Source organism: Salinicoccus cyprini (genome assembly GCF_007713705.1).
In the GTDB taxonomy this organism is placed as follows: Bacteria; Bacillota; Bacilli; order Staphylococcales; family Salinicoccaceae; genus Salinicoccus; species Salinicoccus cyprini.
In genome coordinates this window covers 1-114688 of the sequence record NZ_VMSJ01000005.1, presented here as the reverse complement: position 1 = coordinate 114688, position 114688 = coordinate 1, and the positions used below count along the sequence as shown (strand labels likewise).

Below are 114688 nucleotides of genomic sequence, written 5' to 3'. Positions count from 1 at the left end.
ACCGAAAATGGTCAAAGAGGACGGTAACGCTGTATGCAGCAGAAGCATTTCGCCAAGGAGGGCAAACAACACTTCACCTGATTGAGTCGCTTCAACGCCAGCCAACTTCGAAGGGCTGTCCTTTACAAGTTCTGTTGCATAGAAAAATAGTACAGTGGCGATGACGCCTGAACTTACAGCAACGATGAATGACTGGGATACCTGTCCAGAACTCGGCAGGCCGTGAACAACCGTTCCATAAACCGCCAGGATGATCCAGAGCGGCATGCTGGCTATGGTCATGCCAAGTACACGCTGAATGGTTGATAGACTGCCTCCAACCAGGTGCATCATTTTCCTGTTACCAAGTGGATAGGCAAAAGCAGCCACTATCAACGGCAGAACGCATAGCAGAACATTTTGCAGTGGCACGGTGGATGCATGTTCCAACTGCATGATGAAAACACCAAAAAGGATGATAAGAGAAATCAATATGCTCGCCAAAGGTATCCGTCTGCTCATGCTGCTGTTCTGATTCAGCAGAGGCACAAGTAGGGAACCAGCTATGATCGTCATCTGGAAAGTTGCTGCCACGAGCCAGCCTGGACCATACACTGTAGCAAATGCAATGGGGGTATAGAAAAATCCAAAACCGACAGTACTCCAGACAATCCAACCGAAAAGATTTTCCCGAAGATGTCTGAGTACCGGAAGAAGCTTCCCTTGCAGGAATACGATCAGCACGAGTATCGGCAGCATGAAGAAATAACGCAGAGAAGCACTCCACGCCCAATGACCCCCCGACAATTCCATCGACCGGTTCAGAATGAAAGTTACGGAAAAAAATAAAGCACTTAGAAGACCTAATAGAATTGCTTTCATATTAACCTCCTGCTGTTTAATTCCTAAAATAAACGAAGTACAGTAATTGTATTCTAAATTTTCAATAAAGTATACAGGCTAAATTAAATTGTGGGCTACTGCGTTGCGCTCCAGCAAAACCTTTCATTTTCATACAAAAAATGCTCCCATAAAGGGAGGCATTTATCTTTCAAATATGATGTCACGGATCATGTAGAACTCAGTAGTGAAAATGGAATCCTTGATGTCCTCGATGGTCGCTTCGATTGTATTGAAAGCTTTACGTGCTTTCTCTTTTTCATTCATGTAATAGAGGCTCAGCGGATAGACACATGAGCGGATCGCCATCAGAATGCGGTCGATAGGGTGCTGGGCAGTCGTCCGGATGTACATATCGTCGTGGTACATTTGAACGACTTTCTCGTAATTGCCCTCGAAATAGGCGTGCTCCAATGCGAAAATCGGTCCGTAGAAAGGCATTCCCACCATCTTGCCCTGATCCTTTTCATACACCTTCTGAATCCTGTTTATATACTCCTCATACAGCTCGGCCTGTTTTTCCCTATCCTCCACCAGCACATAAAATTTCGGTACAGGATTATCCTCATCTATAATTTCAATCTCGTATTTTTCCTGCCTGTTGAACTTAAGGTATCGCTTTATATTCTCGCAGCACATCTCATACTTGCCCTGTTCACCAATCAGTGCATAGTAGTAGCCGAGTATGACATTTTCAGAGAAAAAGTATTTGAAGTTCTCATGTTCATAGGACAGTTCAATCGACTGGTTCAGAATATCTTCGAACGTCTCCATATCGACAGACAAAGCGAATATCCCTTTTACATAATAGTAATCCAGTTCTATCCGGGAATCATACTCCTTGAAGGACACGATCTCTTCTTCGGATTCGACAAGCCGATTGAATGCCTCAGCGTAGTCCTGGCTGTACATGAGTGATATGGCATCATTCAATTTATCCCTGACCACCAGATGCTCCATGCCCATGGTTCTGTAGAAGCTGCTGATCTTCTCGGAATAGCTGTCGGCCTGGCTGTGTTCTCCTTTATATCGGTAATAGATGCGTATTACATGATAGAGCTCCATCCCTTTTACATTCTGAGATACTTTATCCAGATTCGGCAGGACCTCCTGCTCCACGTGTTCAAAAGGGAAAGAATATGAACTATTGAAATCTTCACTATCAAGAACCCACCTCGTCCATGCCTCATCCCCCTCCTGGGTCAGGTAGCCGATCGAAACATCGAGTTTCTTTGCGATATGGTTCAATGTTTCCATGGAAGGCTTCGATTTATCATTTTCAATCAGACTCAGCATGCCTTTGGTAATCTGCTCGCCGGCAAGGTCGACCAGGGTCATTTTCCGTTCTTTACGCAGTTGTCTGATGCGTGCTCCAAGACTCATATTTTCATCTCCATAATATTATATGTTTAATTATATTAAACTTTTATTTGACAAGCAAGGTTTTCCGCCATATAATAAGTTTAATTAAATTAAACAAATGGGGTGGAGTAATGATTTTCAATCAGCAGTTGCCTTTACAGGAACGAATCAACTTTGTCGTGTATGCACTGAGCCGCTTCATTCTGAGTGTCGGAAAATATGTATATCTTTTCGCTGTCAGCTACTTCATCATGTACGAGACCGGATCTGCATTCTATTTTTCCATCAATATGGCCATCAGCATTATCGTCACATTGATTCTGCTGCCCTTCTCAGGTGTATTGAGTGATCTTGGCAATAAAAGAAAAATTGTCATCTCGGGTGAGATCTTGAACTCACTGGTGATTATGGGTCTGTTCCTCTATACTGTCATCTACGATATCAACCTGATTGCCATCTATATCGTGACGTTCCTGACATCCATGATTGAACCCTTCGTCTCGAATGCCTTCCAGACTGCCATAACGGAACTGTTTCATAAGGATCGGATTCAGCAGGTGATGGGCTACACTTCAGCCATCCTGTCATCAACCGTCATCCTCGGTCCGATACTCGGAGGCGTGCTGTTCGGCCTCCTGTCCTTCTCGCAAATCATCCTGATCTTCCTTATTGCATTCGCACTCTCTGCGCTGCTCGACTTCTTCCTGAAGTTCGATCTCTACTATCAGGAGAAGGATTATGAAGAAAACCATACTGAAGGTGCCAGCTTTGAAACGTTCAAGCACGACGTCAGCCAAGGTTTCATTTTCATCGCCAGAAATAAAGTGTTCCAGTCTCTTCTGATCATTGCCGCACTGGTCAACTTCATGTCCGGTGTTATAACGATCTTTCCTGAAAAGATGATGATCTATGAATTGGCCTTCCAGCCGGAAACGGTGGGCATCGTCAATGCCATCGCCGGTATCGGTGTTCTGATCGGCGGGGTGACGGTCGCCAGAATAAAAAACCTCAAGAGTCCATTCCGACTGATGAAAAGAGGGCTTTTCGTCTTTGCCGGTCTGGTTGCCCTCTATCTACTCCCGCTCCATCTCGAAGTGGATATTGCCACACTTGTCGTACTGCTCGGATTGATCGGTACCAGCGTGGCCATGACACTCCAGTTCGTTAATATACCAATCAACCTTTTTGTACAGCTCGTCACACCGCAGCATATCAAAGGCAGGGTGTTTTCCACCATGAACCTGTGCTCGATGAGCATCATGCCGGTCGGGGCAATATTCTACGGCTATCTATATGACTTTGAACTCTACTGGGTCATCAATGTTGTCAGTGCCATCCTGATCATCGCAATCGTGTTCACCATCTTCAATGAGAAACTCATAGCAAGATCCAAAGACATGTATGATGCAGCCAAGACTGAAAATGAAGCGCCGGATGAAACAGTACCTGAGACGTCTGATGTATTATTGGATGGCAAAGCCGATCCGCAAAGCATATAGGCATGCAAAAAGCCCATTTCCTATTTCAGGAAATGGGCTTGCATGTTTATCTAGGCTTCTGTATCGCGTGCTCCTGCTTTTTCCTTATCCATTTCTTCAAGCGCCTCTTCAATCGCAATGGCGACGCCATCTTCGATGTTCGTTGCTGTAACCTTGTCGGCTATGCCTTTGACTTCTGAAGCAGCGTTGCCCATGGCAACGGATATGCCGGCGCGTTTGAGCATGGAGATGTCGTTCAGGTTGTCGCCGACTGCCATGACGTCTTTCATATCGATACCCATGATCTCTGCAACGTTGGCAAGTGCAATCCCCTTTTGTGCATTGACGTGTGTCAGCTCTATATTGTGTGGTGCAGATGCGGATACGGCGAGGTTGCCAATCTCATACAGACTGTTCTTTGCCCGTACAAGTTTCGGTTTGCTGGATGAAGCGGCCAGCAGTTTCAGAACATTTTCATCTTCCCGTTCAAAGATCGACTTATAATCATCCGTTTCGATCAACGTACCGCGTTCGAGCCTTTCTTCCATGAACCGGCGGATCTTGTCTTCTTCCGGCTTCTGGCCCATCTGGGTGGAAAGGTCCTTGAATATTTCTATATCCTGTTCGATGCTCGCTGTGTAGATGGCACGGTCTGTATAGACCTGATAGAAGATATCTTCAGCTCTGAACACATCTGCAGCCTGTTCGATCAGCTCGGCATTCAATGCGTTGGTTGTCATGACTTCGCTTGATTCATTGCGGACCTCTGCACCATTCAGACAGATATACGGCAATTTCATATCCAATTTATTGATGATGCCATGTGCTTCGTAGAAAGCACGTCCTGTAGCGACAACAACCTGTACCCCACGTTCCATCGCTTTGCTGATTGCAGCCTTGTTCCGGGGACTGATTTCATGGCCCGGGGTGAGCAGGGTCCCATCCATATCTAATGCGATTAATTTGACCATAAGCGCTCCAAAACTCCCTTATTGTTTTTAACTTCATTTTATCAGAAAATTTAATCAATCGGTTGATTTTTCCGTTTTTCCCTCAAAGCTTTGAAAAAAGACTTCAGCATCCCGCTGCATTCCGCTTCCAGCACACCACTGGTGACGATGGCCCGATGATTGAAGCGGGGTTCATCAAGCAAGCGCATCAGACTGTCCACAGTACCGCCTTTCGGGTCTTTTGCACCGTAGACGACGTGAGGAATCCGGCTCATCACGATGGCACCGGAACACATGACACATGGTTCGAGCGTGACATAGAGTGTACAGTTTTCAAGCCGCCACGATCCAAGGACTTCACTCGCCTTATTGATGGCGATGACTTCCGCATGGGTCAGCGGGTTCTGTGATGTTTCCCTCAGATTGTGGCTGCTTGCGATGACCTTGCCTTCATGGACCACTACTGCCCCGATCGGCACTTCACCGATGGCCTCTGCCTTCCGGGCTTCAGCCAGCGCCAGCTTCATATACGCTTCATGCATGATCCGCACCATCTTCCTCCAGAATGAAACGTCCGTCATCAATGACATCCGTTACACTCTGGAGGATCATATCCGCGCCTTCGAGATCCTCCCTGCGGCACGTGCCGCTCAGTACACCAATCGTCCGCAGTCCTTCTTCATAACCGAGCATCGTATCCGCCCGGTTGTCCCCGATCATCACCATCTCGTCCAATGAATGGCCGGTCTTTCTGCACAATGGCTCCAGAATCCGGATATCCGGTTTGTGGAAAGGGGAATCGTCGCCTGCAACCACTTCATGCACCACACTCTCCAAAGAGAACTTGCGGATGAAATATTCCGTACTCAGCCGGCTGTCACTCGTAACGATGATATTCTTATAGCCGTCTGCTGCAAGCTGGCGCAGCACATCTGCTGCACCGTCTATCAGTTCCATGCTGTCGCGCAGCGCATCAAGGTTCTCCTCATAGAAGTCCTTCATCCACTTGCCACCGCCTGTCTGATAGCGCTCGAATTGATCCTGGATGATATCTCCTGTACCGCTCGCAAGAACGGAATTCGGCGCAATCTGCCCATTGATCAGTCCGAGCCTGTGAGCGAGTTCATCTTTTATATCATGACAGTCGAACGCTTCTGCAAAGGCTTCGATGGACCGCTTGGCATAAGGTGTCCACACTTTATGGTAGTCCATCAGTGTACCATCTTTGTCAAATAGTATTACACGCGTCATTTTGCCGCCTCCGATTAGAAAAAATAAGAAGGCAATCCTGCCTTCCTACTTCTTATTTCGTATCGCTTCCAGCATGGTTTCCGTCATTTTTTCCAAAGTATACTTCGGCTGGAATCCCCACTGGCGCTTTGCTTCGCTTGCATCAATCGCATTCGGCCAGCTCGCTGCGATGCCCTGGCGCACAGGATCGACATCATAGTCGAGCGTAAAGCCTGGTATGTGTTTTCTGATCTCATTGGCAACCATTTCCGGATTGATGCTCATGGCTGTGACATTGAACGCATTGCGGTCGACAAGCTGATCTGGATCTGCTTCCATCAGCTTGATGATGGCGTCGATGGCGTCGTCCATGTACATCATATCCATATTGGTGCTCTTGTCGATGAACGATGTATAAGCGCCATTTCTGACAGCTTCAAAATATATTTCGACAGCGTAGTCTGTCGTTCCACCACCGGGCTCCTTGACGTGAGAGATCAGCCCCGGGAAGCGGACACTTCTGGTATCGACACCAAATTTTTCAAAATAGTAGTCACACAACAGTTCTCCGGCAACTTTGTTCACCCCGTACATCGTGGTTGGACGCTGGATTGTGACCTGTGGCGTATTCTCTTTCGGGGTGGAAGGGCCGAAAGCACCGATCGAGCTCGGTGTGAAGAACTTGAGATCATATTCGCGCGCTGTCTCCAGTGCATTCATCAGACCAACCATATTGATGTCCCATGCGAACTGCGGATTCTTTTCCGCCGTTGCACTGAGCAGTGCCGCCATGTGAAGCATTGTATCCGGTCTGAACTCGGACACAATCCCCTTCATCCGCTCCATATCCCGGACATCCAGAATTTCGAATGGCAGACCTTTCAGATTGTCATCTTCAGGTGCCTTTATATCTGTAGGAAGCACATTGCCTTCCCCATACTTTTCCCTCAGTTTCAAAGTGAGCTCTGTGCCGATCTGGCCGAGCGCACCTGTAATTAGAATTCGTTCCATTGCTGTACTCCTTAGATTATGAGATTACATCCAGTTCCTTGCCGACTTTTTCATATACTTCAAGTGCCCGATCGAGCATTTCCTTCGTATGCGCAGCTGTCGGCATATTTCTCACTCGGCCGGTACCTTTAGGAACTGTCGGGAAGACGATGGACTTGGCATATACGCCTTCCTGCATCAGACGTTTTGAAAATTCCTGTGTCGTCTTTTCATCGCCGATGATGCAAGGTGTAATCGGCGTTTCGGAATTGCCGATCTCAAATCCGAGCTTCTTCAATCCGTCTTTCAGGTAGTTGCCATTCTCCCATAGCTTATCATGCAGCTCTGTGGATGCCATGAGCATGCGTACCGCTTCGGTGATTGCCCGTGTATCCCCTGGTGTCAGGGAAGTGGAGAACAGGAATGGGCGTGCTGCCACTTTCAGATAATCGATGAGATCCTTTGATCCTGCAATATAGCCGCCGACAACACCGATGGCTTTCGAGAGTGTACCCATCTGGATATCAATATCCTTCTCGAGGCCGAAGTGCTTCACTGTACCTGCGCCTTTGCCCATGACGCCGGAACCGTGTGCGTCATCCACATAGGTGATGAGGTCGAACTCCTTGGCGATATCGACGATTTCAGGCAGCATGGCCACATCGCCATCCATTGAAAATACACCGTCGGTGATGTACATGACCTTCCTGTACTGGCCGGATTCGACCGCTTCTTTCGCCTTCTGTCTTAAATCAGCCATATCGGAGTGGTTGACGCGGATGATCTTTGCGCGTGACAGCTTGCACCCGTCGATGATCGAAGCGTGGTTCAGTTCGTCGGACAGAATTGCATCCTCCTTGCCCATGACAGCCTGAATGGCCGCCATGTTGCAGTTGAACCCGGACTGGAATGCGACTGCCGCTTCTGTCCCCTTAAATCGAGCGAGCGTCTCCTCCAGTTCCACGTGCAGATCGAGTGTGCCGTTGATTGTACGTACAGCTCCTGCACCGACACCGTGGGAATCGATTGCCTCTTTAGCCACCTGCTTCAATGTCTCATTCGTCGCGAGGCCGAGATAGTTGTTGGAAGACAGGTTGACCAGTCTTTCCCCTTCAATCGTGATTTCCGGACCGTTCGCACCTTCCACCACATTTATCTCATTATAGAGTCCATTTTCTTTCAATTCCTGCAGATTCGATGCAAGATACTCATCCAAAATTCTAGACATTACCAATCTCCTCCTCTTTCTTTTATCATATCATAAGTGCAACCGGTCATAGAATTGAAAACATGCGTTTTAATATGTTTCGAAAAGTACGAAAATTTGATAAAATTGTGTAATATAATTTATGGAGGCGAAATACATGACAATAGATGATATCGTGAAAACCGTCATGCCCGACATGGTCGAGCACAGGCGGTATATGCATATGCACCCTGAAGTTTCATTTCATGAAAAGGAAACCTATACATACATATTGGAGTGTCTCGCGCGCTATCCGGATGTGACTGTAAGAGAAGGTGTCGGCGGCGGAGGGCTGCTGGCGACAATCGGCAGCATGGCCCATCCACATGTTGCCATACGCGCTGATTTCGATGCACTGCCCATACAGGATGAAAAGGATGTACCCTACAGATCGACAGTCGATGGTGTCATGCACGCGTGTGGACATGATGCCCATACGAGCACACTGCTCGGACTGCTCGACCTGGTTCATAAAAATAAAGACCATCTTAAAGGCAGCATCTCATTCATTTTCCAGTTTGCAGAAGAAGTCCAGCCGGGAGGCGCCATCTCCATGGTTGAAGACGGCGTGCTTGAAGGCATCGATAAAGTGTACGGACAGCACTACTGGAGCCAGTACCCGACGCACCAGATCAAAACGAAGACGGGCCCCGTCATTTCAAGCCCGGATATGTTCAAAATAAAAATCCAGGGCACAGGCGGACATGCTGCACACCCGCAGAATGCCGTCGACCCGATTGTCATTGCAGCGGAGCTCATCACCAATCTGCAGACTGTCGTATCGAGACAGGTCTCTCCCCTTGATAATGCTGTTGTCACCGTCGGCAAAGTCAGCTCCGGAGATGCCTTCAACGTCATCCCCGATACAGCTGAAATCATCGGTACGGTACGGACATTCGATTTCAAGGTCAAGGAGAAGATCCGGGATATCTTCCACAAGGAAGCCACGCTCACTGCAGAAAAACGTGGTGCGACAGCTGAAGTGCAGTATGATTTCGGCTACCCGGCGGTCATCAACCATGAATCGGAAGCAGACATCATCCGTCAGGCTGCCGGAGAGATCGGTCTTGATTTTGAAGAAGCGAAGCCGCTGATGATCGGCGAAGACTTCTCCTACTACATCAATGAACGTCCAGGCGCCTTCTTCTTTACCGGCTCCGGAAATGCCGGGAAGCTGAGCGATTATGTCCACCATCATCCAAGATTCGATATGGATGAAGACGCCATGGCAAGCGGTCTGGCCATGTTTATGAAAATACTCGAGATCGAGCAGGTGATTGAATGGAAACATCAGTCGTAGAACAGCTGTCACGCACCCACTACAACGAAATGGTTCGACTGCGCCGGCATTTCCATATGTACCCTGAACTGTCCTTTCAGGAAGTCCAGACGCCTGCATACATTGCCGAATATTTGAGAGAACTCGGGCTGGAAGTCCAGGAAGGGGTTGGTGGCCGCGGTGTTGTCGGCCGCCTGACGATCGATTCTGCGCTGCCTACAGTGGCCCTTCGTGCCGATTTTGATGCACTGCCGATCCAGGATCAGAAGGACGTTCCATACAAGTCCACCGTCCCCGGTGTCATGCATGCCTGTGGACACGATGCCCATACTGCCGTCCTGCTGACAGTGGCGCGCATCCTGACAGAGAATAAAGACCAGCTCCAGGGCAACGTCGTCTTCATTCACCAGCACGCCGAAGAAGTCGATCCGGGCGGTGCCATACAGATGATTGCTGATGGCTGCCTTGAGGATGTCGACGCCATTTTCGGCCAGCATATTTCAAGCAATCTTGATGTCGGTACCATCGGCTATAAATACGGCACCGCAACAGGCATGCCGGATGACTTCACCATCAAGATACGCGGACGGGGCGGTCACGCATCAAAACCCCATGCGACCATCGACCCGGTAGCTGCTGCCATCTCATTCTGCAATCAGCTTCAGTATATCGTCACGCGCAAATCGAAACCGATGGAGCCTGTGGTTCTGTCCATTACGATGTTCAACGGTGGACACCAGCATAACATCATCCCGGATGAAGTCGAAGTCGGTGGCACCATCCGTACATTCAATGCCGAAACCCAGAATGTCATGATCAGCGAACTGCAGAAATGCCTCGAAGGCCTGGTGACAACAACGGGCATCTCCTATGACCTTGATTATATGAAAGGCTATCCACCGGTAGTGAACGATACAGACAAGACCGATCTTGTTCTGGCAGCAGCACAGGAAATCAGCACTGTAGATGAAGTACGCGAAATGGCACCGGATCTTGGTGGAGAAGATTTCTCCTACTATCTGCAGCGTGTGCCCGGCACTTTCTACTACACCGGTACAAGAAACTCAAGTTTCAAAGCGGATTATCCGCATCACCACGCCAAGTTCGATATTGACGAAAAAGGACTCACCAATGCAGTATCCGTCATGGTAAAGTCCGTATTCAATTATTTCGAGAAGGAGAATGGACAATGATGGATCTGACCCATGAAATAGAACAGCATTACGAGGATATGGTGAATATGCGCAGACATATGCACATGCACCCCGAAGTGTCATTCAAAGAGGAAAATACGAAGCAGTATATATACGATCAGATTAAAGACCTCGGTTTTGAAGTCAGGCGAGACGTCGGCGGCAATGGTATCACTGCCCGTCTTCAGGTTGATGACAGTTTCAAGACGATCGGCCTGCGCGCGGATTTTGATGCACTGCCGATCCAGGACGAAAAGGATGTTCCCTATAAATCCACAGTGGCGGGTGTAATGCACGCATGCGGACACGATGCCCATACTGCCATGCTGATTACAGCAGCGCGCATACTGGCGGCGCATAAGGATGAACTGCCGGTCAATGTCGTCTTCATCCACCAGCATGCTGAAGAACTGCTTCCGGGCGGTGCAAAATCCATGGTTGAGGACGGCGCACTGGATGGTGTCGACTACGTCTTCGGCACCCATCTATCGAGCCAGTTCCCTGTAGGGACACTGGCATATACGTATGACCACGCGTGGGCAAGCCCTGACGCCTTTTCAATCGAAGTGGAAGGACGCGGCGGCCATGGCGCCGAACCGCATGAAGCCGTCGATCCGATTGTTGCTGCCGCCTCACTCATCCAGCAGCTGCAGAGCATCGTATCCAGAACAATCGATCCGCTGAAATCCGCAGTTGTGACTGTCGCTACATTCAATGGGGGCTCTTCATTCAACGTCATCCCAAGTACGACTGTCGTCAGTGGTACCGTCAGGACGTTTGAAAAGGAGGTCAGAGAGAGTGTCCAAAAACGTATGGAAGGCATCGCAAATGGCATTGAATCGAGCTTCGGCGTCAACTGTACCCTGGACTACACAGAGGGCTATCCTGCACTGGTCAATGATAATGAACAGCTGAACCATGTACTTGATGTTCTTGAAGATGCTGATTATGTCGAGAAGTGTGAGGAGAACGTACCCTCCATGGGCGGCGAGGACTTTTCCTACTTTCTGCAGGATACACCAGGTGCCTACTTCTACACTGGTGCCAGGAACAGTAGTATAGGTGCTGACTATCCACACCACCATCCAATGTTCGATATCGATGAACAAGGAATGAAGGCCGGCGTGGAATCACTCGTTAAAATCGTCCTCGGATTCCGGAATTAAAAATAAGGCTGTTCTCATAAAGAGAGCAGCCTTATTTATGTACAAAAAAGGAGCCCGAAGGCTCCTTTTTCAATAATCAGCAGATTACTTAGTGATTTCAGTTACAACGCCTGATCCAACAGTACGTCCACCTTCACGGATGGAGAAACGTGTACCGTCTTCGATAGCGATTGGAGAAATCAGTTCAACTGACATTTCAACGTTGTCGCCAGGCATAACCATTTCAGTACCTTCTGGAAGGTTTACTACGCCAGTTACGTCCGTAGTACGGAAGTAGAACTGTGGGCGGTAGTTACCGAAGAAAGGAGTGTGACGTCCACCTTCGTCTTTTGAAAGTACATAAACTTCTGCTTTAAACTGTGTGTGTGGAGTGATGGATCCAGGCGCAGCAAGTACTTGTCCACGCTGGATGTCTTCACGTGCTACACCACGGAGAAGTGCACCGATGTTGTCGCCAGCTTCTGCATAGTCAAGAAGCTTACGGAACATTTCAACACCTGTAACAGTTGTTTTGCTGTTTTCTTCAGCAAGACCGATGATTTCAACTTCGTCACCGACTTTGATCTGTCCACGGTCAACACGACCAGTAGCAACTGTACCACGACCAGTGATTGAGAATACATCCTCAACCGGCATCATGAATGGCTTGTCGGAATCACGCTCTGGAGTTGGGATATAAGTGTCCACAGCTTCCATGAGTTCCATGATTTTATCTTCGTATGCTTCGTCGCCTTCAAGTGCTTTGAGTGCAGAACCAGCGATTACAGGGATGTCGTCGCCAGGGAAGTCATACTCGGAAAGAAGTTCGCGAACTTCCATTTCAACGAGTTCAAGAAGCTCTTCGTCGTCAACCATGTCAACTTTGTTGAGGAATACAACAAGTGCAGGTACGCCAACGTTTTTAGAGAGCAGGATGTGCTCACGTGTTTGTGGCATTGGGCCGTCTGCTGCAGAAACAACGAGGATACCGCCGTCCATTTGAGCAGCACCAGTGATCATGTTTTTAACATAGTCAGCGTGTCCTGGGCAGTCAACGTGCGCATAGTGACGCTTTTCAGTTTCATACTCGATGTGGGAAGTATTGATTGTGATTCCACGTTCTTTTTCCTCTGGAGCGTTGTCGATCATGTCGTAGCTTTGAGCTTCGCCAGATCCTCTTTTAGAAAGAACAGTTGCGATAGCAGCTGTCAGAGTAGTTTTACCGTGGTCGACGTGACCGATTGTACCAATATTGGCATGCGTTTTGGAACGGTCGAATTTTTCTTTTGCCATTTCGTATACCTCTCCTTAAATAAAGTAGTAGTTTATATTGAAACTCGAAGCGGGCTTACCCCGCTCGAGGTGTTTCTAAATCACTTATAAATGATTCAGGCTGAAAAATCAAGTGGTGCCGATTATGCACCTTTGTTTTTCTTGATGATTTCTTCAGAAATTGATTTAGGAACTTCTTCATAGTGACTGAAAGTCATTGTGTAAGTTCCACGACCTTGCGTGTTGGAACGCAGGTTGGTCGCATAACCGAACATTTCTGAAAGTGGTACGAATGCATTGACGATCTGTGCGTTACCACGTGCAGCCATACCTTCAACGCGTCCACGGCGGCTTGTGACGTCACCCATGATATCACCCATGTACTCTTCAGGCATAACGATTTCAACCTTCATGAGTGGTTCAAGAATCACTGGGTCACAAACTTTGGCAGCTTCTTTAAGTGCGAGTGAAGCAGCAACTTTGAAGGCCATTTCCGAGGAGTCGACATCGTGGTATGAACCATCAAAGAGTTTCGCTTTGACGTCTACCATTGGATAGCCGGCAAGTACACCATTTTCCATAGCGTCCTTGATACCTGCTTCAACGGATGGGATATATTCACGTGGTACAACACCACCGACGATAGCATTTTCGAACTCGAAACCGCCACCGACTTCATTAGGTGTGAATTCGATGTGAACGTCACCGTATTGACCACGACCACCGGATTGACGCGTGAATTTACCTTGAACAGCAGCCTGTTTTTTGAATGTTTCACGGTAGGATACCATTGGTGCACCTACGTTACATTCAACTTTGAATTCACGTTTCATACGGTCGACAAGGATATCAAGGTGAAGCTCACCCATACCACCGATGATGACCTGTCCAGTCTCGTTGTCAGTGTGTGCTGTGAATGTAGGGTCCTCTTCCTGAAGCTTGACAAGTGCACTCGTCATCTTGTCCTGGTCCGCTTTGGATTTAGGTTCTACAGACAGGTGGATAACCGGTTCAGGGAATTCCATGGACTCGAGAATAACCTGACTCTTTTCGTCACATAGTGTATCTCCAGTTCCAGTATCCTTAAGTCCTACTGCTGCAGCGATATCGCCTGCGTATACAGTCGAGATCTCCTCACGGGAGTTCGCGTGCATCTGCAGTATACGTCCGACACGCTCACGCTTGTCTTTCGTAGTGTTTCTGATATATGAACCTGCATCCAGTGTACCGGAATACACACGGAAGAAAGTAAGTTTACCTACGAATGGGTCACTCATTACTTTGAATGCAAGTGCTGCAAACGGCTCGGAATCATCCGGTTTAGCAATGATCTCCTCATCTTCATCGTCCTTCTTGTGTCCAACGATAGGTTTAACATCAAGTGGGGACGGAAGATAGTCGATTGCTGCATTCAGAAGCAGCTGGACACCTTTGTTTTTGAAGGCTGTACCACAGAGTACAGGGTAAAATTCAACATCACATGTTGCCTGACGGATAGCTGCTTTCAACTCATCAGTTGAAATCTCTTCTCCACCCAGGTATTTTTCCATGATATCTTCATTTACATCTGCGAGGCCTTCGATCAGACCTTCTCTGAGAGAATCAACTTTATCCTGGTATTCTGCAGGAATTTCAATCTCATTGATTTCAGTACCAAGGTCATTGTTATAATGGAATGCTTTGTTTTCCACGAGATCGATGATGCCTGTGAAGTCATCTTCAGCACCGATCGGATACTGGATCGGGTGTGCATTCGCTTGCAGACGTTCTTTGATTGTGTTGACTGAGTACTCGAAATCAGCACCGATCTTATCCATCTTGTTGACGAATACAACACGTGGAACACCGTAGGTTGTCGCCTGTCTCCAGACAGTTTCTGTCTGAGGCTCAACGCCGGACTGTGCATCAAGTACAGCTACTGCACCATCAAGTACACGGAGGGAACGTTCAACTTCAACAGTGAAGTCTACGTGTCCTGGTGTATCGATGATGTTTACGCGGTGACCTTCCCACTGCGCAGTTGTAGCAGCAGATGTAATCGTAATCCCACGTTCTTGTTCCTGCTCCATCCAGTCCATCTGGGATGCACCTTCGTGAGTTTCACCAATCTTGTGAATACGGCCTGTGTAATAAAGAATACGTTCAGTCGTCGTCGTCTTACCAGCATCGATGTGAGCCATGATACCGATATTACGCGTTTTTTCTAAAGAGAATTCTCTTGCCATTGGTATCCTTTTCTCCTTCCAGGAATGGGATGAAATTAAGCTTAGCGGCTTGAGCCCCGCCTACTACCAGCGGTAGTGGGCGAATGCTCTGTTTGCTTCAGCCATCTTGTGTGTATCTTCACGCTTCTTAACAGCTCCGCCTGTATTGTTGGCAGCGTCAAGAATTTCATTCGCTAGGCGCTCTTCCATTGTCTTTTCCCCACGCAGACGTGCGTAGTTCACGAGCCAACGAAGTCCAAGAGTTGTACGGCGGTCCGCACGCACCTCTACTGGTACCTGGTAGTTTGAACCACCAACACGACGCGCTTTAACTTCAAGTACTGGCATGATGTTCTCGATCGCTTCATCAAAAACTTCGATTGCATCTCTGCCGGAACGTTCCTGTACAAGATCGAATGCTTTATAGAGAATTCTTTGGGATGTACCGCGTTTTCCATCCACCATCATTTTATTGATGAGTTTCGTCACAAGTTTGGAATTGTGAATCGGATCTGGCAATACGTCTCTTTTAGCAACTGGTCCTTTACGTGGCATAGTCATCCTCCTTTCAAATATTATTTCATCCAGTCATCATGAATGGACTATTTCTGCTTAGGGCGTTTAGTACCGTATAGTGAACGGCCTTGCTTGCGGTCGTTGACACCAGAAGTATCAAGCGCACCACGTACGATGTGGTAACGTACACCAGGAAGGTCTTTTACACGTCCTCCACGGATCAGTACAACACTGTGCTCCTGAAGGTTGTGTCCAATTCCAGGGATATATGCGTTTACTTCGATAGTATTGGAAAGTCTCACACGCGCATATTTACGCAGGGCGGAGTTCGGTTTCTTAGGTGTCATTGTTCCGACACGTGTGCAGACACCGCGTTTTTGAGGCGCACTCTCATCCGTCATACGTTTTTTAAGGCTGTTGAAGCCTCTGTTCAATGCTGGTGATCCTGATTTTTTGCCTTTAGTTTGACGAGGTTTTCTAACTAGCTGATTAATCGTTGGCATGGTATTCCTCCTCTCTTCATTAATCCCACACATCCAGGTGGTTCATTTTTAGGGTATAAAAAATGTGTAAGAACCAAATCTTACATTTCAACATTTTGTCTCTCCATACTGACCTCACGGATCCCATATAGAGTAACCTTAATAATAATAGCATCTGCCCATGGTCATGTCAACAAAATACACTAAAAAAACAGGTCCTCCCATATATATGAGAGGACCTTGCTTCTAATCTTCTATCAGGACTTCTTCTCTCTCTACTGCTTCTTCATTTTTCTCTACATCAATTTCGACGTCGCGGTATTTCGGCATGCCTGTGCCGGCTGGAATCAGCTTACCGATGATGACATTCTCCTTGAGTCCGAGAAGTTCATCACGCTTGCCTTTGATTGCAGCATCTGTGAGTACTCTTGTTGTTTCCTGGAAGCTGGCTGCAGAAAGGAAGCTTTCTGTTTCAAGTGATGCTTTCGTGATACCGAGCAGAACAGGCTTGGCTGTCGCCGGTCTCTTGCGCTTTTTGAAGATTTCTCTATTTGCATCAGTAAATGCATGGATATCAACAAGTGCACCCGGGAGCAGTGATGTGTCTCCGGCATCGATGATTCTTACTTTCCTGAGCATCTGTCTGACCATGACCTCGACGTGCTTGTCGTCGATTTCAACACCCTGCATACGGTATACCTTCTGTACTTCTTTCAGGAGGTATTCCTGAGTGTGGTTCAGACCAGCAACACCGAGAAGTTCCTTCGGTTCGATGGAACCTTCCGTAAGGATTTCACCAGGACCAACCTGATCGCCGATTTCGACGAGTACACGCGCTGTTGCCGGCGCTGTGTATGTCTTCGTCTCCTGTTCACCTTTGACCTTGATCTCCTGCTGGCGGTCTTTGACGATTTCAATATCCGTAACTGCACCACGGATTTCGGAAATCATCGCCTGACCCTTCGGATTACGTGCTTCAAAGAGCTCCTGGATACGCGGCAGACCTTGCGTGATGTCACTTCCGGCAACCCCACCTGTGTGGAAGGTACGCATTGTAAGCTGTGTACCTGGTTCACCGATGGACTGGGCAGCGATTGTACCGACTGCTTCGCCCACTTCGACTTTTTCACCAGTTGCAAGGTTTTTACCGTAGCAGCGTTCACATACACCATGACGTGTATTACATGTGAATGCAGAACGGATGTACATTTCCTCAAGACCACTGCTTACAATTTCCTTCGCCAGTTCAGGCGTGATGAGTTCGTTTGACTTCACAATGATCTCTTTAGTTTCAGGGTGTCTTACCGTCTCTTTCGAGTAGCGTCCTTCCAGACGGTCGATGAACGGCTCGATCAGCTCTGAACCTTCTGTCAGTGCACGGACAAGGAGACCTTTGTCTGTTCCACAGTCCTCTTCACGGACGATGACATCCTGTGCCACATCAACCAGTCTTCTTGTAAGATAACCGGAGTCGGCCGTCTTGAGTGCCGTATCGGCAAGACCTTTACGGGCACCGTGTGTGGAGATGAAGTACTCGAGTACTGTCAGCCCTTCACGGAAACTGGATTTGATCGGCAGTTCGATGATCTGTCCGGACGGGTTGGCCATGAGTCCACGCATACCTGCAAGCTGCGTGAAGTTGGAGGCATTACCACGGGCTCCGGAGTCACTCATCATGAAAATCGGATTCAGACGGTGGAGGGAAGCCATCAGACGATCCTGGATGACATCCTTCGCTCTTGTCCACAGTTCAATGACTGCACCATAGCGTTCCGCTTCAGTGATCAGACCACGTGCAAACTGTTTCTGGACCTTCTCGACTTTTTCTTCCGTCTCGTCGATGATCTGCTGCTTGTCCGGCAGGACGACGATATCGGAGACACCGACTGTGATGCCGGCTTTGGAAGAGTATTTGAAGCCGAGATCCTTCATGCGGTCAAGCATGACGGAAGTTTCAGTGATGTGGAACTTGTTGAAGACTTCAGCGATGATCTGGCCAAGGAATTTCTTGTTGAAAGGCTGCACAATCGGCTCATCTTTGAATCTTTCGGCAAGCCCGCCTTCACCGAGCTCTTCGACGGATACGAAATAGCGGTCCGGTATCTGGAACTCGAGGTTTTCCCTTGTCGGTTCGTTCAAGTAAGGGAAGGATGGCGGCATGATTTCATTGAAGATGACCTTGCCTGTTGTTGTCATCAGAATCTTGCCTTTATGCGCCTCTGGGAACTTCGCGGATTCAAGTGAATCTGTGTGCAGACCAATACGTGTATGCAGCTGTACATAACCGTTCTGGTAGGCCATGACGACTTCATTTGCATCTTTGAAGATATGTCCTTCGCGTTTTGTGAACTCTCTTTCGAGCGTCAGGTAGTAGTTGCCAAGTACCATATCCTGTGAAGGTGTAACGACCGGCTTGCCATCCTTAGGGTTCAGGATGTTCTGGGCAGCGAGCATCAGCATGCGTGCTTCCGCCTGCGCTTCTTTGGAAAGTGGTACGTGTACTGCCATCTGGTCACCATCAAAGTCGGCATTATAAGCTGTTGTTACCAGCGGGTGCAGACGGATGGCACGGCCTTCAACGAGTGTCGCTTCGAATGCCTGGATACCCAGACGGTGGAGTGTCGGTGCACGGTTCAGAAGTACCGGGTGCTCTTTGATTACATCTTCAAGCACATCCCATACGTCATCTTCCATACGTTCAATTTTGCCTTTGGCATTCTTGATGTTTGTCGCCATTTCACGCGCAACGAGTTCCTTCATGACGAAAGGCTTGAAGAGTTCGAGTGCCATTTCCTTAGGGAGACCACACTGGTACATCTTCAGGCTTGGTCCGACAACGATTACGGAACGGCCGGAATAGTCGACACGTTTACCGAGAAGGTTCTGACGGAAACGGCCCTGCTTACCTTTAAGCATGTGGGACAAGGATTTGAGCGGACGGTTTCCTGGTCCCGTTACCGGGCGGCCACGGCGTCCGTTATCAATCAGTGCATCCACTGCTTCCTGCAGCATGCGCTTCTCATTCTGTACGATGATGCCGGGAGCACCAAGGTCGAGCAGACGCTTCAGACGATTGTTACGGTTGATGACACGACGGTACAGATCGTTCAGGTCACTTGTGGCGAAACGTCCACCATCAAGCTGGACCATCGGACGGATTTCCGGCGGGATGATCGGCAGAACATCAAGAATCATCCATGACGGATCATTTCCGGAGCTGCGGAATGACTCGACAACTTCCAGACGTTTGATTGCTCTTGTCAGACGCTGGCCTGTCGCTGTTTCAAGTTCTTTTCTGAGCATTTCAAGCTCGGATTCGAGATTGACATCCATCAGAAGTTCCTTGATCGCTTCGGCACCCATCTTCGCAGTGAAAGTATTACCATGCTTGTCGTAGTACTCCCTGTACTCGCGTTCAGTCATGAGCTGCTTCTGCTCAAGTCCCGTGGAACCTGGTTTGATTACGACGTAGGACGCAAAGTAGATGACTTCTTCAAGTGAGCGCGGTGACATGTCAAGAAGCAGTCCCATTCTGGATGGGATGCCCTTGAAGTACCAGATGTGGGAGACAGGGGCAGCAAGTTCGATATGCCCCATTCTCTCACGTCTTACTTTTGCACGTGTCACTTCAACACCACAACGATCACAGACCATGCCTTTGTATCTGACACGCTTGTATTTTCCACAACTACATTCCCAGTCCTTCGTAGGACCGAAAATCTTCTCACAGAACAGACCGTCCCTTTCAGGTTTCAGTGTTCTGTAGTTGATTGTTTCCGGCTTTTTGACTTCCCCGAAAGACCATGAACGGATCTTTTCTGATGAAGCCAGACCTATTTTCATATATTGAAATCTATTTACATCTATCAATGAGCTTTCCTCCCTAAAGTTTTATCAAGCTCAATCATCATTCAGTAACATCTTCAGTTGCAGCGCTTGTTTTCTCGCTTAGATTCATCTGATTGGATGCATCATCCTCTTCAGTATCACGCATCTCTATTTCTTCATCGTTCTCATCGAGGATGTTGACATCGAGGCCAAGACTCTGGAGTTCCTTCATCAGTACGCGGAAGGACTCAGGTACTCCAGGTTTAGGGACATTTTCACCTTTTACGATTGCTTCGTAGGTTTTCACACGGCCTACAGTATCATCCGACTTGACGGTCAGGATTTCCTGCAGTGTATAGGCAGCACCATATGCTTCCAGTGCCCATACTTCCATTTCCCCGAAACGCTGACCACCGAATTGTGCTTTACCACCAAGCGGCTGCTGTGTAACAAGGGAGTATGGTCCGGTACTTCTTGCGTGAAGTTTGTCATCAACCATGTGTGCGAGTTTCAGCATATACATGACACCGACGGAAATACGGCTCTCGAACGGTTCGCCTGTACGGCCATCGTAGAGTACTGTCTTACCATCGCGGGCAAGACCGGCTTCTGCCATCGTATCCCACACATCTTCCTCGTTGGCACCATCGAATACCGGTGAAGCCATTTTCAGACCCATTGCACGGGCAGCCATGCCGAGGTGAAGCTCAAGCACCTGACCGATGTTCATACGGGAAGGTACACCAAGTGGGTTGAGCATGATATCAATCGGTGTGCCATCCGGCATGTAAGGCATATCTTCTTCCGGAAGAATTCTGGAGATTACACCTTTGTTGCCGTGTCGGCCACACATCTTATCCCCTACGCTGATCTTACGCTTCTGGACGATGTAGACACGTACAAGCTGGTTGACCCCTGGAGAAAGTTCGTCGCCGTCTTCACGGTTGAAGACTTTGACATCAAGGACGATACCACCGGCACCGTGTGGCACACGGAGTGATGTATCGCGCACTTCACGTGCTTTTTCTCCGAAGATGGCATGCAGAAGACGTTCTTCAGCCGTCAGCTCCGTTACACCTTTAGGCGTTACTTTACCGACGAGGATGTCGCCATCCTTGACCTCGGCACCAATGTGAACGATACCGCGCTCGTCGAGTTTCTTAAGCGCATTATCGGACACATTCGGGATATCTCTTGTGATCTCTTCAGGTCCGAGTTTTGTATCTCGGGATTCGGACTCGTATTCTTCGATATGGATGGAAGTGTAGACATCATCTTTCACAAGACGTTCACTCATGATGACGGCATCCTCATAGTTGTAGCCGTCCCATGTCATGAATCCGACGACAACGTTCTGTCCGAGTGCCATTTCACCATTGTCCATGGAAGGACCATCACCGAGGATCTCACCTTTCGACACGATGTCGCCTTTGGCAATGATCGGCTTCTGGTTGTAGCATGTACCGGAGTTTGAACGGATGAATTTGGACAGTCTATAGACGTCCTTTTCCGTTTCGATTTCTTTTCCATTCTCCTCGACGATGCGGCGGATATGGATCTCTTTCGCTTCCACGTGCTCAACACGGCCTCTATGGCGTGCAACAACTGCTGCACCGGAGTCGCGTGCAGCGACGTGCTCCATGCCTGTACCGATATGTGGAGATTGCGGTATCAGAAGCGGCACTGCCTGACGTTGCATGTTCGCACCCATCAGGGCACGGTTGGAGTCATCATTTTCAAGGAACGGGATACATGCTGTCGCGGCAGATACAACCTGCTTCGGCGATACGTCCATATAGTCCATGCGTTCTCTCGCCATTCTCGTGTTGTTCCCACGGAAGCGGCAGACGATTTCTTCTCTGATGAATGAACCATCCTCATCGAGGAGTGCATTGGCCTGTGCTACTACATAGCTGTCTTCTTCATCAGCTGTCAGGTAGTCGATCTGGCTGGTTACACGGTTTGTTTCCGGATCCACTCTTCTATATGGTGTTTCGATAAAGCCGAATTCGTTCACTCTTGCATAGCTGGACAGCGAGTTGATCAGCCCGATGTTCGGTCCCTCAGGCGTTTCAATCGGACACATGCGCCCGTAGTGGGAATAGTGTACATCTCGTACTTCCATACCTGCGCGTTCACGTGTCAGACCGCCGGGCCCAAGTGCAGACAGACGTCTTTTGTGTGTCAGTTCGGCAAGCGGATTCGTCTGGTCCATGAACTGTGACAGCTGGGAGCTGCCGAAGAATTCTTTGATTGATGCAATGACCGGTCGGATATTGATCAGCTGCTGTGGCGTAATGGATTCCGTGTCCTGGATGGACATGCGCTCCCTGACGACACGCTCCATACGGGACAGTCCGATTCTGAACTGGTTCTGCAGCAGTTCGCCGACAGAACGCAGACGACGGTTGCCCAGGTGGTCGATATCGTCAGTGTCGCCTACACCATGAAGCAGGTTGAAGAAATAGCTCATGGAAGCAATGATGTCGGACGGTGTGATTGATTTCACTTCAACATCCGGGAATGCATTGCCGATGATGGTAGTCGTACCATCTTCCTGGTTCGGTGCCTCTACTTTGATGGACTGGACTTCGATCGGTTCATCGAGCAGGCCATTTTCAAGGTGGAATGTTTCAAGATTCGCATCTGCCTCAAGTACGTCAATGATGCCATCCAGTGTGCGACGGTCGATCGTCGTACCTGCTTCGGCTATGATTTCACCGGTTTCCCTATCAACAATAGGTTCAGCAAGCACCTGGTTGAACAGGCGATTCTTAAGATGTAATTTTTTATTCATTTTGTAGCGTCCAACACTCGCAAGGTCGTAACGCTTCGGATCGAAGAACCTTGAATAGAGAAGATTTCTGGCATTCTCCACAGTTGGTGGTTCACCTGGGCGAAGTCGTTCGTAGATTTCTAGGAGTGCCTGATCCACTGTTTCTGTCGTGTCTTTTTCAAGTGTGTTTCTGATATATTCATTGTCACCAAGAAGATTGATGATCTCCTGGTCTGTAGAAAATCCAAGCGCTCTAAGCAGTATTGTCATTGGAAGCTTACGCGTACGGTCGATTCTTACATATACAATATCTTTAGCATCGATTTCGTATTCAAGCCATGCACCACGGTTTGGTATCACTGTTGCACCAAAGCTCGCCTTACCATTCTTGTCCGTTTTTTCCGAGTAGTACACAGATGGACTTCTGACAAGCTGCGATACGATTACGCGCTCTGCGCCGTTGATGATGAAAGTACCTGTATCCGTCATCAGTGGGAAATCGCCCATGAACACTTCCTGTTCCTTGACTTCACCCGTCTCTTTGATGACAAGACGTACTTTTACACGCAATGGTGCAGAATATGTGGCATCATGGTTCTTTGCTTCATCCTCATCATACTTGGGCTCGCCAAGCTTGTAGTCCACAAACTCCAAAGACATGTTCCCAGTGAAGTCCTCTACAGGCGAAATGTCCTTGAACATTTCAATAAGACCCGTTTCAAGGAACCAGTCATAGGATTTTGTCTGGATTTCGATCAGGTTCGGCAGATCCAATTTCTCTTCGATACGTGCATAGCTTCTGCGTTTAGCGTGTCTTCCATATTGAATCAGTTGACTCATCGACAGATTCACCCCTAATAAAAATTACGTAAAACATTCACCGAAGCAAGTTAAACAGTTAATAAGACAAAAAGAAAACGGAATCGAAACCAACCCCATTTTCTATTTATTAACAATATTTAATACGCTCCTGCCAATCGCAGCTCAAAAAGCGCATACGGATTGACATTATATTTTTACATTCTATAACTATACCATAGTACATTTGTCAAGTCAAACTTTATTACTACGCTTTGATGCCCTTCAGGACATGGTAGCCTTTATCCTTTGCGATCACTTCCACATTGCCGAACTGCGATTCGATTTCTTTTCTGTATGATGCCATGCCCTGCTTCTTCTGGACCACCATATAGAAGGCGCCGCCTGCACCAAGCCGATCATGTGCATCTTCAATCATCCCGATGACTGTGGGCTTGCCTGCACGGAACGGCGGATTCGTCACGTAGAAGGACACCGCCCCGGCGGGACATGCATCAAATTCCTCGCGATCCATGACTTTGGCCGCGACCCCATTGCGCCGGGCATTCTCTTCGCACAGCGCGAGCGCATCGGAATTGACCTCGACCATCAGCGGGCTTGCCCGCAAAACGTCTGCAAGGACAGTACCGACGGGCCCATAGCCTGCACCCATATCTATGAATGCATCATCTTCCGCCGTACTCCGGTCTTTGGCCACAGCATCGATCAGAACATGGGAACCGTAATCGACGCGATCTTTTGAGAAGACGCCGCGATCCGTCCTGAAACGATAGACTTTGTCATTGTAGCGAAATTCGATTTCCTTGTATTCGTGTTCAGTGTTGTTTCCAGTAAAATAATGGCTCATGGACATCACTCCTATGTAAAGACAGTTGCATAAGATAAGAAAGAGGCTCATTTAAACAATGGATGTTTAACATGAGCCTCAAAATACCTACACAAAAATTATTTAAGTTCTACGCTAGCGCCAACTTCTTCAAGTTGGGATTTAAGCTCTTCAGCTTCTTCTTTGGAAAGTCCTTCTTTAACGACTTTAGGTGCGCCGTCGACAACTTCTTTAGCGTCTTTAAGACCAAGACCAGTTGCTTCGCGAACAACTTTGATGACTTTGATTTTGGAAGATCCAGCGCTTGTAAGTTCAACGTCGAATTCAGTCTGCTCTTCAGCAGCTGCTTCACCAGCGCCAGCGCCTGCTGCTGCTACCGGTGCTGCAGCTGTTACGCCGAATTCTTCTTCAATTGCTTTAACAAGGTCGTTAAGTTCGAGTACGGACATTTCTTTAATTGCTTCAATGATTTGTTCGTTAGACATTATAATTCCTCCGTTTTTTAGTTTGGTTTAGGCTTCTTCGTTTTCTTTCTCTTCACCGATTGCTTTAACTGCATAGGCGAAGTTGCGTACTGGAGCCTGAAGTACAGAAAGTAGCATGGAAACAAGTCCATCCTTGTTCGGAAGCTTTGCGATCGCTTTTACATCTTCAGCTGGTGTGAACGCTCCTTCGATGATACCCGCTTTGATTTCCAAAGCTTCATGTGTCTTAGCGAATTCGTTGATGATCTTCGCAGGTGCAATCACATCTTCGTTGGAAAATGCAAGCGCGTTCGGACCTGTAAGGAACTCATTGATTTCAGTAAGTTCAGCTTTTTCAGCTGCACGGCGTGTCATCGTGTTCTTGTATACTTTGAACTCGATGCCCGCATCACGAAGCTGCTTACGCAGTTCAGTCATTTCTGATACTGAAAGTCCACGGTAGTCTACAAGTACTGTAGATACGGAGTTCTTAAGCTGGTCAGAGATCACATCTACGTGCTGCTTTTTAGCTTCAATCACATTTGACATAGTTACACCTCCATAATTTTTGTGTATTCGGTGCATTAAAAAAACACCTTTTACCCACGGCAAAAAGTGCTTGAATGTTTTAATATGAATTCAAGTCGTCATCATTTGCCTCGGCAGGATTGTGTTTTAAGCACAGGGTGCTCCTACTGTCTTCGGGAATATTAAAATACAACTGCAACTATACAGACTATAGATGCAGTTGTCAACATTTATTTTGCTGCTGTTAGACTCTTACTTCACCAGGGTCGACTTTGACACCAGGGCCCATAGTTGAAGTCACTGCTACGGATTTGAAGTAGACACCTTTGGCGGAAGCTGGTTTCGCTTTTGACAGCGCATCAGAGAGTGCTCTGAAGTTATCAGCGAGTTTCGCTTCATCGAAGGAGACTTTACCGATCGCTGCGTGTACAATACCAGATTTCTCTGCACGGTATTCAACTTTACCTGCTTTGATTTCTTCAACTGCTTTAGTAACATCCATAGTTACCGTACCTGTTTTAGGGTTTGGCATCAGACCTTTTGGTCCAAGCACACGGCCGAGTTTACCAACCTCACCCATCATGTCCGGTGTCGCTACGATGACATCAAAATCAAACCATCCACCATTGATCTTCTGGATGTAGTCCTGGTCGCCTACGTAGTCTGCACCTGCTGCTTCTGCTTCTTTTGCCTTGTCGCCTTTGGCGAATACCAATACACGTTGTGACTTGCCAGTACCGTGCGGCAGAACGATTGCTCCACGGATCTGCTGATCGTTTTTACGCGTATCAATACCCAGACGGAAAGCTACTTCTACAGAAGCGTCGAAGTTTACAGTGCTTGTTTCTTTAGCAAGTTTGACTGCTTCTTCTATACTATAAGACGCATTTTGATCAAACTTCTCAAGAGCAGCCTGATACTTTTTACTTCTCTTAGCCATTACTATTCCTCCTTGTGGTTATAGCGGGTTATCCTCCCACGTTTGTATTAATACTTTAATCTTATGATCAATTCAAATTAGTTTTCTACAGTGAAGCCCATGCTTCTTGCTGTACCTGCGACCATACGCATAGCCGCTTCCACGTCTGCTGCATTAAGGTCTTCCATTTTAGTTTCAGCAATTTCACGTACTTGCGCTTCAGTTACTGTTGCCACTTTGTTTTTATTAGGTTCGCCTGAACCTTTTTCAACATTGGCAGCTTTCTTAAGAAGAACTGCTGCTGGTGGAGTCTTTGTAACGAATGTGAAAGAACGGTCCTCGAATACGGAAATTTCAACCGGAATGATGAGACCAGCGTCCTCCTGTGTACGTGCATTGAATTCTTTACAGAATCCCATGATGTTTACACCTGCTTGACCTAGTGCCGGACCTACCGGTGGCGCCGGATTCGCTTTACCTGCAGGAATCTGCAATTTTACTACGTTGATTACTTTTTTAGCCACGATGTGCACCTCCTCGTTATCGTGATGTGGTCATAGGATGTCAGTTTTCATCCTCCCACTCGCATCATAAAAAAGATGGTCGAACAAAAATTCGACCATGATAATATACCATTATTCCACTGATAATACAAGACACTTATTACAATTTTTCGATCTGATCGAACTCCACTTCAACCGGCGTCTCGCGACCGAACATTTCCACGAGCACTGTAAGCTTGTAATGCTCTTCGTCGATCGAACGGATTTCTCCGGTCTGGTTTTTGAAAGGTCCATCGACGATGTTGACCGATTCTCCAACTTCGACTTCGAAATCCACTGTACGTTCCGTCATGCCCATGGACTTCAGAATGAACTTGACTTCTTCCGGCAATAGCGGATTCGGCTTGCTGCCTGCACCCTGTGAACCAACAAAGCCGGTTACACCGGGCGTGTTGCGCACGATATACCATGATTCATCCGTCATGACCAGTTCCACAAGCACATAGCCCGGAAATGTCTTTTTCATCGCCGTCTTGCGCTTGCCGTCCTTCACTGTCGTCTCCTCATCTTCAGGAATGATGACACGGAAGATCTGATCCTGCATGTTCATGGATTCAAGGCGGGCCTCGAGATTCGCTTTTACTTTATTTTCATATCCGGAATAGGTGTGCACGGCATACCAGTTCTTTTCTCCAGACATAGTATCTCTCCTTTGGTTACATTAAGTCTATGATAGCGGAGATACCCAGGTCCAGCGCATAGAAGAACGCCAGAAAGAATATCACTGTGAGCATGACGACGGTTGTATAGCGTACTGTTTCCTGACCAGTCGGCCAGCTTACTTTTTTCATTTCGCTGACGACATTCTGCAGGAAATTTTTATTGTTTGCCATCGGTTGCTTCCTCCTGTATCAGATGGAACTCTTATGAGTCGTATGCCGGTTGCACGTCTTGCAGTGCTTTCTGAGAACGAGCCTTTTCTTATGCTCGGTTTCAGTCGTGTAGTTGCGCGACCCGCATTCGGTGCATATCAATGCCACTTTCATCATAAAATCCTCATTTCAATTCTAATTTACTATAACGATTTCAGTCGACGTTGTCAAATGCATCCTCGGCCCATTCAGCCGAGACCAGGCGCTCTTTTTTACGTCTGATGCGGTGGAGCGTATTGATGACACTTTTGCGTTCAAGCGCAAATTCCCTGCATACATCATCGATATCATGGCCCTTGCCAAGGTATTCAAGCACCATCCGCTCAAGCGGCGAGCATACGCCCTTCTTATGCATCAGATACTGGAGCTGCTCCTCCCTGACCATCATGTTGATCGGGTCGGCTTCCTCCTCATCCTTATCCACCGGCTTCGGCAGCCGCCTGTCCTCGACCGTCATGCTTTCGTTATAGTACTTCAGACCGTGCGTCCGCATGCGGGATTTCATTTCAAAGCGCAGTGTGCGGAACAGATAGTGGCGGTAGCGCCCCCGCCCGCTCTGATAGCGGTGGCACAGCCTGAGTGCCGCCTCCATCATATCCTGCTCCATATCCTCCCGTTCATGGAAGTGGTCCATGTACCGGTAGCTCATCCGGCTGATCTGCGGCCTCAGCTTCTCATCCATGAGATCGAAGGCTTCCATATCGCCTTCACGTACTCTGGCTGCCAGTGCATCCAGTGTATCATCGATATTTTTCTCCCTGACTGTAAAATGAAATGCAGTAATCTGGTACATGTCCCCACTCCCCTTGTCCATCTAAAGAAATAATAAGAGGGAATGGCGCCAAGTTCAATACGCTAGAATCGGCCCCGGCGCCATTTTTCAAGTTTTGCCTGGACATCCTCGCCGATATTCAATTTCTGCCTGGGCATTTTCTCGTTAATCGAGTCTATCTTCCTGCTGATATTTTTTTCAGCTTCCGCCAGGTTCACCCACATCTCCCTGGAAGATATCCGGTAGGCACCGAGAGCAAAAATGGCATTCTGCTCCGTGAGATCGCTGGTCACTACACTGATTTCGCATAGATGCGGATGATAGTGGTCATGGACGAAACGCTCGATGTACTCATCGGCCGTCTCTTTTTCCTTCGTGTAGACTACTGTTACGCCATGAAAGTCCAGCAGACTTTCGTTCGAACGGACTTCGTAGGCATCGAATACACATATGATTTCATAGTTTGCGACCGACAGGTACTCGGCCAGTGCACCAAGCACCTTTTCTCTCGGAATTTCTAGCGACTGGAAGGATTCCCTGTGCAGTTCCTGGTTCGCGCCGATCAGATTATAGCCATCCACTATCAGTATGCGTCTCTTTTTTCGCTGCATATCATCCACGCCCGATATCATTCTGCTTACGGAACACTTCATACATCAGAAGCGCCGCTGAAACCGAAGCATTGAGGCTCGTAATATGGCCGACCATCGGAATGCGTACGACAAAGTCGCACTTTTCGAGTGTTTTTCTGCTGATGCCATTCCCTTCGCTGCCGACAACGAGCACTGTATTGACATCTGCTGCCATCTCCCTGTAGTCCATCTGTCCTGCGCCGTCACTGCCGGCAACCCAGAACCCCTTCTCCTTCAGCTTGTCGATCGTCTGGTTGATGTTGGTCACCCGCACGACCGGCACATGCTCTATGGCACCGGTTGATGTTCTGGCGACCGTATCGGTAAGCTGCACCGACCGCCGGTTCGGTATGATGACACCATCAAATCCGGTGGCATCACACGTTCTCAGTATGGAGCCCAGGTTATGCGGATCTTCCAGACCATCGAGGATGACCAGGTTTGCCTGTTTCCCTTCAACACGGGCCATCAGTGTTTCAAAAGGCATGTACTCATGGGGACTGCCAAGGGCGATGACACCCTGGTGCCGCTCGTCGGTCAATCCATCGAGCTTCGATTTCGGCACTGTCTGGACAATCACCTTCTTGTTTCTCGCAGCATCCATAATTTCCTTGACCTGCCCTTTATTCACCGAATCCTGGATGAGCACCTTGTTGATGTCGGCACCACTCTGCAGTGCCTCACGTACCGCATGGCGGCCTGCAATTACTGAATCACTCATCATTATCCCTCCCTGTTTCCAAAATGATTTCCATCAGCTCATCAATCCGGTTACGATTGCCGGAAATATGAAGATGGCCGATAAGCGCCTCCAGTCCGGAAGCATTTCTATAGTCTTTGATTGAAGCATTCTTCGCTCTTGTGGCACTTGACTTGTTTCTCGCTTTCCTCGCAATATCCCACTCATCCTCAGTCAGCACATTCTTGCGCAGATGATCAAGTGCTTCGGCCTGCGCCCCTGCATTGACCAGCCTGTTGGCCTCCCGATGGATGGCATCCGGCTTCAGATAGGGCTTTTCAATCAGCAGGTGGGTGCGTACATATACCGAATATACGGCGTCCCCGACAAAGGCCAAGGACAGCGGCTGCATCGTCTCCGGTCGGTGATCAGCCACGTCTGAAGCGCACGCCTTCCTTCGTATCCTCGAGAATGATGCCCTGGTCCTTCAGTTCATCACGAATCTGATCTGCACGCGCAAAGTCCCTGTTCTTCCTTGCTTCATTGCGTTCTTCGATCAGCGCTTCGATCTCCTCATCGAGCAGCACTTCCGCTTCATCAAGCTCAACGCCGAGAACTCCGCTGTATACATCGAAGGCCTGGATGAAGCGGTTCAGAACATCTTCGGATGTTGTCGTGCGGCGCAGGTATTTATTGAGTTCGGTTGCCAGATCATGCCATGCCGTTATGGCATTGGCCGTATTGAAGTCATCATCCATATGGGACTCGAACGTTGCAAGGTTGTCGGTAATGATCTGGTTGAGCACTTCATCGCCACCATTGCCGACGGCCGTACCTAGCCGCTCCTTGGCCTGTAGGTAGCTCGACTGGATGCGCTTCAGTCCGTTCTCAGCCGCTTCCACGAGTTCGCGGTTATAGTTGATCGGATTGCGGTAATGGACACTGATCATGAAGAAGCGCAGCACATTCGGATTGATCTCCTTGATGATATCGTGGACGAGGATGAAGTTGCCGAGGGACTTCGACATCTTTTCGTTGTCGATATTGATGTAGCCGTTATGCATCCAGTAGTTTGCAAATGTGCTGTCCGTCATGCATTCACTCTGCGCAATTTCATTTTCATGGTGTGGGAAGGTCAGATCCTGTCCGCCGGCATGGATGTCGATTGTATCACCGAGATGACGGTGTGCCATGACACTGCATTCGATGTGCCAGCCGGGACGGCCATCACCCCAAGGTGAAGACCATTTGATTTCATCCGGTTTCGCCTGCTTCCACAGCACGAAATCGAGTGGATCCTGCTTCTTTTCACCCGTTTCGATTCTTGCACCCACTTTCAGATCATCGACCGACTGGTGGGAGAGCTTGCCATACTGGTCGAAGGAACGTGTTCTGAAATAGACATCCCCTTCCGACGCGTAGGCGTGTCCCTTGTCGACCAGTACCTGGATGAATTCGATGATGTCATCCATATGATCCATGACGCGTGGATGATGTGTCGCCCGTTTGACATTGAGAGCGCCTGTATCCTCAAAAAATGCATCGATGAAGCGGTTCGCAATGACCGGCACTTCCTCTTTCAGCTCGATCGATGCCTTGATGAGCTTGTCATCGACGTCGGTGAAGTTGGAGACATAGTCCACTTCGTAGCCTTTGTATTCAAGATAGCGTCGCACTGTATCGAATGCGATGGCCGGACGTGCATTGCCGATATGGATATAGTTGTATACTGTCGGACCGCATACGTACATTCTGACTCTACCCGCTTCAATCGGTTCGAATGTTTCCTTCTGCCGTGTTAAAGAGTTAAATATGAGAACCATTTTCTACCTCGTTCCTGACTTCGTTCCTGAAGTCTTTGATTTCGTCTTCCAAGCCCAGAATCATGTCCAGAATGGGATCTGGCAGATCGGCATGGTTCAAGTCTCTTGCATTTTTCACTTTTTCCCCCGCCTGTTTGACGACATATCCCGGAATGCCGACGACGGTCGAATCCCTGGGAATGTCCTTCAGGACGACGGAATTTGCCCCGATTTTCGAGTTTTCATGAATCCTTATATTCCCCAGCACTTTAGCTCCGGCGGCAATAAGTACGTTGTCATCAATATCAGGATGCCGCTTCTGTTCTTCCTTACCTGTCCCACCAAGTGTTACACCTTGATAGATGGTTACATTGTTGCCGATGCGGCACGTTTCACCTATGACGGTTCCCATGCCATGATCGATGAACAATCTGCGTCCGACCTCGGCGCCAGGATGAATTTCAATGCCGGTCAAAAAACGGGTCAATTGGGAGATGATGCGTGCACTTGTCGTAAAGTTCCTCTTATACAGCTTATGGGCGATCAGATGGGACCATATGGCATGAAGTCCCGAGGAGGTGGCAAGCACTTCCATACGGTTCTTGGCCGCCGGATCCATTTCCAGCACCATATTGACATCTTCTTTGATCCTGCTCAGCATTCTACAGTTCCTCCCTCCTATCTAAAAAAGGCCCCTGTCCGATTAGGACAGAGGCGCATCATTGCACGGTTCCACTCTGCTTGCAGCACATGCTGCACTCATGAAATATCAAATTGGACACAGAGGGCAATTCTGATCAATGGACGGTTATCCTCACACCTGCCGGATAATCTCTGGTTTCCGCCCGAAAATCATACTGGATTCTCTGTGCTAATAATCATAAAGGATTATGCAGCATGCTGCAACTTGTTTGTCCGGCTATTTCAGCTTGCCGATACGCTCCAGCGCCTTCTCTTTGCCGATCAGCGAAATGGTGTCGGGCAGTTCCGGACCGCGGGTCTGTCCTGTAACTGCCACACGAATCGGCATGAAAAGCTTCTTGCCTTTAAAGCCGGTCGACTTCTGCACATCCTTGATTGCTGCCTTGATGGCTTCGGGAGTGAAGTCCTCAAGTGCATCAAAACGATCGTACAGTGCCGCCATCAACTCGGGGATATGGTCATCGGCGATGACCGCATTGGCAGCCTCATCGAATTCGATCTCCTCTTTGAAGAACTGTTCGGAGAGTGTTGTAATCTCTCCGGCAAAACTCATCTGCTCCTGGTAGAGTGCGACGAGCTTGCGCGCCCAGTCCAGCTCCTCATCTGAAGCATTCTCCTCGACAAGCCCTTCCTTTACAAGGTGGGGCAGTGCCATCTGGAAGACTGTTTCCGCATCCTTTTCCTTCATGTACTGGTTATTGATCCACGTAAGCTTCTGCTTATCGAAGAAAGCAGGTGACTTCGACAGCCTCTTTTCATCGAACAGTTCGATGAACTGCTGCTTGGAGTAGATTTCATCCTCACCTTCAGGTGTCCAGCCAAGCAGGGCAATGAAATTGAAAAGTGCCTCAGGCAGGTAGCCGAGATCTTTGTACTGCTCGATGAACTGGATGATGGAACCATCACGTTTTGAAAGCTTCTTCTTGTCTTCATTGACGATGAGGGTCATATGGCCGAACTTCGGCTCTTCCCAGCCCATTGCTTCATATATCATCTGCTGTTTCGGTGTGTTGGATATATGGTCATCTCCGCGCAGAACATGAGAGATCTCCATTTCGTGGTCATCGACGACCACGGCGAAATTGTACGTCGGTACACCATCTCTTTTGACGATGACCCAGTCGCCGATACCATTGGACTCGAACGATACTTCACCTTTTACGATGTCATTGAACGTATAGGTCCTATCCTTCGGCACACGGAAGCGGATGCTCGGCTCTCTGCCCTCATCGATGAATGCCTGCTCCTCTTCAGCTGTAAGATTCGCATGCTGGCCGCCATATCTCGGCATCTCACTGCGGGCGATCTGTGCTTCGCGCTCCGCTTCGAGCTCTTCTGATGTCATGTAGCAGCGGTACGCCTTGCCTTCTTCCAGCAGTCTGTCTATTACAGGCTGGTAGATATGCTGGCGTTCGGACTGCCGGTATGGACCGTAGCCGCCATCCTGATCCACACTTTCATCCCATTCAAGGCCGAGCCACTTCAAATAGTGAAGCTGTGATTCTTCACCTGTCTCCACGTTTCTTGCACTGTCCGTATCTTCGATGCGGATGATGAAATCCCCATCATAGCGACGGGCGAAAAGATAGTTGAACAATGCTGACCTTGCATTGCCGATATGCAGATAGCCGGTGGGGCTTGGTGCATATCTTACTCTTACTTTATCCATTATGATTCCTCCACTTTTTCAATTAGAACCACCGCTTCAGAAGCGATGCCTTCGCCTCTGCCGGTGAATCCAAGCTTTTCAGTCGTTGTTGCCTTAATATTAACATTCGAGACATCCGTCTTCAAAAGGGATGCTGAGACATCGCGCATCTCGTCGATATACGGTCTGAATTTGGGGCGTTCCGCCATGATGACGGCATCGATATTTCCGAGCCTGTATCCTTTTTCGTGCATCATTGCCACCACTTCACCAAGGAGCACCTTGGAATCCATATCCTTGAAGGCTGCATCGGTGTCCGGAAAGAATTTGCCGATATCTCCAAGCGCCAGTGCGCCAAGTATGGCATCCGCCATCGTATGGAGGAGGACGTCGGCATCGGAATGACCTTTGAGCCCCCGGTCATAGGGGATTTCGATGCCGCCGATGATCAGCTTGCGGCCTTCTTCGAATGCATGTACATCGTAGCCATGTCCAATTCTAAACATGCTGGTCCGCCACCCTTTTGATGATGGATTCAGCCATGATGAGATCCTCCATCGTGGTGATTTTTATATTGTCGTAATTGGAAGTCACCACATGCACTTCCTTGCCGAGTGCCTCCACCATGCTGGAATCATCCGTCACTTTCAGGTCATTCTTCTCTGCCGCTTCATAGGCCTGCATGATCAGGTCATAGGAGAAGGCCTGCGGGGTGTGCACAACAAACAGCTCTTCCCGGGGGATTGTTTCCGATACTTTCCCGTCCTCCACCTTCTTGATTGTATCTATGACATTGACGCCACAGATGACAGCACCTTTATGCTTTACGTTCTGATACAGCTCAAAAAGGATATCCTGGGAGACGAAGGGGCGCGCACCATCATGAATCAGTACATGGTCACAGGGCGGTATCTGTTTCAGGACATTATAGATGCTGTCCTGACGCTCCTTCCCACCTTCATATATGCCTTTGACTTTAGGTGAATCCGAGAATAGACGCCTCATGCTATCAAGTTCATCCTTGCGGGCAGCAAGATATATCGCATCGCAGCTGCCATCGTTTTCAAACTGCCTGACCGTCATCTGTATGATTGCGATATCGTTGATCTGTATGAAGATCTTGTTATAGTCGTAGCCCATTCTTTTGCCAAGGCCTGCTGCTGGTATAATTGCTACATATCCCATATCTAACTCACTTTCTTCGAGAAAATTATTCTTCCAGAGTTTGTCTGGAGCACGCTTGTCACTTCCACTTTAATTGTCTGATTGATATATTTCCTGCCGTGATCCACGACAACCATCGTACCATCTTCCAGATAGCCGACACCCTGTCCTTCTTCTTTACCCACTTTCGAGACAAGAATGGTAATTCTGTCGCCTTGGAGGACGACCAGCTTGATGGCATCGGAAAGTGCATTCACATTGAGCACTTTTATCTGATGAAGCTGGCAGACACGGTTGAGGTTGAAATCCGTTGTGATGATATCGCCGTTTTCCTTTTTTGCCAGGTCGATCAGCTGATGATCCACATCCAGTTTATCATATTCAATTTCGCGGATTTCAGTCTGATCACTGATCTCCTGCAGCTGGCTCAGCATGTCGAGACCTCTTTGGCCCTTATCCCTTTTTATCGGGTCGGTCGAGTCTGCAATCAGCTGGAGCTCATCCAGTACAAATTGGGGAATGACAAGCTGTCCTTCAATAAACCCCGTCTTCATTATGTCAACAATTCTACCATCAATGATTGCACTTGTGTCGAGAAACTTCACTGAAGTCTCGTTCGTACGGGACACTTCCCTGCCCTTGTTGCGTGCAGGGAGAAGATCGACAATCTCACCAAGTTTGCTGATGCCGATCTGAAAGCCGAGATAGCCGAGCACTACGGCAAGTATGAATGGTATGATGTCACCGATTATCGGTAACGCGATTGTATTTATTATTAAAGAAATTAAGACAGCAATCAATAGACCGATGATCATACCAAGCGTCGCCAGGGATATCTCAAGCAGGCTTCTGTTCAGCAGCAGCCGCTCGCTGCTTTTTATCCAGCGTTCCACATGCCTTATCGTCCAGAAAAATAAAATATATATGAGTACGATGCCGAATACCGCATTGACGATATTGTTGTCGAGCCACCCCGGTGGATCAAAAGGCATGACCTGATAGATTTCAGGCATCAGCCATATGCCTCCGGATAGGCCCAGGAGCAGATAGCATACATATAGTAAGTATCGCAGCATCCTGTCACCTCCTAATCTTTGCTGAATGCTACTTTAAGCGCCTGACTGAGCGTCTTCACCCCGACCACTTCCATTCCATCGACCGGTTCCATCTTTGCATTGTTCGAGGCGGGTATGAATGCTCTGGTGAATCCGAGTTTCGCCGCTTCCTGCACACGCTGCTCGATTCTTGTCACCCGACGGACTTCCCCTGTCAGGCCGACTTCTCCGATGAAACAGTCGGTGCCTCTGACCGATGCCGATTTGAAGCTTGAAGCAATGCTGACAACGATGCTCAGATCGACAGCCGGTTCATCGAGCCTTACGCCGCCTGCAACCTTCACGTAGGCGTCATGCTGCTGCATGAGCAGCCCCTCACTCTTCTCGAGTACCGCCATGAGCAGCGACAGCCGGTTATGATCGATGCCTGTAGCCATCCGCCTCGGATTATGGAAGTGCGTCGGTGTCACCAGGGACTGCACTTCGACGAGCATCGCCCGTGTACCTTCCATTGTAGCGACGATTGCAGATCCCGGGCTGTTCTTCGATCTTTCCTCCAGAAATATTTCAGAAGGGTTGAGCACTTCCTTCAATCCTGTATTCTTCATCTCGAATATGCCCATTTCATTCGTCGAGCCGAAACGGTTCTTCACCGCCCTGAGCAATCTGTGTGTATGATGCTGTTCCCCTTCAAAATAAAGCACCGTATCCACCATGTGTTCGAGCAGCCGGGGTCCGGCAATCTGACCTTCCTTGGTGACGTGTCCGACGATGAAGGTCGCAATCTGCTGGCCCTTCGCGATGTTCATGATACTCTGGGTGCTTTCCCTGACCTGCGCAACGCTACCGGGCGCACTTGTGACGTCCGGATGGAAGATGGTCTGGATGGAGTCGATGATGAGGAAATCCGGCTCCAGCCGCTTCACTTCATCATGGATATAGAACAGATTGGTTTCAGCCAGTACATTCAATTCCTCGCTGGACTCTTCAAGACGGTCCGCTCTGAGCTTGATCTGCTCCACCGATTCCTCCCCTGAAACATACAGCACTTTGGCACTCTCTGACAGAATCAGTGCCGTCTGCAGCAGTATCGTCGATTTACCGATACCCGGATCGCCACCGATAAGTATGAGCGAACCAGAAACGATGCCGCCCCCAAGCACCCTGTCGAATTCCTGGATGCGTGTCTTCGTCCTCGGTGTATGCTCCTTCCTGACCCGGCTCAGCTTCTCACTCTTCGTTTTCTTGCCGTTATCAACCTTGCCAAGTGTGCCTTTGACCTTGGTCTCTTTATGAACAATCTTCTCTTCCATGCTGTTCCAAGCCCCGCAATTCGGACACTTGCCCATCCACTTGGGCGACTCGTAACCGCATGATAGACATTCGAAAATATTCTTCGCTTTTGCCATCAAACAGGCCTCCATAAATATAATTATTACTATTATATATTTTCTGGAAGAAAATATATAGTTATAGCATCCATACAGCGGACAGCACAAAAACAAGGCTGCCCGAGGCAGCCTTGTCCAGTGTAGACGGTCGTATCTATTTTTTCAATAATTCATCCTGCTTCCTTCTCAGTTCCCATATGAGGGAGGATTCGCCGCCCTCGACATCTGCGTATGTGATGACTTCACCTTTCGCAATATCCCGCTGAAGCACCAGATTGCTGTTCACCAGTCCGATCGGCAGAGCATCCTGTGCCTTTGCCTCTTCATATTTGTAGACCTGGCCGTAGACGGTATATCCACCGATGCTGTCCAGATGGTCTCCTTTTTTAAGATCGATCTTGGCGACTGTGACAGTCTCGGCAACCATGCCTTTATAAGGGGCAATGGTCGGCGTGCCGCTCAAGTATGCTTTCGCAATCGAAAGCGGCGTCTCGAGGCTCGTCAGGTGATACGGTCGATAGAGGACGTAGTTTGGTCCGGGTCCCATGCTCAAGTACTTGAGTTCCGCATTCACTTCCTCCTTATCGGAGGCGATGATGATGAAGACACCCGGCGCCACGCCGTTGATGTATTCGACAATATACTTGTTCTGCACCTTGCCGCCATCCGCTTCCAGTCTGAAGATTTCAGGCAGATCCTTCACTCCACCGGAGAAGCCGTGCATTCCTGGAATATCCGGCACATACCCGGTCGCATTGGCCACCGCATTCATTTCGACCATCGTCTTTGTACCATCCTGGAAGGAGGCGATCATCTTGGGACTGGATCCCTTCTCTTTCGCCACCTCCTTGACACTGTCCGGATTGGCTTCAAGGTTCAATGGATTATTCTTTCCTTTGCCGAGTGCCACAACATCGAACCCGAGCGCATCTGCAAAATCGTAGAGCTCCATGATGGCACCCGGTTCGTCACCGGCAGAACCGGTATAGATGACTCCGTTCTCCTCGGCCAGCCGATAGAGGTAGTAGCCGATGGTGATATCCGCTTCGACATTCAGCATAACGATGTGCTTTTTATTTTCAATCGCCTTGATTGCAACGGATGCACCCACTTCAGGGACACCTGTCGCATCAACGACCACATCCACCCCATCCAGTTCACTCATCAGACCGGCATCCGTCAATGCGACACTCTTGCCTTCAGCTATTGCCTTGTCAGCATCTTCTTTATTTTCAGCCGTGGCAATGTCCGCTTCTTCAAGACCGGCGTTTCTATAGGCCGATGTGATGCTGTCCAGATTGATGTCTGCTGTGGCGACGACCTTCATGCCATTCATTGAGGCAATCTGGGAGATCATGCCCCTCCCCATCTGTCCCGCGCCGACCAGACCGACTCCGATATGCTTCCCCGACTCCTGCAGCTGCTTCAGTTCTCTATTTACTCCTAACATGACATCCTCCTTGATTAACTGTTTTTTATGATGATTTCCTGGCCTTCCCGAAGTTCAGGAATCTCCTTCTTTTCGAGGCATACGGTGCCCGGCAGGTCGGAGTGGCTTTCGCCGTTGAAATTGAAGGTCGCATGTCCGAGATCCCTCAAAGTCTCGTTGGCGACATCTCCCACAAAGAGGATTTCAAATGATGTATCGCCGAGATGCATATAGTCGCCGGCAGCCACTGGTTCGGTGACGCCCGAACCGTTGTGGATGACCGCAATATCTTTCAGTTCCTGCGGTGCAGTTTCATTAAAAAGGATGAGCATATCGCCTTCCTTCATCATTTCCCACTCTTTTCCGAGTTCGACGATTGTGGATTTTAGTTTTTCCATGAAATTCTACAGCTCCTTGTTTCCTAGTAGATTGTAAAGCTCAGTGCAAAGGCGATCAGTACGGCAACAGGTCCTGTAATGACCCGCGAGAACAGTACCGCCGGTACACCGACTTCGATCGTTTCCGGCTCCGCTTCACCCAGAGTGAGTCCAACCGGTACAAAGTCCGCGCCGACCTGTGGGTTGATGGCGAAGAGCGCTGGCAGTGCCATTTCCGGCGGAATGTTTCCGTTGCCGATTTCGACACCGATCAGTACACCGACGACCTGGGCGATGACTGCACCCGGACCAAGGACCGGGGAGAGGATCGGGAGTGAGATGATGATTGATAGGATCAGCAGCCCCATGATGTTGCCTGCAAGCGGCGTCACAAGGTTGGCGATGATATCACCGATGCCGGTGAATGTGATGATACCGATGAGCATCGATACGAAAGCCATGAATGGCAGAATGTTCTTGATGACCTGGTCGATCGTTTCACGCCCGGCCTGGTAGAATACGCTGACGACGCCACCCATTGCGCGTCCGATCTTTTCGATGAAGTTCGCCTTTTTCGGTTCCCTATAGTTCTCCGCAACTTTCTGTCTGGCCTCCGCCTTCAATTCCTGCGCGGTCTTCTTGCCTGAGACCGGTGCGTCCGGTAGCGGTCTGTCCTCGCCCGGAGCAGCGTTCGTCACCTCGACGTTATGGTTTCTCACCCCGGAGACAAAGTTGTCTTCTTTTATGAACTGCATGAGCGGACCCGATGGACCGGTACCATGCACGTTGATTGTCATGACATCATTTTTCGGATAGATGCCGCATCGTGCCGTGCCCCCGCAGTCGATGACGACACATGCCATTTCATCGTAGTCGACTTTCGTACTGAAGGCGTCGACAGCAGTCGCTCCTGTTTCGTCCGCAATGTGCTGTGCCAAAGGATGGATGCCACCGCCGGTCACTGACGCAATGTAAGGTTTTTCATCACTCGGCGAGATGGTGAGGGGACCTCCCCAGCCTCCCGAACCCTTTGAAATCTTGACTGATTTGTACATATGGTAGACCCCCTATTCCTTCTCTGTATAGCCTTGTTTTTTCATCATTCTTACAGTAATGAACTCGGTAACCACACCTCTGATCAGAATGACGATCAGGCCGGTTACAAAGTACATGATGGCCAGCGGTCCAAGTGGCAGCCCGAGCGTCGTCAGTCCTGCAGAGATTCCCAGATAGACGAAAAGCTCCGCCGGATTCGCATGCGGGAAAAGCCCGGTGATCGGGTGGACGAAGGATACGGCAGAATCATAGAATGCCGGCTTCTGCTTCTCAGGCAGAAATCGTCCGAACGTATAGGCCATCGGATTTGTCAGAAAGAATACTGCAAGCAGCGGGAACAGTGTATATCTGAAGATGAAGAATTTGGTAAGCTTCTGTGCAAACCTGGCAACGCGTTCTTCTCCGACAAATTTGACAACAGCATTTACAGCCGTGATCAGAACAATCAGAAGCGGGATGATTCCGGTGACCATACCCATGAAAGTTTCTCCACCAGCTTCAAACATGCCGATGAATCCTTCAGCTATCCTTACAATGAAATCCATGGTCATAACCTACTTTCCTGTCATTTTTTCTCTACTTCTATTTTTTCAATTGCCTTATATAGCGCCTGCTGTGTCTGGGGATCCGTATTGAAAGCAAGTAGTGAGGAAAGGTTTTCCCCGATTGCTTCGGAATACTTCTCAAACCGTGAGAACACTGTGACCCCGCTCATCCTCTTGGCATCCACTACAACATCATGTTCGTCACTTACAAGCACCATGACGACACCCTTTCCAAAACGCTTCTTGCTGACACCGACACCCAAGTATCCAGAACCCCTCCGACTCATCTCATGGATGGTGCTGTAGTAGTTCTTCATCTGGAAATGGGTCATCATGAACTGCGCTGCCCATAGCAGGACGAAAACCGCACCTATGAAAATCCAGGTCTGCACACCGACCGCCCCCTTTACATTCGTTCCTTTCTAGAACTTATGTAAATAATAAAGCGCTTTCAATTTAAAGTCAATAGATTTCTGAAAATTTTTAAAAGGACCTAAAAACTGTAATTAAAATTTGACAAACTTAACGTAATCCCTTACATTATTATCAAATGTTCTGTTTATGAACAAATGTAAAGGGAGGCGTATTATGAATCTACAGGTTCCTGAGAAAGTAACTGATGAGAAACTGCTTGAGCTTTACGAACAGATGTGGCTGATAAGGCTATTCGATGAGAAGGTGGACGAGTTCTTCGCGAAAGGAAAGATTCATGGCACCACTCACCTGGCTGTCGGCCAGGAAGCGTCAGCGGCTGGAGTATGTGCGCTGCTCGATGATACGGACAAGATTACGAGCACACATAGGGGACACGGACACTGCATCGCCAAAGGGGCGGACGTCAATAATATGATGGCGGAACTTTTCGGCAGAACGACCGGCTACTGCAAGGGCAAAGGCGGGTCGATGCATATTGCAGATCTTGAGAAGGGCAACCTCGGCGCCAACGGCATCGTCGGTGGCGGCTTCGCGATTGCGACAGGTGCGGCACTGACTTCAAAGATGCGTAATGAGGGGTACATCGTCGCCTGCTTCTTCGGGGATGGCGCATCAAATGAAGGCAGCTTCCATGAAGCAATCAACCTCGCCTCCGTCTGGCAGCTGCCCGTCGTCTTCGTATGCGAGAACAACCAGTACGGCATGTCAGGCTCGGTGAATGACATGACCAACATTAAAAATATCGCAGATCGTGCGGCTTCCTACGGTATTCCAGGAACAGTCGTCGACGGCAATAACATTTTCGATGTAATGAACGCGATGGAAGAAGCAGCCGACTTTGCCAGAAATGGTAACGGTCCAAGCATCATCGAATGCAAGACCTACCGCTGGAAGGGACACTCGAAGAGTGACGCCAAGAAGTACAGGACCCGTGATGAGGAGCAGGAATGGCGGGCCAAGGATCCGATCAAAAGAATGCGCGATAATATGATCGAGCACGGCATCTTTACTGAAGAAGACGCCGAAAGAATCAAAAAAGAAGCTGTCCAGAAAATAGAGGATAGCGTGGAGTTCGCCCTCAACAGCCCGGAGCCGGATGTATCAACACTACTCGAAGATGTCTATGCTGAATAGGAGGATATGATAATGAGGGAAATAACTTATTTGGAAGCAGTCAGGGAGGCACTCTCCCAGGAAATGAGAAAGAATGATGATGTCTACATGCTCGGGGAGGATATCGGAGTATATGGTGGTGCATTCGGTGTATCCCGCGGCATGATCGAGGAATTCGGACCGGAGCGTATCCGGAACACCCCTATTTCCGAAGCAGCCATTTCAGGCGCAGCTATCGGCTCTGCTCTGACAGGCATGCGTCCGATTCTGGAGCTGCAGTTCTCCGACTTCATCACCATCGCGATGGATAATCTGGCGAACCAGGCAGCCAAGATCAGGTATATGTATGGCGGCAAGGGGACCATCCCGATCGTTGTCCGGACACCATCCGGCTCAGGTACAGGCGCAGCAGCCCAGCACTCGCAGAGTCTTGAAGCATGGGTGGCCCATATACCGGGACTGAAAGTCGTCCAGCCATCAACAGCAAGCGATGCCAAAGGGCTGCTGAAAGCGGCAATGGATGATGACAACCCGGTCATCTTCTATGAGCATAAGCTGCTCTATAAAACGTCGGAAGACGTACCCGAAGAGCAGTACAGCATTCCGCTCGGCAAAGCGGATATCAAACGGGAAGGGACGGATGCGACGATTGTCGCGACCGGTGTCATGGTCCACAAGGCGCTTGAAGCAGCTGAGAAACTTGCTGAAAATGGCATTGAAGTCGAAATCGTCGATCCGAGGACTCTCGTGCCATTCGATGTGGAGACTGTCGTCGAATCGGTCAAGAAGACAGGACGTCTGCTCGTTGTGCATGAAGCAGTCAAGTTCGGTGGCATTGGTGGGGAGATTGCATCCATCGTCGCTGAAAGCGAGGCATTTGATTACCTGGACCACCCGATCAGACGTCTTGGCGCAGCCTTTGTACCAGTACCCTACAACCCTACGCTTGAAAAAGCAGCCATCCCGTCGGTTGAGGAAATTATCGCAAATGTTGCCGAAATGGTGAACTACCAGTCCGAGGAGGGATAGAGATGGCAAATGAGATTTTCATGCCCAAATTGAGCAGTACGATGGCTGAAGGTACCGTCATAGAATGGTTTAAAGAAGAAGGCGATACGGTGGAAGTCGGCGAACCGATCTTGGAAATCATGACCGACAAGATCAATATTGAAGTTGAATCCTATAACGACGGTATATTACTGAAAAAATATTTTGAAGCGGATGATGTCGTCCCGGTCAACCATGTCATCGGTTTCATCGGTGAAGCGGGAGAATCCGTTCCCGATGAAGCACCCGGCGAGAGCGGGGCCGCCTCTGAAGAAGGTTTAGATGCACCTGCAGAGAGCAAGCAGCAGGATGATACTGCAGAAAGTGCAACATCCAAATCTGAAGTTTCTGGCAAAAGGGAGTCGATGATCGGCAAAGTGCGGGCCACACCGGCTGCACGGGCACACGCCAGAAACAATGACGTGGATATCAAACATGTCACAGGCAGTGGGAGAAATGGACGCATCCATAAGGCCGATGTCGTCAATCATCTCTACACGCAGACGGAAACGCCAGCAAAACAGACGAGCAGCGTAAATGAACCTGTATCATCAGCTCCGGAAAGCCAGGCTGCGCCTGTCCGGACCGAGAAATTGAGAGGTTCACGCAAAGTGACAGCAGACCGCATGGCCGACAGCAGTTCGACCATCCCCCATGTCACATTGAATTTTGAAGTGAATATGGATACGCTGATTGAACTGAGGAAGAATCTGAACGCAAGGCATGAAGATGTAAAGGTATCCTTCAACGATCTGTTCATTCTCATCACGTCAAAAGCATTGAATCTGCACCCGGATGTCAACATCACTTTCCAGGACAATGAAATCAGCTACCACGAAGAAAGAAACATCTCGCTGGCTGTTGCTGTGGATAAGGAGCTGTTTGTCCCTGTCGTCAAAAATACCGAGAAGATGGGTTTATTCGGCATCAGCAAAGAAATCAGGCGGCTGATCGAGGATACACGCAGCCGCAAGCTCGCCCAGGAGGATATGACCGGCGGCACATTCACCATCTCGAACCTCGGCATGTACAGCATTACAAGCTTTACCCCCATCATCAATAAACCGCAGGCGGCCATACTCGGTATCGGTGCCACAACCGATCAGCCGGCATTGAAGGATGGTGTGCTCCATAACAGGAAAGTGGCGACACTCAGCCTTTCATTTGACCACAGAGTCATCAATGGTGCTCCTGCTGCAGCTTTCTGTGACACCATCAAGAAGCTGGTGGAACATCCGATTGAACTGATCCTGTAACGAGAATGCCATCCTTATAATGGGATGGCATTCCGTAATTGAGGTGGTATAATTTACCTATGAGAGGATGAGTTTATGAGAGCCATTGTAGATGATAGAAAACTGATAGTTAAAGTGTGCAAACTCTACTACTTCGATGGAATGACACAGGCTCAGATTGCCAAGAGAATTGGAGTTTCCAGACCAATCGTCTCCAAAATGCTGTCAAAAGCAAAGGAGGAAAAGATTGTAGAAATATTCATCAAGGACGAGAGTGCTCATACAGTGGATCTCGAGCTGCATATAGAAAAGAAATATGGCATAAAGGAAGCCATCGTCGTATCAAAGTCCGGTTATGAGTCGGGTGTCCTGCTCGATCTGCTCGGCCAGGCGGCGGCCTCCTATGTATCAAAGAAAATAGGCGGCATCGAATCTCTCGGCATCAGCTGGGGCAAATCTGTGTCGAGCTTTGTGGATGCCTATCCGTTCGAGAAGAATGAAAATGTAAAAGTGGTGCCGCTCATCGGCGGCATGGGCCGCAGTGAGCTCGATCTACACTCCAACATGCTGGCACTCAAACTGGCGCAGAAACTGCATACGCACTGCAGCTACTTGTATGCACCGGCCATGATCGAGAACGCCGATACAAAAAACAGGCTGCTCGAATCAGAAGACATCAACGGGGTGCTCCAGGAAGGCAACGCAGTCGACATGGCCATTGTCGGTATCGGCAACCCTGTCGTCGATTCCACCATGGAAAAGATCGGCTACCTTTCCAATGAAGACGTGGCATCACTGAAGGCAGCCGATGCCATCGGAGACATCAACTCCTTCTTCTTTGATATTGACGGGATCCCGATCCTCCACCCGCTGAACGACAGCATCATCGGAGTCGATCTCGAGTCGCTCAAGGCGATTGATACGACCATTGCCCTCGCCACCGGCGACAATAAGACACTGAGCATCCATTCCGCCCTCCTCAGCGGTGCGGTGGATGTGCTGGTGACCGATGATGAAACAGCGCAGAAGATACTGGATATCGAATAGAACAGAAAAAACGACGGACCATTATGTCATCAGACGATGGTCCGTCGTTTTCGTTATATTATTCTGCTGTAACACTTTCTTTGGTCGTCACACTGAATTCATCATCTTTATAGTCGATCGTTACAATTCTGCCTTCAAGCTCTTCCCCGGAAAGGAGTGATTCACTGAGCCTATCCTCGATATGACGCTGGATGGATCGCGCAAGCGGGCGTGCACCATATTCCGGATCATATCCTTCATCTGCAATCTTTTCGGTTGCAGCTTCAGTAACCTCAAGATGGATATCCTGGCTGTCGAGGCGTTTCGTGAGCTGATCGATCATCAGCTTGACGATTTCTTTGAGATGCTCTTTCTCCAGACTGTGGAAGACGATGATATCATCCACACGGTTGATGAATTCCGGACGGAAAGTATTTTTCAATTCCTTCATCATCGTGTTGCGGATTGTATCATAGTCACGTGCCTGGTCTGTTGTACCGAAGCCGGCGAACTTATTGTCCTTGAGCTCCTGCGCACCGACGTTTGATGTCATGACGATGATGGTGTTGCGGAAGTCGACTGTACGTCCATTGGAATCTGTCAGACGACCGTCATCCAATACTTGGAGCAGCATGTTGAAGACATCCGGGTGCGCTTTTTCTATTTCATCGAATAGGACGAGTGAATAAGGCTTTCTTCTCACTTTTTCAGTCAGCTGTCCGCCATCTTCATATCCCACATACCCAGGAGGCGAACCGACGAGACGGGAGACGGAATGCTTCTCCATGTACTCACTCATGTCCACACGGATCATCGCATCCTCTTCACCGAACATCGCTTCGCTGAGTGCGCGGCCGAGCTCGGTCTTACCGACACCTGTCGGTCCGAGGAAGATGAAGCTGCCGATCGGACGCTTCGGATTCTTCAGTCCGGCACGTGCCCTTCTGACCGCCTTGGCGATGGATGTTACTGCATCCTCCTGTCCGATGACACGATTGTGCAGAATGGATTCGAGATTCATCAGTCTATCGGACTCATCCTCGGCAATTTTTGCGAGTGGGATACCTGTGATGCCGCTGATGACGATTTCTATATCACTTTTCTTGACGGACTGTGACGCCTGGCCCTGTTCCTTCTTCCAGTCATCCTCACGTCTTTTCAGTTCCTCTTCGAGTTTCGTCTGCTGATCCCTGTAGTTTGCCGCTGCTTCGAACTCCTGGCTCTGTACAGCAGAATCCTTTTCTTTCTTGATTGCTTCCAGTTTGCTTTCCAGGTCTTTAAGATCCGGTGGGGACGTGTAGCTTCTCAGCCTTACTTTGGAGGACGCTTCATCGATCAGGTCGATTGCCTTGTCCGGCAGGAACCTGTCCTGGACGTAGCGGTCACTCATGACTGCAGCTGCTTCCAGCGCCTCATCCGTGATTGTGATTCTGTGATGCGCCTCATAACGGTCGCGAAGACCTCTGAGAATAAGAATGGCATCTTCCACACTCGGCTCATCCACCTGTACCGGCTGGAAACGGCGTTCCAGTGCGGCGTCTTTTTCGATGTGCTTGCGGTACTCATCAAGCGTTGTCGCACCGATGCATTGCAGTTCACCACGTGCCAGTGCCGGCTTCAGAATGTTGGATGCATCGATCGCACCTTCTGCGCCGCCTGCACCGATCAGTGTGTGGAGCTCATCGATGAAGAGGACGACGTTGCCCGCCTTATGGATTTCCTCCATGACCTTCTTCATGCGCTCTTCGAACTCACCACGGTACTTTGTACCGGCGACAACCGTACCCATGTCGAGTGACATGACACGCTTGTCCTTCAGTGTTTCAGGCACTTCATTTTTGACGATCGCCTGTGCAAGACCTTCAGCGATGGCTGTTTTACCGACACCCGGTTCACCGATCAGTACCGGGTTGTTCTTCGTTCTTCTGCTGAGTACTTCGATGACACGTGTAATCTCCTTGGAGCGTCCGATGACCGGGTCGAGCATCTCATCACGGGCAATCTGAGTCAGATCACGCGCCAGTGAATCGAGTGTCGGGGTATTGTGGTCCTTTTTCATACTGTCCTTCTGCTGGAAGGATTCAGGGTTGCCGAGCATCTTGATGACAGCAGCACGTGCTTTGGTGATGTTCAGATCAAGATTCGACAGTACACGTGCAGCAACGCCTTCGCTCTCTCTGATCAGACCGAGCAGCAGGTGTTCCGTGCCTACGAAATTATGGTGCAGCTTGCGTGCTTCATCCATGGAGAGTTCGATGACTTTCTTCGCTCTCGGCGTATAGTGGATGGAAGAGGATGGTTCGGTACCTTCATTGATCAGGTTGAACACTTCTTCCTTCACTTTCTCTTCAGTGATATTGAAGGATGCGAGTACTTTGGCTGCAATGCCTTCATTTTCTTTGACCAGCCCGAGCAGCAGGTGCTCTGTGCCGATATTGGAGTGTTTGAGGTTGATTGCTTCTTCCTGTGCATAAGCGAGCACTTTCTGCGCTCTTTCAGTTAATCTGCCAAATAGCATATTATTCCCCTCCTAGTAATTGTCTCATCAGCGTCGCACGCTCTTCTTCCACAGCGCGCTCCAGTGATGCTATTTCTCTATTCTGCTCATTCAGGCGCATTTTGATGAATGCAGGCTGAATCAATTGAATCCATTTCTGGAATTGAAAATCTTCATGTTCCATCAGCTCGAGGTCGATTCCGAGTTTGATATCACTCAGGCATTTGGCCGCTTCCTTGAGCGGCAGCTTATAGGCGTGCTTCAGGAGACCGTATGAACGGTAGACCGAATCCTTCACTTCAATCAGATGTTCACTTTTGAACTGTGAGCGCATCTCGATCTCCTCTTCCACAATCCGTTCCTTCAATTCATCCAGGTTGCTGATGATTTCTTCTTCCGTCTGGCCAAGGGTCAGCTGGTTGGAAAGCTGGTAGATGTGGCCGAGCGGAATGGATCCTTCCCCGTATATACCTCTCAATGTAAAACCGAAGCGGCTCAGATTCGCCGCCAGCGTCTGAATTCTGCTGCCGAACGTCATGGCCGGCAGATGCAGCATGACCGAAGCCCTGAGACCGGTACCGATATTGGTCGGACATGCTGTCAGATAACCATACTGGTCGTCGAATGCATAGCTCACTTCAGCTTCTATTCTATCATCAATTTCATTCGCTTTACTGTAGAGCGACATCAGGGGCATGCCGACACCCATTGTCTGAATGCGCAAGTGGTCTTCCTCATTGATCATGATGGAAACCGATTCTTCTTCATTGATGTAGCTGAGCAGTCCCCGCTTTGTGAACAGTGGACTGATCAGATGCTTTTCAACAAGCAGTGCCTTGTCCTCAAACTGAAGTGCGTCCATCTGTATACGTCTGTACCCTGTCAGTGTACCATCCAATCTATCCAATACAGGTGCAAGATGGGCTTCGTCATTCATCATATGGGGAAAAGGCAGATTGCTGATATTTCTGGCCAGCCTGACCCGTGTCGACATCTCGACAGGCAGCTCTTTTACATTCTGCATCCATGGGCTGATATGGTTATATTCCATTGCTGTCACCTGCCTGTTCCAGTGCTCTGATTTCATCCCTTACAATGACCGCTTCCTCGAATTCCTGAGTTTCGACCAGCTGGGCCAATCTTTCCTTCAGCTCTTCTATTTTTCGCTTGGTCTGCAGATGCGCCCGTGACTTCATCGGTACTTTGCCGATATGTTCCGACTGGTGGGCCTGTACACGGCTGATGATGTCAGGCACCTGTACTTCGAATGCATCATAGCAGTCCGGACAGCCGAACTTGCCCATATGGACGATGGTGTTGATCGTCGAACCGCATGTTTCGCACTGTTTCGGCTGCTGCTTTGCCTGGTGCAATGATGGATGCTGGGACAGTGACTGCAGCAGCTTCTGAATGTTGAATGTATCATCCGGATAGCTGAAATCATTTTCAAATGAAGCATTGGCGCACTGCTCACAAAGGAACTTTTCCGTCTTTTCGAGACCGTTGCCCTTTGATATGTGGATCGTCGCTTCCCTTTCGTTGCAGGATTCGCACTTCATCCGCTCACTCCTCACTGTAGAGAATGACGTCGATCACCCTCGTCAGAATATTTGCCCTGAGGCGGTCACGATATGGCAGGTCGAGCATGAGGCTCTCCCTTTCCAGTACCGCATCTATGATCTTTGCTTCTTTTCGTGTCACCACTTCGTTCTCCATCAGGGACTGGACGATGCGATTGGCATTCTGCTGCGAGATGCCGTCCCCGATCAGCTGCTTCAGGCGTGCCAGATAATCGGATTTGGAATGTGTTTCGACTTTCGTAATCCGGATGTATCCGCCGCCGCCTCTTTTGCTTTCGACGGTGTAGCCATGCTCATTAGTAAAACGGGTCTTTATTACATAGTTCAGCTGTGAGGGGACACAGTCGAACTTCTCAGCGATATGCGCACGCTTGATTTCGACGACTTCACCGCCGGACTGCTCGATGAGCTGTTTCAAGTACTGCTCGATTATATCCGACATATTGCGCATTTCATCACCCCTTTTGACCTTCTTTGACTATAATTATATATCCTATGATTGAATATGGCAAATGGAATGTTTTGCAAATTCGCTCTTTATTTCTGTAACCGTTTGCATTATAATTAATCAGGATGTTCCATCAATCTTACATATACAGAAGGAAACAGTCTATTATATAATGTACAAAAATTATCAATTATGAGGTGACAGATTTGAATATTCTTATGGGTATCGTCGGGATTGCGTTTACATTCTTCCTGGCGTGGATCGTCAGCAGTGACCGCAAGCGTGCTTTCAGCAAATGGAAGAACATACTGATCCTGCTCGCCATCCAGTTGCTACTTGCCTTCCTTCTACTTTCCACTGGTGCCGGTGAAGCACTGATTGGCGCACTTGCAACCGGCTTCAACGCATTGCTCGGATTTGCAGCTGAAGGTGTCGCATTCGTCATGGGTGACCTGACAACACTTGGCGACGGTTCTGCAGCCGACGTATTCTTCTTTAACGTATTGCTGCCGATCATCGTTATTTCCGCTCTGATCGGCATCCTGCAGTTCACAAAGATTTTGCCATTCATCATCCGCGGACTTGGCTTCCTGTTGACCAAGATCACAGGCATGGGATATCTTGAATCCTATAACGGTGCCGCTTCCATGATTCTTGGCCAGTCCGAAGTATTCATTTCACTCAAGAACCAGCTGCCGCATCTGCCTAAGCACCGTCTCTATACATTGTCTGCACAGGCGATGAGTTCGGTTTCACTGTCCATCGTCGGCGCATATATGACGATGCTTGAACCACAGTACGTGGTTACAGCAATTGTACTCAACCTGTTCGGTACATATGTCATTGTACATATCATCAATCCATATGATGTGACGGAGACTGAAGACGCTGCAGACGTGGATGATAATCCAGACGCAGGGAAGTCATTCTTCCAGGTTCTGGGTGACTACATCATGGATGGTGCGCGTGTTGCACTGACTGTTGCAGCAATGCTGATCGGTTACATTGCGCTCATTGCCATTCTGAATGAAGCATTCCTGCTCATCCCTGGCATGAGCATCACCTTCCAGGACGTTCTCGGCTACATCTTCATGCCAATCGCATTCCTCATTGGTATTCCGTGGTCTGAAGCCCAGCAGGCGGGTGCCCTGATGGCAACCAAGCTGATTACGAATGAATTCGTTGCGATGCTCGACTACACTGCCATTGCAGAAGAGTTCAGCCGCAAGTCCCAGGCGATGGTTTCCGTATTCCTGGTATCATTTGCGAACTTCTCAAGTATCGGTATCATTGCGGGCTCCGTCAAAGGTCTGCATAATGAAAGCGGCGATAAAGTTGCGCGCTTCGGTCTGAAGCTTGTCTACGGTGCTTCCCTTGTCAGCGTTCTGACAGCAGCGGTTGTCGGTTTCTTCGCATAACAATTACAGAGTAAGAATAAAAGACAGGCCCGCGGGTCTGTCTTTTTTATTTACGGATTATAATTTCCATCCGTCCTATTAATCATCGGCAGTCAATAGAGCCTCCTGATTCAAAATACGGATCACACGGTGATCTTCTTGTTCAATCCATCCCGCATCTTCGAACTTGGCAAGTTTCCGGCTGATCGTTTCAGGTGTGGTTCCAAGGAACGAGGCAAGATCCTTCCGTGACATGGATAGCTTGAAATCTGTAGATTCATTTTCCTCCACTTGTTGAGCCAGATAGGAAGCAATACGTGTCTCTATATCTTCTGTGACAAAACTTGTCATTTGAAGTTCTGTCCGTTCAAGCCGATTTGAGAACTCACTCAGTATTTTCAATGAAATGTCCGGAAATTTCCTTAGGAGTAAGTGCAGATCCGTACGGTGTATGCTGCAGATCTCCGTCTTTTCCATGGCTTCTGCATAAACTTCATGTATCGATTCCGTAAAAAGGGCAAGTTCACCTGTAAAATCGCCTGGCTGCAAAATTCTGATCAGCTGCTCTTTTCCATTCTCAGAGAGACGGTAGATTTTAATCTTCCCTTGGTGAATAATATATAAGGAATCCGAGACATCTCCAGCCTGGTATAAGGACTCGCCCCTTTTTAAAGATATCGGACGGGTTGCTTTCACGACTTTCTTCATTTCTTCCTCTTGAAGATGGTTGAAGATCGGAACGATGGAAACACATGAGTGAGCGGCTTTTCTGTTGTTTTCCACTGTATGACTGCACAATTCCCGATGCTCCATGCTTATCCCCCTCTATGCGTTGTTCTATATCTACTATTCTACTCAATTGCCAGTCCTAAATACCATTAACCCACTCGAAGACTTGATGTGAAAAGATGGATGTCTCGATCCTTCCTCTCTCCAAGATCATGTATGCAGCAATTTCATAGACTCTCTTGATTTTTTGGATGGTCGATTGAAACCCATCAGCCGCATAGCATTCAAGATGACAATGAGGACGCTCGCTTCGTGGATGAACATGCCGGACGCCAGATGGACCGAACCCATAAGCACACCGGTCAGCAGAATGGCGACGATGCCGACGGCAAAGGAGGTATTCTGTTTCATATTACGGAGTGTTGCTTTTGATAATGAATAGGCGTGGGAAAACTGCATCAGCCTATCGGCCATCAGGACGATATCTGCAGTTTCCATCGAGATGTCTGTACCGCCTTCACCCATCGCGAGACCGATATCCGCTGCAGCGATTGCTGGTGCGTCATTGATACCATCCCCTGCCATGGCCACTACATGCCCTTGTTCTTTCAATTGTTTTACGAAAGACACTTTGTCTTCCGGCAGCAGTTCGGCATGGAATTCATCTAATCCGAGGCTTGTGGCGACCCGTTCAGCTGTATGCTGGTTGTCACCAGTCAGCATGATGATTCTTTGGATGCCACTTTTTCTCATCTGAGCAAGTGCTGCCACCGCATCTTCACGAATCTCATCGGCAATCGAGAAGATGCCCGCCACCTCCTTGCCCACGGCTGCAAAGATTGCGGTATTCCCGGCCTTTTCTCGTTCTACCGCATAAGCTTCTACTTCCGCTGGGATGACGATATTTTTCGCTGCCATCAGGTTGCGGTTGCCGATTGTCAGAACACGCCTTTCCATGGCAGCTGTCAGTCCGTTGCCTTTGATGACCTCAACATGTTCAGGTTCCTGGTCGAGAGCCATCCCCAGATCTTGCGCTTCTTTGACAATCGTCTGTCCAAGAGGGTGTTCAGACACCATCTCCGCCTGCGCCACCCATTGAAGCAGTTCCTGCTCATTATAGGCATGAAATACTTTGATGTCTGTCACTGCCGGTTGTCCTCTGGTCAATGTACCCGTCTTGTCAAATACGAGCGTATCGACTTTCGAGAAGCGGTCCATCACTTCGCCGCCTTTGATCAGCACCCCATTCTTCGCACCATTGCCTATACCCGCCACACTGGAAACCGGTGCACCGATGATCAGCGCACCTGGACAAGCGATAACAAGGAAAGTGATTGCGAGATGCAGGTCTCTTGTCAGAATATACACCAGAATGGACAGCACAATTACTGCAGGTGTATAGATATCAGCGAATCTGTCCAGGAATTTTTCTGTTTTCGTTTTTGATTCCTGTGCTTCTTCCACAAGTTCAATAATTTTTGCGAATGTTGTATCATCCCCGACTTTTTCAGCGATCATTTCCATATAGCCGGTTTCCACAATCGTACTGCTGAATACGATATCCCCAGGTTTTTTGGACACCGGCACAGATTCGCCTGTGATGGCCGCTTCGTTCAGCGCAACCTGTCCAATGATAATTCTACCATCCACCGGCACTTTCCCACCGCTACGGACGATGACACGGTCGCCTTCGGCCACTAACCCCACCGGCACCATCAGACTGGTACCATTACGTAGTACGGTCGCCTCCTGTGGCGCCATATCCACCAGGTCTTTCAGGGAAGAACGGGTTTTTTCCAACGTACGTGCTTCCAGATGATCTCCAAACAGGAACAGGAACGTCACGACAGCCGACTCCACATATTCCCCGATGAAAAGCGCACCGATGACCGCAATCACAACCAGGACTTCAATGGTGAATGCTTTCATATGGATTGCCTGGTAGGCCTTCATGGCAATCGGCAGTCCTGCCATGACAGTCGCAATGATTAATGTGAACTTCCGCACGGCATCATGATCCGTGAAGTATAGAATAAATGCCAGGGCCAGCAGTAGTGCAGAAAGAAAAGTAATCGTCCTTTTATATTTATGAATGAAATGTGCCATTTCTGTTCATCTCCTCTTTTTCTGTGTATTTTTCTTACACTCTTATCATAGGTAATTTCAACGGAGAATAACTTGACCCCCATCAAGGATCAGAGTTTATTTTTTCCTTTTAAAAAAATTGATGGGCGTCAAGGAATGATATGAATGGACATTCTATACTTGAGATAGAAAAAATAAAGGAGAGATTGAAATGAACACAGTCAAATTCCAATTGGAGCCCCTCACCTGCCCTTCCTGCATCAAAAGAATCGAAGGCAAAGTAGGGAAAATGGAGGGTGTCGAAGAAGTGAAAGTCCTCTTCAGCTCCAACAAAGTAAAAGCCGGTTACGATAAAAATAAAGTAACACCGGATGAACTGAAGGCAGTCATCGAAAAACTTGGATATCCGGTAGTCTCTTAAAGTCAGCAATAGAACTCATAGCTGGTGTCAAAAATACGAGCCTCCTTGGTGTAGGAGGCTCGTATTTCCACTTTTAGGAAATATGCATGCTGGTTCTTTGAATCCACTTCAGTTGACTTCGACCCGTCATACCCATAAAATTTTTCAGTATATGAATACGATGGAGAGATAATATGAAAATAGGCATCATCGCCGATCTGCATATCGATCGGATCAGGACGGAATATACAATAGAAGACTTCAGGCAGGTCCTGTCCCGTGAAATTCTCGGGCGAAACATCGACCTGCTGCTCATTGCCGGTGATATCTCCAATGACTACCGGACCACTTCTGATTTTATCCAGTCTCTGATGGAATCGACAGATATCGATATCCGTTTTGTTCCAGGCAACCACGACTACTGGCAGCCGGAAGGTATTTCAAGCACGGAAGTGTACCGGTTCTACAAGGAACATCCCCAATGCCTCATCGAGTCTCCGCTCATCCTGGACGATGACTGGGCGATTGTCGGCCATAGCGGCTGGTATGACTACTCCTATGCCGATCCGCGCTTCACCCTGGAGAAGCTTGCAAGCGGTAAGTTCTACGGCGGTACATGGCAGGATAAGGTCAGAATCGACTGGCCGGTCGATGATCCGGAACTCTCCCGCACCTTTGCCGAATCGGTACAGAAGGACCTCGAGACGGTCAAAGACCGCAACGTCATACTGATGACCCATGTCGTGACCCATCACAGATTCACCGTGCCCACACCCCACAGACTGTTCGACTTCTACAATGCCTTCATCGGTACATCCGATTTCGACACCTTCTATAAGGACTACCCCATCCGCTACAGCATCATGGGACACGTCCATTTCCGCCATCAGTTTGAAGAAGACGGCATCCGGTATATCTGTCCGTGCCTCGGCTATCAGCGGGAGTGGCGGACGGATGACCTGACTGCAGAAGTCAGAAACACGTTCAGAGTGGTTGAAATATGATATTCACTGTATCAGAATGTGCTATCCCTTCTTTGAAAACAACCGGAGGATGAAATAATAGGTCACTGTAAGAGCGATGAATGTAAAAATGACAGGCATTATATTGCTGATTCCAAACGTCATATTGAAGGCATCTGGAGACGTCGGTATACCTTCGAAGAATATCGCCCCGAAATATCCGGTACGACGATCAATTTCTGCACTCGAAAATAGCAGTATCAGAAAGCTGACTGTCAAAACAGCGAGAGTTGTCACCAGCGAAGCAGCAGCACTGTTGATGATTCGTCTTCCCAATCCCAACACCCCATTCCTTTTTTAATATCATACCCATTTTAGATAATTCCGTTAATTTTTACTGAAAAAAATGACTTTGACCAGGTCAAAGTCATTCATTCCATCCGGTCGATGATTGTGTGGTAGCCTTCGCTGCCATAGTCGAGACACCGCTTTACGCGGGAGACTGTCGCACTCGAAGCGCCCGTTTCCTCCTGCACTTTTGAATACGTGTATCCTTCCTTCATCATCTTGGCCACCTGGAAACGCTGCTTCAATGAAACGAGTTCGTTCGTCGTACATAAATCGTCGAAAAAGTGGTAGCATTCCTCAACCGATTCAAGCTTCAGTATCCCCTCGAACAGATCATCCAGCTCTTTGCCCCTCAGTTTATCTATCTGCATATACTTCCCTCCATTAATACGATTATCATAACAAATCACTTTAGCGTTTTAAAGTATTAAACAAAATTGCATCAAACATCTTGTCATTGTCAGTTTATTTTGCTATCATCAAACTTATTGATTATTCTTTATCACGCTAAAGTATTAAAGGAGATTCCACATGAAAAATGAACTGATCATCCGACGACTGAAATTTGCACAGGATTATACACAGCTGCTTGCTGATGAGAACTATCAGCTGGTCGATATGAATATGGTGGAACCGTTCAATATCGACGACAAGCGGCATCATTCTTCAACCATCATCTTCGAGAAGAATGAACAGCTCTTCTCCATCCGCAGCGACTGGACGCGCTCGCTTTTGAACTACAATGAAAACTATACACTCGACGACCGCTTCTTCGGCTACTTCGGACCGGTGGTAAGGGACTATAAAACTTTCTATCAGGCAGGTGTCGAACTGTATCGTCCCTCCAACGAAGAGATTCTTTCAGGCATCGATATGCACCTGTCGTTCATCACGGAAAGATATGACGAAACATTCCAGTCCATCGTTGTGAACGACGATACGCTGCTTGATCTGTATATCGAAAAATATGCGCTCGATGCTGACATCCGTACGCTCGTCCACGAGAAAAACCTGTCGGAAATAAAAAAACGGCTTGGTGGCACGCATTCCCTCTACACCCTGCTATCGGCCAAGGTGAGCGACCAGATCGACCTGGTGAATGCGGAATTCGGCGACAGTGATATCATGCGTTTCATGGAGGAACTGAAGCAGCTGCTCGCGAAATACGATATGAAATTCATCCTCGACCTGTCGTTCCGTTCGCCCCAGTCCTACTACAACGGCTTCTATTTCCAGGCGTTCCTGAACCACGACTATCCATTGCTCAGTGGCGGGGAATACAACAGCAGCGCCTTCGGCATTGCAGTGAATCTATCTAATGGGGGATTGCTATGATTACAGTGGCATTGACAAAAGGGCGCCTTTTCAAGGACTTCCTGAAATATATGAATGAGAACGGCCTGACCGTCTATAACGAGGCGCTGGAGGAAGAGACACGGTCGCTATATACTGTTGTCGATAACGTCAAATTCATCTTCGCCAAAGGACCGGATGTACCGACCTATGTCGAAAGCGGCGTAGCGGATCTCGGCATTGTCGGTTCGGACATCATCGCCGAGGATGCTTTCAATATCCTAAATGTCTCCCAGCTGCCGTTCGGCGAATGCCACTTCTCGGTGGCTGCACTGCCCGAGCAGCAGGAATTCAAGGTCATTGCGACGAAGTATATGAACATCGCCCACACCCACTTCAAAAATAAAAGGCAGGACGTCTCCCTGATCCATCTGAACGGTTCGGTGGAACTCGCACCTCTGCTCGGTCTGTCCGACGGCATCGTCGATATCGTCCAGACAGGCAGTACGCTCCGCGACAATGGACTCGTCGAACATGAGAAGATCATGGAGATCCACGCCAGGCTGATTGCCAACAAGCGGACGTTCTATACGAAAGAGGACGAAATCTATGACTTCATCAAGGAAATCGGGGTGATCGAATGAATGTCGCAGAATTCAAATCGACTTTCGGTGTGGAGCGCGGCTCTGCCGGTTTCGATGACTATAAAGGTGTGATGGAGATCATAGAGCAGGTCCGGACGGATGGTGACCGGGCACTCCATGACTATACTGAGCAGTTCGACAATCAGACACTGGATACCTTCAAAGTGGACAAGGCAGCACTGAAGGAGAGCTATGACGCCATTTCCGATGAGGAGCGGGAAGCACTCCAGACCATCAAGCAACGCATTGAGCAGTATCAGGAAAGCATCAAGTATACAGATATGGATAACGGCGAGTTCCAGTACGTCTACCACCCGATCGAGAAAGTCGGCGTCTACGTACCCGGTGGTACAGCGCTCTACCCTTCAAGTGTACTGATGACCGTTGTGCCGGCACTTGCGGCAGGCGTCAAGGAGATCCACGTCGTTACACCGACGTTCGAAGAAAACAACATCACCTTCGCCGCTCTCTACATCTGCGGCGTCGAGAATGTCTATACGGTCGGCGGCGCGCAGGCGATTGCGGCACTTGCCTACGGTACAGAGACGATTCCTAAAGTCGACAAGATCGTCGGCCCAGGCAACTATTACGTGGCACTCGCAAAAAGACTGCTGTTCGGTGAAGTCGGCATCGACATGATAGCCGGACCGAGTGAGATTCTGATCTATGTCGATGAGAGCGTCCACATCGACGCCATCGTCTATGATCTGTTTGCACAGGCCGAGCATGACGTGAACGCACGGACATTTCTGATCAGTGAGGACGAAACGGTCATTAGAACCATAGAAGACCGTCTCAAGCAGCTGATGGATGATCAGCCACGCAGTGACATCATCAAAGGTTCCATAAAAAACAACCACTACGCCGTCGTCGATTCCCAGGAAGCATTGATCGGCATGATCAACCATATCGCACCGGAGCACGTCTCCATCCAGCATCGTGATGCAGATCGAATCATCCGCAATATCAGATACGCGGGTGCTGTCTTCAACGGGTACTATTCACCGGAAGCCATCGGCGACTATGCAGCCGGCCCCTCCCACGTACTGCCGACCGATAAGACCGGACGGTTCAGCCATGGACTGAACGTCAATGACTTCCTGACGAGCCATGCGGTGATTTCACTTGAAAAAAGCACCTACAGCGAAATCGCGGGGCCAGCAAAGACCATCGCCAGACGCGAGCAGCTGGATGCCCACTACCAATCCCTACACATTCGAACGGAGTGATGACATGATCCATATGGACCGCAATACGAGCCCGATCTCCCCGCTTGGTGACGACGCCATCGCCGAAGTCATCAAGGCGACAAAAATCTACGAATATCCGGGAGACGAAATAAATCAATTTAAACAGCTGTATGCCGGCTACTATGATATCGACCCAGGCGCCATTGAAGTGGCCAATGGATCCGACGAATGGATCCAGAAAGCCATCATGACACTCGGTCGGAATGGCGTCATGACACTTGATCCAGATTTCGTCATGTATCATGAGTACGCCAATCAGGTGGATGTGCCCGTTCATACTATTTCATGTGATTCAGACTTCAAATTCGATTTCGATATGGTCATTGAAGAAATAAAAATACACGAGCCGTCTTTATTTTTGATATCCGTGCCGCATAACCCGACCGGGCGCATGTTCAGGGCGGAAGAACTCCAGGCACTGGCCGATGCCATGCAAAGGGTAGGCGGTTATCTCGTACTCGATGAAGCCTACTTCGAATTCGGTCCGGCATATACACGACCGGAAGGTAAGCATGTACTGATCATCCGGACGCTCAGCAAGATGTTCGGTGTGGCGGGACTCAGGATCGGCATTGCGATTGCCAAAGGTGAGACATTTGATAAAATCACCCGTCTCAACCACCCTTATCCGGTCAACTCACTATCATTGAATCTGGCCAGCAAGGTCTTCAGTGATCGAACAGCACTTGACCAATTTGTCCGCTACCAGCTCGATTCGAAAAAGCAGCTATCCGAGTCACTCCGATACGCATGTGATAAAATAAACATCATCGAATCCAGCACGAACTTCATCCTGACCTATGGCGACAATGCCCGTGATCTTGCCGACTATCTCATAGGGCATGGGTACCAGCCGAGAATATACAACAAGGCACCGCTTGAGAATGCCGTCAGATATTCAATCATCGGAAGCGAACACTACGAACGTTTCAACCAACTAATCAAGGAATGGAGCAATCAGTATGATAAAGAAGGAACGCGTGACAAAGGAAACAAAAATATCCATAGCACTTGATGAAGGCAAATCACCCGACGATTCCACCCTCTCGACCGGAGTCGGCTTCTTCGATCATATGCTGACACTGCTGAGCTTCCACTCCGGCCTCCATCTCAGTGTTGAAGCAGACGGTGACCTTGAAGTGGATGATCACCACACTGTCGAGGATGTCGGCATCATTCTCGGTCAGATGATCCGGGAACTCTATGTGGAAAAATCATCCTACCAGCGCTACGGCACGACCTATATACCGATGGATGAATCTCTGGCACGTGTGGTACTCGATCTCTCCGGCCGTCCGCACCTCAATTTCCAGGCACACTTCTCGAAAGAGAAGGTCGGCATGTTCGATACGGAACTGGTCATGGAGTTCTTCAATGCAGTGAGCATGAACAGCCGGATGACACTGCATATCGATCTGCTCAAAGGTGGTAACACGCACCACGAGATCGAGGCCATCTTCAAGGCATTTGCGAGAAGCCTGAAGGACGCACTTGCACCGAGTGATGCAGGCATCCCTTCTTCAAAGGGTGTCATCGAATGATCGGTATCATAGACTATTCCCTAGGAAATATACAGAACATAAAAAATGCACTCGAGAAGCTAGAATATGAATATATCCTTTCAAGCAAATATGAAGACCTGAAAAATTGCGACGCCATTCTGCTGCCGGGGGTCGGCCATTTCGGCAATGCCATGGAAACCATCGATCGCCTCGGCATCAGGGAAGATCTGCTGGCACTGGCTGAAACGAAGCGCTTCATCGGCATCTGTCTTGGCATGCAGCTGCTTTTTGAAGAGAGTGAAGAAGGCGATGCAAAAGGCCTCGGCCTGCTGTCAGGAAAAATCACTCGAATGGAAACACCGTATCCCGTGCCACACCTCGGATGGAATACACTCAGTAGCCAGAGCCCTGTGCTGGACGGCAAGGATGTCTACTTTGTACACAGCTTCATGGCTGAAAATACAGACTCCGTCATCGCCACAGCAGAATATGGCGTGACCGTACCGGCGGTCGTCAAAAAAGACAATATCATCGGCATCCAGTTCCACCCGGAAAAATCCGGAGACATCGGTGTGGACATGCTGAAGCAGGCCATCGAAGGAGGACTATAGATGAACATCATCCCAGCAATCGATATCATCGACGGTCAGAACGTCCGTCTGACACAAGGCGACTATGACAAGAAGACATCGATGAAGCGTACACCAGAGGAGGCCATCGCCTTCTACAGCAGTTTCGAGCAGGTTTCCCGCATCCATATCGTCGACCTGATGGGTGCACTGAAGCAGAATGCCCAGGAGTCGACAGTCATACAGGAACTGAAGACCAGAACTGCCCTTCCCCTCCAGATCGGTGGTGGACTGAGAAATACCGAAACGCTCGAAAAATATGACGCCATCGGCATCGACTATTTCATTCTCGGCACCCGAGCCATCACGGAACTTGAATGGCTCGGTTCTGTCGTTGCAAAATACCCGGGCCGCATATTTGTGGGTGTCGACGCCAGAGAGAATGATATCTACATCAACGGCTGGACAGAGAATAGTGGCATCACCATCGACGACTATATCCGACAGATTGAAGACCTTGATATCGCCGGCATCATCTATACTGATATCAACAAGGATGGCATGAACCAGGGGCCAAACTTCGACAATACAAAGCGGATCAGCGAGCTCACCCGGCATCCGGTCATTGCGAGCGGCGGTGTCAGAAACAAGACGGATCTCGATCAGCTCGAATCGATGGGTATTACTCAAGCGATCGTCGGCAAGGCGAGCCACAATGATGACTTCTGGAGGGATATCAGATGATCAAGAAACGTATCATCCCCTGCCTCGATGTTAAAGAAGGCCGTGTCGTCAAAGGAGTCAACTTCGTCGGACTGAGAGATGTCGGCGATCCGGTGGAGCTCGCAAAAAGATATAACGCAGAAGGCGCAGATGAACTCGTCTTCCTCGATATCTCCAAAACTCAGAATGGGCACGACCTGATGATCGATGTCATCCGTGCCACCGCGAAAACACTATTCATCCCCCTGACGATCGGTGGTGGCATCTCGACAGTCGATGACATCCGGCAGCTGCTGAACGCCGGTGCGGACAAAGTCAGCATCAACTCCGCAGCCATCAGAAATTCGCAGCTGATCCGTGAGGCGAGCGAAGTATTCGGCAGCCAGTGCATATGCGTCGCAATCGATGTGAAGTATGACCCGGAGGAAAAGGACTACTTCGTCCACACCCACGGTGGTTCGAAAAAGACCGATATCCGGGCTTTTGAATGGATTGCACAGTGTGCATCACTTGGTGCCGGGGAATTCCTGATCACCAGCATGGATCATGACGGCGTCAAGCAGGGCTTCGACATCGAATTCCTCGAGCGTGCAAACAGAATGGTGGATATTCCAATCATCGCAAGCGGCGGTGCCGGGGAAGCCGACCATTTCACCGAACTGTTCCAGAAAACCGGTGTATCCGCCGGTCTCGCGGCATCCATCTTTCACAACAAGGAAGTAGAAATAAAGGATCTTAAGACAGATCTCCATCAATCAGGAATCGAGGTGAGATTCATATGAAACCGGATTTTGACAAAGGCAATGGACTTCTTTCCGTCATCCTGCAGGACGACAGTACCGGCCAGGTGCTGATGAACGGCTTCATGAATGAAGCCGCCTACGAGAAGACCGTCGAAGAGAATGTCGTGTGGTTCTATTCCCGCTCCAAGGAGCGTCTCTGGAAGAAGGGTGAGACGAGCGGACATATCCAGGTCGTCAGGAGCATGGCCCTCGACTGCGACGCTGATGCACTGCTCATCCAGGTCGATCCAAAAGGGCCGACATGCCACCTCGGCACACAGAGTTGCTTCGGCGATGATCACTTCAGTCTGCAGACACTCAGCCGGATTGTCGAACGTAAAGTCGACAATCCTGAGGAAGGCTCCTACACCAAGTATCTCACTGAAGAAGGCATCGACAAGATCCTCAAGAAATGCGGCGAGGAGATGACGGAAGTCGTTATTGCTGCCAAGAACAACGACAGCCAGGAACTTATAAATGAGACGAGCGATCTCTTCTATCACATGCTCGTCCTTTTGAAGCACCAGGGTGTTTCATTGAAAGAAGTGGAAGAAAACTTGGAATCCCGGCATGGGCAGACCCTGTCCTACAAGGTACGCGGAGATATTGAAGAATGGTAGTACAACCAGCTGGATATGATTCCAGCTGTTCTTTTTTTAGCTACCTTGCTTTACAAGCTACAGGATATGTTCTATACTGGCGCTAAGTTGTTAAACAAGGATGTGGGATTTTGAAGTCGCAAATGCTGAAAGGCATTCTCGAAGGATGCATATTGAAACTGATTGAGAAAGAGACACTCTATGGCTATGACATCATTTTCCGGCTTAAGGAATTCAATTTGAGCATGGTCAGCGAAGGCAGCATCTATCCCCTACTCCACAAGCTGCAGAAGGCCGGATATATTACCGGCAGGCGTGTCAAATCTGCAGAAGGGCCAATGCGGAAGTATTATAAGATCACCGAGGCAGGCAAAGAGTACCTCGAAGAATTTGAGCTCCATTGGCAGGAACTGGACGATGCAGTCAATCAGATATTTGAGGAGGATCCCAATGACTATCCCGCTCGAAAGAGAATATAGACATATGCTATCGACACTCGATGAGCCAGATCGGCTGCATTTCCAAGAGCTTGAAGGTGTACTTGATGCCCATTATGTGGATGCAGCCGAAAAGTGGGATATCCTCCACGAAATGATGACGCACTTCTATGAAACAGAGCACACATCCTTCACCGAAATGTTCGGAAGTGATCCGAAGTCCTATGCGCTCGATCTGGCTTCAAGCACAGGCAGATCACCCGGCGGTTTCTGGCGTGACTACAAACTCATGCTCGGCTACTATACATTCATCTACTTTCTATGCGTCATCATTGTCGGCCGCCTGGCCTTTTCATGGCTCCTGATTGCCGTGCCTTTCCTGGTTCTCCTCATGGTCCCGCTGATGAATAGAAGCATCAAGCAGCAAGCGTTCAGAGGACCTGCCAAACAGACAGTGACCACCATCCTGTTCATTGTTCTTTTTGCAGGCACGAAACTCTACATCATATTCTCATTGCATGACCGTTTCGACCAGTTCTTCCTGTTCAACCATGAAAGCAGCATATTTACCATTCTCAGAGTGATGATCATGATCGCAGTCATCTTTGTCGGTATCAAAATCTTTCAATACTCAAAGGGCCTGTTCCAGAAAGCATTTGCCAGTGTGCTTATACTCTATGCGATAAATTCGATACTACAGACCTTGGAAGTCATATGGCCGGGGCATACAATCTTCAATGAGATTATCGATATCGCTACCATCGTGACGGTCATTGCATTTGCCATCCATGAGCTTAAAAATGAAAACAGGTTCTGGAACCGTAAAAATATCGACAGTGATGCAAGCAGAATACAATGACGATCCATTACAGCGAACGACCAGTGAACCTCTGGTCCGTTCGCTTTTTATTTTCTCTTGAACGTACTGTGACTGATCCATTCTGCCAGATCTGTCGTATATGTAATAACTAATCCGGATAATGCCAACCCTTTGAATTGGATGGAATTTTGTCGCCTTTATTACATTTTCGCCTTAACCCTATTTCTTAAGCATGCTATCATATATAATTTGACGTATTGAGGAGGAAATGAATTGAAAAAAAACGCAAAGGAAACGCTATGCTGCCATATGGCGTTGGCATTTTTATGCAGGCATCATCATTACGCCGATACTGCTCCTTCTTGCCATTACCGGCTCAGTCTATCTCTTCAAATATGACATAGAAGCCGCTTTATATAAAGATTATTATCAGGTGGAGGCCACGGGAGAGCGTCTGGCGCCTGAAGAACAAGTAAATATTGCACAGAATGAAATAGAAGGCAGTGTCACCCGCTACCGCCCAGGTGAAGATCCCGAGCGCTCTGCTGAGGTCGCCATCGCAACCGAGGACGGAACTTCCTATACAGTCTTCGTCGATCCGTATGAGGGGACAGTTCTCGGTATACTGAATGATGACAGGCGCATCATGGATATCATTGAAAAGGTCCATGGTGAGCTGATGGCCGGTACGGTAGGTGACAGGATCGTCGAACTCGCTGCCTGCTGGACGATCATCATGATCATCACGGGACTCTATCTCTGGTTTCCAAGAAAAGCGAAGGATATCAGCGGCATACTGCTCCCCCGTCTGAAGCAGGGCAGGAAGATCATGATCCGCGACCTTCATGCTGTCACTGGATTCTGGTGGTCCGGCGGTCTGCTCCTCTTCCTTCTGACCGGCATGCTCTGGACCGGACTGTGGGGCAATAGTGTGCAGAATATCACCACCATGAGTGGTGCCGGCTATCCACCGTCCATCTGGATCGGACCCGCACCGGAATCCGGTGTGAAAACCGAAGAGATTGCAGATGTCTCGTGGGCAGCAGAAGATCTGCCAGCACCGAGGTCTGAAAATCTTTCCGGCCGCCTTCCAGTCTCCATCAACGATATTGTCGCCAGTGCTGAGGAAATGGGTGTCCATCCTACATATGATATCTTCTATCCAAGTGGTGAGACAGGGGTGTTCACACTGTCGACCTTCCCGAACCAGGCTCAGGATGAGGCCACTGTCCATATTGACCAGTATTCCGGAGTCACCCTTGCAGACTACCGCTTCCAGGACTACGGCTTCATCGGAAAAGTCATGGCACTCGGCATCACCACCCATAAAGGACTCCAGTTCGGGCTGATCAACCAGCTGTTCGGCCTTGTCATATGTCTCGGCCTCATCAGCATGATCATCACCGGCTTCTGGATGTGGCTCAAAAGAAAACCGCAGGGCAATACCGGTGCACCTGCCTCCGACAGGCTGATCCATCATAAAGTACCTTTCATCATTCTGATTGTATTGGCAATATTCTTCCCGCTTGTCGGAATTTCATTGATTGCAGTGTTCCTTTTCGATCTGCTTATCGTACAAAGAGTACCGATGCTCAGAAAATGGCTGAATGTCAAAGAGAAACGGAGGACTGATTGATGTATAGGCTACTGTTCGCCATCTTCGCAACAGCCCTGCTGACCGCCTGCGGCAGTGTAAGCAGTGAAACCCATGAGAAGTATACCGATATTCCTGAAATATCAGTGACAATGGATGCACGTGGCATTCCGGATGCAGCAGAAGACCAGCCACTCTTCATCGAGGTCAATAAAGACGGGAAAAACGTTGATACTGCAGACGTCAGTGTGGAAGTATGGAATGCAGCGGAAGACCCTTCGACCAGCACGACATATTCTGCCACACGTAGAGAAGACGGAATATACGTTGCACCCATTGATATAGAGATGACCGGCCTCTATCTTGCAAAGGCGCATGTATCGACCGGCGAAATAAAAGCCACACCACTCCAGTATTTCATGGTCGGCCACCTTAGCGCCAATGAATTCGATCTGCTCGAAGAACTTGTACCCGGAGAGAACAATGCTGTTGGAGGCCACCACTAGCATAAATCATATATAAAGAAGAAGGTTTTTCACTTGCCCTGTCGAGGTGCAGCGAAAAACCTTTTTTTATTCCATATTAACTGATGATTGCATCGAATTCGTTTTCCCAATATCTATTGACTGATCACCTTGCGCTTCGCTTCCTGATAGACTGCATCCGGAAAATCGTAGAGTCTGAGCAGTTCGATGGCGTTGGAGGTCGAAGCGACACCTTCCCGCAGCTTGTAGTCGAAGTAGATGTCATCACCTTCGAGATGTTCCCTGAAGTGGTAGAAGGTATACTGGTCTCGAAGAAGATGGGTCAGTTCCATATCATGGGTTGCCGCAATGACGAAAACGTCTGCTCTTTCATTCAGATAGCGCAGTACCGTTTCTGCTGCAGCGACTCTCTCCACAGTATTGGTCCCCTTGAAAATCTCATCGATGATGCAGTAGACATTGCCGCTGAGGTGCTCCACTTCCTCCATGATCCGCTTCAGTGATTTTATTTCGCTGATGAAGTAGCTGTCCCCTTCGATGACGCTATCCGTAATATCCATCGAGGAAATGACTTTGCCCGGCTTGTACTTGAAAACCGTGCTCGTCGATGTGTTGAGACCGTTGCTTATGATGACGTTGAGACCGAGTGTCTTCATGAAGGTCGATTTGCCGGCAGCATTCGATCCTGTCAGCAGAATGTCGTTATCATATTCCAGATCGTTTTCCACCGGATCTGCGAGCAGAGGATGATAGAGATCATCCGTGCTAATGTGCGCCGCTTCCGCTGCTTCCGGCACAGTATAGTAGGGCAGCGTCACCCGCCAAAGTGCCACACTGTAGTTCACGTCCAGTTCGGCCAGATAGCGCCAGCTTTCCCCATATAACGTGTGGTTCCTGCTCAGTGACCTGATGATCTGGTGGTACAGATGATAGTCCAGAAGGAACGCGGATTTCAGTCCAATGAACAGCTGGAGCCCGATGTTCATTTCACCCGCGCTTTCATCTGTCACAGATAGCGGGCTGATGAATGACAGCCGCTTCAGCCCTTCGCGGTTGTATTCAGGATTGAGCTTCCCTGCTGCAATGATGATATTGATGGCGTGGAAGATATCCGGATAGTCGAATCCTGTCGAGGCCTTGTGTTTTTGCGATATGGAGAGATTGACGCCGAGCCCTCCAAGTACTGTCGCAATTGCCAGTAGTGGATGGATGAAGAACAGGAATACGCCGATGATCGGCAGCAGAGACAGCAGTATGAACAATGGGTTATATTCCATTCTTGGTCTGAATTCATACATGAACTTGCTTGTGTCCGAGTTCCTCGATTTGCCCAGTTTCGCAAGCGCATATGAAATCCGCTCCCGATATGAACGGTCATCCGTTATCCTCTCGATCAGATCTTCGTCAATGACGCTGCTTTCGGTCGCATTCCTGAGCGAGGCATACAGCAGTTCATCACCGATCGTCGTAAATGTAAAGTTGATCTTCGGCAGCAGTTGGCCGACGTCGAGATCGCTCCAAGTCTGGTCATCCACAACATTTCTATCCTCCGCATCTTCATTTTCCATGATATTGACGAAATAGTTATGGTAATGAACATAGGGATTGTTGTTGTCGGATAAAGCCTGCTTCCTATCCCAAAGTGTTTTGATGTCACGCTTCACTTTATACTTTTCGTAGATGGTCATGCCTGCAGATAGCAGAAAAGTCAGTGCAACGACAGTCAGAATCAAATATAGCGTTTGAATAAAAATCACCCGTTCCAGTAGATTATGTATACATCCACATTATACAGAAGTTGGAAGGTTCAATCTTTCGGAAACCATCATGAATCACAAAATAACTTTCACTTTTCCCCGACTATAAGCACCCACCCCCAATAACCAGCATTTTATTAATTCCTACTTATGTACTTGTAATTAATTTTCCTCTCATATATAATTCTTATCATATAACTATGAATTAAAAGGAGGGCAGTTATGCAATGAAAGTGGATCTGAATAAAGTGAACAAGTCATATACCAAAGGAAAAAACGATTCGCTCCATGTACTCGAGGACATCGACTTCAGTATTAAAGAAGGAGAATTCGTATCTTTGCTCGGTCCCTCCGGATGCGGCAAGTCGACCATCCTGAAGCTGATTGCAGGACTGAGCCATCCGACATCAGGTGACCTCAAGGTCAATGGTACACCTGTTGAAGGGCCCGGCACCGATCGTGTCGTTGTATTCCAGGAAGGCGGCCTCTTCCCATGGATGACCGTGCTGGAGAATGTTACATATGGTCTTAAAATCAAAAAGATGAAGCGGGTCGAAGCAGAAGAGAAGGCAATGGAAGGTCTACGGATGGTCCATCTGGCCAACTTCACCAATGCCTATCCTCATGAACTTTCAGGTGGCATGAAGCAGCGTGTGGCGATTGCCCGGGCCCTTGTCATGGACCCGGACGTCCTGCTGATGGATGAACCTTTCGCTGCTCTGGACGAGCAGACCCGCCTGATACTCCATCAGGAGCTTCAGGATATCTGGCAGAAGACAGGCAAGACGATCCTGTTCATCACCCACAATATCCGGGAAGCATTGACGCTATCCGACCGGGTGCTCCTGATGAGCACGCGACCGGGCACGATCAAGCAGACATTCAATGTCCAGGCTTCAAGACCACGCAATCCTTCCGACAGTATCATCGTCGATCTGGAGAAGCGTGTAATGGCTGAACTGGAAGAAGAGATGAATAAAGTACTGAAGGAGGAATTTGGCGATGACTACCGTTATAAGACGGATTCTGTTCGTGACCGTGATAATAGCGATATGGGAAGTCATATCTAAACTGCAGCTTTTTCCGACTTTCATGTTTCCGCCCCTGATCATCCCCAATGATCCGGGGGGTGTCACCGTAATGAAGACACTGGTTGATGGCATAATATCCGGTCAGATACTGGAAGCGACCGGCATCACTCTCGGGCGCCTTCTTATCGGATTTTTCATTGCTGTCGTACTCGGACTGACGTTCGGGTTTCTCATTGCCCGTTATAAATGGGTCGATGATACACTGGGATTCTTCGTTACTGCGCTGCAGTCCATACCCAGTATCGTATGGTTCCCTCTCGCAATCGTCTGGTTCGGCCTCGGCAATGTCGCCATACTGTTCATCGTGGCCATCGGGGCGACATGGACGATGACCGTCAACTCGAGTGCCGGATTCAAAAATGTGCCGAGCATCTATATCGATGCCGCACGGACGCTCGGAGCTTCAGGTCCCCACCTGCTCAGAACCGTCATCATACCCGCTTCAGTGCCGCACATCATATCGGGACTGCGCGTCGCCTGGGCATTTGCATGGCGTGCCATCATGGCCGGTGAGCTGCTCGGCGCTTCAGGCGGCCTCGGGTATCTGCTCGACCTCGGACGGTCCATCCAGGCCATGGATCTCGTCCTCTCCATCATGATCGTCATCGGCATCATCGGAACCATCATCGACAGCCAAGTATTCCTGAGAATGGAGCGCTCCGTCGCAAGACGATGGGGCCTCAGAACGTAAATCCAATACGAGAGGATAGATCAATCTTATGAAAAAAATAATGGCGCCACTTGCTGCCCTGCTGCTTGTACTTATTGCAGGATGCGGCGGCGAAAACAGCAGTGCCGAAAATGGCGCTGAACAGGTACGCATCGCTTATTTCCCGAACTTTACACATATCGCGACAATCGTTGCATTGGAACAGGGTTACTTTGAAGAGGCATTCGGAGAAGATATCACTATCGAAACCATGACTTTCCCGAACGGCAGTGCCTTCATGGAAGCATTGTCCACTGATGAATTCGATATCGGTACCGTCGGTCCGACACCTGCTACAACGACGTATCAGCGCAACTCGGGGCATGAAATCATTGCCGGTGCTGTAAACGGAGGAGCCGTCCTGGCTACAGCAGAAGGTTCAGGTATCGAAAGTGTTGAAGACCTTGATGGCAAAAGTGTCGCTGTACCGACCATCGGCTCCACACAGGACATCATGCTCAGAAAAGAACTGCAGGAAGTCGGATTGAACATCGAGGATGCCGGCGGCACAGTGAGCCTCGTACCGCAGGCACCTGCAGATACATCCACCCTCTTCCTGCAGGGGGATGTTGATGCAGCAGCCACACAGGAGCCTTGGGGCGTCTTCCTGGAAAATCAGGCCGATGCATCCATCCTGCTTGATGAAGAAGAATTCGCCTGGGGTACCGACCTGACTACGACAGTCGTAGCAGCAAACAATGCATTCACAGACAACAACCCGGAACTTACACAGGACTATTTGAGCGCACACCTCCAGGCGATTGAATTCATCGAAAACAACAATGAAGAAGCCGTACAGATCTTCGTTGATCATATCGAGGAGATTACAGGCAATACACTCGACTATGATGAAACACTCGAAGCCAGCAACCGACTGAACCCGGCATATGAAATCAATGAGGATGTACTTCAGGAGATGGCCACAATCAGTATGGAAGCAGGATATATTCCATCTGATGATATCGAGGGTCTCGTAAACAGAGAATTTCTGGATGCGGTCTTGGAAGAATAGAAATGGGAAGGAGGCAGCATGCCAGACGGTATGCTGCCTCCTCGTTTATTGCCAGAATTATCATTTGCCGATAGGCTATTCATGACTCACTTTTCTTACCTTCCTTTTTTTCCCGTATATAACAGGATGCTCATGATGACGATGGAGCAGACGAACAGCGAGATGCTTGAAATGATCAGGTAGTTCTCGCTCGTCGGCGAAGCGCCATCAGTTACGAACCTTGCGATGAGTTCGGGTGCAGACAGCAGAATCGGCAGTAGTGCAAAGAACCAACGTCTCATGATCAGGGTGACGGCGACTACAATGATGAGCAGTGACAATCCGATGATGAAATTCAAGTTCGGGCTGCCTTCATAGATGACGAATCCCGGATGGGCACGGATCAGGAACTGTCCACCGACCATTCCGGCAAATATGATGATGCCGTATAGAATCGAATAGATATATGTTTTTTTACTGTCCCCAAACTTCAGAATCATCTCTTTCATGACATAGAGCGATCCATAGCCCAGGAACAGAATGACGAGCAGATAATATATGATCATCGAAGTGGATAGCTCGAACTGTCCGCTGATCAGCCTTGGTATGGTGAACAGGCCGAACAGGTAGATGATGAGCTGTGTCCCTTTCTGCTTCAGTCCAGGCTCCAGTGACAGCTCTTCCGATATCGACCGGATATATGACTTCACTGAGCCGCCTGTAACACTGTCGACGCTTTTGCCATGTGCTTCCGCTTCAGTCAGATGATCACGCAATTCCTCCTCCATCTCTTCAATGTCATCGCTGCTTTTGCCCCGGGCCATCAGCTCCACTCTCAGATCCAGCAGAAATTTCTCCGACTTCCTACTCAGCATTTTCAACACTCCTCATCAGATTATTCATTCCTTTATTAAGATAGGTCCATCTGCTTCGAAAAATCTCCAGTTCATGAAGACCACTTTCAGTAATGGAATAGTACTTTCTCTTCGGGCCTCCCGTATCCGATTTCTTCGTCTGCGTACTGACATAGCCTTTCCTGCTCAGCCTCAGCAGCACCGGATATATGCTGCCATCGCTGATTTCCGGAAAATCCTTCTCCTTCAGTTTTTCGAGAATTTCATAGCCATACGTCTCACCCTGGGCAATCAGCCCCAGTATGGCACCATCCAGCAAACCTTTCATCATCTGGTTCGATACCGACATAAACTTCCTCCAATCAACTATCTTATAATGTAATATAGTCCATCATAAGGCAGTTGTCAACTATCTTACATAAAAAGATAGTTCGCTGTTCTTTTCATGGAGACATGAGTAATTTCCAGCATTAAGGGAAAAGACAGATGGAGACTGAATATAAACGGGGGAATCCAATATGAGCAGCAATCGTGAAGGACTGACAGTCGTCATTGCCGGCGCATCCAGTGGGTTTGGCAAGGAAACCGCAAAGCAGCTTGCTGAAGAGGGCGCCAATGTGGTCATCGGTGCCCGCCGTACCAGACTGATCGAGGAGCTTGCAGACCAGCTCGGTGCATCTGTCATACCTGTAACAATGGATATCAGCAAGGAAGCGGATGTTAAAAAGCTGTATGATACTGCCTTGGACAATTTCGGAAAGATTGACGTGTGGATCAATATGGCCGGCATCGGCCTGATCGGCAACTATACTGAAATACCCGTTGAGGACATGAAGCGCATGCTCGACATCAATGTGCTCGGAACGATGATCGGCAGCCAGTATGCACTGAAGCATTTCAGGCAGCAGAAGAAAGGCACCATCATCAATCTCGGCTCGGTAGCCGCCCAGGTGCCGTTCCCATACTATACAGCCTACAGCGCAAGCAAATACGCCGTGTCATCCCTGAGCTATGCACTGCAGCGGGAAATGGAAGTGGATGGCTATGAGGACATCCACGTCTGCACCGTCCACCCCTGGGCAACGGATACACCATGGTTCGACCATTCGGCCAACTATTCCGGTCACCGCGCCCAGATGAAGCCGATGGACAAGCCGGAAAGTGTCGTCAAAGCGATCATCGGACTGATAGACGAACCTGAGGAAAGCGTGGAAGTCGGCATCAAGACAAAAGGCACCGGCATCTCTGAAAGCCTGCTGCCGGGACTGACCGAGAAATTCAATGCCAATTATGTGAAGAGTGTCATCGAAGATGCACCGGAAGCACCATATACGTCAGGCAGCCTGCATGAACCGATGGAAAGCGGCACTGAAACCTCAGCCGGTATGAAAACTCGGATGAAAGCGGATAAGAAATATAATAACGACTGATACGAAAAACTGCCAGACCTCGTTTTAGGTCTGGCAGCTTTATTTCTAGACAGTCATTTCCTTTGAAATGTTCTCTTTTACCATATCCATGAAATACTGATGGAACACGAGTGAATCCGTCAGCTCCGGATGGAAGGAGATGCCGAGGTGGCGGTCGGAGCCCACAGCAACGATCTTGCCTTCCGCTTCCGAAAGTACTTGTACACCCTCTCCGGCCAAAGCGATATGCGGCGCCCTGATGAATACGGCGAGTGCACGTTCTTCCACGCCCTCGACCGTAAGCTCAGCTTCGAAGCTGTCGACCTGTCTGCCGAAGGAATTCCTCTCTACCGCTATGTCCAGTTTGCCGAGATGCTTCGTCTCTTCACCGACGACCTCACGAGCGAGCAGGATGACGCCGGCGCATGTGCCGAACATCGGCAGTGTGCTCGATCTGAGAACTTCTGTGAAACCGTAGCGGTCCATCAGCCTTCTGATGGCTGTCGATTCCCCACCAGGCAGGATGAGCCCATCAATCTCGGACAGCATCTCCACTTTTTTGACAAGCACCGCTTCCTCACCGCACGCTTCGACCATCCGCTGGTGCTCCCTGAATGCACCCTGTAATGCGAGTATGCCGATTTTCATTACCAGCCACGCTCCTGCATCCTGTCTTCCAGTGACAGCTGGCTGATTTCGAGGCCTTTCATCGCTGTACCGAGCTCCTTGGCGAGCTTGCCGATCAGTTCATAGTCCTGGTAGTGTGTTGTCGCCTCGACGATGGCTTTCGCAAATTTCTCCGGGTTATCGGACTTGAAGACGCCGGATCCGACGAAGACACCATCTGCACCGAGTTCCATCATCAGTGCCGCGTCCTGCGGTGTTGCGACGCCTCCTGCTGCGAAGTTGACGACCGGCAGCTTGCCGAGGGCCTTGATCTCTTTCAGAATCTCATAAGGCGCACCGTGGTTCTTCGCTTCAGTCATCAGCTCGTCATCGCTCATCACAGCAATCTGACGCACCTGCTGATTAACCATTCTCATATGTCTGACCGCTTCAACAATATTGCCGGTACCGGGCTCCCCTTTTGTTCTGAGCATGGAGGCACCTTCTGCGATACGTCGGGCTGCTTCTCCGATATTACGGCAACCGCATACGAACGGCACTGTGTAGTCGTCCTTCTTGAGGTGGAATACTTCATCGGCAGGCGTCAGCACTTCCGACTCGTCTATGTAGTCGACACCCATTGCTTCAAGTACTCTTGCTTCCGTAATATGTCCGATCCTGCATTTTGCCATGACCGGGATGGATACGGCATTCATTACGTCTTCCACAATCCTCGGGTCACATGCCCTTGCCACACCACCGGCTGCCCGGATGTCGGACGGGACGCGCTCAAGTGCCATGACTGCGACTGCACCGGCTGCTTCAGCCACACGCGCCTGCTCCGCATTGACAACGTCCATGATGACACCGCCCTTCTGCATTTCGGCCATTCCTCTTTTGACTCTCTCTGTACCTGTCTGCTGCATTCAAAACGACTCCTTTATTTTCAGATTATTATATCGTAGTATAGAGATAAATCTGATTACCTGAAAGTATCAGTTTGGAATCATTTAAGGAGGTCAGATTATGCTGATCACACTCGACAGACAATCGGAAACACCGCTTTTCAAACAACTTTATAATGTACTCAAGTCCCAGATACTGGACGGCTCCCTCGACAGTGACGAAAAACTGCCGAGTAAACGCCAGTTGATGACGGACCTGTCCATCAGCCAGACAACCGTCGAACATGCCTATCACCTGCTGCTGGACGAAGATCTGATCTACAGCCGGGAGAAGAGCGGCTTCTACGTCTCCGTCATTGAACAGCTGAAGCAGACGGATCGGCGTATGCAGCCTGAAATCAGACGACCGAAGGAGAAGGAATATGCGCTGCCGCTCGGTACCATCGATACGACACTTGTCCAGAGTGATGTCCTGAAGCAGATTGCCCGGGAAGTCCATGCTGATCCGGAACTGCTCAATAAAGGAGATGACAGCGGGGAAAGGGCTTTGAAGGAACAGCTCAGACAATATCTGCATATCAATCGGGGGGTCACATGCGCAGTGGATCAGATATTCATCGGGCCTTCCACGGAATTTCTGCTCGAGCAGGTACTGTATCTGCTCAAGCATCCGAAAATGACCATTGAGGATCCCGGCTATCCAATCATACGACGCGTGCTCGACCGCCTCGGCAGCGGCATGGACTTCGCACCGGTCCAGGAGGATGGCATCGACATTGATGCCGTTGAAGCGCTCGATAACCCGGTCACCCATGTGACCCCGTCCCACCAATTCCCGAGTGGTGCTGTCATGTCGCTGCAAAAACGCATCCAGCTATTGAATCATGCCAGCACCCGCGGACACTACATCATCGAAGATGACTACGACAGCGAGTTCAGATATACCGGCCGGCCGCTCCCGTCCCTCCAGGGACTCGACCAGAACGACCATACAATCTATATGAGTACATTTTCGAAATCACTCTATCCCTCACTAAGATTATCCTGCATGGTGCTCCCCGCCGCTCTGGCAGAACGCTACTACCAGGAGGCACTCTCCTGCAACGTTCCCAGGCAGATGCAGCATATCGTAGCCCACTTCATGGCTGAGGGCTATCTGAACCGCCACATCAATCGCATGCGGAAGATCTACAGAAAGAAGATGGCGGATGTTACACAATGGCTCAGAGCGGCCCACAGCGTGGAAATATACGGTGAGCATACCGGCATGCACTTCATGCTCAGAATACCTGGAACAGACCTTCAGGAACTTGCCAGAAAGCATGGCCTGGTTCCTGGTAATATCTACGCCAATAATGGGGATCTCCGAGATACTGTCGTCATTGGTATCGGGGAGAAGGAAGTGGAGGAGATAAGGCAGATTCTCGATGCTTTCCTTGAAGATGCACCAATAACAAGAGGATGACCATTTCAAGGCATAAAAAAAAGACATGGATGTTTCCATGTCTTTTGAGTGGGCCTAAGTGGACTCGAACCACCGACCTCACGCTTATCAGGCGTGCGCTCTAACCAGCTGAGCTATAGGCCCAAGATTATGTATTAAAATAAAAAAAGTGGAGACTAGCGGGATCGAACCGCTGACCTCCTGCGTGCAAAGCAGGCGCTCTCCCAGCTGAGCTAAGCCCCCATCATAAGATGAAAATTAAAAACAAGAGTCGGGAAGACAGGATTCGAACCTGCGACCCCTTGGTCCCAAACCAAGTGCTCTACCAAGCTGAGCTACTTCCCGTGAATTACTGAGCGCGCCCGAGAGGAGTCGAACCCCTAACCTCTTGATCCGTAGTCAAACGCTCTATCCAATTGAGCTACGGGCGCATGAAAAAAAATAAAAACGGTATCCACCGCTTAAAATAATAATGGAGCGGAAGACGGGATTCGAACCCGCGACCCCCACCTTGGCAAGGTGATGTTCTACCACTGAACTACTTCCGCGTCTTATGAAATTAAAATATGGTGCGGGTGAAGGGACTCGAACCCCCACGCCGATTAAGGCACTAGATCCTGATTCTAGCGCGTCTGCCAATTCCGCCACACCCGCATATGTTAATTCGGAGGATTTATCCTCTGATGATTTCTGTTGTTCCGTCAACTGGCTTCCGATTTGAATCAGATGGTGCCGGCCAGAGGAATCGAACCCCCAACCTACTGATTACAAGTCAGTTGCTCTGCCAATTGAGCTAGACCGGCTGAATCACCAAGTTTATGAATGGTGGAGAATGACGGGTTCGAACCGCCGACCCTCTGCTTGTAAGGCAGATGCTCTCCCAGCTGAGCTAATTCTCCTGAGATGGTTGAGTTGGTTAACAACGACTGTTTTATATAATACTACATTTCAGCATAAAGTCAACAAATTTCATGATTTTAAAATGGAAATAATACACCGGAGCGCGTTGCCCGGTGTATTATTAAATATAATGATTATTTTTGCCTCATATAAGGGAAGAGCAGTACGTCACGGATGGACGCAGAGTCGGTCAGCAGCATGATGAGACGATCGATTCCGATACCCAGTCCACCTGTTGGCGGCATACCGTATTCGAGTGATTCGAGGAAGTCCTCGTCCATTTCATGAGCTTCGTCATTACCCGCTTCCTTCTCGGCAACCTGTGCTTCGAAACGCTTCCTCTGATCGATCGGATCATTCAGCTCCGTGAAGGCATTGGCATGCTCGCGGCCCACGATGAACAGTTCGAAGCGGTCCGTGAACCTCGGGTCTTCCGGATTCTGTTTCGCGAGTGGAGAGATTTCAATCGGATGACCGAAGATGAACGTCGGCTGGATGAGTGTCTCCTCGACCTTCTGCTCGAAGAATTCATTCAGAATATGTCCGTATTTCATCGTTTCTTTCACTTCGATGCCATGTTCTTTGGCAAGCTCGTGTGCTTCCGCGTCGGATTTGACTGCATAGAAGTCGACACCAGTCTGCTCCTTGACTGCATCCACCATGTGCACGCGTTTCCACTGCGGCGTCAGATCAATTTCTTCTCCGCCATACTCGATGACTGTCGTACCATTGACGTGCTTGGCGATGTGCGCCACCATCTCTTCAGTCAGGTCCATGATGTCATGGAAGTCTGCATAGGCTTCATAGAGCTCGATCATTGTAAATTCAGGGTTGTGACGTGTGGATACACCTTCATTTCTGAATACACGGCCGATTTCATAGACCTTCTCCATTCCGCCGACAATCAGACGCTTCAAGTGCAGCTCGATCGCAATACGCATAAAGAGCTCCATATCGAGTGCATTATGGTGCGTCACAAATGGACGCGCCTGTGCGCCGCCTGCAATGGTATGCATCATCGGTGTCTCCACTTCAAGGAATCCACGCTGATTCAGATAATTGCGCATCTCCTGGATGATCCGGCTGCGCTTGATGAATGTATCCTTGGAGTCTTCACTTGTAATCAGATCGAGATAGCGTTTGCGATAGCGCTCCTCCACGTCCTTCAGACCGTGATACTTATCCGGTAGTGGGCGCAATGCTTTCGTCAGCAGCGTAAATTCCTTTGCCTTGATGGAAAGCTCTCCAGTATTGGTCTTGAACATGACACCTCTGACACCGACGATGTCCCCGAGATCCGCCTGGTTCCATACATCGAATGCCGCGTCACCGACCTGGTCCTTGCGTACATACAGCTGGATCTGTCCTTTTATATCCTGGATATGTGCAAATCCCGCCTTGCCTTTACCACGTTTCGTCATCAGACGACCCGCGATGACTGTCTCGGATTCCGCTTCCTTGTCTGCAAGTTCCTCTTTGGAAAATGCATCCCACGTCTCTTTCAATGCGTCCGTGTAGGATGTACGTTCAAATTTCTCGCCGAACGGATCGATGCCGAGATCGATGAGCTGCTGCATTTTTTCTCTTCTGACTGCTATCTGGTCATTTATTTCTTCACTCAATGATTTTCTCTCCTATACTATCTGTTGTTTTTCAAGTTCATCCCTTACCACCTGGTGAGACATCCGTCTCTCAACTGTTCGTTTTTCCTGCCTCAAGCTCCTGTCTCAACGTTTCGATTGTCCTGCCGAATCCCGGATGCACGACATCTCCCGCAATTTCTGCAAGCGGCTCAAGCACAAAAGCACGCTTGTGCATTTCTGTATGAGGAATATTCAGTTCATCCAGGGACAGCTCCAGATCTTCATAGAGCAGTATGTCTATATCAATTATACGCGGTCCCCATATTTCCTTCCGGACACGCCCCATGTCGTGTTCGACAGAGAGGACAACTTCAAGGAGGTCAAGGGGAGAAACGCGTGTTTCAACCATGATGCACATATTCATGAAATCCGGCTGGTCTGTTTTTCCGTATGGTGCTGTCTCAAGGATGGATGAGCGTCTGACCACTTCGATGGATGCATGGTCTTCAAGCTTGTGTATGGCAGATTCGAGGTTCTCCCTGCGATCTCCCAGGTTACTTCCAAGTCCCAAATATACAACCGCCATTAATCTTCCCGCTTTCTATTCAATGTAATACTGACGTTATCATAATTACCCTCTATCGGAGGATTTATTTTAGTGATGGTCACTTCTGTCCCTACTATTTTATCATACTGGTCAAACAGCGCCATCGATACCTTTTCTGCAAGATGTTCGATCAGATCGACCGGCTCCCCTTTGATGATCTTCTCGATCATCTGGTACGCTTCGCCGTAATGGACAGTCTCGGTCAGGTTGTCGGTCCTGGAGGCAGCGGACAGGTCCAGATACATGACGACGTCGGTAATGAAAAACTGTCCGAGCGTACGCTCCGCTTCAAGGACGCCATGATATGCATATGTTTTGATGCCATTGATTCTGATATTATCCATCGAACCCCTCCTTGAGCTTCATATAGGCGTCAGCGAGCCTGCGATTGAGGGCCACATTATGCACCCGGACCGCACTGATGCCCTTGTCGATGCCATAGATGGTCGTGGCGGCTGTCGCCTCATCCCGCTCCGTGGCCGTGGTTTCCTGTCCGATCAGTTCCTTGATCATGCGCTTCCGGCTTGTTGCGAGCAGCACCGGAAAACCTGTTGCCACAAGTTCTTCCAGACGGTGCATCACCTCAATCTCCTCGCTGCGCGACTTGACGAAACCGATGCCCGGATCGAGCCATATATTCTCACGGGGAACGCCGTGGGACTCCGCAAGTTTCACCGAGGCCATCAGCTCTTCAATCATTTCCGGAACGACATCCAAGTATGTAGCATGCGTATTGTTGTGCATCAGGAATATCGGCACATTACAATCACTCGCCACATCAAGAATCGTTTCGTCATATGTCCCACGCCACTGGTCGTTGATCATCGTTGCGCCTGCTTCCACTGCCTGCCTTGCCACTGCGCCACGGAAAGTGTCGACTGAAATATCCGGACCGATATTGCGGATTGCTTCGATGACAGGAACGACCCGGCTGATCTCCTCCTCTGTACTGACCTCACTATGGCCACCAGGACGTGTGGAATAGCCGCCGACATCGATGATATCCGCGCCCTCCCGGGCCATCTGCTCTGCCTGCGCCACTGCATCTTCCACAGTATGGTATCTGCCGCCATCACTGAAAGAATCCGGTGTCACATTCAGTATGCCCATGATCTGAAGTCGCTTCATACTATCCCTCTATTCCATAAGAATAGCAATATTATAACATGTATGGACAACGAAGCATAAGTCTCCACCATGGAAAATAAAAAACCATATCCCCGGGGGATATGGTTGTGCGCAGGCTATCAGCCTTCAAAGTTGAATAATGGTGTGGACAGATACCTCTCACCATTGGATGGCAGTACTGTGACGACACTCTTGCCTTTGCCGAGCTGCTTCGCCACTTCAAGGCTCGCCTTCACTGCTGCGCCGGAAGAGATGCCACCGAGGATGCCTTCCTTCGCTGCCAGTTCACGTGCCCACTCCATTGCTGTTTCATTGCCGATCTGGATGACTTCATCATATATTTCCGTGTTGAGGATCTTTGGTACAAAACCTGCGCCAAGACCCTGTAGTTTATGCGGTCCCGGCTTCCCGCCACTCAGAACAGGAGAGTCTTCAGGCTCCACTGCATAGATCCTGATATCCGGATATTTGTTTTTGAGCACCTTGCCGGCACCTGAGATGGTGCCGCCTGTACCGATGCCGGCAACAAACGCTGCAACATCCAGTCCTTCGGTCTGTTCGACAAGTTCCGGTCCTGTTGTGTTTTCATGGATTTCAGGGTTCGCCATGTTTTCAAACTGCTGCGGCATGAAATAGCCGTGCTTCTCGGCAAGCTCTTCCGCTTTCCCGATTGCCCCCTTCATGCCTTCGGCACCCGGTGTCAGAATCAGTTCTGCACCATATGCCTTGAGCAGGTTGCGTCGTTCCTTACTCATCGTATCCGGCATGACGAGTACAGTTCTATAGCCTTTGCTTGCTGCAACCATCGCCAGCCCGATGCCGGTATTGCCGCTTGTCGGCTCGATGATTGTCGTATCTGCGTCGAGGACACCTTCTTTTTCAGCGCGTTCGATCATGGACAGTGCAATGCGGTCCTTGACCGAGCTTCCGGGATTCATGAATTCCAACTTTACGTAAATGTCTGCCATGCTGTCGTCTGTCAGGTTATTAAGCTTCACAAGTGGCGTGTTGCCAATCACTTCTGTAATGCTATTATAAAGTTTGCTCATAACAGTCTCCTTCATCCCTACTTATTTACTATGGAAAATATACCATTTCCATTGTCAGAAATCAATTCTAATGGGTGATGAGCTCCTGCAGTTCTTCCTTCTCGATCCAGACTTTGTTGCGGCAGAAGTGGCAGTCCGCTTCGGCGCCGCCATCTTCCTGGATCATGGAAATGATTTCAGACGGGTCAAGTGATGCGATGGCGTTCAGGAAGCGGTCCTTGGAACAGCTGCATTCGAACTGGACCGGCATTTCATCAAGTGATCTCCAGTTCTCCTCGCCGATGGCCTCATTGATGATCTCTTCGGGCGTGAGACCCTGGTCGATCAGTTTCGATACAGGTGTCATCTCTTTTGCACGTCTATCAAGAAATTCGACCGTTTCGTCACTGGCACCTGGCAGCACCTGGATGATGAAGCCGCCTGCCGCCTTGATCGAATTGTCCGGGTTCACCAGCACACCCAGTGCCACGATGGATGGCACCTGCTCACTGGCATAGAAATAGTAGGAGAAGTCTTCACCCAGTTCGCCGGATACGATCTCCGTCGAACCTGTAAAGTGCTCCTTCAGACCGATATCCTTGGCCACATTCAGGAAGCCATCTGTACCGACTGCACGTCTGACATCAAGTTTGCCGATATCATTGAGTGGAAAATGGACATGCGGATTGCTCAAGTACCCACGGACGTTCCCTTTGGCGTCGCTGTCCACAACAATGGCACCAATCGGGCCCCCACCTTGTATGGTGATGGTCACCTTCTCTTCATTTTTAAGCATTGCACCCATCATGAGGCCTGCTGTCATGGAGCGGCCGAGTGCTGCAGCCGCTGTCGGATAGGCACCGTGCCTTCTTACTGCTTCGTTTACTGTATCTGTTGTATCAACAGAAAAAATACGAATTTCATCATTCATTCCAATTCCTCTGATCATGCGATCCACTGGAATTCCTCCTTATAAATGACCAAAAGTCGCCCAGGAGGGCGACTTGGCATCAGTTTCTTCGGTTATCTTCTTCCCATCGCTGTTCTCTTTCTCTCTGTTCATCAAGTGATGGGCTTTCCTGCGGGTAGTTACGCTGTTCAACCGGCTGTTCACCAGGTTCAGCGAAACGGGATGTTTCTTCTTTTTCTGCTTCTTCTTCAGCTGGGTCTTCTTCAGAACGCTTTTTCAGCTCTTCTTTAGCTTCTTCATAGGATGGACCAATCTTGTCGTCCTCTACATGACTATCGTCATAATTGCGTTCAGGCAATTTGCCATTGTAGAAGAGCCCTTCGATCTGTTCACGGTCCAGCGTCTCTACTTCAAGCAGTGTTTCTGCAATCAGGTTGAGCTGTTCCTGGTGTTCAGTCAGAATCTGGCGGCAGCGTTCATACTGCGTCTTGATGATATTCTGCATTTCCTGGTCGATTTCATAGGCAATGCTGTCCGAATAGTTCGGGTCGGACTGCATGTCCTTCCCAAGGAACACCTGTCCATTGGAATCACCAAACTGCAATGGCCCAAGCTTCTCGCTCATACCATATTCCGTCACCATGCTGCGTGCAATGCCTGTGGATCTCTGGAAGTCATTGTGGGCCCCTGTGGAAACTTCACCGAATGTAATTTCCTCGGATACACGACCACCAAGAAGGCCGACAATCTTGTCTTCGAGTTCCGGCTTCGTCATGAAGTAGCGGTCCTCTTTCGGGAGCATTACTGCATATCCACCAGCCTGGCCACGAGGGACAATCGTCACTTTATGGACCATATCTGCATCATCCAGCACCATGCCGATGATGGTGTGACCTGCTTCGTGGTATGCCACGATATTGCGCTCTTTCTTCGAAATGACGCGGCTCTTCTTCGCTGGACCGGCAATGACCCTGTCCGTCGCTTCGTCCACATCACGCATATCAATCTTCGACTTTTCCTGTCTGGCAGCAACAAGTGCCGCTTCATTCAGCAGATTCTCAAGATCTGCACCCGAGAAGCCTGGTGTTCTGGCAGCGAGTGCACCCAGATCCACTGTATCATCGAGCGGCTTGTTCTTGGCGTGTACTCTGAGTACCGCTTCACGTCCTTTGACATCCGGACGGCCAACTGGAATCTGTCTGTCGAAACGACCTGGGCGCAGGAGCGCCGGGTCAAGGATGTCCGGTCTGTTTGTCGCTGCAATCATGATGATGCCTTCGTTCTCTCCGAAACCATCCATTTCAACAAGCAGCTGGTTCAGTGTCTGCTCACGCTCATCATGACCGCCGCCGACGCCTGCGCCACGCTGGCGTCCAACCGCATCGATCTCATCAATGAAGATGATGCACGGTGCGTTCTTCTTGGCATTTTCAAACAGGTCACGTACACGGGAGGCACCGACACCAACGAACATCTCTACAAAGTCGGAACCACTGATTGAGAAGAAAGGTACACCTGCTTCTCCAGCGACCGCTTTTGCGATCAATGTCTTACCTGTACCCGGCGGGCCGACAAGCAGCACACCTTTAGGGATTTTTGCACCGATGCGGTCGAAACGGCGCGGGTCTTTCAGGAAGTCGACCACTTCGACGAGTTCCTGCTTCTCTTCGTCCGCACCTGCAACATCTTCGAAGCGGACTTTCTTCTTGCTCTGATCATAGAGCTTCGCCTTGCTCTTACCAAAGTTCATGACGCGGCCGCCACCGCCACCGCCGCCCTGTGCCTGACTCATCAGGAACAGGAAGAGGAACAGGATGAGCAGCAATGGAATGAACGTGAACAGCATGCTCGTCCAAGGACTCTGCTCTTCAGCAGGTTCAATCGAGAAGTTCAGTCCTTCCTGTGCTCTTGCTGTATCAAGAATCTGATCGAGGTCTTCGGTGCTGTTGTATGGAATCACGGAAGTAAAGGATTCCTGTTCGTTCTGTCCAGCCAGACGTCCTTCAACGAGATAGACGTTTTGCTCCGGCTGTATCATCAGTTCTTCTATGTTACCGGCATCCAGTTCCTCGAGGAATTCACCATACTGGAGTTCCTCTTCAAGAGCTGAATTGCCATTGAAACTTTGAAATATACCAAACATGATGACTGATAGGATGAGTATCAGCAAAATGTTACGGCCTACATTCTTAGGCATCCGTAAACCTCCATTTCTAATACGACTAAGAGAAATAATACCATATTTTCACAAGGTTATTCCACTGTTTTGCCTTACTGGTAGAGCTCAGGCTTCAATAGTCCGATATATGGCAGGTTACGATATTTTTCATCAAAATCCAGTCCATATCCGACAACAAAACCATCGGGTATTTCCGTTCCTACGTACTTCACGTCAACTTCAAGTTCTCTGTTTATCGGCTTATCCAGCAGTGTCACTATTTCCAATGAAGCTGCGTTCCTGTATTGAATCAGATCGACGATCGAATTCAATGTTGTGCCGGTCTCTATGATGTCTTCCACTACAAGCACATGGCGGCCATCCACTGAAGTGGAAAGGTCTTTCAGAATTTTCACTTCACCGGAAGATTTTGTTCCGACATAGCTTGAAACATCCATGAAATCTATTTCCAGATGCGTATCTATGTACTTGATCAGGTCTCCCATGAACATGACGGAACCTTTCAGAAGGCCGACCAGTATCGGTGTCTTCCCTTCATAGTCTTCAGTGATCTTTCTGCCGAGCCGTTCTGCTATTTTCTGAATATCCTCTTCAGAAAGCATAATCTCGCTAATGTCATTTCTCAGGCTCATTCGTAAACTCCTTTTCAATAATTAATCGACGGTTCTTTTCCTTGCTATCCATTATATTATAAATTTCACCCAGTGCAATAATTTGACGATTTTTATCCACCACAACAGGCATCGTGCCACGCTCATCCGCTGGTATCTTGTTGTCGATGAAGATGCGGGACAGCTTCTTTGTACCTACGCCGGGGATGTACATGCGATCCCCCTCAGCCCTGGTCCTGACTGTCATTGGATAGCATTCCGCGTCCAGGCGGGATGTTATCGTATAGCCATTGAAGCGGTAGATGCCGTCGCCACCCATCTGCAGCATCTCCATCTTCTCATCCTGACCCTGCTTCTTCACGATACGGTCATATGAGATGATGATTCTGGTATGATCCATCTCAAAAGATGCATTCGAAATATCAGACCAGATGGCATCCATGATGGCATCGATATGACGGCGTCTCGGTGCATCGCCATGCTGCGCCAGCCAGGCTTTCAGTATATAGAATCTGACGATGCGCTTTTCCCTATTGAAGGCATGCCGGTCGATGTTTTTCTCATGATGTGCCAAAAAGGCAGCCGCCCTGGCTTTCAATATGTCATCGACATCGCTCATGTCCTGCTTTACACGGAGCAGCTGATGCGCCTGCAGGTGCGCGCTCTCCCTGATCGGCGGCATGAGCCGGTGGCGGATATAGTTCCTTGTGTAGTCGGTCCCGCTGTTCGTTTCATCCTCGAAATAGTGGACATCGTGCGCTCTGGCATAGCCTGCAATCTCTGCGCGTCCAATATCGATCATGGGGCGGACGATCGTGTATCCGGGCATATGCCTTTCTGCCGGAATCCCCATTTCTCCAGGCAGATGCCGTCCAGTAAGAACGGCATGGAGTATGGTTTCATACTGGTCATCCAGATGATGTGCAGTGAGCAGCATTGATGCACCGTGCCTGGTCATCATCTCATCAAAGAAATGATAGCGTGCTTCCCGCGCACTTTCCTGGCTGAACGTACCAGGCGGGATATCAAGCACCACCATTTCGCACACACGGCCGTCCCGCTGCGCCATTTCCATGATGTATGCCGCCTCGTCGACCGAAGCCGCCCGCTGCCCATGATTCACATGGAGCAGAATGAGTGAACCATAACTCTCTCTATATACCGTATTCAGCAGGTTGTACAGGACCATGGAATCCATTCCGCCCGAAATTGCGAGCGCAATCTTTTCCTCTCGCCCCCAGGGGGTGAAGAGTTCCATACTATCATCCTTCTCGGAAAATAAAATAAGACGATTACTGGAATCGTCTGTATGTCTATTTATCTTTTACCTCTTCCACCACGACGTGATTCGGCCTGTCTCTTGATTGTCGACATGCGGTCTTCGCTGTCTTTCAGGAAGCTTGAAAGTTTCTTTTCAAAGTCTTCCGGAGACGGATCTTTACGTGGTTTCGGCTTAGGTTTTTGATCTTTGGCTTTTTTGATGGACAGACTGATTTTACCGTCATCCCCAACGGTCAGGACCTTAACTTCTACTTCTTCTCCTACACTAAGGTGCTCATTGATATCCTCTACATACTGATCTGCAACCTCACTGATGTGAACGAGCCCTGTCTTTCCTCCCGGAAGTTCTACGAACGCTCCGAAATTCTTGATACCGGTGACTTTCCCTTTTACTTTACTGCCCACTTCGACTGACATCTTAATATATTATCCTCCCAATTATCATTTAATCTTTCTTTATCATATCACTAAAAAGAAAAATAATCATTACATATTGCAATGATTATTCCTCGTTTTCATTTTTTTCAGGCTTCTCTTCCTGTTCTTCCGATTCAGCAAGATTGAACACAATTTCGCCTTCTTCGGAGAGGAAGAATTCGCTTCTTGCAATTCGTGTAATATAGTTATCGTCGTTCAATTGTTTGATCTGCTGTTCCAGATCTTTCGCTTCATCCACACGCTCATCCAGTACAACCTGCGCCTGGACCAGTTCTTCATGAAGGAGCTGATTCTGGTTCTTCTGATTAAAAGCAACAATGAGCAGAATACCCACTATTACCAGCAGCATGCTGCCGAACAGCAGCGTCCGTTTCTTCGCTGCACGATTTTCGTTCTGTTTTGTCTTCTTTTCCTTTTCGCGTCTGCTAGTGTAATTATTGATGACCTTGACTACCTTGCTCACGGCTCCACACCTTCAATCTGTCCGTTGTCTATCTATAAAATACACCATACACACGCTGTTTGCTAGAGAAAACTGGTATCCTTTTCAATTTTCTGTTCTTTTACCACTTTGTACATCCGGTCTGCGTCCTCCTTGCGCGCATGCGCCCCGAGCTGCAGAACTTCAAGCGTCACAATCTTTCTGCCGAATTCAATCTCCACGATGTCGCCGACAGACAGTTCCGTCCCTGCTTTTGCGACTCTGTCATTGACCTTCACCCGACCATCATCACTGATCTCCTTGGCGAGTGTCCGTCTTTTGATTACTCTGGACACTTTAAGAAATTTATCAAGTCTCATCGTTTTGCCCCCTCTCCTTCAGAATATCCTCCAATGGCTTCCCTTCATGGATGGTCTCCTTCATCCATTCAAGCACAATGCTGCCATAGGCTTTTTCATACTTTATCTTTTCCTTCTTGCCCTCTTTCACCTTCGCCTCGGACCATACACGGTCCAGGTCGTCAAGCGTTTCAACAGAGGCATCGCCAAATACATGCGGGTGGCGTCTGATGACTTTCGCCGTCACACTGTCCAGTACATCGAAGAAGTCGAAGTATCCATCCTTCTTGCCGATGGCACTGTGAAGGGCGACCTGCAGCAGAATATCGCCAAGCTCCTCGACGATTCCTTCATCATCCTGCCTTTCGATGGCTTCGATCACTTCATACGTCTCTTCGAGCAGATAGCGTTCAAGCGATTCGTGCGTCTGCACCTTGTCCCACGGACAGCCATTCTCGCCGACGAGCGTATCGAATACTTCCGTCATATGATGGATGTCGCGCTGTGACAGGCGTGCATCTTCAATTTTCGGAATGTAGAGGCAGAGCAGATTGCTCTGGATGTCCAGATGATCGATTTCATGCAGTGGTCGGCTTATGACCTGCTCATGGGTGCTGCCGGCAGCATCGACAATCTTCACCTGTGTCTCCGCGGGATAGTATTCGAGCAGTGACAGTTTGACTTCCCCGAGACTGTACTGGTCATATACCTGTGTAATCAGAGTGTGCTGATGGTGGTCGAGGTCCCGCGTCTTGAATGTCATGCCGTCAAGCACCTGGAACCCTTCATTTACAGGAACTTTCACCGCTGAAATGACTGCATCGATAAAGCTCTGGCCGCCGGATACCGATACTTCCAGTCCACCCTGCTTCTCTTGTTCGAGCAGAAGCTCGGTCGTCGTTTCATAGAATAGCGGATGTCCCGGCACCGCATAGACCACATCCTCATGCTCTGCTGCTGCTAAGAGGCTGTCGACGATTGCTTGATACGTACCTTCGAATGTTTCATTCTGCTCATATATATGATCCAGATTGACCAGTTCAGCACCTTTCTCCTTCAAGGCTGATACAGCCGGATGATCCTCGGTGCGCAAATGGATGCGATCCGCCTGTTCAAGGCGCCGCCATACACCAAGCGGCATCTGATCCAGATCCGAACTTCCAAGTCCGATCACTTCTATACGCTTCATAGCACTTCCTCCATTCTACTGTTCTGTACTGCTTCAAGAATAGTGACAAGCTGATTGATATCCTTGTTCCGGATCGTTATCAGCATTTCACCGTCCTGTACGGATATTTTCATGATGCGACCATAGTCCTGTGTATCGTTGAACAGCTTCTCACCATCGATCTGCCCGGTTGCTTTCCTTGAAACTTGCAGATAGAAGTTGCGACTGTCCTCTTTGACGTGGTAGATGCCGAACATCAGTGAGAAGACTTTGATACGGACAAGCTGGAGCAGACGCTCCACTTCGATCGGGTACTCCCCGAAACGGTCCAGCAGCTCGTCCTGGATATCATGGATGACATCGATCGACTCCGCTTTCCTAAGCCGCTTGTATATATCGATCTTCGACTGCTCATGCGAAATATAGGATGCAGGGATATACGCATCAACCGTAATATCAATCGGTATATTGACCGGTTCCGGCTCAGGTTCAAGCCCCTGCTTCTCCTTGACTGCCGTCTCGAGCATTTCGGAATAGAGCTCGTAACCGACCGAATCGATGAACCCGGACTGGTCCTTGCCGAGCAGATTGCCGGCGCCACGGATGTTGAGATCCCGCATCGCAATCTTGAAGCCGCTGCCGAGTTCCGTATATTCCTTGATTGCCTCAAGACGCTTTTCTGCCACTTCGGTCAGCACCTTATCCGGCTGGTGGAAGAGGTAGGCGTAGCTGATGCGGTTGCTCCGTCCGACACGGCCGCGCAGCTGGTACAGCTGGCTCAGCCCGAAACGGTCGGCATCCTCGATGATCAGCGTGTTGGCATTCGGCACGTCGACGCCCGTCTCGATGATGGTCGTCGTCACCAGCACATCATACTCGCCATTGACGAAAGCAAGCATCGTCTCCTCAATCTCCTTCTCATTCATCTTGGCATGCATGACGCCCACTTCGGCATCCGGCACCATTGCTTCGACATGCGCCTTCTTCTGATAGATCGTATCCACCCGGTTGTGCAGATAGAAGACCTGCCCATCGCGTGCCAGCTCCCGCTCTATCGCTTCGCGCACGAAATCTCCCTGGTACTCGAGCACATACGTCTGCACCGGGAAACGGTTCTCAGGCGGTGTCTCGATGACGGAGAGATCCCTGACACCGGATAGGCTCATATGGAGTGTCCTCGGAATCGGCGTCGCCGTCAGAGTCAGCACATCCACATTCGTCTTCAGCTGCTTGATCTTCTCCTTGTGTCTGACACCAAAGCGCTGCTCTTCATCGATGATCAGCATGCCGAGATCCTTGAACTCGATATCTTTTGCCAGCACCTTGTGCGTACCGACCACGATGTCGACCGTGCCCTTCTTCAAACCTTCCTTCGTCTTCTTCAGCTGGCCTGCTGTTCTGAAACGGCTCATCATATCGACGTTGACAGGAAAGTCCTCAATCCGCTCGATCAGGCTTTCATAGTGCTGGGCTGCAAGTATGGTCGTCGGCACGAGGAAAGCCACCTGCTTGCCATCCTGTACAGCCTTGAAGGCAGCCCGTATGGCCACTTCCGTCTTGCCGTACCCCACATCACCGCAGAGCAGCCGGTCCATCGGCTGCAGGGATTCCATATCCTTCTTGATCTCGCCGACCGAAGCCACCTGGTCGGCCGTTGGTTCATAAGGGAACCGCTCCTCGAATGAAGCCTGCATGTCCGTATCCATTGAAAATGCAAACCCTTCGGCCTGGCTTCTCTCCTGATACAGCTTGATCAGTTCATCCGCAATTTCATTGACGTTGGCTTCCACTTTCGCCTTCGTCTTCTTCCAGTCGGTGCCGCCAAGCTTATGCATCTTCGGCTGGCCATCATCACTCGCAACATACTTCTGCACAAGGTTCATCTGATCGACCGGAATATAGAGCTGGTCGGTCCCCTTATACTGCAGTTTCATATAGTCATTGTGTATGCCGCTGATTTCAAGCGTTTCGATGCCGAGGTAGCGGCCGACACCGTGGTGCACATGGACGACGTAGTCGCCGACATTGAGCTCCTGGTATGACTTGATCTTTTCTGCATTTGAGATTTTGCGGGCCCGCTTCTTCTTGCGTGATGTCTTGTTGTACAGCTCTTTCGAGCCGAGGACGGCCACTTTCATGAAGGGCAGAATGAAGCCTTTCGACAGCACACCCTTCGTCAGAACAATACCTGAATCCACCGGGATTTCTTCAATGTAGCTCGGAATCTTCAGATCTTCGAGCAGCTGACGGGTCTTGTCGATCTCATCATCATCCCTCAGCACCAGATTGATCATGTATTCATCATTCAGCATCCTGTTGAGATTCGAGGCAAGAATATCATATTGCCCATAATAGACTTCCGTCGGCCGGACAGATATCTTTACGATATGGCCGATCTCGACCGGCATGCTTTTTGTAAACAGGTTGAAGTAGGTGCTGCCTACAAGTGACAGCAGACGTTCATACTGGCCCTCGAGGAAGTTGCCCCCGCCCTTGAACATGCGGCCGGCTTCAACCATCGATTCATAGTAGCTGCTGACCGAATTGAACTCCGATTCGTAGGCTGCAGCCATATTCTTCACTTCGTCGACGATGACACGGTGGTCGTCAGTAATATAGTCGATGATCGATATGTCCCGGTCGGTGAGCAGCCGGCTGTAGTGGACCAGATGATTGAATGTCTGATCGGGATGGGTGACCGTGTCATAGTATTCATCCAGCGCCTCCTGTGATGTCTGGTCGAGATGCGGTCTTGTGTCCTGGTACATCTGTTCGATCTTACCGAGCAGCTTCTCACGCTCATCCCGTTCAATGATGTATTCGGCATGCGGCTTCATTTGGACGGCATCGATATTCTCGATGGAACGCTGGGTTTCGGGATCGATCGATCTCAGTGAATCCACTTCATCATCAAACAGCTCGATCCGGATGAGCTGCTCGGACATATAGACGTCTATGATGTCCCCTCGGACCGCAAATTCTCCAAAGTGCACCGCCTGGTTCATCCTTCTATAGCCGAGGCTCACCAGATCTTCGATGAACTGGTCATATTCGAGGATGCTGCCGACTTCTATCGTCTTTTCAAAACCGAGCAGCTTGTCTTTCGGCATCATCGGTTTCAGCAGCGCATGAACCGGTACGACAAATAGCCCTGGCTCATTATGCGCCAGAGCAAAGAGGCTGCTCATCCGCGATTTCATGAATTCAGGACTCTGTTTGGCATGGTTCTCAATCATGATATCTCCGACCGGGAACGTATGGACATTATCCATCATGTCCATCAGAGGCGCAGCCAGTTTCTCCATCTGGTGGTTGTTCTGCACAAATAGAACAACCGGACGTCCTTCAGACTGCACCAGTTCATATAGCAGGGCCGGCTTGAAGTCATCATTGATGCCCGTGACCATCATGTTCAGATCATCTTTATGATTGGCGACTTCAAGAAAACGTTCATCATTCTGTATTCTTTTTGAAACTTTCTCATTCATCTACATCACCGTTATATTCCGTCATCACTTCTTCGAACGGCTCCGTCAGAAACGCAGTCGAGGCTTCGGAAGAACGTGTGACCACTTTTTCAATTACAGGCTGTTCACTTCTAGTAAATCTGCCGAGGACATAGCCGGGAATCGAGCCGCCAGGTGCCGGGCGGTCGATGCCGATCCTGACCCTTTTATACTTCTCGGTACCCAGATGCTGATTGAGCGACTTGATGCCGTTATGACCCCCGCCACTCCCCTTCTTACGAAGACGCAGTCTGCCTACAGGAAGATCCAGATCATCATATAGGACAAGGATGTCATCAACATCGATCTTGTAGTAGTCGAGGAGTGGACGTACACCTTCACCACTCAGATTCATGAAAGTCTCGGGCTTTACGAGCATCACTCTTTGACCTTTGTAGTAGCCTACACCGAAAAGACATTTGAATTTTCTGCTGGATAATTCGATGCCGAGCGCGTCCGCCATATGGTCGATCACCATGAAGCCGATATTATGCCTCGTATAGTCATACTTCTTCCCTGGATTTCCAAGTCCAATCACACATTTCATTTCATCACCTCATACAACGTTAAAAAAGGCGATGGGAAATCCACCGCCATGATCATGCTTATATTACGCTTCGTCTTTGTTATCTTCGTCGGAAGATTCTTCAGATCCTTCTGCTGCTTCTTCAGATCCTTCAGTTTCTTCACCTTCAGTTTCAGCGCCCTCTTCCTCTTCAGGCTCTTCTTCGAGCTGAGGTGGAACGATTGAAACGATTGCTTCTTCATCTTCATTCTCGATTGTGAAATTGCCTTTGGAACGGATGTCGGATACGTAGAGTGTATCGCCGATCTGCATTTCCTCAACATTGACCTGGATGGATTCCGGAATGTTGTCCGGTGTTGCTGTAACGGAAACTTCGAAGATCGGGTGTTCAACTATACCACCTTCAGCTACACCAGCTGCTTCTCCAACTGTTTCGATTGCTACATCCACTGTAACTTCGGACTTCATGTTGATTGCTACGAAGTCGATGTGTGTGATCTGGTTCTTGAGGGAGTCAGCCTGGTACTCGGTTACCATTACTTTAACCGGTTTACCGGAAACATCAAGATCGATGACACCGTTACGTCCCACTTCACGGATGACTTTGATGAATTCGTTCTCGTCTACAGCGACTGGAGTGTTGTCCACTTCATAGCCGTATACAACAGCAGGAATCTTGCCCGCTGCGCGCAGTTCAGTTACTTCTGAACGCTTTGCTTTGCCTTCTCTATTCGTTGAGGCCAATTTTGCCATGGTATATTTCCACCTTTCATTTACAGACAGTTTTGCATTACTTCATTTAACACATAGCCATGCATAATAATAGCATACTACCCGTGTGTTTGTAAAAAAAACATGCAGGATTCCGGGATCAGTTGTCAAACAGTATGCTGACGGACTCCTCTTCGTAGACACGGACGATGGCCTGGGCCATGAGTTCGCCTACGGAAAGTTCTACGATTTTGCTGCTCTTCTTCTCTTCTGGCAGCTGGATGGAGTTGGTTACGACCAGTTCCTTGATGACGGATTCTTCGATTCTCGAGATTGCCGGTCCTGACAGTACCGGGTGTGTGCAGCATGCATAGACTTCCTTGGCACCCTTATCGAGCAGTGCCTGTGCTGCCAACTTCATTGTGCCGCCCGTATCGATGATGTCATCGATAATGATGGCCGTACGCCCTTCGATTTCACCTACAATATTCATCACTTCCGCAACATTCGGTTTCGGACGGCGCTTGTCGATGATGGCGATCGGTGTCTTCAGGCGATCGGCCATTTTACGCGCACGTGTCACACCACCGTGGTCCGGGGAGACGACAACCACCTCATCAAAGTTGAAGTCCTTGTTCTCCTGGAAGTAGTCGCTCAGAATCGGCACACCCATGAGGTGGTCGATCGGAATATCGAAGAACCCCTGGATTTGTGGTGCGTGCAGGTCGAGGGAAATGACACGGTCCGCACCAGCTGTTTCAATCAGGTTGGCAACCAGTTTGGCAGTAATCGGCTCGCGGGAACGGCTCTTCCTGTCCTGACGTGCATAGCCATAGTAAGGCATTACGATATTGATTGTTGCTGCAGAGGCACGCTTCAGTGCATCAATCATGATCAGAAGCTCCATCAGGTGTTCATTTACCGGCTGGCTTGTCGGCTGGACAATGAACACATCGCATCCACGGACGCTTTCTTCTATATTGATCTGGACCTCTTCGTCGGAAAATCGTTTGACCTGGCATTTTCCAAGTGGAATGCCGATATGTTCAGCAATCTCCCTTGCAAGGGGTTCATTGGCCTGCAGGGAAAAAAGGCGTAGATTTGAATTCTTGTACTGGTTGCTAGAAGCTAACATGTTCTTCCTCCATTAATTATCTTTTTTGTAGTATCCGTCTTTTGTCGTCTGCCTGTTTCTGGCAATCGCAAGGCTGTCGTCAGGCACCTCATCTGTAATTGTGGAGCCGGCGGCTATGAACGAACGCGCGCCGATCTTCACCGGTGCCACCAGATTCGAATTGCATCCGATGAATGCATCCTGTCCGATTTCAGTCCTGAATTTGTTCTTGCCGTCATAGTTTACGGTGATGGTGCCGCAGCCGATGTTGGAACGCGCGCCGATGGAGGCGTCTCCGATATAGCTGAGGTGGGAGACCTTGGCTTCATTTTCAAGTTTGGCTTTTTTGACTTCGACAAAGTTGCCGATCTTCACTTCTTCACCAAGCTCCGATTCAGGTCTGAGCTGGGCGAACGGTCCGACTTTTGTTCCTCTGCCCACTTTTGAGGATGTAACAACGGACTGTCTGATTTCCACTCCATCGCCGATGATGGAGTCCTTGATCTCGGAACCGGAGGAAATCATTGCACTCCTGCCGATTTCCGTTTTGCCGCGAATGATGGCACCTGGATAGATGACCGTATCGCTGCCGATTTCAACTTCCTTGTCGATATACGTCATTTCCGGGTGGATCAGCGTTACACCGTTCTGCATATGCAGTGTATTGATGCGTTTTCTCATGACCTCTTCGGCATTGGCCAGAGCGACCCTGTCATTGATGCCGAGTGTCTCTTCAAAGTCAGGTGTCACATATGCTTCCACCCGTGCCCGCTGATCACGCAGAATGGAGATGACATCAGGAAGATAGTATTCGTTCTGCGCATTATCGTTATTGACCTTGTCGAGTGCTTCAAACAGCGTGCGGTTATCAAAGATGAATGTCCCGGAACTTACCTCTTTGATCTCCCGTTCCAGATCAGTCGCATCCTTCTCCTCCACAATGCGCTTGACAGAACCATTCTCTTTTCTCACAATACGCCCATAGCCGAATGGCATCTGTGTACGTGAAGAGAGGATGGTCGCCTTCGATCCGGTCTCGAGATGATAGTGCATGAACGCCTGCATCGTCGTATCACTGATGAGTGGAGTGTCTCCGCATACGACCATCGTATGGCCGTCCTTATCATGAAGCGTATCCTGCCATTGGCGTACTGCATGCGCTGTACCAAGCTGTTCTTCCTGGATTGTCGTATGTATACTCTCACCCAGGTAGTTGCTGACTGTTTCAGAACCATGTCCAAGGACTACGTAGATGTCTGAAATGCCTGCTTCCCTCAAATTGCCAATGACGTGCTGGATCATTGGAGTACCGCACACTTCATGCAGTACCTTGTACTTTTCGGACTTCATCCGTGTACCTTTTCCGGCCGCCAGGATAATTGCTCTCGTTTGCATAGTCTACCTCCATTTTATAACTAACCCAATTATATTTTAGAAGCGGGGGAGTTTCAAGGTGTAAGCGGATACAACCACAAAGTTCTTCATGGCAAAAAACCCACAAAGCATGTGCTTTGCGGGCTGCCGCTATTTATCGTCTTCAGTGTTGTCCTGTCCTGATTCTTCCTGATGGTACTCTGCGTCTTCACGGCTTACTGCATCCTTCGTCGGGTCCACAATTGTTTCGGATGTTTCAGGCGCGTCCTCTATCTGTGGTTCAGGGTCTTCCGTCTCTTCATATACCCGCATCACTTCTTCCTGAACGTGCTGCCGCATATCGGAATGGATCGGGTGGGCAATGTCCCTGAACTCTCCGTCAGGTGTTCTTTTGCTCGGCATTGCTACAAACAGACCATTGTTCCCTTCGATGACCCTGAGGTCATGGATGACAAATGCATCTTCAAAAGTAATGGATGCCAGTGCTTTCATTCGAGTGTCTTGGTTATTTACTTTCCGCAGTCTAACATCTGTTATCTTCATCGTTTGTTCCCCCAATAATAGTTATTGTTGGATCGTATGTGTACTGCTTCAGCCAACCAATCTATTCGTTCATTTCAGATGCAATCACTTCAATTTCCACTTTCACATCTTTCGGTAAACGACTGACTTCTACACATGATCTTGCTGGTAGTTTACCCGTAAAATAGGCGCCGTAAACTTCGTTGATCAGTGGGAAATCATTCATATCACTGATGAAAATCGTTGTTTTGACAATATTTTCATAACCCATGCCTGCTGCTGCGAGAACATGACCGACACTCTCCATCACCTGCTTGGTCTGTTCCTGGACATCATCGGAGACGATCTCCCCTTCAAGGTTGAGCGGAATCTGACCTGAGGAATAGAACATATTCCCCACTTTCATGCCGTGGCTGTAGGGTCCGAGTGCTTCTGGTGCTTTTGAAGAATTGATGGTTTCCATTGTACGGATCTCTCCTGACTATGCTTTATATTTATCATTTCCACTTTCAATATACTCTAAACAGTTGCCCTCTTCCACCAGGAAGGACTGGTTGAATTCATCGATCTCCGATACTTTCAATAGAGAGGTGTAGTCATTGAAACGCCGGTTTTCCACCTGTTTCGCCTCGACAAGCACACTGACCCCGATCACTTCTGCAGAAAACTCCTCCATCAGATTGATCACACCTGTAATAGAGCCGCCGGCCCGCAGGAAATCATCCACAACGAGCACTTTGGAGCCTTCCTTCAAAGTGCGTTTCGACAGGACCATCGTCTCTATCTTACGCGTCGATCCCGACACATAGTTCACAGAGACAGTAGACCCTTCCGTCACCTTGTTATCCTTGCGGATGACGGCCACTGGCACATTCAGTTTTCTTGCCACTGCATTGGCAAACGAGATGCCTTTGGTTGCGATGGTGACGACCGCGTCGATTGTTTCATCACCATACATCGTTGCAATCAGTTCGCCGATGTCATCCATCAGATGCGGATTGCCCATGATATCGGACATATAGAGATATCCGCCCGGGAGCAGCCGCTCCTTCGTTTTAAGTACTTCCATGAAGTTCCCGACAATTTCTCGAGCCCGCTGGCAGCTGATCTTCGGCTGGAATGTGACACCGCCACCTGCACCGGCTGTGGTCCGCACAGTGCCGATGCCTTCATTCTCAAAAACATCCTTGATGATGCGGATGTCTTCGCTGATTGATGATTTCGCTTGGGTAAACTTGTCTACAAAATATGTAAGTGGAATCAGCTGATTCGGATGGGAAGTGAGATGCTGGGTCATGAAGACCAGTCGTTCACTGCGTTTGAATTTCATAAAATAACTCCTGATACCGTATTTAATATAGCGATTTTACCATAAAAGTTCGGTTTTCAGCAATCATCCGAGCAATCTTACTTTGTAAACTTCGTGACAGCAGCCTTTGATGGCATTATATAATTGTGTCGCCTGCCGTTCCTTGTGGGTGAAACCGAAAACGGTCGGACCGCTTCCACTCATCATTGCACCATCCGCACCGTTGTCGAGCATGGTATCAATAAGCTTTTTGACATCAGGATGCTTTTTCATGGTCACTTCCTGCAAGTCATTCTTCATCAGCTTCATCATCATCTGGTAGTTTCCTGCTTCTATTGCTTTGACCATATCCTCTGAGGCTGGATGGTTCTTGCCCGGTTCCAGTGCCTGATAGATGGTCTTTGTAGAAACGTTCACTTTCGGTTTGGCCAGGATCACCCAGGCATTCGGCGGTTTGCATAGATGTTCGATCCTTTCTCCCCTGCCTGTTGCCAGTGCCGTGCCTCCGTAGACGCAAAATGGGATATCAGAACCGAGCTGACCGGATAGTTCGGCCAGCTCGTTGATATCAGCGCCCAGATCATAGAGCGCATCGATCCCCCTGAATGTAGCGGCAGCGTCAGCTGACCCCCCTGCAAGCCCTGCAGCGATGGGTATGTTCTTTTCTATCGCAATGGTAACGCCAGTATCGATACCGTACGTACGAATCATCAGAGCCGCCGCCTGATAAGCCAGGTTGCGCCGATCCGAAGGCACATACTGGTGTTCGGTTTCAATGACGATTCTTTTATCATTTCTCTTCTCAAAAGTCAGCTGATCATTCAGATCGACGGTCGTCATGACCATGTTCACTTCATGGTAGCCGTCTTCCCTTTTGAACAGTGTATCCAATGTCAGATTGATTTTTGCTGGTGCAGTTTCAAAATGCATACTTTCACATCCATTATACGGTCATTTTTGTATCAGTTTATCATAAATCGGAACGATACAATATGACTTTGGGACATCTATTTCGCCTCGTCACTCATACGTTTCCTGAAAGCCCATGTGACATAGAGGAAACTGGCAAGTGTCCAGGCGGCCAGAATGAGCAAGGGAACCACTGTTTCGCCGTCATGGATCGCTATATTCTGATAGAGCGGCAGGTAATCGGTGATCTGTCTTACAAAGTGGTCCGGTTCAGGTACGACTATTTCAACCATTGGAGTAAATCCGAATATGAACATGATCGGCAGCAGATAGACTGAAGTCGTTGCCACACTATCAACGGTGAGACCGACGGCTATGCCGACATTGAGGAAAAATAGTGCGAGCAGCAGCAGAGCTCCGATTGAGGCCACCGACCATTCGAGCGCCGCGTTCATGAGCAGAAAGGCGGCAGTGAGGGAAGCGGCAGTCATCAATGTAACGACAAGGCTTTTACCAATCAGGATATCCATCATCGAGGCAGGCGATTGAATCAGCCCTCTTAACGTATTCTTCTCATTCTCTTCAGCCATCATGGTCATGATGCCGCTGCAAAGTATCGCCGAAAACGCGACACCTACAATGAGATAGACGAGCATTGCGGGAAGGGCTGCCTCTCCATCACCCATGCGTGAATACATGAATGCCAGAAAAATAGGAAGTAGTATCGTCGTGAAAAGCATCATATTGCGTGTAAACTCTTTCAGGTCCTTTTCAAAAATTGCCATGATTCTACCTGTATTCATATCAGACAAGCTCCTTTCCTGTTACTTTTTTGAACACTTCACCAAGTGTCGGGTAGTCACTCTTCATATTGACGACATTCGTATCGAACAGGGCTGCTTCGAGCTGTACTTTATTTTCCGGACTCAGTGATATTTGCTTTGTCCTACCATCGTCATAGGTGATATGCATGTCATTGGTTTTATAGGATTGTCTCAGTGCATCCGGCGACCCATTGTCGATGATGATCCCCTCGTTCAGAAATGCAACTGTATCGCACAGTACCGTCGCCTCGTCCATATTGTGTGTCGTCAGCATGATTGTCGTACCCCGTGCTTTGATTTTGAGGAGCATATCATGGATGCTGTCTGTCGTCACAGGGTCGAGCGCACTCGTCGGCTCATCAAGGAAGAGTACTGCCGGTTCATGCAGCACCGCCTTGCAAAGCAGTATACGCTGCTTCATACCTTTGGATAGATCTTTGACCCGCTTGTTGATATGCTTTTCCAGTCCGACATCTTTCAGCACCTGATCCACTTTTGATTGTTCTGTGTTATACAGCTTCCTGAAAAGTGCCAGATTGTCCTTTACTGTAAGACGTTCATACAATGAGCTGTTATCGGAAAGTATACCGAGCGACCTGACATATTCGGATTTTTTGAATGCGCCATGCTGATAGCCGAGCACCTCCACAAGGCCCCCAGACGGTTCCAGTTCCCCGGTCAGTATTTTGATGGTAGTGGTCTTGCCTGAGCCACTCGGTCCGAGCAACCCGAAAATCTCTCCTTTACCGACCTCGAAGGAAATGTCTTTCAACGCCTCTTCATTATCAAATTGTTTTTTCAAGCCTTCCACACTAATTACAGACTTCATAAATTCGACCTCCATTTCTAGGATGTCTCCATTCTAGAACGGTGGGATGACAGCTGCGATATATACTGGATGAAATGTTGCCAGATTGCTCTTAGAAGTATGGATACAGGGATAAACTGCTGTTTCATCTGCTGAAGTGTACTCTATTCTAGACAGAGTGTACTAGCGAAGCACGAGCAGTTCCTGAATTTCATTATATTTTGTTCTGGACAGTGGAATTTTGGTCTTATCCGGGTTGTCTATGACGACAGAGTATGTATTTTTCGACCAGTTGATGATTTCCTTCACCTTTTTCAGATTGACGATATACGAACGGTGACACCTATAGAAGCCGTAATCCTTCAATTTCTGCTCCGCTTCAGTCAGATTGCCCTCTATCACGAACTTTTCCCGGGAAATATTTATATAGACTTTCCCATCGCTGCTCTCCAAGTATTCAATATCTTCCAGATCCACGAAAATCGTCTTGTCTTCAGATTTTGCTTTCATACGGTTGAGCGCACTTTGTGGTTCGTCAGACATTTCCTCTGTTTCCACCGATTTGATTCCTTGATCATTAAGTTTCATAATATCCTGGGAGATGACGAAGGCATCTTCTGTACTGTGTGTGACGACCATGACAGCCTTGCCCATCCGCTTCATCTGATCGATCGCTTTATGAAAAAGATGGATGTTGTCCACTGTTGCATTATATAGCGGATTTACGGCCAGCACACATGTGCGGTCGGACATCAGCGCATGGATGTAGGACATCCGCTGGGTAATCTCGTCACTGCATTTCCCAAGCCGCATCTTCTTAAAAGCTTCCAGCTCGAACTGTCTCAGAATATTATCGATATCCAGATCACTGTTGTACCATTTCCTGTAGAACTTGAGCTGCTCCTTTACCGTCAGACGGTCGTAGTTCCGAGCTGAACTTTCAAGGCGGAAGATCTCCGGTGAATGCTCGGTCAGTGCCATGACCTTATGGATATACTCGATGGGCATCTGGATGACAGTTACATCATCACTTCTGAATCTTATGATCTGTTCATTTTCCTTATCAATCACTTTGGAGACTTTGATTTCAAGCATGGTCCTCACCTCACGATCCGTTTATATTCATCAATTATATTATACTTTGCCTTCTGATGCTGTCATCCGCAGTATTCACATCAGCAGACAAAAAAGTTGAATTTCGGCCTCATTGCTTTATCATGTACATAGCAGGTTACTTTTTATTACTATAAACGTCCAGTTGTATTGATGGACATTGGAGGAATACAGTATGGTCAGAATCGGAATCATTACAGGCAGTACACGTCCTGCGCGCGTCAATCTTCAGGTGGCCGAATGGGTCAGGACATTTGCAGAGGAACTCGATCTCGATGCCCAGTTTGAAATCGTTGATATTATGGAATATGACTTCCCGATGTTTAGTGAAGATGTTCCGCCTGCAATGGCCAACAAGGAATATTCAAAGGATACGGTCAATGCCTGGTCCAGAAAAATAGATGAACTGGATGGTTTTATTTTCATCACGCCTGAATACAACAAAAGCATCACTGCATCGCTTAAGAACGCAATCGACTATATCGGTCCCGAATGGGCGAATAAGGCTGCTGGAATCGTCGGCTACGGTTCCACATTGGCTGTCGCAGCTACGCTCTCGCTCCGGCAGATTCTTGGGAATCTGAATATCGCCACTGTAACGCCGTTCGGCGCCTTCAGCCTATTCACCGATTTTGAAAACATGAAGACATTCAAGCCTGCAGAGATACATCATGCAACAATGGAGAATGTCGTTACAACGACGGTGAACTGGTCAAAAGGACTTAAGACGATCCGATAGCAGACACAGTGGGACAGGTCGTACGCGGCCTGTTTTTTGTATACAAAAAGGCTGCTATCCTGGGATAGCAGCCACCGTTCGATTATTGGATTACAAATGCTTCTCTCTGTTCATTATAGAATGTCACTTCAACGTTGGATGTCAATACATCAGTATATGTATATGACACTCTTTCAAAGCTATGTTCCTCCTGATCGAGTTCTACGACGAAGACAGAAGGATATGTCTCTCTCAGAATACCTCGTCGTTCAATCAACTTCTTGCGTCCTCCATTTGCACGGAGTAAAACTGGACAACCCAATTGACAATCAAGAATTTTTTTGATGTCGACTAAAGTTTTTGGCATTTGGCCCACCTCACTACTGATAGTATAGCAAGTTTACATAATTCTGTCAAAATTTCGCGTAAATTCTGTTACTTCTATGCCCCGTCAGAGACCTTCAGATCGGGAAAAGAGCGGGCCGACTGGTATATTTTTGCGAAATCCTCAATCGAAAGACTCTCCCCACGTCTTCTCGGGTCGATACCGGCCTGCTCAAGCATCTGATGGAGTGCTTCCTTCTTCTCTTTGCCATTTTCAAAGATGTTCGAGTAGTTGTTGAGTATCGTCTTTCTTCTCTGGCCGAACGCCCCACGCGTCAGCTTGAAGAACAGTACTTCGTCATCAACATCCACTTTCGGCGTCTTGCGGCGCACCATCTCCACGATGATGGAATCCACATTCGGCGGCGGCATGAAAACGGATTTGGGTACATTCTGAACAACGCGTGCCTCCGTATAGTAGTCGATGGCGATGGATAGTGAACCATATGATTTGCTGTTCGGCCCGGCGCTGATCCGCTCCCCGACTTCCTTCTGCATCATGACATAATAGCGTTCAATCGGCAGGTTCTGCTCGAGGAAATGCATCAGTATCGGCGTTGTAATGTAGTACGGCAGATTGGCGACGACAATCACTTCATCGCATCCCGCTAGCGACTCCGAAATGGTGGTCATGACATCCGCCTTCAATATATCCTCATTTACGACCTCGACATTATCATATGGTGACAGCGTATCCTCAAGTACAGGGATCAGCCGCTGATCTATTTCATAAGCAACCACTTTTCCGGCGCGTTTCGCAAGCTGCTCTGTAAGAGAGCCGATTCCCGGGCCCACCTCGATGATGCCGGTCCGGTCCGTGATATCCGCCTTGTCAAGCACTTCCCTGATCACATTCAGGTCGACCAGGAAGTTCTGGCCGAGACTCTTCTTGAAGGTGAAACCATGGTCATTCAATATTTGTTTTGTTCTGCCTACTGTGGCAATATCCTTCATTCTACTCACCTTCTAGTTCATTTAATGTCCGTTCAACCTGTGCATGTGAAATGCTGTAGCGGTTCAGCTTCTTCCTGAGCTGGCCCGCATTGGCATACCCGATGTTCAACCGGTTGCACAAGTATGTTCTGCGGCTGGCAGCTTCCCTGTTACCGGACAGCCGCCACCTCACCATGTCCTGTATGGTGATATTTTCCTCATAACCCGAAACGCTCGTATATACTTTCGACAGACTGTCGATGATGTCCTCTATGGATGCATGCTCTATCCCGATGCCGCCATTCCGCCCCTTCGCCTTTGCACGCGGCATGAACGCCTCTTTTATGTCCGGAAAGCGCTCCAGTATCGTATTTCTGATCTTCTGCCCCGGATAGTCCGGGTCCGTGAATATAATGGCACCTCTCGTTGATAGGGCCACCTCGATCTCACGCATCACCGTCTCATCGATGGCTGATCCGTTCGTCTCTATTGTTTCACAGGAAACAGCTTCATTCAGACGCCGTGTATCATCCCTGCCTTCGACAACGATGACTTCCTTTATTATCGGTTTTTCCATTCGTGCACCTCATTTCAATCATATCACATTTTTCATATAAAAAATAAAATCACCGCAATGACGGTGATTTCATCTCTATATCTTGAAGAGTGCTTCGGCGTTTTCTGTCGTCTGCTTCGCCAGATCCTCATAGGATATCTCTCTAAGCTCTGCTATTTTTTCTGCCACCAGTTTCACCAGGGCCGGTTCATTCCTTTTGCCACGGTAGGGGTGAGGCGTCAGAAATGGTGCATCCGTTTCGACAAGCAGCCTGTCGAGCGGCACATGCTTGGCTATGTCCTTTGGGTCCTGTGCGTTTTTGAATGTGACAGGGCCTCCGAGAGACACATGGAAGTTCATATCGATGACTTCATCTGCGACATCCGATGTACCACTGAAAGCATGCATGATGCCGCCGATCTCGTCAGCACCTTCCGCCTTCAGTATATCGACACAGTCCCGCGTGGCTTCACGGTTATGGATGATGATCGGCAGCTTCACCCGCTTCGCCAGAGCAATCTGTTTCCTGAAAATCTCTTTCTGAACATCTTTCGGAGATTTATCCCAATGATAGTCGAGGCCTGTTTCTCCAATACCTACTATCTTCTCATGACTGGACAGTTCTTCGATCCACTTGAGATCTTTATCCGTACAGTCCACCGCATCCACTGGATGCCAGCCGATGACACCATAGATGTTGGCATATCTATCGATCAGATCCATAGTGCGTTCAATTGTTTTCCTGTCGAAACCGACTACAACCATCTTCTCGACACCGGCTTCCTCTGCACGGCCGAGAACCGCTTCGAGATCTTCATCATACTGGTCAGCATTCAGATGTACATGAGTGTCTATCAGCATGAAAATCCTCCTCTACTTGACTGTACTGCCATTTTCAATACCATTCGGCACTGAGATCAGTGTGAGATGCTTGCCCATCTCTGCAGTCAGAATCATTCCTTCCGACATCTCTCCCCTGAGTTTGACAGGCTCAAGATTCGTTACGACAAGCACTTTCTTGCCGACAATATCTTCAGGCTCATATGCTTCGCGTATGCCGGAGACGATCTGCCGTTTCTCCTCGCCAAGATCGACTTGGATCTTGAGTAGTTTATCCGCCTTTTTGATGCCTTCTGCATGGATGACTGTCGCCACTTTGATTTCAATCTTATTGAAATCATTGATTGTAATCTTGCCGGATGCATCTTCCGCTTCGTCTTCCTCTGCCGGTGCATCCGGTGTCATCAGATCTTTCAGATGAGCAACTTCCGCCTCCACATCGAGACGTGGATAGATCGGTTCAGGTTTACTGATCATCGATCCAGCTGTTCTGATGCTGCCGTATGTCATGATGGAGTCGAATGTCTGAAGTTCTGTATCCGTCACATTCATCTGTCTGAAGATTTCCTTCGGTCCGTGCGTGAGGTAAGGTTTCAGCAGGATGGCAACGATGCGGATGTTCTCAGCCAGATGTACCATGACATTGCCGAGCGCCTGACGATTCGATTCATCTTTCGCAAGCACCCACGGTGCTGTTTCATCAATATACTTATTCGTACGGCTGACGATCGACCATACCGCTCTCAGCGACTTGCTGAATTCCGTCTCATCCATGCTCTCTTCATACAGTCTGATATTCTCATATACTGTCTGCTCAAGTTCTTCATCAAATTCCGTTTCATGTCCGGTATACTCCGGCAGCTCACCATCAAAATATTTGTTGATCATGGAGATGGTACGGTTGACCAGGTTGCCAAGATCGTTTGCGAGATCAAAGTTCGTCCGGTCAACAAATGCTTCCGGTGTGAATACGCCATCAGAACCAAACGGCACTTCGCGCATCAGATAATAGCGAAGGGCATCAAGACCATACCGTTCAACAACTGTTTCAGGATAGATGACATTGCCTTTCGACTTCGACATCTTGCCATCCTTCATGACGAGCCAGCCGTGGCCGAGAATCTTCTTCGGCAGCGGCAGATCGAGTGCCATCAGCATGATCGGCCAGTAGATTGCATGGAAACGGACAATTTCCTTACCTATCATATGTGTGTCCGCCGGCCAGTATTTCTGGAACAGTGCATCGTCATCGGAACCGTAGCCCAGAGCAGTAATATAATTGCACAATGCATCTATCCACACATATACAACATGCTCAGGATCGGACTCGACCGGAATGCCCCAGTCGAATGTCGTACGGGAGACCGCAAGATCTTCGAGACCTGGACGGATGAAGTTGTTCAGCATTTCATTCTTGCGGGATTCCGGCTGGATGAAGCCCGGATTCTCCTCATAGAATTTTTCCAGACGGTCTGCATATTTACTCATTTTAAAGAAATAACTTTCTTCTTTTACGAGTTCCACTTCATGACCGCTCGGTGCCATGCCACCAATCATTCTACCTGCTTCATCGCGGTACACTTCATCGAGCTGGGTTTCTGTAAAAAATTCCTCATCTTCGACGGAATACCAGCCTTCATACTCACCAAGATATATATCGCCCTGCGCGTAGAGCTTATTGAAAATCTTCTGGATTGCCGCTTTGTGACCCGGACTCGTCGTACGGATGAACTGATCATTCGTAATCTCAAGGAGTGACCACAGGTTCTGCATATATGCAGCCATTTCATCCACATAATCCTGAGGTGAAATGCCCATTTTTTCTGCTTTCTGCTCTATTTTCTGACCATGCTCATCGGCACCTGTCAGATAGTATACATCGAAGCCGCGCATGCGCTTGTATCTCGCCATGACATCGCACGCAATGGTTGTATAGGCATTGCCGATATGCAGCTTTCCACTTGGATAATATATCGGTGTGGTGATATAGTAAGTTGGTTTTTCCATGCTCTTCCTCCTATTTGTTCATTTACTAAATATAACGAATTTAAGTCAAATTTTCAATAATATCGGTTGTTTATGTTGGCGGAAGGCGAAGCGGTATGCTATAATCAGCAAGAACTCAACAGAGGGGCGGTATATGTTCATTGACATTCATCTGCCTTTATGTTAGGTCATGTTTCAACCGATTTATTTTGGGTAGCCAATCTAAATACCGATCTTCCCTTCTTCATGATATCTTCTGGAGACATAGATAGGGAGATGGAATAGGTCATGTGGATGAATGAAAATTTGGAGGGATTCTTTATGAAATCAACTGGAATTGTACGCAAAGTGGATGAACTTGGACGGGTAGTAATACCAATAGAACTCAGACGTGTACTTGATATCGAAGTCAAGGATGCGCTTGAAATATATACTGATGACGACACAATCATACTGAAGAAATATAAACCGCAGATGACTTGTGCCGTTACAGGAGATGTCTCCGAGCAGAATATGCGCCTTGCTGATGGCCGCATCATTCTGAGCCAGGAAGGCGCAGAAAAACTCATCGAGGAAATCCAATCAAAAATGGACAAATAAAAATAAGCGGTGCGCCGCTTATTTTTTTGTTTCATGAAATTCGTCATATACATCCTGCTTCTTCAGCCCCCGCACGTCCGCTACCTTCTTGATTGCCTGCTTTGGTGTCATGCCTTCCTTTATCAGCGCTTCCACATGTTCCATGACCGGTATATCGAATTCGACCGCTTCTGATTCCGCCCCTTCAATGACGAGGACAAATTCCCCTTTTAGAGAAATTTCCGAACCCAGCATCTGAAGCATCTCATCGGCTGGCCGTCTGACGTGCTGCTCGAACTTCTTGGTGATTTCCCTCGATATGCTGACCGTTCTGTGTCCATCAATATCTGCGATTACAGCCAATGTATCCTTTATCTTATGAGGAGATTCATACAGAACTGATGTCCGTTCATGAGCCATGATCTCCTGGAGCTTCTTTTTACGCTTTGCATTCGTTTTCGGCAGAAACCCGAAATAGGTGAACTCATATGAGGGAATACCGCTTGCAACAAGGGCCAGTGTAAAAGCAGAGCCTGAAGGGATGATGGAATATGCCAACCCTGCATCCTGCATTCTTGCAACCAGCTCGAAACCGGGATCCGAAATGACCGGCATGCCGGCATCCGTCACGAGTGCGAATGTGCGTCCTTCATGCATCTCTTCTATGATTCCGTCCTCCACTTTCCCCTTATTGAAGTCGTGATAGGCTCTGAGAGGCGTATCAATATCAAAATGTGTCGTCAGCTTGCGCGTCGTACGCGTATCTTCACATAGTATGACATCCACATTCCTCAGTGTATCAATCGCCCGGTAAGTCATATCGTCAAGGTTGCCGAGTGGCGTACCCGTGATATAGAGTTTCATTTACACCCCTCCTGATCAGTGCCAGCTTCTGCTGCCTGGTCAACTTTTTGATTTCATGCTCGCGTTTCAATGCCTCGCTTTTTGTCTGATATGTTTCCGAATGCATCAGCCGGACCGGCCCACGGTTCCGTGTATACTTCGCACCATTACCGCTGTTATGCTTAACTATTCTTGAGGTGACATCTTTTGCATAGCCGGTATAGAGTGACCCATCTGCGCATTCTACAATATAGACATGGTGTTCATCCATAGTAGACCGCCAGCATTTCTTTTGTATAGTTGCCCGCTTCATCATATATATATAGCGGCGGCAGGACATCTGCGTAGGCCTGGCTGTTGAATATCGCCTCCACCAGCACAAATAATGCCGTTTCCGATGACTGGTCATTATAGACATACTGAAGTCTTCTGATACGGAATCCGGCATTGAACATTTCACTGGCCACTTCCATGCTGCGTTCCGCCCGATGCACCATATACAGACGCCCCTTGTTTTTAACAAGGAAGCGTGCCGCTTCGATTACACCTTTCAGATCGATATGTATCTCATGGCGGGCAATGCTGTGGGGGCCTTTATTCTTAATGGGCTGGTTGTTCGTAAAGTAGGGCGGGTTCACCGTGATGACATCAAAAGTCGAATGAGCATGCATCTCCCTGATGTTCCTGATATCCCCCTCGACCATCGTAATCTGTTTTTCTTTATGATTCATCCGGATGCTGCGCTCTGCCATATCAACAAGTTCCGGCTGCAGCTCGAGCCCTCTTATGGGAAGTGCGGTCCGGTGTGACAGCAGCAATGGAATGATGCCATTGCCGGAGCACAGATCGATGATAGTGCTGTCCCTCTTCAAGAAACGTGTAAAGTTTGCAAGCAGTAGTGCATCGACTGAAAATGAAAAGACTTCACTGCTCTGGATGATTTGCATAGACTCCCGGAACAGCTCATCCATACGCTCTCCTTCTTTTAACATATATTTCACCCTCAATAAATAAGACGGCCGAGGCCGTCTATTTGTTTCTATGCTGAAGGAATCCCTGGCAGAACAGACAGTCCTCACCATGCCGATGCGTTCCAAAATGGATGCTGCAAACATGGAATCCTTCGTCATATAGATTGTTCAATGTATTCTGTTTGAATGACTTTGCCTTTTCCGACTCTTCCTTCGCCAGAAGCTGCTCATAATTTTCCTTTTCCATCTGCAGGCTGACATTCTCCTCCACCAGACGGACGGACAGCTCCTTCAAGGTCTGAAGCTCGTCATACATATGGTTCATGTCCGCTTCAAGCTTACTGATGTGCGTGAACAGTCTTTCACGATCCATTACTGCACCCCGCCTGCCGCATTCAGTTCATCACAGTGATATTCCCGGATGTAGTCATCCTTGTATTTCACCTTGACGACCAGGTCCAGTATATTCATGCCGATGACAACAGCACGACCATCCGGCGTGTCGATCGTCTGTCCAACATCAGGCATCTGTTCACGTGCATCTTCATAATACTCATCTTCAAAGTTCAGACAGCACATCAGACGGCCGCATGCACCTGAAATCTTGGTCGGACTGAGCGAAAGGTCCTGGTTCTTGGCCATCTGGATACTGACGGGCACGAAGTCACCAAGGAATGTGGAACAGCAGTGTGCACGACCACATGGACCAATGCCGCCCAGATATTTCGCCTCGTCCCTTACGCCGATCTGGCGCAGTTCGATGCGCGTTTTGAAACGGTTTGCCAGAATGCGCACAAGACTCCGGAAATCCACACGTTCATCTGCAGTGAAATTGAAAATCAGTTTCTTGCGGTCCAGTGTGTACTTCGCATTGACGAGCTGCATGTCGAGTTTTTCCTGTACCGTAGCTTCCTTGCAAAAACTTAGAGCTTCTCTTGCCATGCTGTCATTCTTATCGAATGTCTTCACGTCTTCGTCTGTCGCCCGACGGACAAATCTGCCGTCCGGTTCTACAATATTGTCTTTTGGGACACGGTAGTTCGACTTTACAACACGAAGCATTTCAAATCCGCGCTTTGTCTCCGCGACAATATAATCGTCGCGTGTGACCGCATCCCCCTTCGCTTCTATATATAGATTATCAAAATAGTCGAGTTGGGTCGCGGTGATGAGTTCTATCATATCATTCAACCTTTCGAGCAGATGACCATGCTTTCGAATACAAGCATGGGATGCACATTGGACTGGAGCAGACGGTTTGCTGTCTGCACCTCTTCCAGCATGCGCGACAGTCGCTCAAGACGCTGTCCTGCTGTTGTTTTATTCACTTCGCCACCAAACGGCCTGAAATTCTCGAGTTCCAGCAATTCATGCATGCACTGCCTGACGTAACCGTCGATCATCTGCAGTAGAAGAGCATGATCCCTTCTATTCTGTCCAAGATCGAGCATCGGTTTGATTTCTATCAGAACAAGTGGATGGTTGCCAAGCCACTTCGCTGAAAATCCCATGGCTGCCTGCCTCAACTCGGAAAATGAAGATCCGAGCTCTTTGACATGCTGGGCATTCAGCGCCAGCACATCCACAGTATTCAGCTCAGCTTCATTCAAACCTTCGAGCGTTTTGATGCGATCATCACGTTCGCCTTTGATATGGATATGCTGAGCCCGCGAATGGATGGTCGGCAGAATGCTGCTTTTATCGATTGTAAGCAGAATGGCGATTGTCTTCTCCGGCGGATCTTCAAGAAATTTGAGAACACTGTTCTCTGCCTGTGGTGTCAGCTTTTCAAACGCTTCAATTACATACACCTTGTATTCCGATTCTGTCGGCTTGCGGTTCATTCTTCTGACGAGATCTTCAACAGCTTCCTTCTTGATGCTTGTTTCCTGCGTTTCAAGATAGAAGAAGTCCGGATGGTTGCCTTCTGAAATCAGCATTTCATTTCTTGGTGTATTTCCAAGAATGTTCAGTGCGAAGTATCTGCTATAGCGATTTAACGTTTCTATTGCGTCTCCTTCAAACATATAAGTATGACTCAACCGGCCATTCTCTATAATTCTGTTCAATTGGGTTTCTACGACGCTGTTCTCAGCTTTCATAGCCAATTGCACTTAAAATCTTTCAAATTGTTCAATAGGCAGAACGAATACCGTTGCGCCACCCACTTCAACTTCCACAGGATAAGGGATATATGAATCCGCATTCCCACCCATTGGAGTCACTGGAGCCACTGTCTGTTCTCTATTGCCGCATGTATCATCAATCACTCTGAGCAGTTCATCCACACGATCATCTTCCAGACCACATAGGAACGTTGTATTTCCTGCTCTCAGAAAACCACCTGTCGAAGCAAGTTTTGTACTCCTGAAGTTGTTTTTAGTCAACCGATCAGACAATCTCTGACTGTCATGATCCTGTACAATTGCGATTACCATTTTCATGACTGATTCACCTCTTGATTCAAGTATTGGTTGATTATGTTCATTGCGTCTTCCATCACCTTTTCAGGTGACCGGCTTGCGTCTATAGTTCTGATGCGATCAGGGTAATTTTCTGATAATTTATTATAACCTGAAACAACTGCTTTATGAAAGTCTATTTTCTCGGCATCCAGCCTATTATGATCTCTTTGATTGCTGGAAATGCGTTCAAGGCCGACCTCCGGATCCAGCTTAAGATAAATGGTCAAATCAGGCATATGATCCTCTATCGCAAAGCGATTGATTTCCATCACTGCTTCAGTTCCTATGCCACGGGCATATCCCTGGTAGGCAATGGAGCTGTCTATGAAACGGTCGCACAGGACTATCTTTCCAGCCTCCAATGAAGGTATGACCTTCTCTACAAGATGCTGGCGTCTGGAGGCTGCAAACAGCAGCGCTTCAGTCCGTTCGTCCATATCGTTGCCCTTGGCCAGAAGTATTTCCCTGATCATTTCGCTGACCCCTATACCACCGGGTTCACGCGTCATGATGACTTCATGCGACTTTGAAAGCTGCGTGTGGACTTTGGAGATGAGCGTTGTCTTCCCCGAGCCCTCAGGGCCTTCAAATGTTATGAAATAGCTCATTGGTCATCCTCATTCTTGTAATGTTGTATATTTGATTTTATACCTTCTATTCTAACACGATTGCGCAGATAGTGCGTAATCGATTTGAGGTGCTCCGAGGTGATGACTTCTCCTTCATGTACAAGTGGCACTCCTGGAGGATAAGGAATAATACTCTGAATGCAGATGCGACTCTCCAATAGATCCACCGAAAATCCGCCGAGTGACGGTATACTTCCATTGAAGTCCATCACACCGATACGCTCCAATAGCGAATGGAATGGATAGCGGTCTCCATCATGGAAGAGCGGCAGACAGAAGAGCACACCTTCATCCGACCACATCTCTGGAAAGATATTCTGTGCAATAAAAGCATCCGCCAGCGACAAGGAAGTGATGTCCGGATGCAGCAGCAGAAGCTTGGCAGGATCATCCTGTATTTGGACCTCGATATTTCTCCTCCTCAGTGCTTCAATCAGTACTTTCCTTTTCTCAAAAAATCCTGCTGGATGGTAGTCAACGTAGAATGCATGTGCCTGCTCGATCGACAGCATGACAAGATAGGAGGGACTGGACGTTTCAAAGTAGTCGATATACTTCATGATGGAGCTATGCAGCATTTCATCTCTTGTAAACACGACTGAAGCCATTGTCAACGCCGGCAGCATCTTGTGGTAAGATTGGATGGTTACATCCGATTGGTAGCTCATGGACGACCGAGGAAAGCCATGAGCGATATCACAATGCGCACCATGTGCCTCATCCGTAACAACAAGCCCACCTTTGGAGTGAACAAGCGCAATCATATTTTCAATATCAAAGCATTCACCCATGTAGGTTGGATAGGTGACCACCACAACATCACCTTTCTCAAAAGGGAAAGAGGCGCACTCACCCAGCGTAATCGACTTATGATAGGCAGCCGCAAGATCAAGAGCATGGTAGACGGACTTATGGGCACCCTCAATAATGATAAAACGTTCGTGCAATTTAGATAGGGCATATACGGTTGCCAGGATGCCGTTCGTTGTGCCATTGACCATCATCTGCGCCGTGTATCCCTTATACTTCATACTCAGCCGATCATTCAATCGCTGTAGTACACCACTTGGTTCATGAAGGTCGTCAAGGCCCTCAATTTCTGTCATGTCATAGCGCCAGTCGATATCCGATAAAGCGCCGATTGTATTATTCTTATGACCGGGTACATGCATGGATATACTTTCGTCATCAAGCATCCCGGTTATTTTGCGGTATAGTTCCATCATTTCACCAACTATCATTCAGTCTCTTATTTCTTTCTATTATAATGAATGCAAGATATCAAACCAAAACCTTTATATCGAACACAAAAAAGAGGATTCCTTGTAAAAGGAATCCTCTTTATGTAATTGCCCGGCGGCGTCCTACTCTCACGGGACGTCAGTCCAACTACCATCGGCGCTGGAGAGCTTAACTGCTGTGTTCGGCATGGGAACAGGTGGGGCCTCTCCGCCATCGCCACCGGACAATATTCAGTTGAATGCCATATACATTCAAAACCGGATAGAAACAATGCGCTGCGCAGAAAACCAAACACGGTTTTCATTTATTTGAATAAGTCATCGATCGATTAGTATTCGTCCGCTGAATGTGTCGCCACACTTGCACGCCGAACC

Annotated in this window: 120 protein-coding genes, 8 tRNA genes, 1 rRNA gene and 1 other annotated feature (1 of these 130 cut by a window edge); of the genes, 31 read left to right on the top strand and 98 right to left on the bottom strand. The window is 48.8% G+C overall.

The window, feature by feature from the left end; translation table 11 throughout:
- Both FO441_RS11005 and FO441_RS11000 read right to left on the bottom strand, forming a co-directional pair.
- Window positions 1-861, bottom strand: partial view of a DMT family transporter gene (locus FO441_RS11005; protein WP_145290012.1) — the 5' portion only. The gene continues 99 nt to the left of window position 1, outside the view; 861 of the gene's 960 nt are visible here — the first part of the coding sequence; its start codon is at window positions 859-861; the stop codon falls past the left edge of the window.
- A gap of 162 nt (window positions 862-1023) precedes the next feature.
- Window positions 1024-2262: a helix-turn-helix domain-containing protein gene (locus FO441_RS11000; protein ID WP_145290010.1), complete on the bottom strand. Its 1239-nt coding sequence runs from the start codon at window positions 2260-2262 to the stop codon at window positions 1024-1026.
- A 110-nt stretch (window positions 2263-2372) separates the two neighbouring features.
- On the opposite strand from FO441_RS11000, the gene FO441_RS10995 reads away from it, so the two are divergent.
- Window positions 2373-3740 (top strand): MFS transporter, encoded by a 1368-nt coding sequence (locus FO441_RS10995; protein ID WP_145290007.1) that lies wholly within the window; start codon window positions 2373-2375, stop codon window positions 3738-3740.
- A 50-nt stretch (window positions 3741-3790) separates the two neighbouring features.
- On the opposite strand, the gene FO441_RS10990 is transcribed toward FO441_RS10995, so the two are convergent.
- Genes FO441_RS10990 through FO441_RS10970 form a run of 5 tightly spaced genes read right to left on the bottom strand, consistent with a single transcriptional unit; the run spans window position 3791 to window position 8117 of the window.
- The gene (locus FO441_RS10990) at window positions 3791-4690 is read right to left on the bottom strand and encodes a Cof-type HAD-IIB family hydrolase (protein WP_145290005.1); all 900 of its coding nucleotides are present in this window, start codon (window positions 4688-4690) and stop codon (window positions 3791-3793) included.
- 50 nt (window positions 4691-4740) lie between these two features.
- On the bottom strand, window positions 4741-5211 hold the full coding sequence (gene tadA / locus FO441_RS10985; protein ID WP_145290320.1) for a tRNA adenosine(34) deaminase TadA: 471 nt from the start codon (window positions 5209-5211) through the stop codon (window positions 4741-4743).
- A complete protein-coding gene (locus FO441_RS10980; protein WP_145290002.1) occupies window positions 5204-5920 on the bottom strand; it encodes an HAD family hydrolase in 717 nt (238 codons plus the stop codon). The genes tadA and FO441_RS10980 overlap by 8 nt, the downstream gene beginning before the upstream one ends.
- Window positions 5921-5965: 45 nt before the next feature.
- Window positions 5966-6910, bottom strand: a complete 945-nt coding sequence (locus tag FO441_RS10975; RefSeq protein ID WP_145289999.1) for an L-threonine 3-dehydrogenase — start codon at window positions 6908-6910, stop codon at window positions 5966-5968.
- A 16-nt stretch (window positions 6911-6926) separates the two neighbouring features.
- Window positions 6927-8117 (bottom strand): glycine C-acetyltransferase, encoded by a 1191-nt coding sequence (locus FO441_RS10970; RefSeq protein WP_145289996.1) that lies wholly within the window; start codon window positions 8115-8117, stop codon window positions 6927-6929.
- 136 nt (window positions 8118-8253) lie between these two features.
- On the opposite strand from FO441_RS10970, the gene FO441_RS10965 reads away from it, so the two are divergent.
- From FO441_RS10965 to FO441_RS10955, 3 genes are read left to right on the top strand one after another with little or no spacing between them, the layout of a single operon-like run.
- Window positions 8254-9435 (top strand): amidohydrolase, encoded by a 1182-nt coding sequence (locus tag FO441_RS10965; RefSeq protein WP_145289993.1) that lies wholly within the window; start codon window positions 8254-8256, stop codon window positions 9433-9435.
- Window positions 9417-10607 carry an amidohydrolase gene (locus tag FO441_RS10960; RefSeq protein ID WP_145289990.1) on the top strand — a complete coding sequence of 397 codons (1191 nt, stop codon included), beginning with the start codon at window positions 9417-9419 and terminating at the stop codon, window positions 10605-10607. Before FO441_RS10965 ends, FO441_RS10960 begins: the two co-directional genes overlap by 19 nt.
- A complete protein-coding gene (locus tag FO441_RS10955; RefSeq protein ID WP_145289987.1) occupies window positions 10604-11773 on the top strand; it encodes a M20 metallopeptidase family protein in 1170 nt (389 codons plus the stop codon). The genes FO441_RS10960 and FO441_RS10955 overlap by 4 nt, the downstream gene beginning before the upstream one ends.
- Before the next feature lie 84 nt (window positions 11774-11857).
- Here the strand turns inward: FO441_RS10955 and tuf are convergent, their stop codons facing one another.
- The 30 genes from tuf to FO441_RS10805 all read right to left on the bottom strand — a co-directional run bounded on the left by tuf (window position 11858) and on the right by FO441_RS10805 (window position 41465).
- Window positions 11858-13045, bottom strand: coding sequence for an elongation factor Tu (gene tuf, locus FO441_RS10950; RefSeq protein ID WP_145289984.1), 1188 nt, complete (start codon window positions 13043-13045; stop codon window positions 11858-11860).
- A gap of 122 nt (window positions 13046-13167) precedes the next feature.
- Entirely contained in the window at window positions 13168-15249 is a 2082-nt protein-coding gene (gene fusA / locus FO441_RS10945) for an elongation factor G (RefSeq protein ID WP_145289981.1), read from the bottom strand.
- 63 nt (window positions 15250-15312) lie between these two features.
- Window positions 15313-15783: a 30S ribosomal protein S7 gene (gene rpsG / locus FO441_RS10940; protein WP_145289978.1), complete on the bottom strand. Its 471-nt coding sequence runs from the start codon at window positions 15781-15783 to the stop codon at window positions 15313-15315.
- Window positions 15784-15830: 47 nt separating this feature from the next.
- Complete coding sequence (rpsL, locus tag FO441_RS10935) at window positions 15831-16247, bottom strand: 30S ribosomal protein S12 (RefSeq protein ID WP_145289975.1); 417 nt, start codon at window positions 16245-16247, stop codon at window positions 15831-15833.
- A gap of 225 nt (window positions 16248-16472) precedes the next feature.
- Window positions 16473-20096: a DNA-directed RNA polymerase subunit beta' gene (gene rpoC / locus FO441_RS10930; protein WP_145289972.1), complete on the bottom strand. Its 3624-nt coding sequence runs from the start codon at window positions 20094-20096 to the stop codon at window positions 16473-16475.
- A gap of 37 nt (window positions 20097-20133) precedes the next feature.
- Window positions 20134-23670, bottom strand: coding sequence for a DNA-directed RNA polymerase subunit beta (rpoB, locus tag FO441_RS10925; RefSeq protein WP_145289969.1), 3537 nt, complete (start codon window positions 23668-23670; stop codon window positions 20134-20136).
- A 226-nt stretch (window positions 23671-23896) separates the two neighbouring features.
- Window positions 23897-24496, bottom strand: a complete 600-nt coding sequence (locus FO441_RS10920; protein ID WP_145289966.1) for a class I SAM-dependent methyltransferase — start codon at window positions 24494-24496, stop codon at window positions 23897-23899.
- A gap of 98 nt (window positions 24497-24594) precedes the next feature.
- Window positions 24595-24963, bottom strand: coding sequence for a 50S ribosomal protein L7/L12 (gene rplL, locus FO441_RS10915; protein WP_145289963.1), 369 nt, complete (start codon window positions 24961-24963; stop codon window positions 24595-24597).
- A gap of 24 nt (window positions 24964-24987) precedes the next feature.
- Complete coding sequence (gene rplJ, locus FO441_RS10910; protein WP_145289961.1) at window positions 24988-25488, bottom strand: 50S ribosomal protein L10; 501 nt, start codon at window positions 25486-25488, stop codon at window positions 24988-24990.
- A gap of 28 nt (window positions 25489-25516) precedes the next feature.
- Window positions 25517-25662: a sequence feature (ribosomal protein L10 leader region), on the bottom strand.
- A gap of 49 nt (window positions 25663-25711) precedes the next feature.
- Window positions 25712-26407 carry a 50S ribosomal protein L1 gene (gene rplA / locus FO441_RS10905; protein WP_145289959.1) on the bottom strand — a complete coding sequence of 232 codons (696 nt, stop codon included), beginning with the start codon at window positions 26405-26407 and terminating at the stop codon, window positions 25712-25714.
- 77 nt (window positions 26408-26484) lie between these two features.
- Complete coding sequence (gene rplK / locus FO441_RS10900) at window positions 26485-26910, bottom strand: 50S ribosomal protein L11 (RefSeq protein ID WP_145289956.1); 426 nt, start codon at window positions 26908-26910, stop codon at window positions 26485-26487.
- 139 nt (window positions 26911-27049) lie between these two features.
- The gene (gene nusG / locus FO441_RS10895; RefSeq protein ID WP_145289953.1) at window positions 27050-27589 is read right to left on the bottom strand and encodes a transcription termination/antitermination protein NusG; all 540 of its coding nucleotides are present in this window, start codon (window positions 27587-27589) and stop codon (window positions 27050-27052) included.
- 16 nt (window positions 27590-27605) lie between these two features.
- A complete protein-coding gene (gene secE, locus FO441_RS10890; RefSeq protein WP_017549978.1) occupies window positions 27606-27782 on the bottom strand; it encodes a preprotein translocase subunit SecE in 177 nt (58 codons plus the stop codon).
- 18 nt (window positions 27783-27800) lie between these two features.
- The gene (gene rpmG, locus FO441_RS10885; RefSeq protein ID WP_145289951.1) at window positions 27801-27935 is read right to left on the bottom strand and encodes a 50S ribosomal protein L33; all 135 of its coding nucleotides are present in this window, start codon (window positions 27933-27935) and stop codon (window positions 27801-27803) included.
- Between the two features lie 40 nt (window positions 27936-27975).
- Window positions 27976-28614 (bottom strand): RNA polymerase sigma factor, encoded by a 639-nt coding sequence (locus FO441_RS10880; RefSeq protein ID WP_186365547.1) that lies wholly within the window; start codon window positions 28612-28614, stop codon window positions 27976-27978.
- A gap of 62 nt (window positions 28615-28676) precedes the next feature.
- Window positions 28677-29204, bottom strand: coding sequence for an NYN domain-containing protein (locus FO441_RS10875; protein WP_145289945.1), 528 nt, complete (start codon window positions 29202-29204; stop codon window positions 28677-28679).
- 1 nt (window position 29205) lies between these two features.
- A complete protein-coding gene (gene rlmB / locus FO441_RS10870; RefSeq protein ID WP_145289942.1) occupies window positions 29206-29946 on the bottom strand; it encodes a 23S rRNA (guanosine(2251)-2'-O)-methyltransferase RlmB in 741 nt (246 codons plus the stop codon).
- Window positions 29939-30340 carry a Mini-ribonuclease 3 gene (locus FO441_RS10865; protein WP_246095130.1) on the bottom strand — a complete coding sequence of 134 codons (402 nt, stop codon included), beginning with the start codon at window positions 30338-30340 and terminating at the stop codon, window positions 29939-29941. Before FO441_RS10865 ends, rlmB begins: the two co-directional genes overlap by 8 nt.
- Window positions 30333-31727 carry a cysteine--tRNA ligase gene (gene cysS / locus FO441_RS10860; protein ID WP_145289939.1) on the bottom strand — a complete coding sequence of 465 codons (1395 nt, stop codon included), beginning with the start codon at window positions 31725-31727 and terminating at the stop codon, window positions 30333-30335. The genes FO441_RS10865 and cysS overlap by 8 nt, the downstream gene beginning before the upstream one ends.
- Complete coding sequence (gene cysE, locus FO441_RS10855) at window positions 31711-32367, bottom strand: serine O-acetyltransferase (protein WP_145289936.1); 657 nt, start codon at window positions 32365-32367, stop codon at window positions 31711-31713. The genes cysS and cysE overlap by 17 nt, the downstream gene beginning before the upstream one ends.
- 258 nt (window positions 32368-32625) lie before the next feature.
- A complete protein-coding gene (gltX, locus tag FO441_RS10850; RefSeq protein ID WP_281287306.1) occupies window positions 32626-34080 on the bottom strand; it encodes a glutamate--tRNA ligase in 1455 nt (484 codons plus the stop codon).
- The gene (ispF, locus tag FO441_RS10845) at window positions 34077-34562 is read right to left on the bottom strand and encodes a 2-C-methyl-D-erythritol 2,4-cyclodiphosphate synthase (RefSeq protein WP_145289931.1); all 486 of its coding nucleotides are present in this window, start codon (window positions 34560-34562) and stop codon (window positions 34077-34079) included. Before ispF ends, gltX begins: the two co-directional genes overlap by 4 nt.
- Window positions 34555-35241: a 2-C-methyl-D-erythritol 4-phosphate cytidylyltransferase gene (ispD, locus tag FO441_RS10840; RefSeq protein ID WP_145289928.1), complete on the bottom strand. Its 687-nt coding sequence runs from the start codon at window positions 35239-35241 to the stop codon at window positions 34555-34557. Before ispD ends, ispF begins: the two co-directional genes overlap by 8 nt.
- 2 nt (window positions 35242-35243) lie before the next feature.
- On the bottom strand, window positions 35244-36296 hold the full coding sequence (locus FO441_RS10835; protein WP_145289925.1) for a PIN/TRAM domain-containing protein: 1053 nt from the start codon (window positions 36294-36296) through the stop codon (window positions 35244-35246).
- Between the two features lie 11 nt (window positions 36297-36307).
- Window positions 36308-37684, bottom strand: coding sequence for a DNA repair protein RadA (gene radA / locus FO441_RS10830; RefSeq protein ID WP_145289923.1), 1377 nt, complete (start codon window positions 37682-37684; stop codon window positions 36308-36310).
- A 136-nt stretch (window positions 37685-37820) separates the two neighbouring features.
- Entirely contained in the window at window positions 37821-39116 is a 1296-nt protein-coding gene (locus FO441_RS10825) for an NAD(P)H-dependent oxidoreductase (RefSeq protein ID WP_145289921.1), read from the bottom strand.
- A gap of 14 nt (window positions 39117-39130) precedes the next feature.
- A complete protein-coding gene (locus FO441_RS10820) occupies window positions 39131-39493 on the bottom strand; it encodes a PTS glucitol/sorbitol transporter subunit IIA (protein WP_145289918.1) in 363 nt (120 codons plus the stop codon).
- A 23-nt stretch (window positions 39494-39516) separates the two neighbouring features.
- Entirely contained in the window at window positions 39517-40527 is a 1011-nt protein-coding gene (gene srlE / locus FO441_RS10815; RefSeq protein WP_145289915.1) for a PTS glucitol/sorbitol transporter subunit IIB, read from the bottom strand.
- A gap of 12 nt (window positions 40528-40539) precedes the next feature.
- A complete protein-coding gene (srlA, locus tag FO441_RS10810; RefSeq protein WP_145289912.1) occupies window positions 40540-41073 on the bottom strand; it encodes a PTS glucitol/sorbitol transporter subunit IIC in 534 nt (177 codons plus the stop codon).
- A 20-nt stretch (window positions 41074-41093) separates the two neighbouring features.
- Complete coding sequence (locus FO441_RS10805) at window positions 41094-41465, bottom strand: transcriptional regulator GutM (protein WP_145289909.1); 372 nt, start codon at window positions 41463-41465, stop codon at window positions 41094-41096.
- A gap of 196 nt (window positions 41466-41661) precedes the next feature.
- Here FO441_RS10805 and FO441_RS10800 point away from each other — a divergent pair, with 196 nt between their 5' ends.
- The 4 genes from FO441_RS10800 (at window position 41662) to FO441_RS10785 (ending at window position 45950) form a co-directional block, all read left to right on the top strand.
- On the top strand, window positions 41662-42642 hold the full coding sequence (locus FO441_RS10800) for a thiamine pyrophosphate-dependent dehydrogenase E1 component subunit alpha (protein WP_145289908.1): 981 nt from the start codon (window positions 41662-41664) through the stop codon (window positions 42640-42642).
- 12 nt (window positions 42643-42654) lie between these two features.
- A complete protein-coding gene (locus FO441_RS10795) occupies window positions 42655-43650 on the top strand; it encodes an alpha-ketoacid dehydrogenase subunit beta (protein ID WP_145289906.1) in 996 nt (331 codons plus the stop codon).
- 2 nt (window positions 43651-43652) lie between these two features.
- Window positions 43653-44924 (top strand): dihydrolipoamide acetyltransferase family protein, encoded by a 1272-nt coding sequence (locus tag FO441_RS10790; RefSeq protein ID WP_145289904.1) that lies wholly within the window; start codon window positions 43653-43655, stop codon window positions 44922-44924.
- A gap of 75 nt (window positions 44925-44999) precedes the next feature.
- On the top strand, window positions 45000-45950 hold the full coding sequence (locus FO441_RS10785; RefSeq protein WP_145289901.1) for a sugar-binding transcriptional regulator: 951 nt from the start codon (window positions 45000-45002) through the stop codon (window positions 45948-45950).
- 58 nt (window positions 45951-46008) lie between these two features.
- Here FO441_RS10785 and FO441_RS10780 read toward each other — a convergent pair whose 3' ends face one another.
- From FO441_RS10780 to FO441_RS10765, 4 genes are read right to left on the bottom strand one after another with little or no spacing between them, the layout of a single operon-like run.
- Window positions 46009-48447: an ATP-dependent Clp protease ATP-binding subunit gene (locus FO441_RS10780; protein WP_145289898.1), complete on the bottom strand. Its 2439-nt coding sequence runs from the start codon at window positions 48445-48447 to the stop codon at window positions 46009-46011.
- 1 nt (window position 48448) lies between these two features.
- Window positions 48449-49477, bottom strand: coding sequence for a protein arginine kinase (locus FO441_RS10775; RefSeq protein WP_145290314.1), 1029 nt, complete (start codon window positions 49475-49477; stop codon window positions 48449-48451).
- Window positions 49467-49985 carry a UvrB/UvrC motif-containing protein gene (locus FO441_RS10770; protein ID WP_145289896.1) on the bottom strand — a complete coding sequence of 173 codons (519 nt, stop codon included), beginning with the start codon at window positions 49983-49985 and terminating at the stop codon, window positions 49467-49469. The genes FO441_RS10775 and FO441_RS10770 overlap by 11 nt, the downstream gene beginning before the upstream one ends.
- Window positions 49986-49989: 4 nt before the next feature.
- Window positions 49990-50457: a CtsR family transcriptional regulator gene (locus FO441_RS10765; protein WP_145289893.1), complete on the bottom strand. Its 468-nt coding sequence runs from the start codon at window positions 50455-50457 to the stop codon at window positions 49990-49992.
- 203 nt (window positions 50458-50660) lie between these two features.
- On the opposite strand from FO441_RS10765, the gene FO441_RS10760 reads away from it, so the two are divergent.
- Window positions 50661-51872, top strand: coding sequence for a NupC/NupG family nucleoside CNT transporter (locus FO441_RS10760; RefSeq protein WP_145289890.1), 1212 nt, complete (start codon window positions 50661-50663; stop codon window positions 51870-51872).
- Window positions 51873-51950: 78 nt separating this feature from the next.
- On the opposite strand, the gene FO441_RS10755 is transcribed toward FO441_RS10760, so the two are convergent.
- Together FO441_RS10755 and FO441_RS10750 are read right to left on the bottom strand one after the other, a co-directional pair.
- Entirely contained in the window at window positions 51951-52664 is a 714-nt protein-coding gene (locus tag FO441_RS10755; RefSeq protein ID WP_145289888.1) for a Crp/Fnr family transcriptional regulator, read from the bottom strand.
- A gap of 126 nt (window positions 52665-52790) precedes the next feature.
- Complete coding sequence (locus FO441_RS10750; RefSeq protein WP_145289885.1) at window positions 52791-54686, bottom strand: heavy metal translocating P-type ATPase; 1896 nt, start codon at window positions 54684-54686, stop codon at window positions 52791-52793.
- Window positions 54687-54876: 190 nt separating this feature from the next.
- Between FO441_RS10750 and FO441_RS10745 the strand changes: the two genes are divergently transcribed.
- A complete protein-coding gene (locus FO441_RS10745; protein ID WP_145289882.1) occupies window positions 54877-55086 on the top strand; it encodes a heavy-metal-associated domain-containing protein in 210 nt (69 codons plus the stop codon).
- 173 nt (window positions 55087-55259) lie between these two features.
- Window positions 55260-56069 (top strand): metallophosphoesterase, encoded by an 810-nt coding sequence (locus tag FO441_RS10740; RefSeq protein ID WP_145289880.1) that lies wholly within the window; start codon window positions 55260-55262, stop codon window positions 56067-56069.
- Between the two features lie 21 nt (window positions 56070-56090).
- On the opposite strand, the gene FO441_RS10735 is transcribed toward FO441_RS10740, so the two are convergent.
- Both FO441_RS10735 and FO441_RS10730 read right to left on the bottom strand, forming a co-directional pair.
- Complete coding sequence (locus tag FO441_RS10735) at window positions 56091-56363, bottom strand: hypothetical protein (protein ID WP_145289877.1); 273 nt, start codon at window positions 56361-56363, stop codon at window positions 56091-56093.
- Window positions 56364-56458: 95 nt separating this feature from the next.
- Entirely contained in the window at window positions 56459-56746 is a 288-nt protein-coding gene (locus FO441_RS10730) for a YerC/YecD family TrpR-related protein (RefSeq protein WP_145289874.1), read from the bottom strand.
- Between the two features lie 160 nt (window positions 56747-56906).
- On the opposite strand from FO441_RS10730, the gene FO441_RS10725 reads away from it, so the two are divergent.
- From FO441_RS10725 to FO441_RS10665, 13 genes are all read left to right on the top strand, one after another.
- Window positions 56907-57710, top strand: a complete 804-nt coding sequence (locus tag FO441_RS10725) for an ATP phosphoribosyltransferase regulatory subunit (RefSeq protein WP_145289871.1) — start codon at window positions 56907-56909, stop codon at window positions 57708-57710.
- Window positions 57707-58312 carry an ATP phosphoribosyltransferase gene (gene hisG / locus FO441_RS10720; RefSeq protein ID WP_145289868.1) on the top strand — a complete coding sequence of 202 codons (606 nt, stop codon included), beginning with the start codon at window positions 57707-57709 and terminating at the stop codon, window positions 58310-58312. The genes FO441_RS10725 and hisG overlap by 4 nt, the downstream gene beginning before the upstream one ends.
- Window positions 58309-59541 carry a histidinol dehydrogenase gene (gene hisD, locus FO441_RS10715; RefSeq protein WP_145289865.1) on the top strand — a complete coding sequence of 411 codons (1233 nt, stop codon included), beginning with the start codon at window positions 58309-58311 and terminating at the stop codon, window positions 59539-59541. Before hisG ends, hisD begins: the two co-directional genes overlap by 4 nt.
- Window positions 59504-60577, top strand: coding sequence for a pyridoxal phosphate-dependent aminotransferase (locus FO441_RS10710; protein WP_246095128.1), 1074 nt, complete (start codon window positions 59504-59506; stop codon window positions 60575-60577). The genes hisD and FO441_RS10710 overlap by 38 nt, the downstream gene beginning before the upstream one ends.
- Entirely contained in the window at window positions 60525-61103 is a 579-nt protein-coding gene (gene hisB, locus FO441_RS10705; protein WP_145289862.1) for an imidazoleglycerol-phosphate dehydratase HisB, read from the top strand. The genes FO441_RS10710 and hisB overlap by 53 nt, the downstream gene beginning before the upstream one ends.
- Window positions 61100-61675, top strand: a complete 576-nt coding sequence (hisH, locus tag FO441_RS10700; protein ID WP_145289860.1) for an imidazole glycerol phosphate synthase subunit HisH — start codon at window positions 61100-61102, stop codon at window positions 61673-61675. The genes hisB and hisH overlap by 4 nt, the downstream gene beginning before the upstream one ends.
- Complete coding sequence (hisA, locus tag FO441_RS10695; RefSeq protein WP_145289857.1) at window positions 61676-62377, top strand: 1-(5-phosphoribosyl)-5-[(5-phosphoribosylamino)methylideneamino]imidazole-4-carboxamide isomerase; 702 nt, start codon at window positions 61676-61678, stop codon at window positions 62375-62377. It abuts the gene before it with no gap.
- Window positions 62374-63138: an imidazole glycerol phosphate synthase subunit HisF gene (gene hisF, locus FO441_RS10690; protein ID WP_145289855.1), complete on the top strand. Its 765-nt coding sequence runs from the start codon at window positions 62374-62376 to the stop codon at window positions 63136-63138. The genes hisA and hisF overlap by 4 nt, the downstream gene beginning before the upstream one ends.
- Window positions 63129-63758 carry a bifunctional phosphoribosyl-AMP cyclohydrolase/phosphoribosyl-ATP diphosphatase HisIE gene (hisIE, locus tag FO441_RS10685; protein WP_425473451.1) on the top strand — a complete coding sequence of 210 codons (630 nt, stop codon included), beginning with the start codon at window positions 63129-63131 and terminating at the stop codon, window positions 63756-63758. Before hisF ends, hisIE begins: the two co-directional genes overlap by 10 nt.
- A gap of 110 nt (window positions 63759-63868) precedes the next feature.
- Entirely contained in the window at window positions 63869-64216 is a 348-nt protein-coding gene (locus tag FO441_RS10680; RefSeq protein ID WP_246095126.1) for a PadR family transcriptional regulator, read from the top strand.
- Window positions 64188-65033 carry a hypothetical protein gene (locus tag FO441_RS10675; protein WP_145289846.1) on the top strand — a complete coding sequence of 282 codons (846 nt, stop codon included), beginning with the start codon at window positions 64188-64190 and terminating at the stop codon, window positions 65031-65033. The genes FO441_RS10680 and FO441_RS10675 overlap by 29 nt, the downstream gene beginning before the upstream one ends.
- A gap of 268 nt (window positions 65034-65301) precedes the next feature.
- Window positions 65302-66630: a PepSY-associated TM helix domain-containing protein gene (locus FO441_RS10670; RefSeq protein ID WP_145289843.1), complete on the top strand. Its 1329-nt coding sequence runs from the start codon at window positions 65302-65304 to the stop codon at window positions 66628-66630.
- Window positions 66630-67094 carry a FixH family protein gene (locus FO441_RS10665; RefSeq protein ID WP_145289840.1) on the top strand — a complete coding sequence of 155 codons (465 nt, stop codon included), beginning with the start codon at window positions 66630-66632 and terminating at the stop codon, window positions 67092-67094. Before FO441_RS10670 ends, FO441_RS10665 begins: the two co-directional genes overlap by 1 nt.
- Window positions 67095-67207: 113 nt before the next feature.
- Here the strand turns inward: FO441_RS10665 and FO441_RS10660 are convergent, their stop codons facing one another.
- Window positions 67208-68830: a MutS-related protein gene (locus FO441_RS10660; protein ID WP_145289837.1), complete on the bottom strand. Its 1623-nt coding sequence runs from the start codon at window positions 68828-68830 to the stop codon at window positions 67208-67210.
- Between the two features lie 227 nt (window positions 68831-69057).
- On the opposite strand from FO441_RS10660, the gene FO441_RS10655 reads away from it, so the two are divergent.
- The 3 genes from FO441_RS10655 to FO441_RS10645 are packed head-to-tail and all read left to right on the top strand — an operon-like array spanning window position 69058 to window position 71642.
- Window positions 69058-69900, top strand: a complete 843-nt coding sequence (locus FO441_RS10655; RefSeq protein ID WP_145289834.1) for an ABC transporter ATP-binding protein — start codon at window positions 69058-69060, stop codon at window positions 69898-69900.
- Window positions 69833-70612 (top strand): ABC transporter permease, encoded by a 780-nt coding sequence (locus FO441_RS10650; RefSeq protein ID WP_145289831.1) that lies wholly within the window; start codon window positions 69833-69835, stop codon window positions 70610-70612. The genes FO441_RS10655 and FO441_RS10650 overlap by 68 nt, the downstream gene beginning before the upstream one ends.
- 28 nt (window positions 70613-70640) lie before the next feature.
- Entirely contained in the window at window positions 70641-71642 is a 1002-nt protein-coding gene (locus FO441_RS10645; RefSeq protein ID WP_145289829.1) for an ABC transporter substrate-binding protein, read from the top strand.
- 95 nt (window positions 71643-71737) lie between these two features.
- Here FO441_RS10645 and FO441_RS10640 read toward each other — a convergent pair whose 3' ends face one another.
- The gene (locus FO441_RS10640; protein WP_145289825.1) at window positions 71738-72496 is read right to left on the bottom strand and encodes a hypothetical protein; all 759 of its coding nucleotides are present in this window, start codon (window positions 72494-72496) and stop codon (window positions 71738-71740) included.
- Window positions 72486-72824, bottom strand: a complete 339-nt coding sequence (locus FO441_RS10635) for a PadR family transcriptional regulator (RefSeq protein WP_145289822.1) — start codon at window positions 72822-72824, stop codon at window positions 72486-72488. The genes FO441_RS10640 and FO441_RS10635 overlap by 11 nt, the downstream gene beginning before the upstream one ends.
- Before the next feature lie 169 nt (window positions 72825-72993).
- On the opposite strand from FO441_RS10635, the gene FO441_RS10630 reads away from it, so the two are divergent.
- Complete coding sequence (locus FO441_RS10630) at window positions 72994-73905, top strand: SDR family NAD(P)-dependent oxidoreductase (RefSeq protein WP_145289819.1); 912 nt, start codon at window positions 72994-72996, stop codon at window positions 73903-73905.
- A 45-nt stretch (window positions 73906-73950) separates the two neighbouring features.
- Here FO441_RS10630 and pdxT read toward each other — a convergent pair whose 3' ends face one another.
- The gene (pdxT, locus tag FO441_RS10625; RefSeq protein WP_145289816.1) at window positions 73951-74532 is read right to left on the bottom strand and encodes a pyridoxal 5'-phosphate synthase glutaminase subunit PdxT; all 582 of its coding nucleotides are present in this window, start codon (window positions 74530-74532) and stop codon (window positions 73951-73953) included.
- Window positions 74532-75416, bottom strand: coding sequence for a pyridoxal 5'-phosphate synthase lyase subunit PdxS (gene pdxS, locus FO441_RS10620; protein WP_145289813.1), 885 nt, complete (start codon window positions 75414-75416; stop codon window positions 74532-74534). The genes pdxT and pdxS overlap by 1 nt, the downstream gene beginning before the upstream one ends.
- 100 nt (window positions 75417-75516) lie before the next feature.
- Between pdxS and pdxR the strand changes: the two genes are divergently transcribed.
- Window positions 75517-76860, top strand: coding sequence for a MocR-like pyridoxine biosynthesis transcription factor PdxR (gene pdxR, locus FO441_RS10615; RefSeq protein ID WP_145289809.1), 1344 nt, complete (start codon window positions 75517-75519; stop codon window positions 76858-76860).
- Window positions 76861-76909: 49 nt separating this feature from the next.
- Here pdxR and FO441_RS10610 read toward each other — a convergent pair.
- The 33 genes from FO441_RS10610 to FO441_RS10450 all read right to left on the bottom strand — a co-directional run bounded on the left by FO441_RS10610 (window position 76910) and on the right by FO441_RS10450 (window position 102150).
- Window positions 76910-76983, bottom strand: a tRNA-Ile gene (locus FO441_RS10610).
- Window positions 76984-77009: 26 nt separating this feature from the next.
- Window positions 77010-77082, bottom strand: a tRNA-Ala gene (locus tag FO441_RS10605).
- A gap of 28 nt (window positions 77083-77110) precedes the next feature.
- Window positions 77111-77184 (bottom strand) — tRNA-Pro (locus FO441_RS10600).
- 12 nt (window positions 77185-77196) lie between these two features.
- A tRNA-Arg gene (locus FO441_RS10595) sits at window positions 77197-77270 on the bottom strand.
- 42 nt (window positions 77271-77312) lie between these two features.
- Window positions 77313-77387 (bottom strand) — tRNA-Gly (locus FO441_RS10590).
- Window positions 77388-77406: 19 nt separating this feature from the next.
- A tRNA-Leu gene (locus tag FO441_RS10585) sits at window positions 77407-77493 on the bottom strand.
- A 73-nt stretch (window positions 77494-77566) separates the two neighbouring features.
- Window positions 77567-77642: transfer RNA gene (locus FO441_RS10580), tRNA-Thr, on the bottom strand.
- A 20-nt stretch (window positions 77643-77662) separates the two neighbouring features.
- Window positions 77663-77738, bottom strand: a tRNA-Val gene (locus FO441_RS10575).
- 135 nt (window positions 77739-77873) lie between these two features.
- Window positions 77874-79361, bottom strand: coding sequence for a lysine--tRNA ligase (lysS, locus tag FO441_RS10570; RefSeq protein ID WP_145289805.1), 1488 nt, complete (start codon window positions 79359-79361; stop codon window positions 77874-77876).
- A gap of 70 nt (window positions 79362-79431) precedes the next feature.
- Window positions 79432-79893 (bottom strand): 2-amino-4-hydroxy-6-hydroxymethyldihydropteridine diphosphokinase, encoded by a 462-nt coding sequence (gene folK, locus FO441_RS10565; RefSeq protein ID WP_246095124.1) that lies wholly within the window; start codon window positions 79891-79893, stop codon window positions 79432-79434.
- A gap of 14 nt (window positions 79894-79907) precedes the next feature.
- Window positions 79908-80273 carry a dihydroneopterin aldolase gene (folB, locus tag FO441_RS10560; RefSeq protein ID WP_145289799.1) on the bottom strand — a complete coding sequence of 122 codons (366 nt, stop codon included), beginning with the start codon at window positions 80271-80273 and terminating at the stop codon, window positions 79908-79910.
- Window positions 80266-81057 carry a dihydropteroate synthase gene (gene folP, locus FO441_RS10555; RefSeq protein ID WP_145289796.1) on the bottom strand — a complete coding sequence of 264 codons (792 nt, stop codon included), beginning with the start codon at window positions 81055-81057 and terminating at the stop codon, window positions 80266-80268. The genes folB and folP overlap by 8 nt, the downstream gene beginning before the upstream one ends.
- Window positions 81058-81176: 119 nt before the next feature.
- On the bottom strand, window positions 81177-82106 hold the full coding sequence (cysK, locus tag FO441_RS10550; protein WP_145289793.1) for a cysteine synthase A: 930 nt from the start codon (window positions 82104-82106) through the stop codon (window positions 81177-81179).
- A gap of 67 nt (window positions 82107-82173) precedes the next feature.
- Window positions 82174-83049, bottom strand: coding sequence for an Hsp33 family molecular chaperone HslO (hslO, locus tag FO441_RS10545; RefSeq protein WP_370637547.1), 876 nt, complete (start codon window positions 83047-83049; stop codon window positions 82174-82176).
- Between the two features lie 46 nt (window positions 83050-83095).
- Window positions 83096-85192 (bottom strand): ATP-dependent zinc metalloprotease FtsH, encoded by a 2097-nt coding sequence (ftsH, locus tag FO441_RS10540; protein ID WP_145289790.1) that lies wholly within the window; start codon window positions 85190-85192, stop codon window positions 83096-83098.
- Between the two features lie 74 nt (window positions 85193-85266).
- Window positions 85267-85800: a hypoxanthine phosphoribosyltransferase gene (gene hpt, locus FO441_RS10535; RefSeq protein ID WP_145290305.1), complete on the bottom strand. Its 534-nt coding sequence runs from the start codon at window positions 85798-85800 to the stop codon at window positions 85267-85269.
- A complete protein-coding gene (gene tilS / locus FO441_RS10530; RefSeq protein WP_145289787.1) occupies window positions 85790-87043 on the bottom strand; it encodes a tRNA lysidine(34) synthetase TilS in 1254 nt (417 codons plus the stop codon). Before tilS ends, hpt begins: the two co-directional genes overlap by 11 nt.
- A 59-nt stretch (window positions 87044-87102) precedes the next feature.
- The gene (locus FO441_RS10525) at window positions 87103-87483 is read right to left on the bottom strand and encodes a S1 domain-containing RNA-binding protein (protein WP_145289785.1); all 381 of its coding nucleotides are present in this window, start codon (window positions 87481-87483) and stop codon (window positions 87103-87105) included.
- Between the two features lie 85 nt (window positions 87484-87568).
- On the bottom strand, window positions 87569-87967 hold the full coding sequence (locus tag FO441_RS10520) for an FtsB family cell division protein (RefSeq protein WP_145289782.1): 399 nt from the start codon (window positions 87965-87967) through the stop codon (window positions 87569-87571).
- 62 nt (window positions 87968-88029) lie between these two features.
- Entirely contained in the window at window positions 88030-88305 is a 276-nt protein-coding gene (locus tag FO441_RS10515) for an RNA-binding S4 domain-containing protein (RefSeq protein ID WP_145289779.1), read from the bottom strand.
- Window positions 88295-89473, bottom strand: a complete 1179-nt coding sequence (locus FO441_RS10510; RefSeq protein ID WP_145289776.1) for a MazG nucleotide pyrophosphohydrolase domain-containing protein — start codon at window positions 89471-89473, stop codon at window positions 88295-88297. Before FO441_RS10510 ends, FO441_RS10515 begins: the two co-directional genes overlap by 11 nt.
- Window positions 89470-92940 carry a transcription-repair coupling factor gene (mfd, locus tag FO441_RS10505; protein ID WP_145289773.1) on the bottom strand — a complete coding sequence of 1157 codons (3471 nt, stop codon included), beginning with the start codon at window positions 92938-92940 and terminating at the stop codon, window positions 89470-89472. The genes FO441_RS10510 and mfd overlap by 4 nt, the downstream gene beginning before the upstream one ends.
- Entirely contained in the window at window positions 92933-93505 is a 573-nt protein-coding gene (gene pth / locus FO441_RS10500) for an aminoacyl-tRNA hydrolase (RefSeq protein WP_145289770.1), read from the bottom strand. The genes mfd and pth overlap by 8 nt, the downstream gene beginning before the upstream one ends.
- A 63-nt stretch (window positions 93506-93568) precedes the next feature.
- Window positions 93569-94237 carry a 50S ribosomal protein L25/general stress protein Ctc gene (locus tag FO441_RS10495; RefSeq protein WP_145289768.1) on the bottom strand — a complete coding sequence of 223 codons (669 nt, stop codon included), beginning with the start codon at window positions 94235-94237 and terminating at the stop codon, window positions 93569-93571.
- Between the two features lie 118 nt (window positions 94238-94355).
- The gene (locus tag FO441_RS10490; RefSeq protein WP_145289765.1) at window positions 94356-95330 is read right to left on the bottom strand and encodes a ribose-phosphate diphosphokinase; all 975 of its coding nucleotides are present in this window, start codon (window positions 95328-95330) and stop codon (window positions 94356-94358) included.
- 12 nt (window positions 95331-95342) lie between these two features.
- Entirely contained in the window at window positions 95343-96704 is a 1362-nt protein-coding gene (gene glmU / locus FO441_RS10485; RefSeq protein ID WP_145289762.1) for a bifunctional UDP-N-acetylglucosamine diphosphorylase/glucosamine-1-phosphate N-acetyltransferase GlmU, read from the bottom strand.
- A gap of 129 nt (window positions 96705-96833) precedes the next feature.
- Window positions 96834-97226 carry a septation regulator SpoVG gene (spoVG, locus tag FO441_RS10480; RefSeq protein WP_237605058.1) on the bottom strand — a complete coding sequence of 131 codons (393 nt, stop codon included), beginning with the start codon at window positions 97224-97226 and terminating at the stop codon, window positions 96834-96836.
- Window positions 97227-97287: 61 nt separating this feature from the next.
- Window positions 97288-97668 (bottom strand): RidA family protein, encoded by a 381-nt coding sequence (locus FO441_RS10475; RefSeq protein WP_145289760.1) that lies wholly within the window; start codon window positions 97666-97668, stop codon window positions 97288-97290.
- An 18-nt stretch (window positions 97669-97686) separates the two neighbouring features.
- Window positions 97687-98535 (bottom strand): pur operon repressor, encoded by an 849-nt coding sequence (gene purR / locus FO441_RS10470; protein WP_145289757.1) that lies wholly within the window; start codon window positions 98533-98535, stop codon window positions 97687-97689.
- A gap of 63 nt (window positions 98536-98598) precedes the next feature.
- On the bottom strand, window positions 98599-99444 hold the full coding sequence (gene ispE, locus FO441_RS10465) for a 4-(cytidine 5'-diphospho)-2-C-methyl-D-erythritol kinase (RefSeq protein ID WP_145289754.1): 846 nt from the start codon (window positions 99442-99444) through the stop codon (window positions 98599-98601).
- A 77-nt stretch (window positions 99445-99521) separates the two neighbouring features.
- Window positions 99522-100226, bottom strand: coding sequence for an ABC transporter permease (locus tag FO441_RS10460; protein ID WP_145289751.1), 705 nt, complete (start codon window positions 100224-100226; stop codon window positions 99522-99524).
- A 1-nt stretch (window position 100227) separates the two neighbouring features.
- The gene (locus FO441_RS10455) at window positions 100228-101076 is read right to left on the bottom strand and encodes an ABC transporter ATP-binding protein (RefSeq protein WP_145289748.1); all 849 of its coding nucleotides are present in this window, start codon (window positions 101074-101076) and stop codon (window positions 100228-100230) included.
- Between the two features lie 162 nt (window positions 101077-101238).
- Window positions 101239-102150: a response regulator transcription factor gene (locus FO441_RS10450; RefSeq protein WP_145289745.1), complete on the bottom strand. Its 912-nt coding sequence runs from the start codon at window positions 102148-102150 to the stop codon at window positions 101239-101241.
- A gap of 193 nt (window positions 102151-102343) precedes the next feature.
- Between FO441_RS10450 and FO441_RS10445 the strand changes: the two genes are divergently transcribed.
- On the top strand, window positions 102344-102907 hold the full coding sequence (locus FO441_RS10445; protein ID WP_145289743.1) for an NADPH-dependent FMN reductase: 564 nt from the start codon (window positions 102344-102346) through the stop codon (window positions 102905-102907).
- An 82-nt stretch (window positions 102908-102989) separates the two neighbouring features.
- Here the strand turns inward: FO441_RS10445 and FO441_RS10440 are convergent, their stop codons facing one another.
- The 5 genes from FO441_RS10440 to metG form a co-directional block, all read right to left on the bottom strand.
- Window positions 102990-103253: a Veg family protein gene (locus tag FO441_RS10440; protein ID WP_145289740.1), complete on the bottom strand. Its 264-nt coding sequence runs from the start codon at window positions 103251-103253 to the stop codon at window positions 102990-102992.
- A gap of 74 nt (window positions 103254-103327) precedes the next feature.
- Window positions 103328-104224: a 16S rRNA (adenine(1518)-N(6)/adenine(1519)-N(6))-dimethyltransferase RsmA gene (rsmA, locus tag FO441_RS10435; protein WP_145289737.1), complete on the bottom strand. Its 897-nt coding sequence runs from the start codon at window positions 104222-104224 to the stop codon at window positions 103328-103330.
- Window position 104225: 1 nt separating this feature from the next.
- Window positions 104226-104780, bottom strand: a complete 555-nt coding sequence (gene rnmV, locus FO441_RS10430; protein ID WP_145289734.1) for a ribonuclease M5 — start codon at window positions 104778-104780, stop codon at window positions 104226-104228.
- A 75-nt stretch (window positions 104781-104855) separates the two neighbouring features.
- Complete coding sequence (locus tag FO441_RS10425; RefSeq protein WP_145289731.1) at window positions 104856-105620, bottom strand: TatD family hydrolase; 765 nt, start codon at window positions 105618-105620, stop codon at window positions 104856-104858.
- A 12-nt stretch (window positions 105621-105632) separates the two neighbouring features.
- Window positions 105633-107606, bottom strand: a complete 1974-nt coding sequence (metG, locus tag FO441_RS10420) for a methionine--tRNA ligase (protein WP_145289728.1) — start codon at window positions 107604-107606, stop codon at window positions 105633-105635.
- A gap of 300 nt (window positions 107607-107906) precedes the next feature.
- Here metG and FO441_RS10415 point away from each other — a divergent pair, with 300 nt between their 5' ends.
- Window positions 107907-108185 carry a transition state genes transcriptional regulator AbrB gene (locus FO441_RS10415; RefSeq protein WP_145289725.1) on the top strand — a complete coding sequence of 93 codons (279 nt, stop codon included), beginning with the start codon at window positions 107907-107909 and terminating at the stop codon, window positions 108183-108185.
- 18 nt (window positions 108186-108203) lie between these two features.
- On the opposite strand, the gene rsmI is transcribed toward FO441_RS10415, so the two are convergent.
- From rsmI to rrf, 10 genes are all read right to left on the bottom strand, one after another.
- Window positions 108204-109028 (bottom strand): 16S rRNA (cytidine(1402)-2'-O)-methyltransferase, encoded by an 825-nt coding sequence (gene rsmI, locus FO441_RS10410; protein ID WP_145289721.1) that lies wholly within the window; start codon window positions 109026-109028, stop codon window positions 108204-108206.
- Window positions 108988-109278 (bottom strand): GIY-YIG nuclease family protein, encoded by a 291-nt coding sequence (locus tag FO441_RS10405; RefSeq protein ID WP_145289718.1) that lies wholly within the window; start codon window positions 109276-109278, stop codon window positions 108988-108990. Before FO441_RS10405 ends, rsmI begins: the two co-directional genes overlap by 41 nt.
- On the bottom strand, window positions 109271-109999 hold the full coding sequence (locus FO441_RS10400) for a tRNA1(Val) (adenine(37)-N6)-methyltransferase (RefSeq protein ID WP_145289715.1): 729 nt from the start codon (window positions 109997-109999) through the stop codon (window positions 109271-109273). The genes FO441_RS10405 and FO441_RS10400 overlap by 8 nt, the downstream gene beginning before the upstream one ends.
- A 37-nt stretch (window positions 110000-110036) precedes the next feature.
- A complete protein-coding gene (locus FO441_RS10395; RefSeq protein ID WP_145289712.1) occupies window positions 110037-110351 on the bottom strand; it encodes an initiation-control protein YabA in 315 nt (104 codons plus the stop codon).
- The gene (locus FO441_RS10390) at window positions 110351-111160 is read right to left on the bottom strand and encodes a PSP1 domain-containing protein (RefSeq protein WP_145289709.1); all 810 of its coding nucleotides are present in this window, start codon (window positions 111158-111160) and stop codon (window positions 110351-110353) included. The genes FO441_RS10395 and FO441_RS10390 overlap by 1 nt, the downstream gene beginning before the upstream one ends.
- 5 nt (window positions 111161-111165) lie before the next feature.
- A complete protein-coding gene (locus FO441_RS10385) occupies window positions 111166-112020 on the bottom strand; it encodes a hypothetical protein (RefSeq protein WP_246095122.1) in 855 nt (284 codons plus the stop codon).
- A 72-nt stretch (window positions 112021-112092) separates the two neighbouring features.
- The gene (locus FO441_RS10380; RefSeq protein WP_145289703.1) at window positions 112093-112422 is read right to left on the bottom strand and encodes a cyclic-di-AMP receptor; all 330 of its coding nucleotides are present in this window, start codon (window positions 112420-112422) and stop codon (window positions 112093-112095) included.
- Window positions 112419-113051: a dTMP kinase gene (gene tmk, locus FO441_RS10375; RefSeq protein WP_145289701.1), complete on the bottom strand. Its 633-nt coding sequence runs from the start codon at window positions 113049-113051 to the stop codon at window positions 112419-112421. Before tmk ends, FO441_RS10380 begins: the two co-directional genes overlap by 4 nt.
- Complete coding sequence (locus FO441_RS10370) at window positions 113048-114313, bottom strand: Orn/Lys/Arg family decarboxylase (protein ID WP_246095120.1); 1266 nt, start codon at window positions 114311-114313, stop codon at window positions 113048-113050. Before FO441_RS10370 ends, tmk begins: the two co-directional genes overlap by 4 nt.
- A 110-nt stretch (window positions 114314-114423) precedes the next feature.
- Window positions 114424-114538 (bottom strand): 5S ribosomal RNA (gene rrf, locus FO441_RS10365).
- Window positions 114539-114688 lie beyond the last annotated feature (150 nt).

What these genes read in the sequence shown, in the direction of transcription:
- ispF (WP_145289931.1), bottom strand. Translation starts at nt 34,562, where the DNA reads ATGTTTAGAATTGGACATGGCTACGATGTACATGCATTCGAAGAAGGC.
- rpsG (WP_145289978.1), bottom strand. Translation starts at nt 15,783, where the DNA reads ATGCCACGTAAAGGACCAGTTGCTAAAAGAGACGTATTGCCAGATCCG.
- cysK (WP_145289793.1), bottom strand. Translation starts at nt 82,106, where the DNA reads ATGAGCAAACTTTATAATAGCATTACAGAAGTGATTGGCAACACGCCA.
- hisH (WP_145289860.1), top strand. Translation starts at nt 61,100, where the DNA reads ATGATCGGTATCATAGACTATTCCCTAGGAAATATACAGAACATAAAA.
- rsmA (WP_145289737.1), bottom strand. Translation starts at nt 104,224, where the DNA reads ATGAAGGATATTGCCACAGTAGGCAGAACAAAACAAATATTGAATGAC.
- FO441_RS10440 (WP_145289740.1), bottom strand. Translation starts at nt 103,253, where the DNA reads ATGCCAAAAACTTTAGTCGACATCAAAAAAATTCTTGATTGTCAATTG.
- FO441_RS10825 (WP_145289921.1), bottom strand. Translation starts at nt 39,116, where the DNA reads ATGTTAGGAGTAAATAGAGAACTGAAGCAGCTGCAGGAGTCGGGGAAG.
- FO441_RS10995 (WP_145290007.1), top strand. Translation starts at nt 2,373, where the DNA reads ATGATTTTCAATCAGCAGTTGCCTTTACAGGAACGAATCAACTTTGTC.
- FO441_RS10370 (WP_246095120.1), bottom strand. Translation starts at nt 114,313, where the DNA reads ATGATAGTTGGTGAAATGATGGAACTATACCGCAAAATAACCGGGATG.
- metG (WP_145289728.1), bottom strand. Translation starts at nt 107,606, where the DNA reads ATGGAAAAACCAACTTACTATATCACCACACCGATATATTATCCAAGT.
- FO441_RS10755 (WP_145289888.1), bottom strand. Translation starts at nt 52,664, where the DNA reads ATGGAGCATCGGGAATTGTGCAGTCATACAGTGGAAAACAACAGAAAA.
- FO441_RS10965 (WP_145289993.1), top strand. Translation starts at nt 8,254, where the DNA reads ATGACAATAGATGATATCGTGAAAACCGTCATGCCCGACATGGTCGAG.
- FO441_RS10630 (WP_145289819.1), top strand. Translation starts at nt 72,994, where the DNA reads ATGAGCAGCAATCGTGAAGGACTGACAGTCGTCATTGCCGGCGCATCC.
- FO441_RS10445 (WP_145289743.1), top strand. Translation starts at nt 102,344, where the DNA reads ATGGTCAGAATCGGAATCATTACAGGCAGTACACGTCCTGCGCGCGTC.
- srlE (WP_145289915.1), bottom strand. Translation starts at nt 40,527, where the DNA reads ATGTACAAATCAGTCAAGATTTCAAAGGGTTCGGGAGGCTGGGGAGGT.
- hisB (WP_145289862.1), top strand. Translation starts at nt 60,525, where the DNA reads ATGATAAAGAAGGAACGCGTGACAAAGGAAACAAAAATATCCATAGCA.
- FO441_RS10765 (WP_145289893.1), bottom strand. Translation starts at nt 50,457, where the DNA reads ATGCGCAATATGTCGGATATAATCGAGCAGTACTTGAAACAGCTCATC.
- FO441_RS10745 (WP_145289882.1), top strand. Translation starts at nt 54,877, where the DNA reads ATGAACACAGTCAAATTCCAATTGGAGCCCCTCACCTGCCCTTCCTGC.
- secE (WP_017549978.1), bottom strand. Translation starts at nt 27,782, where the DNA reads ATGGCAAACAATAAAAATTTCCTGCAGAATGTCGTCAGCGAAATGAAA.
- FO441_RS10725 (WP_145289871.1), top strand. Translation starts at nt 56,907, where the DNA reads ATGAAAAATGAACTGATCATCCGACGACTGAAATTTGCACAGGATTAT.
- FO441_RS10490 (WP_145289765.1), bottom strand. Translation starts at nt 95,330, where the DNA reads ATGTTAGCTTCTAGCAACCAGTACAAGAATTCAAATCTACGCCTTTTT.
- FO441_RS10750 (WP_145289885.1), bottom strand. Translation starts at nt 54,686, where the DNA reads ATGGCACATTTCATTCATAAATATAAAAGGACGATTACTTTTCTTTCT.
- glmU (WP_145289762.1), bottom strand. Translation starts at nt 96,704, where the DNA reads ATGCAAACGAGAGCAATTATCCTGGCGGCCGGAAAAGGTACACGGATG.
- FO441_RS10970 (WP_145289996.1), bottom strand. Translation starts at nt 8,117, where the DNA reads ATGTCTAGAATTTTGGATGAGTATCTTGCATCGAATCTGCAGGAATTG.
- FO441_RS10645 (WP_145289829.1), top strand. Translation starts at nt 70,641, where the DNA reads ATGAAAAAAATAATGGCGCCACTTGCTGCCCTGCTGCTTGTACTTATT.
- FO441_RS10495 (WP_145289768.1), bottom strand. Translation starts at nt 94,237, where the DNA reads ATGGCAAAATTGGCCTCAACGAATAGAGAAGGCAAAGCAAAGCGTTCA.
- FO441_RS10820 (WP_145289918.1), bottom strand. Translation starts at nt 39,493, where the DNA reads ATGGAAAAACTAAAATCCACAATCGTCGAACTCGGAAAAGAGTGGGAA.
- hisF (WP_145289855.1), top strand. Translation starts at nt 62,374, where the DNA reads ATGATCAAGAAACGTATCATCCCCTGCCTCGATGTTAAAGAAGGCCGT.
- FO441_RS10450 (WP_145289745.1), bottom strand. Translation starts at nt 102,150, where the DNA reads ATGCTTGAAATCAAAGTCTCCAAAGTGATTGATAAGGAAAATGAACAG.
- hisG (WP_145289868.1), top strand. Translation starts at nt 57,707, where the DNA reads ATGATTACAGTGGCATTGACAAAAGGGCGCCTTTTCAAGGACTTCCTG.
- rlmB (WP_145289942.1), bottom strand. Translation starts at nt 29,946, where the DNA reads ATGAGTGATTCAGTAATTGCAGGCCGCCATGCGGTACGTGAGGCACTG.
- FO441_RS10770 (WP_145289896.1), bottom strand. Translation starts at nt 49,985, where the DNA reads ATGAAGTGCGAATCCTGCAACGAAAGGGAAGCGACGATCCACATATCA.
- pdxS (WP_145289813.1), bottom strand. Translation starts at nt 75,416, where the DNA reads ATGCAGCAGACAGGTACAGAGAGAGTCAAAAGAGGAATGGCCGAAATG.
- FO441_RS10665 (WP_145289840.1), top strand. Translation starts at nt 66,630, where the DNA reads ATGTATAGGCTACTGTTCGCCATCTTCGCAACAGCCCTGCTGACCGCC.
- folP (WP_145289796.1), bottom strand. Translation starts at nt 81,057, where the DNA reads ATGAAGCGACTTCAGATCATGGGCATACTGAATGTGACACCGGATTCT.
- FO441_RS10655 (WP_145289834.1), top strand. Translation starts at nt 69,058, where the DNA reads ATGAAAGTGGATCTGAATAAAGTGAACAAGTCATATACCAAAGGAAAA.
- FO441_RS10740 (WP_145289880.1), top strand. Translation starts at nt 55,260, where the DNA reads ATGAAAATAGGCATCATCGCCGATCTGCATATCGATCGGATCAGGACG.
- radA (WP_145289923.1), bottom strand. Translation starts at nt 37,684, where the DNA reads ATGGCAAAAGCGAAGAATATTTTCGAATGTCTATCATGCGGTTACGAG.
- rpmG (WP_145289951.1), bottom strand. Translation starts at nt 27,935, where the DNA reads ATGAAAGTGGCATTGATATGCACCGAATGCGGGTCGCGCAACTACACG.
- cysE (WP_145289936.1), bottom strand. Translation starts at nt 32,367, where the DNA reads ATGCTGAGCAGGATCAAAGAAGATGTCAATATGGTGCTGGAAATGGAT.
- tadA (WP_145290320.1), bottom strand. Translation starts at nt 5,211, where the DNA reads ATGCATGAAGCGTATATGAAGCTGGCGCTGGCTGAAGCCCGGAAGGCA.
- FO441_RS10795 (WP_145289906.1), top strand. Translation starts at nt 42,655, where the DNA reads ATGAGGGAAATAACTTATTTGGAAGCAGTCAGGGAGGCACTCTCCCAG.
- FO441_RS10710 (WP_246095128.1), top strand. Translation starts at nt 59,504, where the DNA reads ATGCCCACTACCAATCCCTACACATTCGAACGGAGTGATGACATGATC.
- folB (WP_145289799.1), bottom strand. Translation starts at nt 80,273, where the DNA reads ATGGATAATATCAGAATCAATGGCATCAAAACATATGCATATCATGGC.
- FO441_RS10405 (WP_145289718.1), bottom strand. Translation starts at nt 109,278, where the DNA reads ATGGATGAACACCATGTCTATATTGTAGAATGCGCAGATGGGTCACTC.
- purR (WP_145289757.1), bottom strand. Translation starts at nt 98,535, where the DNA reads ATGAAATTCAAACGCAGTGAACGACTGGTCTTCATGACCCAGCATCTC.
- rsmI (WP_145289721.1), bottom strand. Translation starts at nt 109,028, where the DNA reads ATGAAACTCTATATCACGGGTACGCCACTCGGCAACCTTGACGATATG.
- rpsL (WP_145289975.1), bottom strand. Translation starts at nt 16,247, where the DNA reads ATGCCAACGATTAATCAGCTAGTTAGAAAACCTCGTCAAACTAAAGGC.
- rnmV (WP_145289734.1), bottom strand. Translation starts at nt 104,780, where the DNA reads ATGGAAAAACCGATAATAAAGGAAGTCATCGTTGTCGAAGGCAGGGAT.
- FO441_RS10455 (WP_145289748.1), bottom strand. Translation starts at nt 101,076, where the DNA reads ATGAAGTCTGTAATTAGTGTGGAAGGCTTGAAAAAACAATTTGATAAT.
- FO441_RS10880 (WP_186365547.1), bottom strand. Translation starts at nt 28,614, where the DNA reads ATGTACCAGATTACTGCATTTCATTTTACAGTCAGGGAGAAAAATATC.
- FO441_RS10790 (WP_145289904.1), top strand. Translation starts at nt 43,653, where the DNA reads ATGGCAAATGAGATTTTCATGCCCAAATTGAGCAGTACGATGGCTGAA.
- FO441_RS10510 (WP_145289776.1), bottom strand. Translation starts at nt 89,473, where the DNA reads ATGAAGCGTATAGAAGTGATCGGACTTGGAAGTTCGGATCTGGATCAG.
- srlA (WP_145289912.1), bottom strand. Translation starts at nt 41,073, where the DNA reads ATGGATTTCATTGTAAGGATAGCTGAAGGATTCATCGGCATGTTTGAA.
- FO441_RS10975 (WP_145289999.1), bottom strand. Translation starts at nt 6,910, where the DNA reads ATGGAACGAATTCTAATTACAGGTGCGCTCGGCCAGATCGGCACAGAG.
- cysS (WP_145289939.1), bottom strand. Translation starts at nt 31,727, where the DNA reads ATGGTTCTCATATTTAACTCTTTAACACGGCAGAAGGAAACATTCGAA.
- FO441_RS10775 (WP_145290314.1), bottom strand. Translation starts at nt 49,477, where the DNA reads ATGGAATATAACCATATCAGCCCATGGATGCAGAATGTAAAAGAGCTG.
- rplJ (WP_145289961.1), bottom strand. Translation starts at nt 25,488, where the DNA reads ATGTCAAATGTGATTGAAGCTAAAAAGCAGCACGTAGATGTGATCTCT.
- FO441_RS10475 (WP_145289760.1), bottom strand. Translation starts at nt 97,668, where the DNA reads ATGGAAACCATCAATTCTTCAAAAGCACCAGAAGCACTCGGACCCTAC.
- FO441_RS10960 (WP_145289990.1), top strand. Translation starts at nt 9,417, where the DNA reads ATGGAAACATCAGTCGTAGAACAGCTGTCACGCACCCACTACAACGAA.
- hisA (WP_145289857.1), top strand. Translation starts at nt 61,676, where the DNA reads ATGAACATCATCCCAGCAATCGATATCATCGACGGTCAGAACGTCCGT.
- FO441_RS10525 (WP_145289785.1), bottom strand. Translation starts at nt 87,483, where the DNA reads ATGTCAGTCGAAGTGGGCAGTAAAGTAAAAGGGAAAGTCACCGGTATC.
- ispD (WP_145289928.1), bottom strand. Translation starts at nt 35,241, where the DNA reads ATGGGATATGTAGCAATTATACCAGCAGCAGGCCTTGGCAAAAGAATG.
- FO441_RS10650 (WP_145289831.1), top strand. Translation starts at nt 69,833, where the DNA reads ATGACTACCGTTATAAGACGGATTCTGTTCGTGACCGTGATAATAGCG.
- nusG (WP_145289953.1), bottom strand. Translation starts at nt 27,589, where the DNA reads ATGTCTGGAGAAAAGAACTGGTATGCCGTGCACACCTATTCCGGATAT.
- tmk (WP_145289701.1), bottom strand. Translation starts at nt 113,051, where the DNA reads ATGAGCTATTTCATAACATTTGAAGGCCCTGAGGGCTCGGGGAAGACA.
- FO441_RS10390 (WP_145289709.1), bottom strand. Translation starts at nt 111,160, where the DNA reads ATGATAGAACTCATCACCGCGACCCAACTCGACTATTTTGATAATCTA.
- mfd (WP_145289773.1), bottom strand. Translation starts at nt 92,940, where the DNA reads ATGAATGAGAAAGTTTCAAAAAGAATACAGAATGATGAACGTTTTCTT.
- rplA (WP_145289959.1), bottom strand. Translation starts at nt 26,407, where the DNA reads ATGGCTAAGAGAAGTAAAAAGTATCAGGCTGCTCTTGAGAAGTTTGAT.
- FO441_RS10730 (WP_145289874.1), bottom strand. Translation starts at nt 56,746, where the DNA reads ATGCAGATAGATAAACTGAGGGGCAAAGAGCTGGATGATCTGTTCGAG.
- FO441_RS10460 (WP_145289751.1), bottom strand. Translation starts at nt 100,226, where the DNA reads ATGAATACAGGTAGAATCATGGCAATTTTTGAAAAGGACCTGAAAGAG.
- FO441_RS10395 (WP_145289712.1), bottom strand. Translation starts at nt 110,351, where the DNA reads ATGGATCGTGAAAGACTGTTCACGCACATCAGTAAGCTTGAAGCGGAC.
- FO441_RS10780 (WP_145289898.1), bottom strand. Translation starts at nt 48,447, where the DNA reads ATGCTATTTGGCAGATTAACTGAAAGAGCGCAGAAAGTGCTCGCTTAT.
- pdxR (WP_145289809.1), top strand. Translation starts at nt 75,517, where the DNA reads ATGCTGATCACACTCGACAGACAATCGGAAACACCGCTTTTCAAACAA.
- pdxT (WP_145289816.1), bottom strand. Translation starts at nt 74,532, where the DNA reads ATGAAAATCGGCATACTCGCATTACAGGGTGCATTCAGGGAGCACCAG.
- FO441_RS10515 (WP_145289779.1), bottom strand. Translation starts at nt 88,305, where the DNA reads ATGAGACTTGATAAATTTCTTAAAGTGTCCAGAGTAATCAAAAGACGG.
- FO441_RS10980 (WP_145290002.1), bottom strand. Translation starts at nt 5,920, where the DNA reads ATGACGCGTGTAATACTATTTGACAAAGATGGTACACTGATGGACTAC.
- hisD (WP_145289865.1), top strand. Translation starts at nt 58,309, where the DNA reads ATGAATGTCGCAGAATTCAAATCGACTTTCGGTGTGGAGCGCGGCTCT.
- FO441_RS10785 (WP_145289901.1), top strand. Translation starts at nt 45,000, where the DNA reads ATGAGAGCCATTGTAGATGATAGAAAACTGATAGTTAAAGTGTGCAAA.
- tuf (WP_145289984.1), bottom strand. Translation starts at nt 13,045, where the DNA reads ATGGCAAAAGAAAAATTCGACCGTTCCAAAACGCATGCCAATATTGGT.
- FO441_RS10990 (WP_145290005.1), bottom strand. Translation starts at nt 4,690, where the DNA reads ATGGTCAAATTAATCGCATTAGATATGGATGGGACCCTGCTCACCCCG.
- ispE (WP_145289754.1), bottom strand. Translation starts at nt 99,444, where the DNA reads ATGCATTTTGAAACTGCACCAGCAAAAATCAATCTGACATTGGATACA.
- FO441_RS10640 (WP_145289825.1), bottom strand. Translation starts at nt 72,496, where the DNA reads ATGCTGAGTAGGAAGTCGGAGAAATTTCTGCTGGATCTGAGAGTGGAG.
- spoVG (WP_237605058.1), bottom strand. Translation starts at nt 97,226, where the DNA reads ATGAAGATAACAGATGTTAGACTGCGGAAAGTAAATAACCAAGACACT.
- FO441_RS10835 (WP_145289925.1), bottom strand. Translation starts at nt 36,296, where the DNA reads ATGCTGCGATACTTACTATATGTATGCTATCTGCTCCTGGGCCTATCC.
- FO441_RS11000 (WP_145290010.1), bottom strand. Translation starts at nt 2,262, where the DNA reads ATGAGTCTTGGAGCACGCATCAGACAACTGCGTAAAGAACGGAAAATG.
- fusA (WP_145289981.1), bottom strand. Translation starts at nt 15,249, where the DNA reads ATGGCAAGAGAATTCTCTTTAGAAAAAACGCGTAATATCGGTATCATG.
- FO441_RS10675 (WP_145289846.1), top strand. Translation starts at nt 64,188, where the DNA reads ATGACTATCCCGCTCGAAAGAGAATATAGACATATGCTATCGACACTC.
- rpoB (WP_145289969.1), bottom strand. Translation starts at nt 23,670, where the DNA reads ATGAGTCAACTGATTCAATATGGAAGACACGCTAAACGCAGAAGCTAT.
- FO441_RS10875 (WP_145289945.1), bottom strand. Translation starts at nt 29,204, where the DNA reads ATGCAGCGAAAAAAGAGACGCATACTGATAGTGGATGGCTATAATCTG.
- FO441_RS10920 (WP_145289966.1), bottom strand. Translation starts at nt 24,496, where the DNA reads ATGAGCCATTATTTTACTGGAAACAACACTGAACACGAATACAAGGAA.
- FO441_RS10415 (WP_145289725.1), top strand. Translation starts at nt 107,907, where the DNA reads ATGAAATCAACTGGAATTGTACGCAAAGTGGATGAACTTGGACGGGTA.
- FO441_RS10635 (WP_145289822.1), bottom strand. Translation starts at nt 72,824, where the DNA reads ATGTCGGTATCGAACCAGATGATGAAAGGTTTGCTGGATGGTGCCATA.
- FO441_RS10400 (WP_145289715.1), bottom strand. Translation starts at nt 109,999, where the DNA reads ATGTTAAAAGAAGGAGAGCGTATGGATGAGCTGTTCCGGGAGTCTATG.
- pth (WP_145289770.1), bottom strand. Translation starts at nt 93,505, where the DNA reads ATGAAATGTGTGATTGGACTTGGAAATCCAGGGAAGAAGTATGACTAT.
- ftsH (WP_145289790.1), bottom strand. Translation starts at nt 85,192, where the DNA reads ATGCCTAAGAATGTAGGCCGTAACATTTTGCTGATACTCATCCTATCA.
- FO441_RS10425 (WP_145289731.1), bottom strand. Translation starts at nt 105,620, where the DNA reads ATGCTGATAGACACTCATGTACATCTGAATGCTGACCAGTATGATGAA.
- FO441_RS10955 (WP_145289987.1), top strand. Translation starts at nt 10,604, where the DNA reads ATGATGGATCTGACCCATGAAATAGAACAGCATTACGAGGATATGGTG.
- FO441_RS10380 (WP_145289703.1), bottom strand. Translation starts at nt 112,422, where the DNA reads ATGAAAATGGTAATCGCAATTGTACAGGATCATGACAGTCAGAGATTG.
- FO441_RS10800 (WP_145289908.1), top strand. Translation starts at nt 41,662, where the DNA reads ATGAATCTACAGGTTCCTGAGAAAGTAACTGATGAGAAACTGCTTGAG.
- tilS (WP_145289787.1), bottom strand. Translation starts at nt 87,043, where the DNA reads ATGGAACTCTTCACCCCCTGGGGGCGAGAGGAAAAGATTGCGCTCGCA.